This is a genomic window from Olsenella sp. An270, from assembly GCF_002159735.1.
Lineage (GTDB): Bacteria > Actinomycetota > Coriobacteriia > Coriobacteriales > Atopobiaceae > Thermophilibacter.
This window is the reverse complement of sequence record NZ_NFJF01000001.1, coordinates 113,498-228,840: the sequence shown is the minus strand read 5'-3', so window position 1 is coordinate 228,840 and position 115,343 is coordinate 113,498. Positions and strand designations below refer to the sequence as shown.

Genomic DNA, 115,343 nt, shown 5'->3' with positions numbered 1-115,343 from the left:
TCGCTGCCCTCGCGCGCCATCTCGAGCGTGACGCACGCGGCGACGCGGCCCGTGCGACCGAGCTCGTCCATGCCCTCGTAGCTGATCTCACCGGGCTCGAGCTCGACGTCGACGTCGGCCCTCCCGACGATGCGGTAGTACTCCGGGTAGTCCTCCTGGTTCCAGGTGTTGTATTCCGTCTGCTGCGTCGAGATGCTCCCGACCTGCGCCGACTGGCCGCCGGACGGCGAGACGGCACCGGACCCGAACGCGGTCGCAACGGCGACGAGCAGCGCGGCAACGAGCGCGAGCGGCCCGCGGAGCTTCGTGTTTCTCGGCATGTTGGACGACGGACGGGACACGCGGCCTCCCTGGTTACAGAAAAGGGGTCGTCTTGCGACGACCCCCGCCTTATCGTGGTGGATCGTCAGGGGTTCGAACCCTGGACCTTGGGATTAAGAGTCCCCTGCTCTACCAGCTGAGCTAACGATCCAAAAATGGTGGATCGTCAGGGGTTCGAACCCTGGACCTTGGGATTAAGAGTCCCCTGCTCTACCAGCTGAGCTAACGATCCGTATTCGATTAGATGGGGTGGGCGAAGGGTCTCGAACCCTCGACCTACGGAGCCACAGTCCGTCGCTCTGCCAACTGAGCTACGCCCACCATTTCGCCACCTCTTGAAGCAGCTCGACTATTATGCAAAACCGCGTCGCCCGATGCAAGGACTTTTTCTCGCGCGAGAAGAACGTGTGGAGGAGCGGCGCTCGGAGTCCGACGGGACCGTTCTTCTCGCCTCCTGCGGCACGCGCTTCAGGCGCCGCCCCGAGGTTATGCGGCGTTGCTGAGGTTATGCAACGTTGTCACAGCCGTAAGTAAGGATGAAAGACATATATTTGCAGGTAAATTAGCTGGCGATAAGATCGTGTCGCCAGACGGACGTTGCATAACCTCGCAGATGTTGCATAACCTCCGGGAGGCGGGCGCGGCTGGCGCGCTCATGCCCCCGGCGAGAAGAGCAGCGTGAGCACGAGCCACCCAAGGTAGACGAAGCAGCACAGGACCAGCAGGGTCAGACACCCCAGACAGCCGTTCCCGCAGCCGGGCGACCCGGAGCCGCCTCCCCGCACGAGCGGGTCGACGCCGTAGTGGGTGAAGGCGCGCTCGGAGGTGGACCACCGGCCGTTGCGATTGAAGTCGAAGGGGTTGCCCGCCATGCTAGAAGATGGTCTCGACGCCGCGGTCGGGCGAGAAGCGCATGTTGCCGACCTGCTGCTCGGTGACGCTCGTGCCGTCCGGGCGCGTCACCACGCGCAGGCCATCCCCGGGCTCGCCGATGACCGTCGACGTCTCCCCCGTCAGGACGTCCCAGCGCAGCGAGCCGAACTCCTGCTCCATGTGCATGCCGTCGGGTCCCAGGACCGTGCGGATGGGGTCGTCCATGCGCGCCTCCCGTCAGTCGTCGAGCAGGCCCTCCCAGGTGAGCATCGTCTCGGAGCGCAGGAAGCGCCTGAGCGGGCCGAGGTCGCCCTCCAGGTGGAAGACGTCGAGCGCCGCGTGGTAGGCGGCGTGGTTCTGCGCGTGGATCACAATCGGCGGCATGCCCATCGCGAGCAGGACGCCGTTCATGAGCAGGCGCGCCGTACGCCCGTTGCCGTCGGCGAAGGGGTGGATGTCGAAGAGCTTGGCATGGAGGTAGGCCGCGATGGTGAGACGACGCTCGCCCTCCTCGAGGTAGGTGTTCACATCGTCGGCGAGAAGACCCACCGCGCGCGGGACCTCCGCCGCGGGGATGCCCACGCTCGCCGGGCCGCCCACGTAGTTCTCGAGCTTGAAGGTGCCCGGGCGCTCGCCGGCAAGCAGGCGCTTCTCGTCGTAGGTGCCCATCGTCACGAGGCCCTGCGCCTCCTGGATGAGCTCCTCGGACAGGCACGGGTCCTCGGCGAGCTTGACGCGCGCCAGGTCCCAGGAGAGCTTCAGATTGTAAGTCTCGATGAGCAGCTGGACGTCACCGGTATAGCCCGTGACGGACCCCGTCTCCACGATTTGTCTGACGGTCTCGTAGGTGAGCTCGGAGTTCTCGATCTTCTCGGAGTTGTAGACGTAGTCGGGCACGAACTCCGCGAGCAGCTCCTCGCGACGCTCGGGAGCGAGGGCGCTCCACTTGGCGACGAGCTCGTCGTACTGCGGCTTCAGCGAATCTGCCATGGGACACCTCCTGTCCTCGGCCTGTTGGGGGCATTGTAGCGCCCGTCGCGGCCGCGCGCGCCGCCCCGTCCGTCAGAGGCGCGGACGCCTCGGCAAGGGGCCGGTGGTACCAAAGAGATCGAGGCCGACCTCGCCCACCACACGGCGCAGCTCCGCCTCGTATCTCGGACGACGCGTGGTCCCGGTCAGGCGCGAGGCCAGGTGCGCATACGAGAGCAGCACCCCGCCCTCCCGTGCCACGCGCGCCGCACGGAGCAGATAGCTCCCCAGCCACGTGGCCGGGCGACAGGCCGCCAGGTCAAAGAGATCGGAGGCGATATAGTTCCCCAGCCCGCAGCTCTTGAAGTCGATCGTCGGGTACGGGGGGCGTTCCCCAAGCGAGCGGGCGAGAAGCACGGCCGTCTCGAGGAGGCCCTCGTCCCGCCAGCTCACCCAGTAGTTCGCTGCGACCAGCATGAGGCCGGCGCGGTCGCGCGCCGAGAGCAAGTTCGCGTCGAGAAGGGCGCTCAGTACCGGGCCGCTCGCACGAGAGATCGCATGCAGGTAGAGACAGCCCGAGAACTCGTGGCCCGGGGCGGGGCGCCGCGGGCGATGTCGACCGCAGAACTCGAGCCGCCCGCTTCCCAAGGCGAGAAGATCGCGGAGGTAGCCCCTCACTCTCCCCTCTCGTCGCGCGAGCGTGTCCCCGGGGACGATGACCGCCTCCGGGTACGGCGCGAGCGTGACGCCCCACCCGGCGAGCGCAAGCGCCGCGCGAGAGCTGCCGGCCGCGATGGCGCGCGAGAGCGCGACGGCGGGCATCTCCGCCGGCTCGCCGGAGGAGAGCAGCTCGGCGCACGCCTCCGCGTCGTCCGCGAGCGCGGCGAGCACAAGGCGGGTCATGACGTCTTCGGGCCTCATGACCGACCTCCCCAGTCCACGACGACGCCCTCGTCCGGCGCGCCCCACGAGAACGAGCCGGCGTCGAGCACGCCCAGGGGCTCGGGCGCCAGAAGGCGCGTGGGCGAGAAGGTCATGGGGCTCACGCTAATCGCGGCGGCGCCGACACGCGTCGTGCCCTCCGGCACGCGGTAGTCGACGCCCGCAGACGGGAGCTCCGGGTCGTCATGCTCGTGGCTCGGCAGGTCAGCGTAGAGCGAGAGCAGCTCGAGCCCGTCGGCCGTGCGCCCGAGCAGCGAGCCCTCACGCGAGCAGAGGCGCTCGTTCGCGCCGTCGACCTCAAAGTAGCAGGGACGCCACCCCTCGCCATAGGTGGCACGTGCGGCAAAGGCACCCGAAGCGACGTGGCGGACGCCTGCGGGGACGCGGACGAGCCAGCCCGACGCCTCGGCGAAGGCGAACTGGTGGATCTGCTCGAGCGTGTCCGGCAGGATGACGCCCCCGGCGCCGGACTGCGCGCAGGCCCACGGCGCAATCTCGCGCACGCCCTCGGGGATGACGAGAACCGCCGGCGGTTCGGCGCCCTCCGGCAGCCCCACCACGGTCTTCTCGTCCGCCGAGACCATCACGTCGCCCAGGCGGTGACGACCCGCCGGATCGTCGTCCGCGAGATAGAAGCAATGCTCCGGGGGATCGGACCACCCTCCGTCAAAGGGGTTTCTCAAGGGTGGTCGATAGCGCATGTCACAGAGCTCGTAGCGCTGCTCCCGGGCGTAGAAGCGCACCCAGACGAGCGGCACGGCCACGTCCTCGCGCACGGTGTTCTTCTGCGTGGGCCTGAGCACCTCGCAACGCGTGCGCACGCCTGCGTCAAGCGCGCCGGCCCAGGCGCGGGCGAACTCTGCCGGCAGATATCCAAGCAGCTCACCGCCATGCTCCACGCGGATGGCGTCGGCGTCGTGGGCGTTCTCGGGCTCGCGCACCAGATCGACCTCGTCGCCCAGTCGCAGCCGCAGGCACGCCCCCTCCGCCCCGTGGTAGCGCGCCCCCACGACGGAAGCCTCCCACGCAAAGCGCAGCGGCACGCCGTCAAATGGCGCAAGGTCCGCTATGTCCGGCAGCGCACGCGGCATGGAGTACCTCCTCCCGAATCCTCACGCAAAGCGTATCAGGGAGGCCGGACATAAATGCCTACACGGCCCCATCCCAGGTGAGAAGGCACTCGGTCACGAGGAACTGCTTGAAAGGCTCAAGGTCGCCCTCATCATGGAAGGCGTCGAGCGCGCCATAGTACGCCATCCGGTCCTGCTCCCTGATCACCACCGGCGGGTGACCCATGGCAAGAAGGACCATGTTCATGAGCAGGCGAGCCACCCGCCCGTTGCCGTCGGCAAACGGATGAATGTCAACAAGCGAGGCATGGAGATAGGCGGCGACGGTGAGCGCATGACCATCATCAGAAAGGTAGGTGTTCACATCATCGAGGAGATCCCGCATGAGCTCGGGGACGTCCGCCGCGTCAGCGCCAACCGCCTTCGCTCCAACAACGTAGTCACCCAGTTTGTACGAGCCGGGCCTCTCCCCACTCCCCCAACGCTGCTCGTCGTACGTGCCGTAGGTCAGGAGCTCGTGAGCCTTAAGGACAAGATCCTCCGTGAGCTGCAACCCGGAATTTGCGAGCGGCCTCGCCCACTCCCAGGAGGTCTTGAGGTTCTGTATCTCAAAGAGCGTCCGCACGTCACCGGTGAAGGCGACAATGCGACCGTTCTCAAAGACCTCGTGAGTGTCGTGATACGTGATGGCGTCGTTCTCTATCTTTCCGGAGTTATAGGCGTAGTTGAGGACAAAGTCGTCCACACGCGCCTCGCGCGAAGGGGCGGGGAGCTCCCTCCACCTCGAGACAAGGCCCTCGTAGCTGGCGAGAAGAACGTCGGGCATCGGCCTCACGACCTAGAGGTAGTCGGCAAGGCGTGGACGCTCGCCAAACTGCTTGCTGGGACGCTTGCGGCTCGCCGTCTCATTATTGTCGCTCACGAGCACGAAATCACCTGACGCAAGGGCCTTGGAAAGGCTGCCGTGGGCGCTCACGTACGCAAGGAGACGCTGGTCGTCCACGAGGTTGCCGCTTGGGTCCTTCCATATGCGCATGTGACATCCCCCCAATCTTGCCGCAACTTGGACGATTGTACCCGCTTGCGAGATTGACTAGGTTGACTCTGGTAATCTACAAGTCGAGCGCCCCTACAACCCGAGCGCCTTTATAGCTCTATGGTTCTTTCCCTAGCTTTAACGTTGCATGCGCACTTCTCCATGCACTCTTCAGGGAAATTAAATATATAATTCTCACTAAAGAAGATTGCCCGAAAACGTGTACAGGATTGATACGTTTGGACAACCAGATCATAGCCCTCGCCTGCGAGCTCCCGAAACGAATGGTCAAATGATTCTTGGTAGGTTTCTAGAGCCAGTAAACTATGCATGAGATAGTTTCTTTTCTTAATCCATGAAAGCGTACTCGATATCTGATCCGGAGAAAACGACTCCGAGACACAACTGATGCCAGCGTCCATAAGTCTTTGGACGCACCTAACCTTGGTTCTCAACGCAAGTTCGTTCTTCTTACTCTTGCATTTTCCCTTACAGTATTTACATGCTGTTTTATACTTACCGAGCGTGCGAAAGTATCGATTCTCAAGACAAGAATACTCGAGCCACGCAGCCTCAAAATAATTCTCGCTATCCATTGCTCCTTTGATTTTGTTCAGGAAAAAATCGTGCATGTCGCGCATCTCAAGCCTGCGCTTCATGTCCTCCGTAGAGTTCACGATCACTCACCCACAATCCTCAGCAGCTTCTCATAGCTATCCACCACGTCGTAGTGCACGTCGGCATCGCCCATCTCGTTGAAGAGCTTCTTCGCGCACGCGATTTTCGCCTGCTCGATAGGACGCAAATCCAACGTGCTCATCGATCCCTTGGTCTCCGCGACAAAGAAGACGTGCTTCACGCGCTCACGTTTGAAGGCGATAGCCCAATCGGGGGCGTAGTTGCCGACCGGCGTCGGTATCTGGAACGAGCGCGGCAGCTTGGCGTAGACGACCACCTCGTCAGCCGCATCCAGGTCCTCGGCAAACCGCCGCTCCACTGACTTCACTGCAGTCCCGTCCGGGAACACGTAGTCCTGCACGTTCTTCTTGGACCGGTAGGCGCGCGCCATGCTCTCCGGCATCGTCTCGGTGAAGATTGCCGCGTCGTAACGCTCCTCGAGTCGGTTGTAGCTGATGTGCTCCACGATCATCGTCGCCTTCTCGTCAACGATGGCGTCTCCCACCTTGGCGATGAACTCCTCGGGGTTCTCCTTAAAGAGAGCGAACTTCACGGGGCTCATCTCGGAGAGAATCCTCGCCGCGCTTCGACGGGTGATCTTCGCACGCTTGGCAACCTCACCCACCAGGTCGTACTTGACGTGGATGGGAGACACCTCCGAGAGACTGTGCGTCTCGGTGTGACTCACCTCGAAGCGGCTCTTCGAGTCAAGCTGCTCGGCGCTCCCCTCCTTTGCCTGCTCTCCCGTGACGATGCGATACGTCACCTTGGAGACCATGAGGTTGCGGTCGATGTTGTCCACCGCCTTGCGGCGCAGCTCGTCGTCATCAAAGTGAACGGTGTATGCCTGCTTGAAGTTGATCTTGTTCCAGAGCTCCTGGAACTCCCTCTTTCCGAAGTTCTCGTTCAGGGGGTTGGAGAGGACCTTCGCCTCGAGACCGTTGCTCACCATGTCATCGAGCACCGAGCCGTCAAAGACGCTCGTCAGAGCGGTCTCGATAAGCGGGAGCTTCTGCTCGATAACCGTGCGCGCGGCAACGGGGAGCGTCTCGATCTCCTCGCGCCTGATGCCCTCGGTCTTGAACTTGTCGGTGACGCTGCCGTCGAGGCCAACGTACTCGAGCTTCACCAGCACGTTGTGCACGAGCTCGGCCTGCTCGCCATCCAGCTCGAGCTTCACGCCGCCCGATCCGACATAGTGAAAGTCCCGGAGGAACTCCCTCGTGACCTTCTTCGGCCGCTCGCGCAGCTCTGCGCGGATGTCCCTCTGCAGGTCGTTCACGAAGCTCGAATAGCTCTCGGACGCGATGACCGTAAGCAGGTTCACCTTCTGGACCATGTCCTCGCCGAGCGCGCCAACATCCTGACGGTCGCCCTCCTGGTTCACGCACAGACGCATACCGCGCCCAACCTCCTGTCGCTTGCTCGTCTCGGAGCCAGACTCCTTGAGCGTGCAGATTTGGAAGACGTTGGGGTTGTCCCATCCCTCGCGCAACGCCGAGTGAGAGAAGATGAAGCGCGTAGGCTCCTCGAAGGAGAGCAGGCGCTCCTTGTTCTTGAGGATGAGGTCGTAGGCACTTTCGTCATCGGAGTCCTCGGAGCCGCGCTTGGTGGTGCTGTTGATCGCGTGACCCTTCTTGTCAATCGAGAAGTACCCCTTGTGCACCTGGCTCGGCTCAAACTGCTTGAGATACGAGGCATAGGAGCCGGGTGCGTCGTCCCCAATGCGGGGAGAGCCAAGCCTCTCTGCTACAGCAGCGGCGTACTCCTCCTCGAAAACCTTGCCGTAGCCGACCGTCAGCTCTTCCCCATCATCAACTGAATACTCGCGATACTTCTTCACCTCATCAATGAAGAAGAGCGAGAGGCACTTGATGCCCCGTGAGTAGAGCTGCTCCTCCTTCTGGAGGTGACTCTTGATGGTCTCGCGAATCTGTACACGACGAATGTCCTCGCCCACGGTGTCACCGACAACCTCGCCGCAACGCAGCTCCTCGCCATTGCGGAAGCGCACGTAGCCAAGGGCACCGTCCCGGTCGGCGCGAATCTCAGAGACCACGAAGTCGTTGCGATATGCCTCGAGCTCGCCCGAGGCAACATAGATGTCATCACCCTCATCGAACGAGCCGATGACCTTCTTCACGCTGCCGTTAGCCATGAGCTTCTTGAACTCGATGCGCGCGACAGGAGCGGCCTTGCTCACCTTGATCTCCTGCAGGCAGAGATAGCCGTCTGTGCCACGCATACCACGCACCTCAAAGCCCTTGACCTCGATGCGCTTCACAAGGCGCATGTTGTAGGCATCAAGCGCGTCAAGCGCGTAGACCTCGTTGTGATGCTCTGCGTGCGTGGCCGAGTAGTTGAGCGAGAAGAGCGGGCAGAACTGCCGCATCGCCTTGCGCGTGGCGCTGTTCTTCTTTCCCATCTTCTGAGGCTCATCGAGGATGAGGATGGGGTTGGTTGCCGCCAGGACGTCGATGGGACGACGACTGCCAAAGTCGTCGCGCTCGGAGAACATGATGCGGGCGGTCTTGTCTCCCCCGCGTCCCTCCTTACTCTTGGACTCGTCAAAGGCGTTGAACGCCTGCATGTTGATGACCATGACGGAGATGTCGCTCCGGCTAGCAAAGGCATCGAGCTCGTTCAGGCGCGAACTGCTGTAGACGAACCACCAGATGCGCTTTCCGTAGCGATCAGCAAAGTGCCGCTCAGTGATAGCAAGTGATTTCGCCACGCCCTCGCGAATGGCGACGCTCGGCACCACGATGATGAACTTGGACCACCCGTAGCGCTTGTTGAGCTCGAAGATCGTCTCGGTGTAGACGTAGGTCTTACCGGTGCCTGTCTCCATCTCAACGTCCAGCTCACAGGCGCCAAGTGCGTGGCTGAGCTTGCCCGAGCGCTCAATGCCATTGCGGTCCTGGACCTTCTTGATATTGTCGAGAAGAACGTCGGACCCCATCGTTAACGGAGCGTTCTTGTAGCCATCAGAGGCACCAGCATCAGAACCGTCGAAGTTGCCAATGAACGCCTGGCCCCTCTTGTTATAGAATCCGGCCCCCAGGTCACGAACGAACTGCTGCCCATCAACTTTGGGCTGGCCTTTGAAGACATCGGCAACTGCATCTGCCGCCAGAGTCTGGTACTGCTGGACCTTGAACTTGAACTCCATAACCTAGATCACCTCGACCTCGGTAATGGAACTGTAGTTCTTGAAGATCTCGGCAAAGTTTGAGACGGCATCGTCACCGGCGAAGGAGGCGTCGCGCATGACCGCGTAGTCGGGCTCCATCTTGGCCATTGCCGTCATGACCTCGACGGGAACGTCCCTGTCGAAGCAGGCGACCAGACGCCCGCCGTCAACCGAGAAGACAGTGCATCCGTCGACGTGGAGCTTTTCGATAGGAGCCGAGAGCTCGATCTGCTTCTTGAGCATCACCTGGATGATAAGATCGTCGGGTGCGCGGTCGAGCTTGAGGTTGTCCGCGAACGTAAGCATCGCATCCTGGGAGAACCCGTCCGGTTCCACAGAAACGTCCTCGAAGTTCGAGGAGTCGATCTTGAGCACACGGAAGCCGATGTCCGGAACCTTCTTTGGCTCCTCACCGAGCTTGAGCTGGCGGTTGGACTCCTCCACCTCAGCGGCAATCTTCTTGCCCGCACGGCGGATGCGCTCCTTACCTATCTCGCAGATGTTCTTGTAGCCAGCCTTGGCAGCCTCCGACTTCTCATCGCAGACCTCTGGCAGCTGCACCATGATGAACTTGCGGCTTCCGCCGTCCTCCGCGTTGAGCCGCATGACAGCATGAGCGGTGGTGGCGGAGCCAGAGAAGAAGTCGAGAATGATAGCGTCCCTTCTGTTAAGCCATTTTGCAAGTTGCTCAATTAGACGGACGGGCTTCTTTCCATTTTTAAAATCCACGCCTCCTTCTTTGGCCACGTTCATCATGTCAGAATAAAAGCCCTTCCAAAGAGCACCTCGAATTGTAGTGCGCTCAAATCTCGGCCTATATTCATCTGAGTAATGCAAAGTCTTTTCAAATGATTGAAGCTGCTCTATTCTTCCCCTACTGTTCTTTAGTAGGAGGTATCCAGAATATTCAACAACTTTTCCAACAGGCATGTCCAGCTTTTGAATTGAGGACATATTGATCATAGTTTTTTGGTATAGCCTACTTGCGACATAACGATAAAAATATTCCTCAAACTCACTGGATATATTAAGCAATATTTGAAGACTGTCTTTAGAATAATCAAGCCCGTAGCGTTCGAAATATTCAGCAGACTCAGGGGTGTTCCTTAGAAATTCAAGAAGTGATCTAGTAGCCCCCTTATCATCTAATATGATATCGAAATGATTATCATACTTTGTCGCCCTATCATATAAAGGCATTCGATTCAATGATGCCAGCTCTTTGTTGGCTGAATAAACAGTCACATACTCGTGATTCTTTACAATTTGTCCTTTTTGGGCAGCCGCAACTTTCATCCCTTGAGTTTTAGAAATCTCGACGCATAGGGTGGGGAAACCATTGCTGCAGCCAAATATCTCATTACATATCTGCACAAGTGATTGCAATTCACCATCGTCGATTGAGATAAAGATAACTCCGTCATCACTCAGCAAATCCCTCGCGAGCAACAGACGCGGGTACATCATCGAGCACCAGTCGGAGTGGAAGCGGCCGTTGGACTCGGGGTTGGCGACGAGACGGCCTCCCTTCTCGTCGTAGTCGCCGCTCTCGGCATCGTAGTCGGCCTTCGTCCGCGCGAAGTCGTCGTCGTAGATGAAGTCGTGGCCCGTGTTGTAGGGCGGGTCGATGTAGATCATCTTGACCTTGCCGGCGTAGGTGTTGCGCAGGAGCTTGAGCGCGTCGAGGTTGTCGCCCTCGATGTAGAGGTTGCCGGTCGTGTCCCAGTCCACGCTCTCCTCGGGGCACGGGCGCAGGCACTTGTCTATCTGGCGGTACGCCTCCTGCTTGGCCTCGCGCTTGCCCGGCCAGGTGAACTGGTAGCGCTCGCGGCTGCCCTCGGCGACGTCGCCCACTCGCTCCCTGAGGGCATCGGCGTCGATGGCGTGACGAAGGGTGCCGTCGGGCTCGCGAACCTCGGTCACGACCTCGGGGAAGAGCGCGGCGAGCTTCTCGACGTTCTCGTCGAGGATGCTCTCGGTGGTGTGGGACAGCTTCTCCATCAGGACTCCCCCTCCAGACGGGACAGCTCCGCCTCGATTGCGCGTTTGCGATCGAAGAGAGCGTTCTTCTTTGCGATTTGCTTTTCTGATTTGCGCTTCCGCTCAACCTGCTCGAGCTCGAGCCGCAGCGACTCGCTCCGCCTCTTGCGCTCAAGGCGCCCAGCAAGGTCAACGGAGTTGGCGTCGCCGAAAACGACCTGAGAGGCGATGGAGTCCCACAGCTCTCCTAAGGTCGATCCCGCCAGCTCGAGCTTAGCGTCATCGACTGATACCCATTCCGTCTCATAGAGACGATCTCGCCTCACGAGCAGCTTGCAGGACTCGTCCGTCAGACAAACGAAGAGCAGCTTGTTGGGTATCGAACGCGCAACCAACTCGATTGCCTCGTAGGGAACATCGGCACCTTTGAGGTGGAGCGCGAGGACATCTATCTCCGCCACATCCTTGTCGCCAGGGATGTGGATGCTGGCCTCCTTGATGGAAGCGACCATCTCGATGCGCTCGATCTGCTGGACAAACTGCTCCTTGATGGCAGTCGTTGTCTTGAGGTGCTCGTAAAACGCCTTCTTGGGCATCACACGGTTGACGAGCACCGTGCTCGGCAGGTTAAGCACGAGGCCTCACCACCAGGAAGCAGACGAGCTCGAAGTCATCGAGGCCGGCGACGTCGTTCTCGAGGAAGCTCGTAGTACCGCCGGAGAAGAAGCTGTCGAGGTCGGCCTCGGCCTTCTCCTCCACGATCGAATCGATGGCACTGCGCAGCAGGCTCGAGGCGGCACGCATGTCTCGCCCGTTCTTCGTGGCCTTGTTGTAGGCACGGCAGAGCGCTGCATCTGGTTCGGACTTACCCTTGCACAGGCGTCTCATGGCGTCGAGAGACTCTTTGGGATCGAGGTAACCATGCACGACCTCGCCCTCGTCGCTCACGTACACCAGGTAGAACGGGTGAATCTGGTTGCGTGTCTTGGCGTCGAGCTCCTGATTCACGTTGCGGAGCACGAAGATGATGCCCGGAGTGTCGCCTTCCACCACGGCATCAATGCCCGTGGGAACGCGGTCGATGTCCGGGTTCTCCTGGTGGTAGGAGACGAGGTCCATCCGGAAGTCGTTGAGACCGAGGTCGGTGATGGAGACGCCGCCCGAGACGTCCTCGAGGTCCACGACCTCATGCTTCATCTGCTCGAGCTGCTGTTTGCGATACTCGAGGTCGCCCTTCTCGTCCTCGTTTATGTAGTCGTCGTCGCCGGTCGAGGTCATGACGACGGCGTGCATGCGATTCTCGACGCGCGCCTTGAGGTTGATATAGTGATCAAGGTCTTCATCCGGCCAGAAGTTGACGAGCTGAATGGCGTCGTTCTTGGAGCCGATGCGGTCAACACGGCCGAAGCGCTGGACTATGCGCACCGGGTTCCAATGGATGTCGTAGTTCACAAGATAGTCGCAGTCCTGGAGGTTCTGGCCCTCGGAGATGCAGTCCGTGGCGATGAGGATGTCGATGTCCTTGCCGCGCAGACGCGGGTAGACCTTGTCGCGGTCCTTGGAGACAGGTGAGAAGCAGGTGAGGATCTCGGAAAGGTCCCCGCGGACGCCCTCAACGTTGGTCTTGCCGCCACCCGATCCCGTGACCTCTGCGACTCCCAGCCCCAGCTCGCGGGACGCAAACTCGGAGACGTTCTCGTAAAGGTAGTTCGCGGTGTCGGCGAACGCCGTGAACACGATGACCTTCTTGTTGCCCGGGTTGATGGGGTTCTCGGCCTTCTTGGCAATGAGCCGTTCGAGACGCAGGAGCTTGTCGTCATGCTCGGCATCGATGCTGCGAATCATCTCGAGCAGGCCCTCAATCGTCTGAGCGTCATCCCGGACGTCCTTCTCCCAGCTTTTCCAATCGAGGTCGCGAAGATCGAACTGCGTTTTGCCGCCCACGGAGAAGTCCATGAAGTCGGCATCCTCGTAGTCGAGGTCGAAGTCTTTGCCAAAAGAGGAGGTATCCACCTTTGCCGTAACCGCGCCCTCCGCCTTGAACACCTCAATGGTGTTGAGGCACTGGTTCATTACGGAGAAGACGCGCTCGAGCGTGAGCCTGAACGACGAGACGGAGCTCTCGAGACGCTTGAGCAAGTTGGCGGCCATGAGCTTGCGGACACCCGTCTCGCGACCGCTCGTGGTGAGGTTGCCATTCCTGTCCTCGTACTTGCCTCGAGCCGAAGCCAGCAGATAGTGCGATGGGATGTAAACCGCGAGCTTGAGCAGATCAAGCGAGTTGGCAATCTCGCTGTATGTGGTGCTGTTGGGCAGCGTGGAGAGCTTGGGGTAGATTGAGATGGGATCGTTGCGGCGCGGGAACGGGCCGATGGCGCTCACGTCGTAGTACCGCTGGATATGCTTGCGCGAGCGAGCAACCGTCACCTGGTCGAGAACCTTGAAGAAGTCGAAGTCGAGCGAATCAGTGAGCGCCTCGGTGCTACGCCCCTCGACGGGAAGCTTGGACCAGACCGTGAAGGCACCCTGGGCGCTCTTGAACACGTCCTCAATGTTGGAAGAGAGCCCCAGCTTCTCCGACCACCCAGCCGGATCTCCCTGATAGGCGAGCCTTAGCTGGTTGCGCAGGTCACGGAAACGGTTGTTGACGGGGGTGGCGGAGAGCATGAGCACCTTGGTAGGGACTCCACCGCGAATGACGTGGTTGAGCAGACGCTGATAGCGGTTCTCGGTACCACCCGTCCCGTCGTCCCTTGCCGCAGTTGCCGTGTCTTCGCCGTTGCGGAAGTTGTGGGACTCGTCGATGACGACGAGGTCATATCCGCCCCAGTTGATTGTCTCCAGGTCCATGCCCGTGACGGTCTTGCCCCGCTTGCGCGAGAGGTCGGTGTGGTAGAGCACGTCATAGCGGAGACGATCGCTGGCTATGGGATTGTTGACCTGGTTGTTGCGGTACATCGTCCAGTTGTCCGAAAGCTTCTTAGGGCAAAGGACGAGCACGTTGCGATTGAGCGACTCGTAGTACTTAATGACAGCGAGTGCCGTGAACGTCTTGCCAAGACCTACGCTGTCGGCGAGGATGCAGCCATCGTAGGTCTGGAGCTTGTTGATAATGGCAAGGACCGCGTCTCTTTGGAAGTCATAGAGAAGGTTCCAAATGGCACTTTCACGGAAACCCGTTCCCTCCTTGGGCAGGTTGTCCACCGAGACATCGTCAAGGAACTCGTGGAAGATTCGATAGAGCGCTGCATAGTAGATAAGTTCGGGCGCATTCTCCCGATACATTGCCTGAATGTTGTCCACGACTGTATCCGTGACGTCTTCGAGCCCCCCGTTTTCCCACGCCTGATCGAACATGACAAGGAACTGTCGGGACGTCGAGGTGTCAAGACGCGACACGCCCGTCACGGTAGGATGGTCGCCCACCCCAAGCTCTCCCACCGTAAAGCGCTGGAAGGGCATATAGGTAGAGGCGTCTTCCTTTCCGCTCACGGTCAGCGCGGGGGCAACAGGCGCCTGACCGGTTGTCGCGGACCTGAAACGAGCCTTCTTCCTGATCCAGCTCGCGCATTCCGACGCAACGGCTTTCTGGGTAAGCTCGTTGCGAAGCTTGATTTCAAACTCTGTGCCGTAGAGTCCCTGCTCGCGCGAAAGGCGCGGGATGTAGAACTCACGCTGCTCCTTCTTGGCGTGCTCCTTGGCAAAGGTTGGCTCGGTGTATATGAACCGGAACTCGTCGAGCGACTCGAGCTGCTCGCGAAGCTCGTTGAATGCGTACATGGAGAACACCGACGCCGCAATAGAGACAGTATCCCCTTCTTCTATGACCCTGATAAGGTCATCTTTGAGAATACTGGTTCTGTTGTCGAAAAAGGCATTGTCCATTCGCTACGCCACCCCCTCGGGGCGGCGTAGCAGGGCATGCGGGACTAGACGGGCACTCCTACTCGGAGAACCCCCCCCCGTTAGGTTTTTGCAGTTCACAAGCGCATTCATGTGCTCGCTCCCGTTACGACCGGCACCGTCCCCATCGTAGCGAGGGCACCGGACAATAATTCAACACTCCCATGATACCGAGAGTTGCAAGCATTCGCACATGCTGGTGGGCGGACGGTCAGTCCTCGACCTCAATCTCTCCCACAATGCGCCGCAGATAGTCGGGCAGCGTCTCAAAGCTCTGGCCGTAGAGGTCGAGCAGCGCCTCCACACGGCGACGCTCTACCGGCGCGCGCCGACTCTCGCGCAGCAGCGCCTCAGCCTCACCCGCAAGCTGCTCCTCGGCGAGGCTCCCCCACGCCGCCCACCCGGGCATGCCATCACTCATGCGAGCCCTCCGTTCTTCTCGGCCGTTTTTTACAAGAACTCCTTGCAGGCGGTCTCAAGCACCGTAAAGTCATTGCAGCGAGCCGCCAAACGGGTCGACGTTCCGTTCTTGATCTTGTGCCGATAAAGGTTCCGTGCGCTCTTCCTAATGCGTCCGGAGAGAGCCCTGATTTCCCGATACTCCGCCCGAAGAAGGGAGCGATACGAGGGGTCCTCTACCTTGGAGATGTCAACATAGGTGCACTGATTCTCGGGAACGGGAAACATGCAGTTCAAGTTGATGACGGCGTAGTCCTTGAGCTTGATGAGGTCCAAACCCTCCTTCATCTTTCGATGTTTGTCCTTGAAGGAGGATAAGGGGGCAAAGTAATCCATATCGTTCACCGTCAGCACGACACCGATATACTTTCGGGAGAACTTCTGCCCGTGGCGCTTGTTATGAAACAAGTGCGGAGCAAGGGGAGCCAGATAGTCGACATAGCGTTCGCTCACTTCGTAGATTCCAATGTCTTCCATCTCAACCCCTCCCAAATAGACAAATCGAGGGCAGGCAGAGCCCACCCTCGCTGTTACGCTCGCACTCAGAGCGGCGAAACGCTCACTTATAACTTTCTCAGTTAGGGCCGAGATATGCCCGCTTATAACTTTCTCCGTTAGGGCCGAGATATGCCCGCTGCCTACAGTCTATGCCAGTCGTCACATAGAATCCACCGACAATGTCGGGCAATCAATTCTTCATAGGCGCGCACTCGGTCAGCGACTTCGATCCCGCCCGCCAATTCTCGTGGCAAGACGACCCTTGCTACAGCAGGCCCGCAAGGTCGCCGCGGTCACGTGCCTCGTCCAGCAGGTGCTTGAACACACGGTCGCCGTGCAGGCCGTCGTGCTCGAATTCGTTGGTGACCCAGGCGTGGCCCGCGCCCACGCGGCCGAGCGTGTCCAGCTGCAGGCTTGCGTCTACGTAGAGGTCGTCGAAGTAGACCGCCGCCTGGAGCGGCGTCTCGTTGGCGAGAAGAGCCGCGGGGTCGTAGGGCCGGCCGAACGACGTGTCCGCCATGAGGCACCCCATCGCGCCCGCGAAGGGCCGCAGCTCCGGCATCTCCTCGAACATCCACGGGAAGCAGGCCTCGCCCGTGAGCATGAGGGGTCGCGCGACGGGGTCGAACTCGGGACGCTCGCGCCAGGCGCGCTCCGCAGCCCACGCGATCGGCGCGTCCAGCTCGCCGTCCGCATAGATGAGCTCCTGGAGCACCCAGTAGAGTGGGTTCGCCGCAACGTTGGTGGTCGACCACGCGCCCGCGAGAAACGCCGGCGAGAGCTCAATCTTCTCGGCGTGCCCGCGCACTGCGGCAAGAGCCGCGTCCGCGGAGCCGTCGCCGGCAGTGAAGGCAAGGTCGAGCAGGTTGTGAAGGCGCTCGTGGCCCGGCTTCATGCCAAGGCCCTGCCCCAGCGACTGCAGGCGTCGCGGGGAGAGTGGCGAGCCGTCTGGCAGGCGCACGTCTCCGACGGCGGCGCGGCCGGCGAGGAGCGCGAGGCGGCGCTCGTCGTCCGGGTAGCGCTCGTAGAGGAGGCTCGTCTTGGCGACCATGCGCGGGAACGTGTGGGCGTAGATCTCCTCGGCGCTCGCCGGCACGTGCGGGATGCCGCCGCAGGTGAAGCACGCCGCCGCGGCGCCGGGGAACGTGGAGAGGTACGCGAGCGTGAGAAAGCCGCCGTAGCTCTGGCCGAGCGTGACCCAGCGAACGCCGCCGAGCTCCTTGAGGCGCAGGTACTCGAGGTCACGGACGATCGAGTCCGCGAGGAAGCGCTTGAGGAAGCGGGCCTGCGCGGCGGCATCGCCCTCGCGCGCGATCGTGGCGCCGTCCACGCGCGAGGAGCGTCCGGTGCCGCGCTGGTCGGGCAGGATCACGCGGAAATGGCGCACCGCCTCCGCGACCCAGCCGTCGCTTGTCGGCGAGGTGAGGCGCGGGCTGGCGCCGCCGGGACCGCCCTGGAGAAAGACGAGGTACGGGAGGTCGCGTCCCACGTTCTCCGGCGCGCTGACCACGCGGTAGAAGAGGCGCAGGGAGCGACCCTCGAAGGCGGGATCGCACTTCTCGGCCGCCGACGCCTCCGCGAGCAGCGAGGTAGGCGCGCTTTCGACGCCCGCCAAGCGCGCGGGGGACGTGCCCCGCCAGTCGAGCGGGACGTCGATCGCGTGGTCCTCGACGGCGAGGCCGGGCAGGTAGTAGCTTGTTAGGAGCGCCATGAGTCCTCCTGCTTGCTGTTAGTACGACTGTTGATGCCAAGAACTGCATGGTTCTGTGTTATTCTCCCCTGCCGCGCTTCTCGCGAGGCCGGATTCGAGAGATATCACTAGGTTTTGGGGCAATTCTTTTATGCACTAGATGAAGTATTGCTGCAAAACCATGCCAAACGTGACGCAGGCACACAATCTTGTCCGCAAACGGGCCCTGTTTGGCTGCACACGCGCCTCGGACATAAAACTTGTTGCCCAAAACCCAGCAGGAGCGCCGCGAGGACCAGAGGGCCGCGCGTAAGCCGAGAAAAGCAGGGGGGCCGAGAAGAACCTCGACCCCCTGGCGTCCTTCTCGCTAGACCAGGTACTCCGCGATCTGGACCGCGTTGGTGGCGGCGCCCTTGCGGATCTGGTCGCCGCAGCACCAGAACGTGAGCGCGCTCACGCCCTCGGGCGCGGAGAGGTCGCGACGGATGCGGCCGACGTAGATGAGGTCCTGGTCGGAGGTCTCGAGCGGCATGGGATAGCGGCTCTCGGCGGGGTCGTCCACGACCTTCACGCCCGGCGCGGCCTCGAGCGCGGCGCGCGCCTCCTCCACAGAGATCGGCCGCTCGAACTCGGCCGTGATGGACTCGGAGTGCGAGCGAACCACGGGCACGCGCACGCAGGTGCAGTTCACGCGGAGCTCCGGCAGGTGCATGATCTTGCGGCCCTCGTTGAGCATCTTCATCTCCTCGGAGGTGTAGCCCTCCTCGTTGAAGCCGCCGATCTGCGGGATGAGGTTCTCGGCCAGCTGGTACTGGAAGGGCTTGCTCTCCCCCACCGGCTCGCCGGCCGCCACGCAGCCGATCTCGCGCACGAGCTCGTCGAGACCCGGCTTTCCGGCGCCCGATGCCGCCTGGTAGGTGGAGACGACGAGGCGCTTCACGCCCGCGAGCTGGTGGAGCGGCCACACGGGCACGAGGCCGATGATCGTGGCGCAGTTGGGGTTGGCGATGATGCCGTGGTGGGCCGCGATGTCGCCGGCGTTGATCTCCGGAACGACGAGCGGCACGTCGGCATCCATGCGGAAGGCGTGCGAGTTGTCCACGCAGACGGCGCCGCGCTTCACCGCCTCGGGCATGAGCGCGCGGGCGGTGGCGTCGTCAGCCGCGCCGAGGACGATGTCCACGCCCTCGAAGGCGTCGGGCTCGGCCAGGCGCACCGGAACGTCCTCGCCGGCAAAGCGCACGGTCTTGCCTGCGTCGACGGAGCGCTGGCTCGCCAGCGGCACGAGCCTGCCCACCGGAAAGTTGCGCTCCTCGAGGCACTGGAGCATCTGCTGGCCCACCACGCCGGTGGCGCCGAGGATGGCAACGGTCTTCTCGCTCATGGCGGTTCCTTTCTTGTGAGAACCTGACAAAGTGACCTGGCACCTTTGTCAGGCTGCTAGCCGGCGGTGACCATCTCGTCGCGGACGAAGCGGTCGTAGATCACCTGGATGGCGCGGTCGAAGTCCTCGTTGTTGACGCCCAGGATGATCGAGATCTCCTGGGAGCTCTGCGTGATCATGCGGATGTTGACGCCGGCCTCGCCGAGCGCGCCGAAGATCTTGCCGGAGGTGCCGGAGCGCTTGGACATGTTGCGGCCGACGACGGAGATGAGGGCGAGCTTGTCCACCATCGTGATGTCGTCGGGCTCCAGCTCGCGGCGGATGTCGGAGACGATGGAGTAGATCGAGTCGCGCACGTCGGAGCCGTTGACCACCACGGAGAACGAGTCCACGCCCGTGGGGATGTGCTCCACGGAGACGCCGTAGCGCTCCAGGATGGAGAGGGCGCGGCGCACGAAGCCGACCTCGTTGGACATGTGCGCCTTCTTGACGTGCACCGAGATGAAGTCCTTCTTGCCGGCGATGCCGGTGATCAGGTGCTCGTCCTCGCCGGCGCGGGCGCGCTCGCGGATGATCGTGCCCTCGTCCTCGGGACGGTTGGTGTTCTTGATCTGGATGGGGATGTTGACCTCGCGCACCGGGAAGATGGCCTCCTCCTGGAGGACGGAGGCGCCCATGTAGGAGAGCTCGCGCATCTCGTCGAAGGTGATGCGGCGGATGGAGCGCGGGTGCTCCACGATGCGCGGGTCGGCGGAGAGGAACCCGGAGACGTCGGTCCAGTTCTCGTAGAGGCCCGCGTCGATGCAGCGCGCGAGGATGGCGCCCGTGATGTCACCGCCGCCGCGCTGGAAGAGCTTGATCTGGCCGTCGACCGTGGCGCCGTAGAAGCCCGGCAGCACGAAGGAGCCCTCGCGCACCATGACGTCCTTCAGGCGCACGGCGGTGCGCTCCATGTCGACCTCGCCGTTGTGGTGGAAGACCACCACGTCGGCGGCGTCGACGAACGGCATCTGCAGGTACTCGGCCATGAGGTGGGCCGTGAACCACTCGCCGCGGCTGACCACGTACTCGGGCGAGTGCTTCTTGATGTTCTTCGCGAAGAGCTCGAACTTCTCGTGCACGGGCCACTTGAGGCCGAGCTCGGAGGCAATGTCGAGGAAGCGCTGCTCGATGTCGGCGAGAAGGGCGGTGCAGTCCACGTGGTACTGGATGTGGGCGTTCACCAGCAGGAGCAGGTCGGTGATCTTGTTGTCGGCGGAGTCGCGCTTGCCGACGGCGGAGACCACGACGAAGCGACGGTCGGGGTCGGCCTCGACGATGGACTTGACCTTGCGGAACTGCTCGGCGGACGCGACGGAGGAGCCGCCGAACTTCGCGATCTTAATCATGCTGAGAAACCTTGCCTTTCTACGCCGCGCTCACCGCGGCCATGAACGTGGTGGGGTCGGCGACGAGCGCCTCGTCGAGCAGGGCACGGGCGGCCTCGGCGGTGAGGCCGCGGACGAGGACGGCACCGGGGCCGTAGGGCTCCGCGTCCCCGAGCTCGGCGGTCGTGCGCAGGACGTAGTCCGACCGCAGCAGCGTGGGGTCGTAGGAGAGCGGGCGGGAGAGGTCGTAGACGGGACGACGCGCGCCGCTCGCGCAGTCGAGCACGTCCTGGACGATGGCGTTGCCGGTGGGCAGGCTCCCCGCCCCCTGGCCGTAGAACTTGAGCTCGCCGACCGTGGTCCCCTCGAGCGTGAGGAGGTTGAAGTTGCCGGGGACGCTGGCCTCGAGCGAGTCGGCGGCGACGGCCACCGGCTCGACGGCGGCGGCGTAGCGGCCCTCGGAGGCGACGCCGCGGCCGAGCAGCTTCACCGTGCGGCCGTGGGCTGCGAAGAGCTCGAGGTCCGCCTTCGTGAGGTTGCGGATGCCCGACGCGGGGAGGTTCCTCTCGCACGCAACGTCAAAGGCCACGGAGGCCGAGATGATCGTCTTGTTGAGGACGTCGATGCCGTCGATGTCGGCGGAGGGGTCGCGCTCGGCGTAGCCCAGGCGCTGCGCCTCGGCGAGGACGACGTCAAACTCGGCGCCCTGCCTGCGCATGGCGTCGACGATGTAGTTGGTCGTGCCGTTCATGATTCCCGAGAAGGACGTGACCTCGTCGACGCGCCTGACCTTCTCGACGCCCGCGATCCAGGGCACGCCGCCGCCGACCGCCGCCTCGACGTAGAGGCCCGCGCCGGAGGACGCCGACGCGGCCGCGAACTCGGAGAGGTGGGCGGCAACCACGGCCTTGTTGGAGGTGACGACGTGACGGCCGGACTCGAGGGCGGCCATGATGTAGGTCCGCGCCGGCTCGAGGCCGCCCATGCACTCGACGATCAGCTCGATCTTCTCGTCCGCGAGAATCTCGTCGTAGCTCGCCGTCATGCGGGGGTCGCTCAGGCGGTCCGGCAGCTCGAGGATGCGCGTCACGCTGACGCCTTCCACGCGCTCGGAGATGATCTGGTCGACGCCTCGGCCGACCGTCCCATAGCCGAGGAGGGCAATGTTCATGGGCGTCCAATCTTTCGAGTGTGTGTCCGTCGGGCCTTGGCACCCCGCGCTACGGCTATGATACTGGCAACAAGGCCGACACGCCGCGACGCAAGGAGCACCATGTCGTTCTATCACAGCACGCGCACAGGCGCGAATTCCGTAACAAGCAAGCAAGCAATCCTCGCCGGAATCGCACCTGACGGTGGCCTCTACGTCTCCGACGAGCTGGGCGAGAAGACCCTTCCGCTCGAGACGGTGTGCGGCCAGACCTACCACGAGACCGCGCGCCTCGTGCTGGGGACGCTGCTGGGAGACTACACCGACGAGGAGATCGCCCGCTGCGTGGAGGCCGCCTACGGCGCGCAGTGGGACGCCCCCGGCATCTGCCCCGTGACCCCGCTCGGCACCGACTGGCTGCTCGAGCTCTACCATGGCCCCACCTGCGCCTTCAAGGACGTCGCCCTCCAGATGCTGCCCCAGCTCATGGGCGTGGCGCGCGGAGCCGACGGCGAGAAGATCATGATCGTGACCGCCACCTCCGGCGACACCGGCAAGGCCGCCCTCGACGGCTTCGCGGGCGTGGACGGCATGGGCGTCACGGTGTTCTACCCCGCCGGCAAGGTGTCGGACATCCAGCGCCTCCAGATGGTCACGCAGCTCGGGGGCAACGTTGCGGTCTGCGCCGTCAACGGCACCTTCGACGACTGCCAGGGCCAGGTCAAGCGCGTGTTCGCCGACCGCGAGCTCGCGGCGCGCCTCGCCGAGGACGGCGTCGCGCTCTCCAGTGCCAACTCGATCAACGTCGGGCGCCTCGCTCCTCAGGTCACCTACTACTTCGACGCCTACGCGCAGCTCGTTCGCCGCGAGGCAATCCGCCCCGGCGACGAGGTCACCTTCTGCGTGCCCACCGGCAACTTCGGCGACGTCCTCGCCGGCTACTACGCCAAGCGCATGGGCCTGCCGGTCCGCCGCCTCATCGTGGCCTCGAACGCCAACGACGTGCTCACCGACTTCCTCACGACCGGCACCTACGACCGTCGTCGCGACTTCCACAAGACCATCTCGCCCTCGATGGACATCCTCGTGTCCTCCAACCTCGAGCGCCTGCTCTACTTTGCCTCGGACGGAGACTGCGAGCTCGTCGCCTCCCTCATGGCGGACCTCGCCGAGAAGGGCGTCTACACCGTGCCCGACCGCGTCATGGACGAGATTCGCTCGGTGTTCTCCTGCGGACGCGCCGACGACGAGGCGACGCGCGCGACCATCCGCGACGTCTGGCGCGAGCTCGACGTCCTTATCGACCCGCACACTGCCGTCGCCAAGCACGTGCTCGACGCGACGCCCGCCGACGGCACCGAGCGCGTCTGCCTCTCCACCGCGAGCCCCTACAAGTTCTGTGCGGACGTCCTGGCATCGCTGGGCGAGGTCACCGACGGCATGAACGGCTTCGCCTGCATGGACGCCCTGGAGCGCCTGACGGGCACCGTCGCCCCGTCCCAGCTCTCCGGCCTGCGCGCGGGCGAGGTCCTCCACGACGACGTCTGCGATCCTGACCGCGTGGGGGCCTTCGTCGAGTCCGCCTGCGCCCGGGTGTTCCTGTGATCGGGGCCGACGGGCGGGAGCGTCCCGTCGCGATCGTTCGCGTTCCCGCGACGAGCGCCAACGTGGGTGTGGGCTTTGACTGCCTGGGGCTCGCGCTCGATCTCACGGCGACGTTCCTGATGGCGCCGGCCGAGCAGCTTGAGATCGTTGGCTGCGAGGAGCGCTTCCGCGGCGAGGACAACCTCGTGTGGCAGAGCTACCTCGATGCGTGCGGCCGCCTCGGGGTCGAGCCTGTGCCGCTGCACATCACGATCCTCTCCCCCATCCCGCTCTCGGGCGGGCTGGGGTCCAGCTCCGCCTGCGTGATCGCGGGCATCGCGGGCGCCATGGCGCTCTCCGGCGACGGCTTCGACCGCGAGCGCGCGCTCGAGCTCGCCTGTGCCGAGGAGGGGCATCCCGACAACGTGGCGCCGGCTCTGCTCGGCGGGCTCGTGTGCTCCTTCGTCGACGACGGCCGCACCACCTCCACGCGCATGGGCGTGGCCGACAACCTGCGCTTCGTTGCGATTGCCCCGCCCTACGAGGTCCGCACCGCCGACGCCCGGCGCGTGCTGCCGGAGGAGGTATCGCGCGAGACGGCCGTCTGGCAGATGGGGCGCTGCGTGGCCACGGTGCGCGCGCTCGAGCTCGGCGACGCCGACCTTCTCGCCAAGGCATGCCACGACCGGCTCCATGAGCCCTACCGCGCAAAGCTGATCCCCGACTACGAGGCCCTGCGCTCCGCGGCGCTGGACGCCGGCGCATGCGCGTTCATGATCTCCGGCTCGGGCTCCACGATGCTCGCCGTGGCAGACGGCGACGAGGCGGCCGGCCGCGTCAGCTCCGCGCTCGCCGAGACGTGCCCGGGCTACTGGCTGCGCGCGCTCGCGGCCAACACCCTCGGCACCACCGTCGAGGTCCACTAGCGCGTCCTTCTCGCCTGTCCTTCTTTACCACCCGCATACCCCCTAGGTTTTGGGCAACATCTTTGATGCTTTACAAGCAATTTGCGAGTTTTGCATCACAAATGTTGCCCACAACCTTGAAAAACGAGGCGAATCAGGCACACGACATAAATCGTTTGCCCCAAAACATTGAGAAGAGCCTCGGAACACTGCGCGCGCGACGCACAAAAGATCTCTGCCCCAAAACCTTGGCTACGATGCCAACGTGGTAACGGCATTTACACGCATGTCGTCAAGGAACTTAAGCAGGCGGTTTCGTAGCCTAGCTTGACACGTCGCAGCTCGCGCCCCCGGCCGCCGCCAACGCAGGCCCAGGCCTTTTGACACCGACTTTGCGACCTCATCCATCAGCGGCGCGCGCTCGAGCATGGTGCGGTCGACCTCGATCACCGTCCAACCGTCCGCACCGAGGACGTTCCCCTTGCGCAGATCGTATGACCGCCGACTGCGCAGCTTGTGCTGCGACCCCTGGAACTCGGCGACGAGACCGTGCCCAGCCCACCGCAGGTCGCAGACAAACTCTTCTATGCCGAAGAGTTCCGCGACCTCAGTCCCGAGCCGGACGGAGGCGTTCAGCATCGCCGGCGGAAGCCCATAGCCGCCCATGTGGCGCGGCATCGTGAGAATCATCGAAAGGACTGCCTCCTCCGGCGAAGCGGCTCTGTCGCGAATATGCGCGAGCGCCGCCCGAGCCCTTCGCAGGCCCCACGGCATTCCCTCCCCGCAACTGGTCCGAAGCGTCTCAAGACGGTCGAGATACGCCTCTATGCGCGACACCGTGGTCAATGCGGGACAGTTGCAAAATCCGTGCTCGCCCATACCGTGAGCAAAGTAGCCGCACAGTTCATGACCATAGAGGATGAGCAGCTCCTCACTGATAGTGCGCGACATCTGCAGGAAGGTGAGCTCGGGACACGTCACCAAAATCCCCTCCTCGAGCTCGTAGAACGAGCCGACGGGGTAGGACCCCGTCATGAGATGGCACCGAGCGCCTGTTAAGAAGCGACGACCCCTCTGCCGGGACACGCAGAGATCAAGCGTGGCCGGGCATTCGTCGAACATGAGCCGAGCATGCGCGGCACGCATGCCGTTGATGGTTTCCGGAACCGCGCTTGCGCGGGTCCGACGGGGCATGGAATCCAGATTGATGCCCAAGCCTTGTTCGAAGAGCAGACGTACGAGCAGCGGGGGACGCTTCGGCGTGGGCGGGTTGTCTGCCGCCACGCGCCGGCCAACGGTCCGCCATACCTGCTGCGCGGTCTCGAATCCCAAAAGCAGCCTCTCGCTCATCGTCTCCCCTCTCCGCTGTTGTATCCGCAGCATATGCGTTGGGCGCGATTCGAGTGGAGGGGGCTAGCTGACACCCTGGTGTCAGGCTGCTGTAATACTGGGTTTTCCGATGTTGGCGCTTTGTTTGCTTGCAATTTAAATGCAGTCTATTAGTTTCTTCGAAACGCCCTGCCCCGCCTTCACCGACTCTCCAGAATAGCGAGAAACACAACCTTTTGGGGAAAAGCCTCACACGTGCGTGATACGTGAACGATCCCGAGGTTCTTCTCGATGTTTTGGGACATATGTTTTATGTCGCCAGGGAGATTTGCCACACTTCCCCAGGTTGTGGGCAACAGCTTTAATCCAAAACCGCAGCATGGGCGGAAGAGCATCAAAGATGTTGCCCAAAACCTAAGGGGACGGTCTGCGGGCGGCAGAGAATGAGAGGCGAGAAGGACTGTCGAGAAGTGCGGACGAGAAGGACCTCGGCACAAGAAACGGCGACGGACCTGGGAGGAGGAGTGGTCCGTCGCCGCCTGACGCCGATATGTCCGAGGCTCACTAGCCTCCGAGGTACGCCTTGCGGACGTCGTCGTCGACGAGGAGCTCGGCGCCGGTGCCCGTCTTCTTGATCGTGCCGATCTCCAGGACGTAGGCGCGGTCGGCAACCGAGAGCGCCATGTTCGCGTTCTGCTCGACGAGCAGGATCGTGGTCCCCGCCTCGCCCAGCTGCTTCACGATGTCGAAGATCTCCTGCACCAGGATCGGAGCGAGGCCCATCGACGGCTCGTCGAGCATGAGCAGGCGCGGACGGCTCATGAGGGCGCGCCCCATCGCCAGCATCTGCTGCTCGCCACCGGAGAGGGTGCCGGCGACCTGGCTGCGGCGCTCCTTGAGGCGCGGGAAGTGCGCGTAGACCTTCTCGAGAGTCTCCCTGTTCTCGGCATCCGAGCGGGTGTAGCCGCCCATCTCGAGGTTCTCGGCGACGGTCATCTGCGTGAAGACGCGCCTGCCCTCGGGGCAGAGCGCCATGCCGCGGTTCACGACCTTGTGCGCGGGCACGCCCACCACGGACGACCCGTCGAACTCCACGGAGCCGGACTCGGGCCTGATGAGGCCGGCCACGGTGTTGAGCGTCGTGGACTTGCCGGCACCGTTGGCGCCGATGAGCGTCACGATCTCGCCCTCGTTGATGTCGAACGAGATGCCACGCACGGCCTTGATTGCGCCGTAGGAGACGTGCAGGTCCTTTACGGAGAGAAGTGCCATGCTACTTCACCCCCTGCTTGCCGAGATACGCCTCGATGACGCGCGGGTCGTTCTGGATCTGCTCCGGCGTGCCCTTGGCGATGATCTTGCCGTAGTCCAGCACGCCGACGACCTCGCACACGCCCATGACGAGCGACATGTCGTGCTCGATGAGCAGGATGGCGATCTGGAACTCGTCGCGGATCTTCTGGATGTTCTCCATCAGCTCCTCTGTCTCCGCCGGGTTCATTCCGGCGGCGGGCTCGTCGAGCAGCAGCACCTTGGGACTGGTCGCCAGCGCGCGCAGGATCTCAAGGCGGCGCTGGGCGCCGTACGGGAGGTTGCCCGCCTGCGTGTCGGCGTACTTGCGCATGTCGAAGATGTCCAGCAGCTCGAGGGCGCGGTCGTGGAACTCGGCCTCCTGCCTCCAGTGGCCGGGAAGGCGCAGCATGTCGGTGACGAGATGCGTCTTCATGGTGTTGCCAAAGCCCACGAGCACATTCTGCTCGACCGTCATCTTGGAGAAGAGGCGGATGTTCTGGAACGTGCGCGCGACGCCCATGCGGTTGACCTCGGCGACGGACTTGCCGGCCGTGTCGTAGCCGTCCACGAGCACCGTGCCGCGCGTGGGCTTGTAGACGCTCGTGAGCAGGTTGAAGATCGTGGTCTTTCCGGCGCCGTTGGGGCCGATCAGGCCGGAGATCTCCGTGCGGCCCATGGCGATGTTGAAGTCGTCCACGGCGGTGAGGCCGCCGAAGTCGATGCCCAGGTGCTCCGCCTGGAGGACCGGGATAGTGCCCAGGTCGCGCTCGGGGATGAGGTTCGGCGTCTCGACCTGGACGAGGACGGAGCGGTGCTTCTTCTTCTCGTTAGACATCGGCGCTCACCTCCTTTTCCTCCGCGGTGTCCGCGGGCGCGTCGTTACGCTTCCTCCAGGGGAAGTCACGGTTCATGACGCGCTCGATGATGCGGGAGAGCGAGAAGTCGTAGGAGCCGAGAAGACCCTGCGGCCGGAAGATCATGACGATAATCAGCACCACGGCGTAGGCGATCATGCGGTACTCGGAGAAGGCGCGCAGCGCCTCGGGCAGGATCGTGAGGACCGTGGCCGAGATGGCGGAACCGAGCATGGAGCCCATGCCGCCGAGGACCACCATGACCAGGATCTCGATCGACTTCATGAAGCCGAAGACCGCCGGCTGCAGGACGCCGACGCAGCCCGCGTACAGGCCGCCGGCCACCCCGGCGAAGAACGCGGACACGACGAAGGCGAGCGTCTTGTAGTAGGTGGTGTTGACGCCCGTGGCCTCGGCCGCGATCTCGTTGTCGCGGATGGCAAGGATCGCACGACCGTGACGGGACTTCATCATCGTGTGGATGAGGAAGCACACCACCGCGACGCAGCCGAAGACCAGAAGGAAGCTCGAGAAGCCCGGGATGCCGGTGAGGCCGGCCGCGCCGCCCGTGAGCTCGAAGCCGAGCACGTCGTCGATGTTGAGCATCACGACGCGGATGATCTCGGCGAAGGCCAGCGTGATGATGGCCAGGTAGTCGCCCTTGAGACGCAGCGCGGGGATGCCGATGATGATGCCGGCGATCGCGGCGCACAGCCCTCCCACGATCAGGCCGCCGATGACGATAAGGAACGCCATCGGGGTGCCGGTCACGAAGTCGCGGGCGCCGACGCCCAGAAACTCGCTCATGCGGATGATGAAGATCGAGCAGCCGTAGGCGCCCATCGACATGAATCCCGCGTGGCCGAGCGGCAGCTGGCCCAGGTAGCCCGTCGCGATGTTGAGCGACACGGCGAGGATGATGTAGATGCCCACCTGCTCGAGGACCGTGGACTGGTAGCGGTTGATGGCGCCCCCGCTGATCATGAGCTCGCCCAGGACGAGAAGGACGAGCACCACGATCGCGTTGATCGCATAGCGCGCGGGCATCGGGAGCGTACGGCGCGCGCCGCCGGCGGCCGGGCCGCGCCCGCCCGTGGAGATGATCGGGCGCTTCTCAGACATGACCTCTTCCTCCATGCTCACACCCCCTAGACCTTCTCGCTCATCGTGCGGCCGAAGATGCCGGTCGGGCGCACCACGAGGACGATGATGAGCAGCAGGAACACGACCGCATCCTTCCAGACGGACAGGCCGATCGCGTTCACGAAGACCTCGGCGAAGCCGACGAGCAGGCCTCCCACGACGGCACCGGGGATCGAGCCGATGCCGCCGAGGACCGCGGCGACGAACGCCTTGGTGCCGAGCATCATGCCCATCGTCGGGTTGGCCTGGGTGTAGGCCATCGCGTAGAGCACGGCCCCGATGCCGGCGAGCGCGGAGCCCACGGCGAAGGTGAACGAGATCGTGGAGTTGACGTTGATGCCCATGAGGCGCGCCGCGCCCATGTCCTCTGAGACCGCGCGCATGGCCTTGCCGAGCTTGGTTTTCTGCACGACGAGCGTGAGCGCCACCGTTGCCGCGATGGTCACGAGGACCGTCAGGACCGACGGGAACGACAGCGTGAGGCCGGCGACCTGGACGGTCGTGAGGTCGGTGTAGGCGGGGACGACCTTGGCGTCGGCGCCAAAGACGAGCTGGGCGCCGTTCTCGAGGAAGTACGACACGCCGATGGCCGTGATGAGGATCGAGAGCCTCGGGGCATTTCTGAGCGGCGCGTACGCCACCTTGTCGATGAGCACGCCCACGAGCGTGCACGCCGCGACCGACAGCACGATCGCGAGCACGGGGGGAAGCCCCAGCTGGGCCATTACCAGCCACGACACGTACGCGCCGACCATGATGATGTCGCCGTGGGCGAAGTTGAGCAGCAGGATGATGCCGTACACCATCGTGTAGCCCAGGGCGACCAGCGCGTAGATGCTGCCGAGCTGCAGGCCGTTGAGCACCTGCGTGATGAACAAGGAAGAGCTCCTCTCGGGTCTGCGCGGGAGAGACCGCGTCTAGCAAAAACGGGGCAAGGCGCGAGGCCTTGCCCCGAGTGGGGCGAGAAGGACGGGACTTACGCCTCGAGGACCTCGAAGGTCTCCTCGGCACCGTCCTCGGCGAAGGTGATGATGAGCGAGGACTTGACGGGGTCGCCGGTGCCCTCGTAGGAGATGGAGCCGGTGACGCCCTCGACGGTGCCGGAGGCGATGCCGTCGATCACGGCCTGCTTGTAGTCCTCGGAGCCGGGCTCGAGGCCGGCCTCCTCGGCGGCGGCGAGGCCGTTCGCGAGCACCATGGCGGCGTCGTAGCCGAGCGCGCAGAAGTTGGTCGGCGTCTCGCCGTACTCGGCCTCGTAGTCCTCGACGAACTTGGTCGCTATCTCGGACTCGTTGGAGGAGCTGAACGCGCAGCAGTAGTAGCAGTCGTGGAGGTCGGCGGCGTCGGCGTAGTTCTCGGAGCCGCCGTAGATGCCCGACCAGCCGTCAACACCGAGGAAGACCTTGTCGTAGCCCTGAGCGCGCGCCTGGGTGACGATCATGCCGTCGTCCTGGTAGTAGTTGGGGACGAGGATGGCGTCGGGGTTGGTGCCGATGATGTTGGTGAGCTGGGAGTTGAAGTCGACGTCACCCTCGGCGTAGGACTCCTGCGCGGTGATGGTGATGCCGGCGGCCTCGGCCTCCTCGCAGAAGGCGGCGTTGACGCCCTCGGAGTAGTCGGAGCCGTTGAGGTAGAGCGTCGCGACGCTCTTGTAGCCCTGCTCGACCGCAAAGTTGGCCATGACGCGGCCCTGCTCCGGGTCGGTCACGCAGGCGCGGAAGTAGTTCTCGCCGTAGGTGACGACGTCGGCGGCGGTGGCGGACGGAGTCACGCAGGGCATGTTGTCGGCAACGGAGGCCTTGGCCACGGCGATCGTGGGGCCGGTGGTGACGTCGCCGACGATGCCGGTCACGCCGTCCTCCTGGACGAGGCGGTTGTAGGCGTTGACAGCCTCGGTGGCGTCACCCTTCTCGTCATAGACGACCGGCTCGACCTGCTTGCCGTTGACGCCGCCGTCGGCGTTGAGCTGCTTGAAGTAGAGCTGGGCGCCGTTCAGGCACGCGAGGCCGTAGGACGAGTTGTCGCCGGTGTGCGGGCCCATGATGCCGACCTTGATGGCGCCGGAGGCGTCGCCGCCCTCGGTGGACTCGCCGCCGCCGTTGCCGCCGCAGCCCACGAGGCCGAGGCCCAGCATGGCCGCCGCGGAGCCGGTCACGAACTGACGCCTGGAAATGTTCTCGAACATAGCTTTCTCCTCCCGTCGCTCCCCGTGTCGGGGAGATTTGAGCCCTAGGCTAGCCCCGGAGCGACGGCGCGTCACGCATATGGAGAAAGTGTTAAGTAACTCGTAACCAGATGGTTAAACTCGACGTCTGCGCAGCGCCGAGAGAATCGTGGCGAGAAGGACGCCAGAGCAGACCCCCGAGAGGTCGATGAGGACGTCCGTCGGCTGGCCCGAGCGCCCCGGGACGAAGAGCTGGATGCCCTCGTCGCAGAGTGGCACCAGCGCCACCAGAAACGCGATCGGAAACGGCGTCCTCCCCCGCTCCCTCAGACGTGCCGAGAAGAACCCCCACGAGATGATGCCGAGCACGGCGTACTCGGAGAAGTGCGCGCCCTTGCGCACGATGAGCGTGGCGAGGTCGGCGTCGGAGACGCCCAGCGCCTCGAAGAGCGGTCGCAGGAGCTCGACGACCAGCCCGCTCTCGAGCGAGGACTGCGGCCCCTGGATGAGCGAGTGCGCCCAGATGAGGAGGACCCAGCACAGTAACGCGACGGCCCACGTGCGATACGTCGACCGTCGCGCCGAGTCGTGCGAGCGTCGTGCCATCTACGCCTCTGCGGCCCGCGGCAGCGCGAAGTGCTTGCCGACGTACGTCGAGCGCGAGACGCCGGTGTCGGCGAGGTGGCGGGAGGCGGGCTGGGTGCCGCCCTCGAGCAGCCTGAGGAACCGTCGGGAGCTGCGCCGCGCGGCGGTCGAGGAGTTCTTGGAGAACTCGTCCTCGATCAGGTAGTCGACGTAGGTCTCGGTGTCCACGACCTCCGGGTGGCCGCCCGGGGTCTTGAACGGGATGAACGCCGTCTGCGGCTCCATGTTGTCGGGCTCGTCGAGCGAGTCGGGGCCACCGACGCTGTCGATGAAGCCGATGGGGTCCTGCGGGGGTGCCACGTTCGCGATCTTCTCGTCCAGGGACCGGAGGGCACGCTCCCACTCGTCCGCGTCGTCGAGGTCCTCCGCGGTGCGGCGCTCGGGATAGGCGCCCTCGTCGACGAAGGCCACGCGACTCGCGATGCTGGCCCCGTGACGGCCGGCGGAGGCGACGAGACGGTCATGGTCGGACGCCGAGAAGTCGGAGGGAATCGCCGGCGCCGACGCGTCCGTCGCGAACCCGGAGTCCTGGATGATGGTTCCCTCCCCGACGGCGTCACGCCACCACGAGGTGCCGACGTCGCCCACCGAGCCGTCGGCGCGCTCGATCACCGGGATGCCCTCCATCATGCTGGCACCCATGCGCTCGCGCAGCGTCGCCGCCACGCCCTCGGCGCGGCGTGCCATGCGCGCCCTGAACGTGGCGCGCCCGACGTAGTTCTCCGCGATGTCCTCGTAGTCGCTCGCCGCGTGGCTGGGCCCCTGCGCCCGTGCGGGCTCGGGGCTCTCCTGCGGCGCAGGAACCTCGTCAACGCGCAGGTGGCGCGCGATGACGGGAACCTCGTCGGAGACACGGGAGCGGGAGCGGACGACGAGCGCCGCCGTGATGGCGACCGCACCCGTGAGGGCGGCGCCGCCCGCAGCACCGGCGACAAGGGCGTCGGTGGGGGTGGCAAAGGTCGCGTCGACGAGCTCGAGCGAGAGCGCCCGAGCCGTGCCGGGCAGTGCGAGCAGCGAGACGCCCGCAAGACCCAGCGCTACGACAGGGTGTCTTCTCTCCCCCATGTTCTTCTCGCCCTCCCGAAAAGCGGAGAAACGAGCCCAAACCAAGAGACTGGCCCCATTGGAACCCGAGGATGCGTCAACGGCGTAGGCTGCGTTTCAGGTGTGTGTACCGTGACAAATCGACCGATTGCTCGGACAGTGAAGAATATACCCGTTGGCCTGCTCGTTGTGCAAGCGTCTTTCCATCAAAGTTGACGCGCGGACCAGAGACGCGAAGCGGGCCGGCTCCCGAGGGGCCGACCCGCTCCGATGAGTGCGCGATTGCGTTGGGGGCTAGGCGATGTAGTCCGTCTGCTGAGCGGCCTTGCGGGCGCTCTTGATCAGGAAGTCGCGGTTGTTGTCGGTCCCCTTGAGGCCGCTCACCAGCGCGCGGGCGGCGCGCTCGACGTTGTTCATGTTGGCGAGCACGCGGCGGATGCCCCACACGAGCGGCTGGTAGTCGGGCTCGATGAGCAGGTCCTCGTTGCGCGTTCCGGAGGCGACCGGGTCGATCGCCGGGAAGATGCGCTTGTCGGCGAGCTCGCGGTCGAGCTTGAGCTCCATGTTGCCCGTGCCCTTGAACTCCTCGAAGATGACCTCGTCCATCTTGGAGCCGGTGTCGACGAGGGCCGAGGCGATGATCGTGAGCGACCCGCCGTTCTCGATGTTGCGGGCGGCACCCAGGAACTTCTTGGGCGGGTAGAGGGCGGCGGAGTCGACGCCGCCGGAGAGGATGCGGCCGCTCGCGGGCTGCGCGAGGTTGTAGGCGCGCGCCAGGCGCGTGATGGAGTCGAGGACCACGACGACGTCCTCGCCGAGCTCAACGAGGCGCTTGGCGCGCTCGATGACGAGCTCGGAGACGCGGGTGTGGTTGTCGGCCGGCATGTCGAAGGTGGATGCCACGACCTCGCCCTTGATGGAGCGCTCCATGTCGGTGACCTCCTCGGGGCGCTCGTCCACGAGCAGGCAGAAGAGGTGCACCTCGGGGTTGTTGGCAGCGATGGACTGGCAGATCTTCTTGAGGACCGTGGTCTTGCCCGCCTTGGGGGGCGAGACGATCAGGCCGCGCTGGCCCTTGCCGATCGGGGAGACCAGGTCGATGGCACGGCCGGTGATCGAGTCCTTGCCGCACTCCATGACCAGGCGCTCGTTGGGATAGACGGGCGTGAGGTCGCGGAAGCGCGGGCGGCTCTTGAGGTTCTCGGGCGCCTGGCCGTTGACGCTGATGACGCTCTGCAGCGGCGGGTACTTGCCGTTGGCGCGGCCCGGGCCGACCGTCCCTGAGACGAGGTCGCCCTGGCGCAGGCCGAGCGAGCGGATGAGCTGCTGGTGGACGAAGGCGTCCTCGTCGCCCTCCATGTAGTTCCCGGTGCGGATCCAGCCGTAGCCCTCGTTCCCGACCTCGAGGACGCCCTCAACGGGACGGAAGCCCTCGGCGCGCGCGGCGGCCTCGAAGACGGCCTCGACGAGGTCGCCCTTGCGGACGCCGGCGTAGTCGACGCCGAGCTCGGCCGCCTTCGCGCGCAGCTCGGCGACCTTCATCTCGGAGAGCTCCTCGCGCGTGACGGAGGGCTCGGCGTTGAACTCCTGCTGGCGACGGTTCCGACGGCGGCCCTGGCCGTTCTGGCGACGGCCCTGGGCGGCCTTGCCGGGCTGCGCGGCGCCGGCGGCCTCGCCGCCCCGGTCGCCGGCGTGACGGTGCCTGCGCCCGGGTCGCGGCGCGTCGGCCTGCTTCGCAGGGTGGTCGGCCTCGTCGAGCGTCTGTGCGGGAGCAGGGGCGGGCTCGGAGCTCGCGACCGTGGCCTCGCTGGTCATCTTCGTCATCTCGTCGCTTGCCGCGGTCGGCGCGGCCTGCTCGCCCTTGCGCGGGCGGCCGCGACGGCGCTTGGGGGCCTCGGTCGCCTCGGGTGCGGTGTCGGGCTTAGTGGTCTTGGTCTCGACCTCGGCGTCCTTTGCCGGCGCTGCCTCGTCCTTGCGCGGGCGACCGCGACGACGCTTGGGCGGCCACGGCTCGCCGGCGGCCTCGGCGGCGGCGCGCGCCTCGGCCTCGGCGGCGCGGGCGGCCTCCATCTCGGCCTTGGTACGGCGCTTGCGCCTCGGCTTCGCGACGGGCGCCTCGCCGGCGCCTTCAGTCACAGGGGAAGCAGGGGTCACTTCATCCGTCATGTGTTTTCTACCTCTCGTGTGTTGCACGCACGACGGAATGCCACCGCCATAGAGCCGGGCGGGCTGGCCGCCTCGTCGCTGCGCGTCATGTCCCGAGCCTCTGCTCGAAAATGGGAACGTGGGTGCTCTCCGGCGAATATGCACCGTCCGAGCTGGGCTGAGTATATCACGCCCGTGTCAGGAAAAAAAGCAACGCCCCGCTCTGGTCGAGCGGGGCGCGTGTCATGCGCTAGTTGGACGTCCTCGGCTTGCGGCGGACGACGAGCGCCTCGATCTTCTCGACCAGCTCGTCCGCGGCCTGCTCGCCGTCATGCGTGAGCCTGACGCTCGTCGTGTGGGCCCCGGCGGCCGAGCGCTCCCGCTCGACGAGGCCGCGGTCGGCGAGGGAGGAGACCGACATAGAGACCGTCGGCTGCAGGAGGCCGAGCGTGTCGACCAGCCTCATGATCGTCGCCGACTCGCCGTCGAGTGAGCGCAGGCCGAGAAGGACGAGCTCGCCGGCCTTGCAGAAGAAGCCGCCCATGGCGTCGACGTACTTGACGAGACGGTCGGGGGAGGTGCGGGAGAGGGCGTGGCCGTTGGGAATCTGGTCACAGGTGAGGCCGGCGAGCTCGAGCGCGCGCTCGGCGCCCTTCTCGGAGACGGAGCACACCACGTTGCGACGGTCGCTCGTCCCCTCGGCACGCTCGATGAGACCGAGCTTCTCCAGATGGTTGGTCCGATGCGTCATGGTGGGGCGAAGCGCCCCCTGGTACTCGGCGATGGCGGAGGTCTTGACGGGCTCGCCCAGCTCGCGGAGGTGGCAGATGATGGCAAACTCCTCGAACGTGAGGCGCTCGTCGGACGCGACCGCCTGACGAACGACGCTGTAAGCCCTACGAACGGACATGTATTCCTTGAGGTCCAAGACCGCCCCCTGTTCAGAATGATCAGACATGCACTCGCGTCGTGGAAAACCGCCCACGTCAGGGCGCCCACGCCACAGGAGCGCAGTATACATGAGGAAATCGTTCCCGCATCAGGCCGCCGGTCGGTTTATAAAAGACGCACACAAGTCGACGCGGCCCAGCCCCTACATGCTCTGCGGCGCCGAGACCCCCACCAGCTCGAGCGTGAGCGCGAGGACGCGCCTCGTGGCGTCGCAGGCGGCGAGGCGGGCGTGGGAGACGCCCTCGTCGAGCGGCCGGCCCTTGCCCGGCAGCACCTGGCAGGCGGCGTAGAAGGAGTGGAACTCCGCGGCGAGCTCCTCGGCGTAGTGCGTCAGACGGAAGGGGGCGCGGTCGCGCGCGCAGCTCTCCACCAGGCCCGGGAGCTCGGCGATCTTGCGGGCGAGGGCCGCCTCGGCAGGATCGGTGAGCAGCCCCAGGTCGTAGGACTCCCCCACCGCGCGGCGCGCGACCTCGTCCATGCCCAGCTCAGCAGCCTCCTCGAGCGTGACGCCCGCGCCGCGGCGCAGGATCGAGCAGATGCGCGCGTGCGCGTACTGGACGTAGTAGACCGGGTTGGTGTTGTCCTGGCGCTTCACGCGCTCGATGTCAAAGTCGATCATCTGGTTGGAGGACTTGGAGATCAGCGTGTAGCGCGTGGCGTCGGCGCCCACCTCGGCGAGCAGCTCGTCAAAGGTGACCATCGTGCCCTTGCGCTTGGACATGCGCACGGGGTTGCCGTCGCGCAGCAGGTTGACGAGCTGGCCGAGAAGGACCTCGAACTGCGTGGGGTAGCCGAGCGCCTCGCAGGCGGACTGGACGCGCTGGATGTAGCCGTGGTGGTCGGCGCCCCAGATGTCGATCACGTGGTCGACGCGCTGGAACTTGTTCCAGTGGTAGGCGACGTCGGAGGCGAAGTAGGTGTAGTCGCCGTTGGTCTTGATGAGGACGCGGTCCTTGTCGTCGCCGAAGATCGTCGAGCGGAACCACAGGGCGCCCGCCTCGTCGCGATAGAGGTGGCCCATCTCGTCCAGGGCCGCGAGGGCGCGGTCCACGGCGGAGGTGCCGGACTCGTCCTTCACGTAGAGGCTGCGCTCGGAGAACCAGACGTCGAAGTCGCAGCGCGCCTCGTGGCAGGTGCCGCGGATGGAGTCGAGCATCCAGAGGTAGGCGCGCTCGCGGAACTCCGCCATGCGCTCGTCCTCGGACGCGGCGAGCCACCGGTCACCGTCCTCCTCGACGAAGCGGCAGGCGATGTCGACGATGTAGTCTCCGCCGTAGGCGTTGCCGCCGAGCGCCTCGTTGAAGGCGTCGGTGAGCGGGTGCGTCTCGGGGTGCTCGTCGCCCTCGTCCGCCACGAAGGCCTCGCGGTCGGCGAGCAGGGTGGCGCGGGCGTCCTCGAGGGGGACGCCGCGCTCCCCCATCACGGAGAGGAGCTGCTGGTAGCGCATCGAGATGGAGTGGCCGAAGACGTCCATCTGCGAGCCATGGTCGTTCACGTAGTACTCGCGCTCCACGTCGTAGCCCACGTGCTCGAAGACGCGGCAGAGCGAGTCCCCGATGGCGACCCAGCGGCCGTGGCCGATGTGGAGCGGTCCCACGGGGTTCGCGGAGACGAACTCGACCTGAATCTTGGTACCCGCGCCCATGTCCGAGCGCGCATAGTCGAAGCCCTGCTCCCGGACGGTGCGGAAGACCTCGTTGGCCGAGGCCGTGGCGAGGTAGAAGTTGATGAAGCCGGGCCCGGCGACCTCCACGCGGTCGATCGAGGGGTCCTCGGGAAGATGCGCGACTATGGCGTCGGCGATCTGACGCGGCGCGCGGCGGGCGAGCTTTGCCGAGCGCATGGCGACCGTCGAGCTCCAGTCACCGTTGCCCGGGTCGGCGGGGCGCTCGAACCCCAGGTCGGCAACGTCAAACTCCGGCAGCTCGCCGGACTCCTGCGCTGCAGCGATGGCGGCGCGAACGAGCTCCTCGATCTTCTCGGGCATCTCATCTCCTCCACGTCGGGCGTGCGACGCCCGAGCTACCATGACTTCTTGACCACGTGACTATATCAGATGTGCACGCTTGCACTCGATTTTTGAGGCCTCAAAAGTCGTGCGAGAACGATCGTTTTCCCAGTTGGATGGAAAACTGGCGTCACTTTTGAGGCCTCAAAGGCCGTTTGGACAGATGTGCCGCTAGGCCGTGGGGCGGCCGGACTCCGCGCGCTCCTCGCGCGCGAGGCGGCTGCGGAGGTCGGCGAGGCCGAGCTCGAGGCCCACGGGATAGGTCTGCGGGTTGAGGAAGCGCGCCACGGCGGGGTCGAGACGCATGAGCGCCTCGCGGCAGCGCTCGCGGGCCGCCTCAATGCCCTCGGGCTCCCCGCAGCGCGACCCGTGCTCCACCATCTTGACGAGAAGCTCGACGGGCTCGCCGGAGAGCCGGTGCGTGAGGTAGGGGTCCACGATGTCGACCATCTCGCGGGCCTCCCCGGCGCGGGCGACCTCGTCGACGACGAGCATGTCCGCCGTCGGACGTCCGGCCTGGTCAAAGTAGCGCAGGACGTGCTGGACGCCGGGGATGGTGCGCTTGTAGGACTGCTCGGAGAGCTTGATGACGGGCGTCCAGGACTCGTCGGCGCCGCAACGGACGGCGGAGAGCTTGTAGACGCCGCCGAGCGACGGCTGCGGGTCGCAGGTGGCGAGCTTGGTGCCCACGCCAAACGAGTCGATGGGCGCGCCCTGGGCGAAGAGCGACTGGATCGTGTACTCGTCGAGGTCGTTGGAGACCGAGATCTTCACGTAGGGCAGGCCCGCCTCGTCAAAGGCGGCGCGGGCCTCCTTGGAGAGGCGCGCGAGGTCGCCGGAGTCCAGACGCACGGCGGAGAGACGCTCCCCGGCGGCCTCCATCTCCTTGGCGACGGTGATGGCGTTCCTGATGCCCTGGTGCACGTCGTAGGTGTCGAGCAGCAGCACGCAGTTCCTGGGGCTGGACTTGGCGAACGCGCGGAACGCCTCGAGCTCGCTCGGGAACGCCATGACCCACGAGTGGGCGTGCGTGCCAAAGACGGGGATGCCGTAGATCTTTCCGGCGAGGACGTTGGAGGTCGAGGAGGCGCCGGCGATGTAGGAGGCTCGCGCGACGGCGAGGCCGCCGTCGGGACCCTGGGCGCGTCGCAGGCCAAAGTCGGAGACGGGATGGCCCTCGGCGGCGCGCACCACGCGCGCGGTCTTGGTGGCCACGAGCGTCTGGAAGTTCACGAGGTTGAGCAGGGCGGTCTCGATGAGCTGGCAGTCGATGACGGGACCCTCGACGCGCACCATGGGCTCGCGGCCAAAGACGACCTGGCCCTCCGGAACGGCGTGGATCGTAAGGTCGAGGTGATGGTTGCGCAGGAACTCGAGGAAGCCCGGCTTGAACATGGGGCCGCCGCCCGGCGCCTGGATGCTCGCCAGGTAGTCGATGTCGTCGTCCTCGAAGACGAAGTTCTCCACGAGGTCGGCGATCTGGCCCGTTCCGCAGCACACGGCGTAACCGCCGTCAAACGGGCAGTCACGGAAGAAGGCATTGAAGCAGGCCTGGGAGTCGGTGAGCCCGGCCTCCCAGAAGCCCTGGGCCATGGTGAGCTCGTAGAGGTCGGTGTTGAGGCAGACGTCGGTGGGCTTGGTGCGATCGGTGAGAGACATGTGCCCTCCTATCCGAGGATGGTGACGGCGAGCCAGACGGCGGCGACGCCGACGATTGCGAGAATGACGATCTTCTGTCCCAGGGGCATCCGGAGGTCGTCGTCGGGCTCCATGAGCGCGCGGGCGCGCGCGAGCGCCTCCTCGTCGCGGGCCCGTGCGGCGCGCTCGGCCTCGTCGGCGGCGCGCTGCGCCCGCAGGCGCTCCAGCTCGGCGCGCTCCGCCGCGTCCTTCTCGGCCTGCTGGCGCGCGGCCTTCTCGGCGCGCAGCTGCTCGAGCTCGGCGCGCTCCTCGTCGGTGAGGCCGGTGTCGTCCGCCATGTCTCCTCCGTCTTTCGGGTCGGCAGTTTGCATAGTTATAGCGCTTGTGGGCGAGAAGGGCACGCGAGCTCGGGTCCCACAACGCCCGTGGCGTCGAAGGCGGGCACGAAGCTCTCGGAGACCGTGCCCCCCTCCTGCCACCAGATCCGCTCGAATCCGAGGTCGTCGGCGTGACAGAGCACGATCTCGTACTCCTCCTCCGAGACGCCGTGCGAGAGGGCGCCGCCGGCGCGACGGCAGGCCTCGTTGGGCGTGTACTGGTTCATGACCGAGAGGTCGGCCTCGTTGCCAGCGATTTCCCACACGCGGTCGAGCACGGCGCAGGAGTCGTCGGCGTGACCGGGGAGCACGAGGTGACGCACGATGACGCCGCGCCGCATGGAGCAGTCCTCGCCGAGCGAACGGCCGCCCGCCGCGCGGACCGAGTCGACCATGGCGGCCAGCGCCTCGGCGGCGACCTCCGGGTAGTCGGGCGCAGCGGAGAGCGTGCCGGCGAGGGCGCCGTCCGCGTACTTGAAGTCGGCGAGCCAGACGTCGACCACGTCCGCGAGGGAGCGTACGACCTCGGCAAGCTCATAGCCGGACGTGTTGCAGACGATAGGCAGGGTGAGTCCCGCCTCGCGCGCCATGCCCACGGCGTCACGGACGTGCGGGGCAAAGTGGAGCGGCGTCACGAGGTTGATGTTGAGCGCGCCCTGCCCCTGCAGCTCGAGCATCATCTCGGCGAGCCGCGCGGTCGTCACGGGCAGGCCAAATCCCTCGCTCGAGATCTCGTGGTTCTGGCAGAACACGCAGCGAAGCGGGCATCCCGAGAAGAAGATGGCCCCGGAGCCCGCCTCGCCGGAGATCGGGGGCTCCTCCCAGAGATGCAGGGCGCTTCTCGCCACCCTGAGCTCGGAGCTCATGCCGCAGCGACCAGGAACGCCGGCGGCGCGGTGTGCGCCGCAGCGGCGCGGGCAGAGCCGGCACGCCTCGTAGGCGTCCTGCGTCAGGTGCTCCCCCATCCGGGAGTCACCGGCCCCGGCGCGGAAGGTGGATGCCCCCGTGCTCGCGAAGTCGCTCGGCCTCCTCCTCGAAGCCCTCGTCGGACGGCGTGACGAGCTCGTCCTCGCCGGTCCTGGGGTCGTAGTGGTGGAGCAGGACGGGCTCGAAGAGGCGAAGGTGGTACGCGAAGGCGAACGAGACGACCAGGAGCAGGACGAAGATGGCGATGCGCGGGACCGTGTCGACCTGCGTCATCACCAGCGAGCCCACGCACAGAAGCGCGGTCCAGGCATACATGAGCAGGACCGCCTGCCGCTGGTCGAAGCCCTCCGCCATGAGGCGGTGGTGTATGTGGCCGCGGTCGGCGTGGCCGATGCTCACGTGGCCGCGCAGGCGACGGACGATGGCCGAGAACGTGTCGATGATGGGGACGGCGGCGATGACGAGCGGGACGATGATCGTCGTGAGGCCGGCGAACCTCGTCACCGAGAGCAGCGAAACCGTCCCGAGCGCAAAGCCCAGGGTGAGGGCGCCGGAGTCGCCCATGAAGACGGAGGCGGGGTGGAAGTTGTACCTGAGGAACCCGAGCGAGGAGCCGGCGACGGCGATGGAGAGTGCGGCGGCGTCGAGGCGCCCGGCCTGCACGGAGAGGACGAACATCGTGAGGCTCGCGATGGTGGAGATCCCCGCGGCGAGCCCGTCGAGCCCGTCGATCAGGTTGATGATGTTCGTGTAGGCAACGAGGTAGACCACCGTGACGGGGTACGCGAGCCAGCCGAGGCTTATGTGGGCGCCCCCGAACGGGTTGGAGATGTTGCCGATGACGAGGCCGCCAGCGACGGCGATGACCGCCGCGAGCACCTGGCCGCCCAGCTTCTGGAGCGGGGTCAGCGAGTACCGGTCATCGAGGAGCCCCGTGACAAAGATCACGAGGAAGGAGAGGACGAGCATCCAGTAGTTGACCTCGAGGAGCGGCGAGGGAACCAGGACGATGGGCCAGTGGAAGAAGGTCGTGCCCACGTACTGCACCACGAAGGCGGCCACGATGCCGCAGAAGATGGCGATGCCGCCCATGCGGGGAATGGGCTTCTTGTTGATGCGGCGGGCACTGGGGTAGTCGACGGCGCCCACGCGCACGGCGATGTGCCGGGCGAGCGGAGTCGTGGCGAGCGACGCGAGCAGGGCGGCGCAAAAGAGGCATAGGTAGGGTATCCAGCTCGGAACCACCTTGCTCCCTTCCCTCCCAAACGCACGTACACTCCCACTTTTGCCGAGTTAGGCACGCAAGTCAAGACTGGTGTTTTCTGTTCACAGACCTATAGTTGGGCTGTCGTTCCCCTGCGGGCAAACTGGGTGAACCGACAAGCGTTACTTGGGAGTCCGATATCTCGTGTTCAGTACGGAGATTCCCCGTTGCTGGGAAAGCCGGAACGCGCGATGGGGACACCCACCTTCTGAGAGGTGGGTTCATTGACGCACCGCAGGGGGCGACTTTTTGTGTCGTCGTTGACAAGCGCGCGGCGGATTGCCACAATATCCCACGCACCATTTCCGGGGACGTAGCTCAGCTGGGAGAGCGCTGCCTTCGCAAGGCAGAGGCCGGGGGTTCGAATCCCCTCGTCTCCACCATATGACTCGCAGGCGGGCGTCCTTCTCGGACGTCCGCTTTTCTCTTTTTCTGATTAACGCACAGAATCAAGCACAACAATCTATATCCGCAGGTGGAAATAACGCACATGTACGATTTTGTGCGTTATTTGGGGCGGCGGCCCTCACGCCCTCACGCGTAGGCGCCGCGCAGCGAGTACCAGCCGCACGCCTCCCCCACCACGAGCGGCACGTCGAAGAGGTCGCTCATGACCTCGCTCGTGAGCAGGTCCGCCTTGGCGCCGTCGGCGAAGACCTCGGCGTCCTTGATGAGCAGCACGCGCTCGATCTCGGGGATGATGTCCTCGGGGTAGTGGGTCACGAGCACGACCGAGCGCCCCTCGGCGGCGAGCGTGCCCATGGTCCTGCGCACGTGGTACATGCCCTCCGGGTCGAGGCCCGTGCACGGCTCGTCGAAGATCAGCACCTGCGGGTCGCGCACGAGCTCGCGCGCCACGAGGACACGGCGCACCTGGCCGGTGGAGAGCGTCATGACGTCGCGGCCGGCAAGCTCGGCGATGCCCAGCCGCTCGAGGGCGTCGGCGGCGAGCGCACGGTCCTTGTCGCCCACCTCGCCGCGAAGCGGGACGCCCAGCGTGCCGAAGAGGCCTCCTACCACGATATCCATGACCGGCAGGTGCACGCGCACCTGGTCGTGCATCGTGGAGCTCACGATGCCGAGCGTGCGCTTGATGTCGGCGAGCTGCGGGCGGGCCGCGCCGCGAAAGCGCACCGGCGGCTCCTCGCGCCACAGGGGGAAGACCTCGCGGGTGAGCAGCTGTATGAACGTCGACTTGCCCGCGCCGTTGGGGCCGAGAAGGGCCACGTGCTCGCCCTCGGCGAGGCTGAAGTCCGAGACGTGCAGGATGGTCTTGCCGCCGCGCACCACGCTCGCGTCATGGATCTGGAAGAGCGGGGTCGTCTGCTCCGCGTCGCTCATGGGACTCCCTCCTTCGGACGGCGCCCGATGCGCGCCGCAAGGATTACTATAGGTAAATCGCGCCGCGGCGCGGCCAGCCGTCACAAAGGAGTTTCACATGGCAGAGATGCTCACGCTCGAGGCCTTCGAGGAGGCGTCCGAGAAGGTCCGCGAGGTCACGCTCGAGACCAAGCTCGTGGAGAGCCCGCACTTCTCGGCGAGCACGGGCAACCGCGTGTGGCTCAAGCCCGAGAACATGCAGCGCACGGGTGCCTACAAGGTGCGCGGCGCCTACTACAAGATCTCGACCCTCTCGCCCGAGGAGCTGGGGCGCGGCATCGTCACCGCGAGCGCCGGCAACCACGCCCAGGGCGTGGCCTTCGCAGCCACGCGAGCCGGCGCGCGCTCCGTGGTGGTGATGCCCGAGACCACGCCGCTCATCAAGGTCGAGCGCACCAAGCACTACGGCGCCGAGGTCGTGCTCCACGGCGACGTCTATGACGAGGCGTGCGACGAGGCGATGCGGCTTGCCGAGGAGGAGGGCTACACCTTCATCCACCCGTTCAACGACCCGTGCGTCTCCACCGGCCAGGGCACGATCGCCATGGAGGTCGTCCAGGAGCTGCCGCTCGTGGACACGATTTTCGTGCCGGTGGGCGGCGGCGGCCTGGCCTGCGGCGTGGCGACCTTCGCCAAGCTCTACAACCCCAAGATCCGCGTCATCGGTGTGGAGCCCGAAGGCGCGCCCTCGCTCACGGCCGCGCTCGAGGCGGGGCACCCCGTGAAGATCCCGGGTGCCAACACGATCGCGGACGGCACGGCCGTGCTCGAGGTGGGCGACCAGGTCTTCCCGTACCTGCAGGCCAACCTCGACGACGTCATGACGGTCCCCGACGACGAGCTCGTGGTGGCGTTTCTCGACATGGTCGAGAACCACAAGATGGTCGTCGAGAACTCCGGCCTGCTCACGGTGGCCGCGCTCAAGCACCTGCCGGCCGAGAACAAGCGCGTGGTCTCCATCCTCTCCGGCGGCAACATGGACGTCATCACGATGAGCTCGGTGGTGCAGCACGGCCTCATCATGCGCGACCGCATCTTCACCGTGAGCGTTCTGCTCCCCGACCGCCCCGGCATGCTCGTGCGCGTGGCCTCCACCATCGCGGAGCAGAACGGCAACGTCATCAAGCTCGAGCACAACCAGTTCGTCTCGACCAACCGCAACGCCGCCGTGGAGCTGCGCGTCACGATCGAGGCCTTTGGCACTGAGCACAAGCACCAGATCGTGGAGGCGCTCAAGGCCGCCGGCCTCACCCCCACCCTCGTCCAGACCTCGCTGTGAGACAACGGGGGCAGGCTCGTTTGTCTCATTCAGAGTTCGTTGCCGAACGGAGGCACTCGCATGGATACCGCGCATCTTGACGCGCTGCCCGAGGCGCGCGCGAACTTCTCCTTTGACCTGGCGAACGGCGAAAAGGTCATCTTTGCCGCACCCCTCTCCTGCTTTGGTACGGAGGATGACACCTTCCTCGGCGGGAGCCAGTCAAAGCTCTGCCTCACGAACCGTCGCCTCGTCGCAAACAACACCGTCGGCCTGTGGACCGCGGACCTCGCGGACGACGTCGTCGGCGCCGAGCTCGTCAAGCGCGGCGGGTTCCTCTCGAACGCGGTCGTCCGCGTTGACCTCGCGCGTGAGCTCGTCTACGGCGGCGCCCGAGACGGGCAGGGCACGCTGCGCGGCTTCCGCTTCTACCTCAAGCCAAAGGACGGCGCGCGCCTAGCCGAGCTCCTGTGCTGCTAGCGCCGCGGGCGTCGGCTGTCTGGTCGTCAAGGGGGACCCATGGGACTGCTTTCCAACCTGTTCGGACGCAAGGGCGAGAAGACCTACCGCTGGAAGCCGCTGCGCTGCATGCCGGGCGACATCGTCGACCTCATGCGCGAGTGTGAGCGCATCGAGGCGCCCATCGTGAGTCTCGAGGTCGAGTACGACGGGATGCGGCAGCTCGTCGGCATGAGCTCGGACTTTGAGCGGGACCGCGGCTTCTTTGACACCGTCTGGTACGTGGACGACGACGAGTACCCCAGCCTCGACGCCTTTCTCGCCAACGCCACCCTGGGCGGGCGGCGCTTCTCGGACATTTCCGAGCCCGTGCAGGTCATTCGCGACCTCGAGATCGGCGACCCGCGCGGCAACGTCCTCCTCGCCCAGCGCGAGCTCTGAATGTGACAAAGGGACTGTCCCTTCGTCTCACCGCTCGCGGGCGAAACATGACCGCTCACGGGCGATTACCCGCCGGAAACACGCGCCGCGTAGAGTGTCCCCACTGAGCAAATGCGATGACAGGGCCAGTACGGGCCGCATTCGTCCCACAGCGAGCGGGCAGCGTGAGAACCCGCGTCGGACGGCCCCGAAGACTCCCTCGAGCAGCTCGCGAGAACCTCCGCGCGGTCGCCGGGCCACCCCCGCCAACGCGCCGAGAAGTACCGCGCGCCGGCGGCCACCGTGACGGCTTCGAGGTTCAGCGCCTCGCATTTCTCACACCGACAAGAGAAAGCGAGGGGGAACGTGGAACTGAGAAGCGACGCAATCAAGCGGGGCCTGGCGCGCGCGCCGCACCGCAGCCTTCTGGCGGCCGACGGCCTCACCGACGAGGAGCTCGACCGCCCGCTCGTGGCCGTGGTCTCCGCCCAGAACGAGGTCATCCCCGGGCACCTCCACCTCCAGCAGATCGCCGACGCCGTCAAGGCAGGCATCCGCATGGCGGGCGGCACCCCGCTGCAGGTCAACACCATCGGCGTGTGCGACGGCATCGCGATGAACCACGAGGGCATGCACTACAGCCTCACCAGCCGCGAGGTCATCGCGGACTCCGTGGAGTGCGCCGTCCAGGGCCACCAGTTCGACGCGATGGTCCTCATCCCCTCCTGCGACAAGATCGTCCCCGGCATGCTCATCGCCGCGGCGCGCCTGGACATCCCCACGATGCTCGTCTCCGGCGGCCCCATGCTCGCCGGGCGCGGGCGCGACGGCAGCCAGACCGACCTCAACTCCCTCTTCGACGCCGTGGGCCAGGTCACCGCCGGCACCATGACCGAGGAGGAGTGCTCCTGGCTCGAGAAGACCGCCTGTCCCACCTGCGGCTCCTGCTCCGGCATGTTCACCGCCAACTCCATCTGCTGCCTCGCCGAGGCCCTGGGCATCGCGCTTCCCGGAAACGGCACCGTGCCCGCCGTCTACTCCGAGCGCATCCGCCTGGCCAAGCAGACCGGCATGAGGGTCATGGAGCTGGTCGAGAAGAACCTCACCGCCCGCCAGATCATCAACGAGCGCGCCATCCACAACGGCATGGTGCTCGACATGGCCTTCGGCGGCTCCACCAACACGATGCTGCACCTCACGGCCATCGCGCAGGCCGCCGGCTGCCCCGTCACGATGGACGACTGGGACCGCGCCAGCGCCGAGACGCCCAACATCGTGCGCATCGCGCCGGCCGGCCCGCTCCACATCCAGGACCTGAACGACGTGGGCGGCGTCTCCGCCATCATCGGCGAGCTCGGTCGCACCGGGCACCTCGACATGGACGCCCTCACCTGCCACGGCACCATGGCCGAGTGGGTCGCGGCGTGCCCGCCCGTGGACGGCGAGGTCGTCCGCGGCGTGGACGACGCCTACTCCCCCGACGGCGGTCTCAAGGTCATGCGCGGCAACCTCGCGCCTGACTGCGGCGTGGTCAAGAAGAGCGCCGTCGCGCCCGAGATGTGGCGGCACTCCGGCCCCGCGCGCGTCTTCGACTCCGAGGAGGAGGCCTGCAGGGCGATCTTCGGCGGGACGATAAACCCGGGCGACGTGGTGGTCATCCGCTACGAGGGCCCGGCGGGCGGCCCGGGCATGCGCGAGATGCTCACCCCCACCTCCGCCATCTGCGGCATGGGACTCGCGAGCTCGGTGGCCCTCATCACCGACGGGCGCTTCTCCGGCGCCTCCAAGGGCCCGTGCATCGGCCACGTCTCCCCCGAGGCCGCGGCCGGCGGCCCGATCGCGCTCGTCCGCGAGGGCGACGTCATCGACATCGACATCCAGGCGGGCACGCTCGAGCTTCGCGTCGGCGAGGAGGAGCTCGCCGAGCGCCGCGCCGCATGGGAGCCGCCGGCGCCCAAGTACACCACGGGAGTCCTCTCCCGCTACGCAAAGCTGGTCACGAGCGCAGACAAGGGGGCGTACCTCTCATGATCACCGTCGAGGAGAAGATCGCCCGGCGCCAGCGCGCCATCGAGGGGCGTCCGTTTGGCCCGGGCAGCCACACCGAGCACGAGGGCAAGACCATGACCGGGGCGCAGGCCATCATCGCCAGCCTCGAGGCCGAGGGCGTGGATACCATCTTTGGCTACCCCGGTGGCCAGGCCATCAAGATCTATGACGCCCTCTACGACTCCAAGAAGATCCACCATGTGCTCGCCCGTCACGAGCAGGGCGCGACGCACATGGCCGACGGCTACGCACGCGCCACGGGCAAGGTGGGCGTGGTTCTCGTCACCTCCGGCCCCGGCGCCACCAACACCGTGACCGGCATCGCCACCGCCTACATGGACTCCGTGCCCATGGTCGTCATCACGGGCCAGGTCACGCGCGGCGTCATCGGCACGGACGCCTTCCAGGAGTCCGACATCGTGGGCATCACGATGCCCATCGTGAAGCACAGCTTCCTCCTGCAGTCCACCGACGAGCTCACCAAGACCTTCCGCGAGGCCTTCTACATCGCCTCGACCGGCCGCCCGGGCCCCGTCCTCATCGACATCCCGAGCGACCTCTCCGGCTCCGAGATGGTCTTCCACTACCCGGACAGCGTCAACATCCCGAGCTACCGACCCACCTACAAGGGCAATGCGAAGCAGGTCAAGCAGGCTGCCGAGATCATCTGCCGGGCGGAGCGACCGCTCATCATGGCCGGCGGCGGCATCGTGGCGTCCCACGCCTGCCCCGAGCTCGTCGAGCTCGCCGAGCGCATGCAGATCCCCGTGGTCACGACCCTCATGGGCAAGGCGGCCATCCCCTGCTCCAACCCGCTCAACCTCGGCCCCGTGGGCATGCACGGCTCCAAGTACGCCAACATGGCGGTCACCGAGTCCGACCTCATCATCGCCTGCGGCGCGCGCTTCTCGGACCGCGTGACCGGCAAGGTCTCCGAGTTCGCCCCGCACGCCAAGATCATCCACATCGACATCGACCCCGCCGAGATCGGCAAGATCGTGAACCCGGACGTTCCGATCGTCGGCGACGTCAAGGTGGTGCTCGCCGCCATCAACGAGCGCCTGGCCAAGATGGACGCCCGGCCCGTCTGCGAGGCATGGCGCGACGAGGTCTTTGAGTGGCGCGAGCGCTGGCCGTTCTACACCTCCGACTTCGCCGACTACGAGGGCAAGATCGCCCCGGAAGTCGTGCTCGAGCACCTCTCCGACAAGCTCGACCCGCACGCCTCGATCGTCACCACCGAGGTCGGCCAGCACCAGATGTGGGCCCTGCAGAACATCCACCGCGAGCATGCGCGCACCTTCATCTCCTCCGGCGGCCTCGGCACGATGGGCTTTGGCTTCCCCGCCGCCATCGGCGCCAAGATCGGCTGCCCCGACGAGCAGGTCGTCTGCATCGCCGGCGACGGCTCGTTCCAGATGAACAGCCAGGAGATGGCCACCGCCAAGATCAACAACGTGCCGGTCAAGGTCCTCATCGTCGACAACCGCGCGCTCGGCATGGTCCACCAGTGGCAGCACCTCTTCTACAACGACCGCTTCTCGTTCACCGAGCTCGCCGACAACCCCGACTTCGTGAAGCTCGCCGACGCCTACGGCTGGCGCTCGAGGCGCATCACCAAGCCCGAGGAGATCGACGACGCGCTCGACGAGATGCTCGCCTCCGACGAGCCCTACCTGCTCGACGTCATGATCCCGGCCGCCCAGACCGTCTACCCGATGGTCGCCCCCGGCGCCCCGATCGACGACATCATCGGCGCGCTCGACGTCACGCTCGGTGGCGTCCGCGTCACCGAGAAGGGCTTCGGCGAGGGCGGCCGCCCGCGCGTGAAGCCGTCGCACGAAGGAGTTGATGAGTGATGAACTACCTGCTCTCGGTTCTCGTTGAGAACAAGCCGGGCGTGCTCTCCCGCGTCACGGGCCTCATCAGCCGCCGCGGCTTCAACATCGAATCGCTCACCGTCGCCCCCACTGAGGACGAGACCCTCTCCCGCATGACGATCATCGTCGAGGCCGACGAGGTCGGCTTCGAGCAGATCACCAAGCAGCTGCACAAGCTCGTCTCGGTCTACAAGATCTCCGACCTCACCTACGAGGAGGCCGTCGAGCGCGAGCTCGTGCTCTTCAAGGTGCAGTCCTCGCCGGAGCGCCGCCACGAGGTCATCGAGATCGCCAACGTCTTCCGCGCCAAGGTCGTCGACGTGGGCAAGAACACGCTCACGATCGAGGCCACCGGCACCGCGAGCAAGCTCGACGCGATGGAGGACCTCTTCCGCAGCTACGGCATCAAGCAGCTCACGCGCACCGGCAAGATCGCCATGTCGCGCGGCGCGCAATGATACAAAGGGACAGTCCCTTCGTATCATCCTAGGTACATACGGCCCCACAAGCAAAGGAGAAGAACATGGCCGTCGACATCTATTACGAGAAGGACGTGGACCCGAGCGTCATCCAGGGCAAGAAGGTCGCCATCATCGGCTACGGCTCCCAGGGCCACGCCCACGCGCTGAACCTCCTGGACTCCGGCGTTGACGTCCGCGTTGGCCTGCGCGAGGGCTCCAAGTCCGCCCAGGCCGCCCAGGAGGCCGGCCTCAAGGTCATGAGCATGGACGACGCCGCCGAGGAGGCCGACGTCATCATGATGCTCGTCCCCGACGAGACCCAGCCCAAGGTCTACGAGGAGCACGTCGCTGCGCACCTCAAGGCCGGCGACACCCTCGCCTTCGCCCACGGCTTCAACATCCACTACGGCTACATCAAGGCCCCCGAGGACGTCAACGTCATCATGTGCGCGCCCAAGGGCCCGGGCCACATCGTGCGCCGCCAGTACACCGAGGGCTCCGGCGTGCCCGACCTCGCCTGCGTCTACCAGGACGCCACCGGTGACGCCTGGGACATCGTGCTCTCCTACTGCTGGGGCGTCGGCGGCGCCCGCTCCGGCATCATCAAGGCCACCTTCAAGGAGGAGACCGAGGAGGACCTCTTTGGCGAGCAGGCGGTTCTGTGCGGCGGCCTCGTGGAGCTCGTGAAGGCCGGCTTTGAGACCCTGACCGAGGCGGGCTACCCCGAGGAGCTGGCCTACTTCGAGGTCTACCACGAGATGAAGATGATCGTCGACCTCATGTACGAGTCCGGCATCCACTTCATGAACTACTCGATCTCCAACACCGCCGAGTACGGCGAGTACTACGCCGGCCCGCAGGTCATCAACGCCGAGTCCCGTGAGGCCATGAAGCGCATCCTAGCCCGCATCCAGGACGGCAGCTTCGCGCAGGAGTTCGTCGACGACTGCAACAACGGCCACAAGTGGCTGCTCGAGAAGCGCGAGGAGATCAACACCCACCCGATCGAGAAGACCGGCGAGAAGATCCGCTCCATGTTCTCCTGGATCAAGAAGGACTAGCGAGAAGAACGTCCTTCTCGGCACGAAAAACGGGGTCCGGCGCCGTGGCGTCGGGCCCCGTTTCCAGTCGCGTCGCGAGAAGGGAAGGCAAGGCGCGACGTGACGCCCGCTAGCACTCGAGGTTCAGAGCGCTCTCGCGGTCGAAGAGGTGCATGGAGCCCCCGGAGAACGTGAAGGAGAGCGTGCTGCCCACCTGGATGTCAGAGGGGCGACGCCCGTCCTCCTCGACGTTCTGGAGGATGATGATGCTGTCCTTGCCGTCGACGCTCACGTGCAGGTAGACGGAGGACCCCATCATCTCGGTCGTCTCGACCGTGCCGGTGAGCGAGGTGTCGCCCGCCTCTGCGAGCTCGATGTTCTCGGGTCGCACGCCGAGGGTGATGTCCTGGGTGTCGACGTCGCGAGCAGCGAGGCGCGCGCACTTCTCGGGAGACACGGGAACGGAGATGCCGTCGAGCTCCACGCGGTACGTCTCGCCGTCGCGCACGAGCCGAGCGTCGTAGAAGTTCATCTGCGGCACGCCGATGAAGCCGGCCACGAAGACGTTGGCCGGGGAGTCGTAGACCTCCTGCGGGGTGCCGATCTGCTGCACCATGCCGTCCTTCATGACCACGATGCGGTCGCCGAGCGTCATGGCCTCGGTCTGGTCGTGCGTGACATAGATGAAGGTCGTGTCGATGCGCTGGCGCAGCTTGATGATCTCGGAGCGCATCTGGTTGCGCAGCTTGGCGTCGAGGTTGGAGAGCGGCTCGTCCATGAGCAGCACCTTGGGCTCGCGGACGATGGCGCGGCCGATGGCCACGCGCTGGCGCTGGCCGCCCGAGAGCGCCTTGGGCTTGCGGTCGAGAAGGGCCGTGATGCCCAGGATCTGCGCCGCCTCCTCCACGCGCCGGTTCATCTCGTCCTTGGGCACCTTACGGAGCTTCAGAGGGTACTCCATGTTGCCGCGAACCGTCTTGTGCGGGTAGAGGGCGTAGTTCTGGAACACCATCGCGATGTCGCGGTCACGCGGCATGACGTCGTTGACGAGCCTGCCGTCGATGTAGATCTCGCCGCGCGTGATCTCCTCGAGGCCGGCCACCATGCGCAGCATGGTGGACTTGCCGCAGCCGGAGGGGCCGACGAGGACGATGAACTCGCCGTCCGCGATCTCGAGGTTGAAGTCCTCGACCGCGAGCACGCCCTCCTCGGTCACCTTGAGGTTGGCGTTGCCCTTCTTGGCCCTATGCCTCCCGCCGCCCGCGGCGGGATAGACCTTCTCGACGTGCTTGATGGATACCTGCGCCATGTGCGCTCCCTCCCTATCGATTTCCGGCTGCCGGGGCCCTGTCGCAGAGCTCCATCTGTCGGCGCAGCCTCTGCGCGAGCTCGGGCGTCGCGTAGTGCGCCGGTGCCCGCCACTTCCAGTTCTGACCCACCGTGGAGGGCACGTTCATCCGAGCCTCTCCCCCCAGGCGGAGGATGTCCTGCATCTGAACGATCGCGGTGTCGGCGACGGAGGACCAGATGCCCCGCATCATGCCCCAGCCCTCGCCCTCGCGCTCGTTGAGCCCGAGATAGTCACGCGCGCGGGACGCGTCGTCGGGGCTTGCCGCAGAGAGCCACCCGAGCGCCGTGTCGTTGTCATGCGTTCCCACATACGCCACGCAGTCGCGCGGGTAGGAGTGCGGCAGGTAGACGCTCCCCGACCCGTCGACGCTGTCGAAGGCGAACTCGAGGACCCGCATCCCCGGCAGGCCCGTCTCCTCGCGCAGGCGCGCGACGGAGTCCGTGAGGTAGCCCAGGTCCTCGGCGACCAGGCGCTCGGTCCCGCAGGTCTCGCGCAGCCGCTCGAAGAGCGCCGTTCCCGGGCCCTCCCGCCAGCGTCCCTCGCGCGCGTCCGGGGCGCCGAAGGGAATCGAGTAGTACGAGTCGAACCCCCTGAAGTGGTCGATGCGCAGGATGTCGTACAGCCTCAACTGGTACGTGATGCGCTCGACCCACCACGAGAAGCCGTCCTCGGCCATGCGCTCCCAGTCGTAGAGCGGGTTTCCCCAGAGCTGGCCCCCGGCGGCGAAGCCGTCGGGCGGGCATCCCGCGACCTCGGTGGGAAGGAGACGCTCGTCGAGCTGGAACTGCTCGGGGCTTGCCCACACGTCCGCGCTGTCAGGAGCGACGTAGATGGGAATGTCCCCCATGAGCAGGATGCCGGCGCTCGCCGCGTACTCCCTGAGACGGTCCCACTGCCGGAAGAACAGGCACTGGACCGCCTTCCAGAAGTCGACCCTCTCGGCAAGGCGTCGGCGCGCCTCGTCCAGGGCTGCGGGCTCACGCCGACGCAGCCCGTCGACCCAGGAGGTCCATGGGGCGCCGTCGCGAGAGTCCTTGATCGCCATGAAGAGGGCGTAGTCCTCGAGCCACGCCGACTCGCGCGCGCAGAACGACGCGAGCTCGGCGGCGCGAGACTCCCGAAGTCGGGCGCAGGCGCGCTCCAGGACCGGGAGCCGCCCGAGAAAGAGCTCCCCGTAGTCCACGGAGAGCGGGTCGTCGCCCCAGCTGACCCCCTCGTACTCCGAGCGTTCGAGCAGTCCCTCGGCGGCGAGCTCGTCGAGGTCAATCAGGTACGGGTTGCCCGCGTACGTCGAGAAGACCTGATAGGGCGAGTCGCCGAACCCCGTGGGGCCGATCGGGAGGATCTGCCAGACCGTCTGACCCGACTCGACGAGGAAGTCGACGAACTCGCGGGCGGCGGCACCCATCGTGCCGACGCCCCACGGGGACGGCAGCGACGTGACAGGCATGAGCACTCCGGCGCGTCTCATGACCTCTCCCCCTTCGCGCAGACGTCGGCCGTGGCCGAGGCGGGCGCGAGGGAGAGCACGCTCTCCCTGCGCAGCAGCCTAAACGGAACGGACTCGTGCACGGCGCCGGCCCCCTCGCCACGGGCGGCGGCGATAAGGGACTCCACCCCCCTGCGGGCGAGAAGCCCAGCGTCCTGGCGCACCGTCGTGAGGCGCGGCACGCTGTACTGAGAGACGTCCACGCCGTCAAAGCCGACGAGCGAGATGTCAAGGGGCACACGGAGGCCGCGGTCGGTTGCCGCGCGCAGCGCCCCGAGGGCGATCACGTCACCGAAGGCAAAGATCGCGGTGAGGTCGTCCGCACGCTCGAGCAGGCGCATGGCCGCCTCGTAGCCCGCCCCCATGGAGAAGCGGCAGGGCTCGTACCAGCGATCGACGTCAAAGTGCGCGCCATGCGACTCGAACGCCCGGACGACGCCGGCCAGTCGATGCTCCGACACCTCGCTCACCTTGCGGTTGCCGCCCAGCACGCCGATGCGCCGGTGGCCGCACTCCCAGAGGTGGTCGATGACGCTTCCCGCCGCCTCCACGTCGTCGGTCGAGAAGCTCGAGAGGCCCTTGAGCCCCCAGTCCTCGGCGGTGTTGGTGAGAAGCACGCACGGGGCCTCGATCTGGCCGAACCCCTCCCTGAAGTTGCTGGGGTCTCCGCCTAGGAAGAGGAAGCCCTTGGGGTGCCTGATCCTGTCGAGGTGGACGGCACGCGCCACCTCGTCGGCGTCCTCGTCGACGAAGTGGACGCGCACCTCCTCGTCAGCCTCGGCGAAGAGCCCCTCGGCCTTCTCGATGATGTCGTTGAAGAGCAGGTTCTGCATTCCCTTGACCATGATGGCGAACGAGGCCCTGCTCCTCGTCTTGAGATGGCGGGCGTTGGTGTTGGGCTCGTAGCCCACCTCCCTGACGACCGCGAGGACGCGCTCGCGCGCACGGTCGCTGACGCCGGGGTGGTCGTTGAGCACACGGGAGACGGTGCCCACGCTGTAGCCGGAGAGCCGTGCGATGTCCCTGATGTCCACGACGCCCCCTCTCGCCTAGCCCTTGACCGCACCCGCGGCGACACCCTTGATGATGTACTTCTGGCACGACAGGTAGAACACCACGACCGGGATGACGGCCATGATGAGGGCGGCCATGATGGCGCCCATGTCAACGCGGCCGTAGGAGCCCTTCATGAACTGGATCACGATCGAGATGGTCTTGTACTTCGTCGTGTCGAGCACGAGGTACGGCAGCAGGAAGTCGTTCCAGATCCACATGGTCTGAAGGATGCCGACGGAGATGAACGTGGGCTTCATGATGGGGATGACCACCGTGAAGAACGTCCTTATCGGCCCCGCGCCGTCAATCAGCGCCGCCTCCTCGATCTCTATGGGGATGGTCTTCACGAAGCCGCAGAACATGAACACCGCGAGCCCCGCGCCAAACCCGAGGTAGATCACGATGATTCCCCAGGGCGTGGAGAGGCCGAGGCGGTCGGCGATGAGCGAGAGGGTGAACATGACCATCTGGAACGGGACGACCATCGAGAACACGCACAGGTAGTAGACCGCCTTGGTGAAGCGGTTCTGGACACGGGTGATGTACCACGCGCACATGGACGTGCAGATCAGGATGACCGCGACCGAGCCCACCGTGATGAAGACGGTCCAGCCCACGGAGTCGAGGAAGCCGTACTTGTCGATCGCCGTCTCGTAGTTCTCGAGGCCGATGAACGTCTGCTCGGTGGGCAGGGAGAACGGCTCGAGGTTGATGAACAGCTTGTTCTTGAACGAGTTGAACAGCACCACCACGACGGGCAGCAGCCACACGACGCACAGGAACGCCATGAGGCCAGACCCCGCCCAGCCGAGGGCGCGTCGCTCCTTCTTGGTCGCCATCACTGCTGCACCTCCCTGGAGCGCGTCGCGCGCAGCTGGATGAGGCCGATGCCGACCACGATCAGGCAGAAGATGACCGCCTTGGCCTGGCCGACGCCCTCCCAGCCGACGCGTCCGTAGAACGTGTTGTAGATGTTCAGGGCGAGCATCTCGGACATCTTGGACGGCTCGCCCGCCGTGAGCGACAGGTTCTGGTCGAAGAGCTTGAAGCCGTTGGTGAGCGAGAGAAACATGCAGATCGTGATCGACGACATCATCATCGGGATCGTGACGTCGATGAGCTGGCGCCAGGCGCTCGCCCCGTCGATGGCGGCCGCCTCCAGCACGTCGCCCGGGATCGACTGCAGGCCGGCGATGTAGATGATCATCATGTAGCCGATCTGCTGCCACGCCACGAGGATGACGAGGCCGGCGAACCCGTACCACTCGTTGAGGCTCAGCGCCTGGGAGTACTGGGCGAGGATGCCGTTGAAGATGAGCTGCCAGATGTAGCCAAGAACGATGCCGCCGATGAGGTTGGGCATGAAGAACACCGTGCGGAACAGGTTGGTCCCGCGCAGCTTCCTCGTGAGCGCGAGGGCTATCGCGAACGCGATGACGTTGATGACGATCACGGAGACGACGGTGAAGAGCGCCGTGTACCAGAACGAGTGCTGGAAGACGGTGTCCTGGACCGCCAGGACGAAGTTCGAGAAGCCCACGAACGTGGCGTCGGTGACCGTGGTGAAGTCGCACAGCGACAGCCACAGGCCGAGCAGAAACGGTGCCACGAACCCGATGAGAAACGCCAGGAACGTTGGCAGGACGAAGATGGGGAGGTACTTCTTGATTGCCTTTTCCATGTGACCTCCTTCCCTATGGAAGGGGCGGTGGGTGAGGGGAGCACCCACCGCCCGAACAGGACGTGAACGCTGGTCTGTTGCGCCTTACGCCTTGGACGCGGCAGCCTCGCTGGCCCAGCCGTCGACGAAGGCGGTCACGACGCCGTCCCAGTTGCCGTCGGTCTGGTCGGCGGCATAGGTGGTGAGGGCGGAGCCCACGCCGTTCTTCCACTCCTCGGAGGGCATGGTCGAGAAGCACCACGTCACCGGGGTCTTCTCGGCGTTGATCTCATCCGCGAGGTTGTTGAGGACGTTCGTGGACTCGAGGTTGGCCTCGAACGGGATCACGAAGCCCATGCCGGCCTCGCCGGAGGGCATGGCGCCCTCGGAGCCGCACATGGCGTTGACGCCGGTCTCGGAGGTGACGCACCAGTTGATGAAGTCGAGCGTGGCCTGGATGTCCTCCTCCGGCGCGTTCTTGTTCACGCACCAGTAGTTCTCGGAGCCGGTGCAGATGCCCTGGTTCTCCTCGCCGTCAACGCCGATGTAGATCGGGACGAGCGCGAGGTTCTCATCGCCCACCTCGGCGACGTTGGCGTACTCCCACGTGCCGTTCTGATAGAACACGCACTGGCCGGTCACGAACTCGGCCGTGGCATCATCGGCGGTCTTGGTGGAGAGCTGGGTGGGGTCGCAGGTGGCGTTGTTGATGTAGAGGTCCCAGATCTGGCGGTAGTTGTCCAGGTAGGTGCCCTTGATGGCGTCGGTGGAGTCGATGCCGTCGGCCTGGTACTCGTAGTAGATCGGGAGGTTCGCGAGGTGCGTCTTGAAGCGCCAGTCGGAGGAGCCGTCCATGCCGGCCGAGCCGAAGGCGGAGAAGCCGAGCTCGTCCTTGCGGGCGGTGATGTCCTCCGCGACGGACTTGAGGCTGTCGAAGTTGGTGATGTCGTCGGTGCTGTAGCCGGCCTTCTCCAGCAGGGACTTGTTGCAGATGATGCCATAGGACTCGATGACGTAGGCGATGCCCTTGGTCTTGTCGTCGTCGCCCTTGAGGGCGTAGGCGTCGTTGGTCAGCTGGCCCATGATCTCGGTGTCGTCGAGGTCATAGCAGTAGTCCTTCCAGGAGGCGAGGCCCACGGGGCCGTTGACCTGGAAGAGCGTGGGCGCGTCGGTCTTGGCCATCTCGGACTTGAGCGTGGTCTCGTACTGGCCGGAGGCGGCCGTCATGACCGTCACGGGCACACCGGTCTCCTCGGTGTAGAGCTCGGCGAGCTCCTGCCACTGCGCGTCCTGCTCGGGCTTGAAGTTGAGGTAGTAGACCTTGCCGGCGGCCTGCTTGTCGTCGCCGCCGCCGCTGCTCTGCTCGCCACCGCAGCCGGCGAGCGCGACCGCGCCCGCGCCCGCCATGAGGCCGAGACCTGCCTGCACGAACTGACGCCTCTTCATCAACATAACGTGCTCCCTCCTACCGTCTCTTCGAAACGTTCCTTCCCGTTCTGAGGGCTGAATTTGGAAACGTTTCATTTCCGTTGGTTGCATTAGAGCATGCTGAAGAGTGACATTCAACTGGTAGTTTTTTCAGAAACCGGCTGACGCCGTTTTGCTACCGCTCACGAAACAACGACCAAAACTGGAAAGGGTTCCAAGCGTGGTGGCGCCAGAGAAACCTACCGTCCGTCCGCCTGCTTAAGAACGAGGGGGTAGTGCGCCCCAACGCGACGACCCGGCTTAGAAAAAACGCGGGAGGTGCGGTGCCCCGCCTCCCAAAACGATTCGTCCGGCGTGCCTCAACTGGAGTTTCTCGGCGAGAAGTCCTTCTCGGCATGAGTTTTGTGCGCGTTATTCGGCACCGTAATGACGAGAGGGTGCAACGACCTCGCATACCTAAGCACGATGGCGGCCCAAAGGTGCAACTGCCTCGTTTTACTAAGCGGCGCAGCCTCGTCGGCCCCTCTTCCCTACTCCCCGGACGGCTGGCTTGCGCGCGTTCCGAGAGCGTCGCCAACGCGCCGCGAGAGGGCAATGCCGGGCTTCTCGACCACGTGCCAGAAGACGACCGCCACAGCAAGGCTCAACGCGACCGCCAGCGCCGCCTGCACAAGCGGCTCGACCACGCCCAGGCGTGGCAGCAGCGCCTCGAGCGCCCCAATGGTCACGGCATGCGTGAGGTAGAGCGAGAAGGACACGGCTCCGAGGAAGCGGACCGGCCGCGCAGAGAGGGCGCGCCTCACAAGGCCGTCGGTCATGGCGAGGGTCACGACCCCCATGCAAGCCGCGACCATGAGCGTCGGAAACGCAGCGGCGAGAAGCGACCCCAACGCTCCGAGCATGCCAGCGGAGGCAGCCTGGACAAGTTCGATAACACTGAGGAGAAGGACGAGCGCAAGCAGCTCAATCGGCGCCGTCAGCCGAACGCGCGACAGCTCGCCAAGGTGCTTGGCAAGCAGAACGCCCAGCCAAAACGTCAGGCACAGGCGCAGGGGAAAGTACCCGCTCCAGTACGAGAGGAAGACGCCGGCAAAGATCAGCAGGGCAGCGGGCACGTCCCGACGGACCCGGGCGAGAAGCGCGACGGCGAGCGGCAGCGTGAGCGAAAACCACAGCTCCCAGCCCATGGACCACACCGGCGAGTTCACTCGCACGAGCGGATCGCCGAAAAGCGTGACTGTGTCGTCAGAGACAAAGAAGAGCACGTCAAACTGCATGAGCACGTCATGGACGACCTGAGGTGCGGTGCCGCCGAAGTCGATTGCGGTCGCGGAGCGCCCCGTCGAGCCCAGGGTCCAGGCAACAAAACCCGCCACGACGCCGATCGCGACCGCCGCCACGAGCGGCAGCCCCAGGCGCACGACGCGACGCGGGTAGTAGCCGAGCCAGTCATAGGGACGTCCCTCCCGCAGACGTGCGAGCGGAGCGATCGAGAGGACCACGCCCGAGAGGACAAAGAAGACGACGACGGCCGGCGTGCCCGGAATGAGCGGGTACGGCCCGCTCTCGCCCCAGAGCTCGAGCATGGTGGCAACATGCAGGAGCAGGACGGCGACGCATGCCACGCCGCGCAGACCGTCGAGCGCGTGAATGCGCTCGGTCTTTGGTGACGCCGTCATTCGTCCTCCTCAGCCACGCGTTACGTCGCGGTCCATTAAAGCGCATTATCGTCTCCTGCGCACGAAAAAGGGGCGGCGCCCCATTGCGCCGCCCCGCCTCGTCTGTACTTTGGAATCACCCGTGTCTCTGCGTGTCGATGGTGGACAACTGGGTATTCAACCTGGGCCCGCTTCGAGTGTTCCTGTCATCAGTCCGTTCCGAAATGCGTTTCGGAGAACGTTGGCGAGTGCGCTCGCCCCAGATGTTATAGGACCTCGGTCGCACGGTCGGCGGGCCCAAACTGCACGTTCTCTTCGCTGTTCACTGGACTCGCCTCCTTCTGACGGCCGCTTGGTTGTAGCGACGGTGCCCTTGCTTACTCACCTTGTTCCCGCGCAAGCAGGGTTTACACGCTCGTATCAGAGTCGTCCGCAGGCGGTATGTTTTTGCCGGCAGACGGTACAAACCCCACGTCACGGGCGAGAAGATCGGCAAGCTGGCGGCTCGTGTGAACCCCGAGCAGCTCGTAGCCCTGCGCCCGATAAGCGTTCACGGTACCTGCGGCCACGTGCAGCGCCTCGCAGACCTCGGGAGTGCTGAGCCCGAGCGCGATCTTGAGCAGCACGTGCGCCTGGAGCTCGCCGGCCCCGCGGCCGCGCAGGTAGAGCACGCAGCGCTCCTCGTCGAGCCGCATCGACTCCCGCGTCTTGGGCCACAGGAGGTGCGGCGCCAGCGCCGCGAGGGCGACCGCATGGGCGATCGGCGCGAGCGCGTTGACGCTCAGCGTCGCGAAGTCGAGGGCAATCTCGAGCCCATACCGCCCGCCGCCCACGAGCATGCCGGCGGCGAGAAGGGCGAGCAGCACGACGGAGAGCCCCCTCGTGAGCTGGCGCGGCCTCACGCGCATGTCCCGCAGGCGCGCATACCCCAACAGGACGAGCCACGGCACGACGAGCGCCGCCAGGACGGCCAGGGTGCCCAGGGCCTGGGAGAGCGCGTCCGCGCTCGTCACGACGACGCGAGTCAGCATGCGCAGCGTGAGCCCGACGCAGAGGGCCATCACCATGAGCGGGAGCGCCCCGGAGGACGTGACGCCCATCGCGGGCGGAACGGCGGCCGCGCCGACCTCGCACGGCAAGATCTCGTCGAGGGAGGCCACGCCGAGCTTCTCGCACGCCCGCGCGCGGTAGGTCGCGGCCGTCGACGGGCTTATCGCCAGCGCCTCCGCGACCTGCACCTGCGTGCTGCCCGTGACGAGCGCCTCGACGACCTCCCGCTCGCGTTCCGTGAGCGCCTCCGCCCCTGGGCGGCTCCCGATTGGCGATGCCGGCTCCGGGGCATCAGGCGGCAGCACCCAGGCGGTGAGCGCGATTCCCCAGAGCGCCCACGCGACGTAGCGCAGCGCCCACTCCGGCCAGCGCAAGGCAAAGCCGAGCCTCATGTTCCCCGTGCAGCTTGCGAAAAGCACCACAAGGTAGGCGAGAAGGACCGCGAGCGCCGCGATGGTCAGCGGCCGACGCCAGCGGCTGAGGCGGGAGCGAACCGCCCATGCGAGCGCCTTCGCCACGAACGCCAGCGGAATCGCCGACGTCCAGAGGTAGTACCCGAACGGGAGGTTTCCGCCCTCCCCCATCGTCCGCGCCACGCCGGGAGCCAGCATCAGGGCTGCGCCCCATGCGACCCACGCCAGAGCGCGCGTCAGCGTCTTCACCTTCGCGTCCATGCGACCTCCCATTCACGGCGTGTTGGGGGAATCGTAGCCGCTGCGAGCTTGTCCGTCACGTCGCGGATGCTATACGAGTGACCGTGACACGGTTCTTCTCGCCCCCTGGCTTGCGATTGGTAACGGAATGGGGCAGGAAAGCGTTACCAATCGCAAGCTGCGCGCATGCGGCTTGCGGTTTGGAACGTTTTGCGGCCCCATTCCGTTACCAATCGCAAGCCACCGACGAAGCGACAAAAAAACGCCCCGGGCGCGATGCCCGGGGCGCAGACGTACGCTCTGTGCGTGACGCTACTCGGCGTCGGCGAGGGCCTTCTTGGCGACCTCGGCGATGTCGGCGAAGGTCTGCTCGTCGCTGTAAGCGATCTCGGCGAGGACCTTGCGGTCGAGCTCGACGCCGGCGAGCTTGAGGCCGTGCATGAGCTTGCTGTAGGACAGGCCGTTCATGCGGGCGGCGGCGTTGATGCGCTGGATCCACAGGGCGCGGAAGTCGCGCTTCTTGTTGCGGCGGTCGCGGTAGGCGTACTGACCGGAGTGCTGCGCCTGCTCCTTCATGCCGCGGAACGTGCGGGAACGGACTCCGTAGTAGCCCTTGGTGCGCTCGACGAGCGTCTGACGCTTCTTACGGCCGGCGACGGCGCGCTTGACTCGTGCCATATCTGATCAACTCCTTGATGGAAACTTCACTCGAGGGGCAAAGGCTAGTTGGAGCCCATGCGCTGGGAGACGGTCTTGACGTCGGCGTCGGAGAGGACGGTCTCCTGACGGAAGCCGCGGATGCGCTTGGGCGACTTCTTGGTGAGGATGTGGCTCTTGAACGCCTTGGCGCGCATGATCTTGCCAGAGCCGGTGCGGCGGAAGCGCTTCGCCGTACCCTTGTGGGTCTTCATCTTGGGCATGCTAGTTCTCCTTCTCCGTGACTTCCTCGTCGCCCTTCTCGTCCTTCTTGTCGAAGGCACCCTTGATCGGGACGATGGTCATGTGCATGTTGCGGCCTTCCATGAGCGGCTTCTGCTCGACGGTGGCAACGTCCTTGAGGTCCTCGGCCAGGCGGTCGAGCACGAGGCGACCCTGCTCCGGGTGGGCCATCTCACGACCGCGGAACATGATCGTGATCTTGACGCGCGCGCCCTTCTTCAGGAAGCGCAGGACGTGGCCCTTCTTGGTCTCGTAGTCGCCCACGTCGATCTTGGGACGGAACTTCATCTCCTTGATCTCGACCTTGGACTGGTTCTTGCGCGCCGCCTTGGCCTTGCGGTCCTGCTCGTACTTGAACTTCTTGTAATCGAGCATCTTGCAGACGGGAGGATCGGCGTTAGGGGCGATCTCCACGAGGTCGAGGCCCTGGTCGCCCGCGATGCGCAGGGCGTCGCGCACGCCAAAGAGTCCCATCTGGGAGCCGTCGGCGCCGATAAGGCGACACGTGCGGGATGTGATCTCCTCATTGATGCGAGGACCGTCGTTTCTGGCTATCGTTCACACCTTCCTCTCGTCGCGGCTCCCGCCGCATAAAAAAGCCCCTGGCGCCAAGCAGCATCCAGGAGACAGCAACCACCCTGCGTGAGGTGGTGAATACGTTGTCTGACCAGACAGCTGCCGGATGGCGCCGTGTAGGTGGGGGCTCTCGCCCCGCTTCGCAAAACGCACACTGGAGAACAATAGCACGCGCGCCGTGCCCCGGCAAGGGGTTTTCCTCGTCGGGGCACGGCGCGCGCGGGCTTCAGAAACTCTTCACAGGCCGAGAAGGGCGCCCGTCCGCTAGAGGTTGAGCGAGGCGGACTGGACGTAGGTGCGGGCCTGGTACTCGCGGTCCAGGTCGTAGAGGCCCTTGGGGTCGCAGCCGAAGAGCTTCATGTTGGTGATCATGTCGCGGGCGTTGGTCTCCTCCTCGCCCTGCTCCGCCACGAACCAGTCGAGGAACTTCATCGTGCGCACGTCGTGCTGGGCGTGGGCGACCTCGTAGCAGTGGTGGATGAGGCTCGTGACGTACTCCTCGTGCTCGAGGCCGGCCTCCAGCGGCGCGAGGTCGCTCTCGAAGCTCTTGTCGGGCTTGGCGATGGCCTCCATCGTGGGCTTGAAGTCGTTGTCGAGCAGGTAGCGGCGGATGGCCAGCGCGTGGTCCATCTCCTCCTTGGCCTGGATCTCGTACCAGTTGGCAAAGCCCTTGAGGCCGCGGTCGTCGTAGTAGTCGGCGAAGGTGAGGTAGAGGTAGGCGGAGTACATCTCCTTGTTGATCTGGTCGTTGAGGACCGAGGTGACCTCGCTGGAAAGCGCCATGGGGATTCCCTTCTCTCGGGGCTGCTCGTACACGCTCACTATATACCCCGTGGGCGACGGAAACCCTCCGTCTGCTATAGTTCCTCTTGCGCCCTGCGCCCTTGCCCGAGTGGCGGAACTGGCAGACGCGACGGTCTCAAAAACCGTTGGGGAAACTCGTGCGGGTTCGAGCCCCGCCTCGGGCACCATCTTTTCCTGCAATTTTGCGTATATGAACCCAAACCGGATTCCGGTTTGGGTTCATCGTCATGCGAGAAGAACCTTCAGGTGGAAAGACCCGAGCCCGTTACCAGCGTTTTTTCACGCAGGCACAGCAGCGGGGACAAAACGGCGAACCCAAACCGCGGATGGGGGCGGGTACCTAGCGCAGGAAGGGGTTCGTTGCGAGCTCGCGGCCCATCGTGGTGGCGGGGCCGTGGCCGCAGAGCAGGGTCGTGTCGGGCGCGATCAGGGCCGCCATGCGCGCGAGCGAGGCCATGATGGTCGCCTCGTCGCCGCCCTTGAGGTCGGTGCGCCCGTGGCTGCCCGGGAAGAGCGTGTCGCCCACGAAGGCCACCCCCTCGGCGCTGCCGCCGCCCACGAGCACGACGCCGCCTGGCGTATGGCCCGGCGTCTCCATGACGGTGAAGGTGGCCGTGCCAACCGTGAGGACGTCGCCCTCCGCGAGCGTGCGGTCGGGGTCCGGTGCGTTCTCGTCGTAGCTGCGGCCGACCTCGCTCATCTCGCCCGCATGGCGCGCGAGCTCGGCGTCGGCCGCGTGGATCGCGAAGGGCGCACCCGTCTCGCGCACGAGGGCCGCAACGCCGCCGACGTGGTCGCCATGGCCGTGGGTGGCAGCTACGCACGTCACACGCACGTCGTCGAGGACGGTCGCGAGCTGAGCCCCGGAGCCGCCGGGGTCGACGACCAGGCACTCCCCGTCGCTCACGTAGGCATAGCAGTTGGTCTGCAGCGGCGTCACCACGAACTGCCGCAGCTCGTCTCTCTTCTCGGCCATCACAACCTCCCACGGTGAGACAAGGGGGACAGGTTCATTTGTCTCACTTCACCCGCTGCTTCATCTGGTTGGCGCCCTCGCCGGGCATGATGCGGCGCGCGTCAAAGACCGAGGGCACGCGGCTCACGGCGGAGAGCAGGACGTCGAGCAGGCTCGCGTCGGAGATGGCCACGAGGAAGCGCAGGCGCGCCACGCCCTGGGCCGTGGTCTGCGTGGCCGCCGAGAGGATGTTGGCCCCGGCGTCCCCGACGGCGACGGTGATGTCGCGCAGAAGGCCCATGCGGTCGGTGGCCTCCACGACGATCTCGACCCGGAACTCCGTGGCGCCGGAGGTGTCCCATGCAACCTCGATCATGCGGTCGGGGTTCCTCATGAGGTCGGTGACGTTTGGGCAGTTGGCCCGATGGACCGAGACCCCACGACCGCGCGTCACGAAGCCCACGATCTCGTCGCCCGCGACCGGGTTGCAGCAGTGCGCGAGGTGGACGAGGAGATCGGGGTCGCCCTTGACCACGACGCCGCAGTTGCTGCGCTTGCGGCGCCCCTTGGCGGTCTGCGTCATGGCGTAGGACTGCATGACGGGCGCGCCCGAGATCATGGCGCGCTCATGGGCGGCCTGGCGCTCAGCCTCGGCGGCCTGGGCGGCGAGCTGCTCGGGCGAGCCCTCCTCGAGAATCTCCTCGATGCGGTTGGCGGCCTGCTTGACCGAGACCTTGCCGGTGTGGACGCTCGCGAAGAGGTCCTCGGGGCTGCGCAGCTCGAAGGACTCGCAGACCCGCTCGATGGCCTTGACCGTGCGGCGCGTGGAGATGCCGTAGCCGCGCTTGCGCAGCTCGTGGGCGAGCTCGGTGCGCCCTTGCTCGGCGTCGTCGTTCTTGTTCTGCGTCGAGAAGTACTTGCGGATCTTGGCGCGGCTCGAGGGCATGGCGACGAGGCTCATCCAGTCGCGGCTGGGCTTGGCGCCCTTGTTGGTGAGGACCTCGACGCGGTCGCCCATCTGGAGCTTGTAGGACAGCGGGACCACGACGCCGTTGACCTTGGCGCCCACGCAGTGGTTGCCCACCTCGGTGTGGACGGCGTAGGCGAAGTCGAGCGGCGTGGCGTCGCGCCTCAGGCTCATGACCTCGCCCTTGGGGGTGAAGACGAAGATCTCGTGCTCGAAGAGGTCCACGCGCAGGTTGTCGAGGAACTCGTGCGGGTCGTCGATATCGTCCTCGGTCGCCCAGTCGAGGGTCTTGCGGATCCAGTTGATCGTGGAGTCGATCGCGCGGTCCTCGGCGCTCATGCGCCCGCGCGAGTTGCCCTCCTTCTTGTAGAGCCAGTGGGCGGCGATGCCGTACTCGGACGCCTCGTGCATCTCGGCGGTGCGGATCTGGATCTCTATGGGCTTGCCGTCGGGGCCCACCACGGTGGTGTGCAGGCTCTGGTAGAGGTTGGCCTTGGGCGTGGCGATGTAGTCCTTGAAGCGGCCCGGCATCGGGTTCCACAGGGAGTGGACCGCGCCGAGGGCGGAGTAGCAGTCCCCCACCGACTGCGTGATCACGCGCAGCGCGATGAGGTCGTAGATGTCGGCGAACTCGCGGCCCTTGCGGGTCATCTTCTGGTAGATGCTCCAGAGGTGCTTGGGGCGGCCCGTGATCTGGTAGCCGGTGAGCCCGGCCGCCTTGAGTTCGTCGTCGAGCGTCTTGATGGCGGCGTCGGTGTCCTCCTCGCGCTGGGCGCGGGAGTCCTGGACCATGCGGGCGACGCGCTGGTACTCCTCGGGCTCGAGCCAGAAGAAGGCGAGGTCCTCGAGCTCCCACTTGACCGACGAGATGCCCAGGCGGTCGGCCAGCGGGGCGTAGACGTCCATCGTCTCGCGCGCCTTGAACAGGCGACGGTCGGGCGGGAGGGCGGCAAGCGTGCGCATGTTGTGCAGGCGGTCGGCCAGCTTGATGATGACGACGCGGATGTCACGGCTCATGGCGAGGAACATCTTGCGGAGGTTCCACGCCTGCTTGGCGTCCATCGAGGAGACCTGGATGGACGTCAGCTTGGTGACGCCGTCCACGAGGTCGGCGACCGTGGGGCCAAAGAGCTCGGCGACCTGGTCCTTCGTCGCCGGAGTGTCCTCCACCGTGTCGTGCAGCAGGGCCGCGCAGATCGTGTCCTCGTCCATGCGCAGGTCATGGGCGAGGATGAGCGCGACCTCGACGGGATGGTTGATGTAGGGCTCGCCGGAGCGACGGCGCTGGTCGCGGTGGTACTCGGCGGCGAAGCGGTAGGCTCGGTCGACCTTCTCGCGACCCTCCTCGTCGAGGTACGCGTCGCAGGCCGACTGGAGGAGACGGAAGTTGGCGGCGTCGGGGACGGCCTTCTTGGCCTTCCTCGGCTCGCCGGAGGGCTGCGCCGGAACGGTCAGCGGGGCGCCCCCCTGCTCGGACGCGGGCCTGGGCGCCCGGGCCTCGTTGTCGCTCATGCTCATATCGTTCCCCCCTTCATTCCAACGATGATACCGAAGTCCGGGGAAATGGGTCGCCTCACGCGGGCGAGAAGCTCGTCGGCGGGCTCGTCGAGCACCCAGGAGCAGAACTCCTCGAAGACGGAGCGGGCGCGGAGCCCCTCGAGGAAGCAGGCGGACTGCGTGAGCTCCATGTGGTCCGGGGACGGGGCCATGACCACGCGCCGACTCTCCCCCCACCCCGTGACCGAGCAGAAGCCGAGCTCGGAGAAGATCGTGAGGGCGGAGGCCACCTCGCGCTCGTCGATCGGCGAGAGCGAGGCGCGCTCGGAGGCCGCCCGGGCGATCTGGGAGTCGTCGAGGGCGATGGGGCCGTCGGAGCGGAAGAGCCGGGTGAGCGTCCGGTAGACGAGGACGAGGTCGTCGCGGGAGGGGGCCGCAGAGGAGAGGATCCTCTGGCCGAGGGCCACGTCGCGCTGGCCGAAGAGCAGGTGGATCGTGGCGTTGGCGCCGTCGCGACCGGCGCGGCCGCTCATCTGGTTGAACTCGACCCCGCCGAGCGGCAGGCCGTAGAGCACCACATGCCGGATGCCGGGAAGGTTCACGCCCTCGCCGAAGGCGCTCGTAGAGACGATGCAGGCGAGGCCGTCGCCGCGGAAGGCGCGCTCGACGCGCCCGCGCGTAGAGCGCGAGAGCCCGGCATGATAGAAGGCGATGCGGGCGGCGAGCTCGGGGACGCTGTGACGAAGCGTCCGGACGAGGGAGACCGCGAGGTCGCGCGAGGGCACGTACACGACGCTCTTCTCGCCCCGGGCGACGATGCTCACGAGCGCCGCCTCGCGGTCGCGCACCCCGCGACAGTCGTCGACGAGGAGGTTCTCGCGGCTGGCGAGGTCGCAGACGACGTCGGAGCGGTCGATGCCCGCGAGCGAGCAGACCCGCTCCGCCACGTCGGACGCAGCCGTGGCCGTCACGGCCAGCGTGACCGGCTCGCCCAGGTCGCGACGGATGGCGGGCAGCTCGAGATACGCCTCGCGCGTGCCCGGGGCGGCCATGCCGGCATGATGGGCCTCGTCGATGACCAGGAAGCCGACGCGTCGGGACTGCGCGAAGTCCGCGCGGTGGATGGCGAGGAACTCCGGGGTGGTGAGGACGACGTCGACCGCGCCGGACGCGAGCGCCGAGAAGACCCGACCACGCTCCGCCTGCGGCGTCTCGCCCGTCAGGACCTCGACCGAGACGCCCGCGGCGGCAAGCTGCTCGCGCAGGTGGAAGGCCTGGTCGGCGACAAGGGCGCGCAACGGGTAGACGAACACGCTCGCGCGGCCGCGCGAGATCGCCTCGCGCGCCGCGTGCAGGTGGAAGACAAGCGACTTGCCGCGGCCGGTCGCCATGACGGCAAGGCACGAGCGGCCCGCGTCGAGAATCGCCAGCGCCCGCTCCTGCGCAGGAAGAAGCGGTCGGTCGCCGATGAGCATGCGACGGAGCGCGTCGGTGAGCTCGGCGCTTGAGAGCCGGGCGAGAGCGGCGCGGCGGGAGCGGTCGGGGGCGACGCCCTTCTCGCCCGCGGGGGGCTCGTCCGGCGCGTCGTCGACCGGTTCACCGCCGTCGCGCAGGAGCAGGTCCTTGACCATGAGCTTGGGCTTGGTGCGCCCCTGCCAGGTCTCGTTGACCGCCTCGAAGACGACGTCGACGACGCCGTCCCAGGCGCACGCCCGCTCGGCGTCGGGGGCGCGGAAGAAGATCGCGGGGACGGAGCTGACGCCGTCGGTGGCAACGAAGCGCAGATGGGCGAGGTCGGCTCCCACGCAGGCGCGGTTGCGCGTGGTGACGCCGCACACGGCGAGCAGCGGGCGCTTGTTGCCCTGGCCGAAGGGCTGGAGGCGCTCGAGGGCGTCGATCGTCTCGACGGTGAGCTCGGAGAGGGAGACCACCGCCGTGACCTCGCCGACGTCCTCGAACTGCTCGTCGGGGAGCTCGGCGAGAACCGCGGCGAGACGCGCCCTGAACTCGTCCAGGCGCGAGGCCTCGCAGGTCACGCCCACCGCCCCCGCGTGCCCGCCAAAGCGCATGAGCATGTCCGAGCACTGCTCGACGGCATGGAAGAGGTCGACCGTGCCGACCGAGCGACCGGACCCGCGCGCGACGCCGTCGTGCACGGAGAACACGATCGAGGGCACGTGATAGCGGTTGACCAGCCGCGAGGCGACGATTCCCTTCACGCCCTCGTGCCAGCCCTCGCCACCCACGACCACGGCGCGACCGCCGTCGTAGGTGCGCTCGGCCTCGGCGAGCGCGGCCTCGGCGAGCGCCGACTCCACCTCGCGACGCTCGGAGTTCACGGCCTCGAGCCGCGCGGCGAGCACGGCCGCCTCGGCGGGGTCGTTCGTGAGCAGAAGATCGAGCGCGACGTCGGTCGAGCCCATGCGGCCGGCCGCATTGAGGCGCGGGATGATCGAGAAGGGCAGGTCGTCGGGGCGCACGGACGAGAGGTCGCAGCCGGCGGTCGCCGCGAGCGCCACCAGGCCGGGACGGGTGACGCGGCGCATGCACTCCACGCCCTCGGCCACCAGGGCGCGGTTCTCGCCCTCGAGCAGCATCATGTCGGAGAGGGTCCCGAGCGCCGCCACGTCGACGTAGGAGCGCCAGAGGTCGCCGCGGCCGCGACGGCGACCGAGCTCGCAGACGAGCTTGAGGGCGACCCCCGCGCCGGCGAGCTCGCGGGAGGGGCAGTCCTCCGAGAGCTTGGGGTCGGTCACCGGCACGCCCTCCGGGACGAGGTCGGCGGGCTCGTGGTGGTCGGTCACGGCGACGTCGATCCCGCATCCGAGCAGCCACTCGACCTCCCTCGCCGCCGCGATGCCGTTGTCCACGGTGACCACGAGGTCGGGGTCGCACGTCTCCCGCACACGGGCGAGCGCCTCGCGCGAGAGGCCGTAGCCCTCCCCGAAGCGATGCGGGATGAAGGGATGGACCGTTGCGCCCAGCTCGCGCAGGGCGAGCGTGAGAAGGCAGGTCGAGGTCATGCCGTCGACGTCGAAGTCGCCAAAGACGGCGATCGTCTCGCCGGCGTCCAGGGCTCGCTCGACGCGGTCGGCGACGTCGGCCATGCCCGGAATGAGGAGCGGGTCCTCCCACGAGGCGTCGAGCGAGGGGTTGAGGAAGGAGCGCGCGTCGGCGGCGTCGGCATGGCCGCGGGCCACGAGCACGCGCGCGACGAGCGGCGGCACGCCCAGCTCCGAGGCGAGCGAGCGCTCCGCCTCCCGATTGGAGGGAAGGACCGTCCAGCGGCGGCTCTCGGCGAGGCCGCCCATGCTAGCGGCCCTCCCGGATCGTGGTACGGACGGACCAGCGCCCGGCGCGAGCCGCCGGGGCCGTGTTCTTCTTGACTGTCATGTCTGTTCTCTCGTGCCTGGGCGCCTCGCGCCCCGTCTGTTGATCGCGAAAGATTGTACCAGAGGCTACGGACGACAACCGTTCGGCGGGTGCGGGTCCCCCGGACGGGCTACCAGTCGCGAGCGGCGGGAGAGGACATCCAGTCGTCGAGGAAGGCGGCGTAGGTGCCGGCGACCACGGCCTCGCGCGCCCGGCGCATGAGGTCGAGCAGGAAGTGGATGTTGTGCTGGGAGATCAGGACGGACGCCAGCATCTCGTGCTGACGCACGAGGTGATGCAGGTACGCACGGGAGAAGCCCTGCGAGCAGGCGGGGCAGGTGCACGTCTCGTCGATGGGGCGCGCGTCGTGCGCGAAGCGGGCGTGGCGGAAGTTGAGGCGCCCCTCGCTCGTGAAGGCGGAGCCGGTGCGGGCCGTGCGCGTGGGCAGGACGCAGTCGAACATGTCCACGCCGCAGGCGACGGCGCGCACGAGCGTGGTCGGGTTGCCCACGCCCATGAGATAGCGCGGCTTGTTCCGCGGCATGTGCTCGCTCACCAGCGGCGCGAGCGTCTCGAACATGGTCTCGTGGTCCTCCCCCACCGAGTAGCCACCGATGCCGTAGCCGGGGAAGTCACCGACCTCCTCCAGGTGGCGGAGGCTCCTCAGACGCAGGTCGAGGTGCATGCCGCCCTGGACGATGCCAAAGAGGGCCTGGTCGGGACGGGTGTGGGCGGCGTAGCAGCGCTCGGCCCATCGGCTGGAGAGCTCCACGGAGCGGGCGACCTTGGCACGCGACGCCGGGTAGCCCACGCACTGGTCGAGCTGCATCACGATGTCCGCACCGAGCTTCTGGGCGATCGACATGTTCTCCTCGGGCGTCCAGGAGACCCACTTCCCGTCGTAGTCCACGGCGCGGAAGCGCACGCCGTCATCGGAGAGCCTGCAGAACTCCTCGTGGCTGAAGACCTGGAACCCGCCGGAGTCGGTGAGGATCGGGCCGTCCCAGCGCATGAAGCCATGCAGCCCGCCCATCTCGGCCACCAGGTCGGCGCCGGGACGCATGGAGAGGTGGTAGGTGTTGGCGAGCAGGATCTTGGTGCCGATCTCGCGCAGCGTGGAGGGCATGATGCCCTTGACCGTGGCCTTGGTGCCCACGGGCATGAAGATGGGCGTGGGGACGTCGCCATGCGGGGTGTGCAGGAGGCCCGCGCGCGCGTGGGTGCCGACGTCCTCGGCGACGATGTCGTAGGTGAAGAGGGTCTGGTCCATGGTGTCTCCGCTCGTGGGTGTCGGCTGGCGAGAGGGGACGCGAGGTCCGGCGCTCGGACAGTCCTCGCCGCACAGGGCGCGGCTGCGGAACTCGCGGCGGACCTCGCGTCCCCTCTCGCCAGCCGACCGTAGTCGAAAGCACGGCACCCCATCGTACACAAAACGGCCCGGCACCGCAGGGGCGCCGGGCCGAACCGATCTGGTTTTTGGGTTGTGACTACTCGCCGAAGCCGGAGTCGATGAGGGCGATGAGGGCGTCGAGGGCGGCCTGCTCGTCCTCGCCGTCGCACGCGATCTCGACCTTGGTGCCGGTGCCGAGGCCGGCGGCCAGGATCATCATGATGGACTTGGCGTTGACGGGAGCGGAGTCCTTGTCGACGTTCTTGATGGTGACGTTGCACTGGTACTTCTTGGCCTCGGTCACGAAGACGGACGCGGGACGGGCGTGAAGACCGGTGGCGTTGATGATGCTCGTCTGCTTAGAAACCATGCGTGGACTTCCTTTCCAAATTACCTACAACCGAGAGACCTGCGAGTCTCCCCGTAAACGCGGTATATCCTAGCAAACATGCGACGCGCCGTCGCCGACGATGCCGCCGAGTATGCAAAGTGGGGGGCTGAGCGGAATCATCGGCGGGTTGAGCGCATGTTGCTGCACAATAGACGCGTTGAGGCAAATCGGTGCGAGAGGAGCCGCGATGTCGGACGAGATGAACCGTGAGACCGGCGGAGAGCCCGAGGGCTCGCCGGACCGCAAGGCCGAGGTCCTCGACGCGGCGCGCGGGGCCGCATCCGGCGCGGCGGAGACGCTGAGGAGCGGCATCTCGGCCGTCCGGGACGTGCGCGCGGCGGCGAGGCGCCACTCCTCCGCCAAGGGTCGCCTCAGGGAGCTCTCCGAGGCACTCGAGGCCGACGAGGCCACGCTCGCGCGTCGCGAGGAGGTCGAGGCGAACTACGACGGCATCGTCGCCGAGCAGGGCGCGATCGTCGCGGAGGCCGAGGAGGAGATTGCCCGACAGCAGGCGGCGGTCGAGAGCCTCGAGTCGGAGGCGGACGCCCTCGAGGAGCAGCTCGCCCGCCTGCGCGAGGACCACGAGCGCGAGCTGCGCCCCTACAAGAAGATCATGGAGACCGCACGCGGCAGGTCGGAGGAGGCGAGCAGGGCCGTCGGCGAGGCGAAGCGCGCCGTGAGGGGCGCCGAGAGCCAGGTCAAGGACGCCACGGATCGCCGCGAGCAGTCCATCACCTCCGCCAACCGCTCGGTCGACGCATCCCAGTCGCGCCTGCGCAAGGTCCAGGACGAACTGAGGCGCGCCCAGGAGTCCCGCGCCGACGCCTCCGCGATCCGCCAGCTCCAGGACGAGGTGACGACCGAGCTCGCCCACGTCGAGTCCGCCCGCGGCGAGGTGGGCGTCATCACGCACGACGCACAGGCCGCCGTCGACGCCGCCCAGACCCATCTCTGGACGCAGAAGCAGTCGCTCGAGGAGGCTCAGCGCGAGGCGGACGAGGCCAAGCGCGAGTACGACGAGCGCAAGGGCGAGTACGACGAGCTCCTGGCCAAGGCACAGGACGAGGAGAAGCAGCTCGAGGACCGCATATCCGCGCTGCGCAGCGACGCCGACGACGCCAAGGCGGCGCACGACGAGGCCGCGGAGCGCCACGACGCCGCCCGCGCGCTGCTCGACGAGGCGCAGGACGTCCACGCCACGCCCGAGGAGACCCTGCGCCTGCGCCAGAGCGTCGCCCAGCAGCAGGTCGCGGTCTCAGAGCAGCAGACCATGGTCGACTCTCTCGCCGAGGGCGAGCGCAGCCTGCGCTCGAGGACGCGCGGGGTGCGCCTCGCGCTTCTCGGTGCCGTGGTGGGCGTGGTCGCGCTCGTCGTGATCATCCTCGTGCTGGTGCTCACCGCGCGCTAGGAGCGGCGAGACCGACCTACTCGATGAGCATCGCGTCGCCGAAGGAGAGGAAGCGGTAGCGCTCCTCGATGGCGGCGGCGTAGGCGTCCATGATCTGGTCGCGCGTCGCGAAGGCCGAGACGAGCATCATGAGCGTGGAGCGGGGCACGTGGAAGTTCGTGATCATGGCGTCGACCACGTGGAAGCTCGACCCCGGCATGAGGTAGAGGTTCGTCGTGGCGTTCTCGCGCGCGACGATGTCGCCGGTTCCGGCAGCCGCCTCGAAGCGGAGCGCGGACACGGGCGGCTCGCTCGGCGCCGCGCCCTCCTCCCACGCGCTCTCGAGCGAGCGCACCGAGGTGGTACCCACGGCGATCACACGGTGGCCGGCGGCCTTGGTCGCGTGCACGGCGTCGACGACCTCCTGCGACACGTGGTAGCGCTCGGTGTGCATCACGTGCTGGGCCGGGTCGTCCTCAGTGACCAGGCGGAACGTGTCGATGCCCACCTCGAGCTCGACGGTCGCCCAGCCCACGCCCTTCTCGCGAATCCGTTCGATGAGCTCGGGCGTGAAGTGGAGGCCGGCCGTGGGCGCCGCGGCGGAGTGCTCCTCCGTCATGGCGTAGACGGTCTGGTACTTCTCTGGGTCGCCCTCGTACTGGGTGATGTAGGGCGGCAGCGGCACGTGCCCGGCAGCGTGTATCGCCTCGTCCAGGGTGCGCGGCGAGCCGTCCTCCCTCTCGCCCGCCGGCGAGAAGCGCACGAGGCGGCCACCCTTGCTGCCCTCGACGAAGTCGACGATCTCGCCGGTGAGCACGACCGGCGCAGACTCCGGGGCGTGCAGGCCGCCGGCGCGGTACTCGATCACGATGCCCGGCTGGCGCAGCCTCTTGCCGGGGTTGACCAGGCACTCCCAGACGCCACCGAGCGGGTCCACGTCCTCGCGCCGCTTGAGCAGCAGCGTCTCGCACACGCCGCCGGTGCCGCGCTTGCGGCCGACGAGGCGCGCCGGCATGACGCGCGTCCTGTTTGCCACCAGCAGGTCGCCCGGCTCCAGGTAGTCGATGACGTCAGTGAAGCGGCGGTGCTCCACAGAGCCGTCCTCGCGGTGCAGGACGAGCAGGCGACAGGAGTCGCGCGGCTCGGCCGGGGCCTGGGCGATGAGCTCGTCGGGCAGCGGGTAGTCGAAGTCGTCGGTGCGCATGGGGTTCCTCCTTGGTCCAGCGCACTACGATAGCACGCGCGAGGCGGCCGGCGGAGCGGCCGGCGCGGTTCCCACGGGCTCAGCGCTCGCTGCGCGAAATCGCCCTTTGGGAACCGCGCCGGCCGCTCCGCCGGAATCGCTAGTGCCAGAGGCCCTTGCGCTTGAAGACCCAGGCGGCAACGAGGCAGCAGGCCACGGCGAGCAGCAGCGGGAACGCCCAGTTGTCGAGCAGCGGGACACCCTCGAAGGGCAGGCCGACGTTCATGCCGTAGAAGCCAAAGACGATGTTGGGGATCGCCATGACGATCGTGATGACCGAGAGCACCTTCATCACGATGTTGAGGTTGTTGGAGATGATGCTCGCGAAGGCGTCCATCGTGCCGGAGAGCGTGCCGGAGTAGATGTTGGCCATCTCGATGGCCTGGTGAACCTCGACGAGCACGTCCTCGAGAAGGTCCTGGTCGTCCTCGTAGAGCGGGATGATGCGGCCCTGCGCGATCTTGTTGAGCGTCACCTCGTCCGACTTGAGAGACGTGGAGAAGTACACGAGCGACTTCTCGAGGTTGAGCATCTGGATGAGCTCCTCGTTGCGCACGGAGGCGTGGAGGCGCGCCTCGGTGTTGGACGAGAGACGATCAATGCGACGCAGGTAGACAAGGTAGAGCTCCGAGATGTGAAGGAGCATCTGCAGCAGGAAGCGCGTACGCAGCCGCGTGTCGACGTTGCGCACGCGACCGCCCGCCATGTCTGCGACGACCTCGTTCTCGAGGATGCTGATGGTGACGAAGAGGCCGCGCTCGGGCAAAAAGACCATGGAGAGCGGCATCGTGTCGTACTGCAGCGGACTCTGCGGCCGCACCCCCGCGCCGTCCTCCCCCACGACCGGGTAGTCCACGATGACGAAGATCTGGCGTGCGTCCTCGTCGTAGTCGATGCGGGAGGTCTCCTCGTCGTCGAGGGCGGAGCTCACGAACTCCGGCAGCACGCCGAGCTCGTTCTCGAGCCAGGCGCGCTCCTCGCTCGTGGGCGCCACCACGCTGACCCAGCACCCGCTACAGGGCTCCGCAATCTTCTCGATGGTTCCGTTCTCGCCGGTCAGCAGGCACTGGATCATGTTCTCACCGTCCTTTTCGTCTCGGGCAGACCTCTCACCACGATAGAGCAGACGAGACGGGGGCGGCCAGGGGGATCGGAGGTCTTGCCAAAACCCTTACACCTGAAGGGTCGCTGAACGCGCGGCGGCCTTGGCGGCCTTGCGCGCGTCGCGGGCCTCGTGGCGCTCGATCGCCGCCTCGGCGGCGGAGAAGCGGCAGCCGCAATAGTTCTGGCGATACATCCCCAGCTCGCGCGACTCGCGCGTGGCCTCGGGGTAGTACGGGCGGAAGTCCCGCCAGACCGGCGTGAGGCCAAAGCGGGGCGCGACCGCCGCGAGGATCTCCCCACAGTCGTCGAAGAGCTGATAGGGCGAGACCACGAGCGTCGTGGACATGTAATCGAAGCCCCGCTCGCGCGCGACGCGGCAGGCCTCGGCAAGGCGCAGCGCGTAGCAGGCCCGACAGCGCCGTTCGCGATCGAAGCCCGCCGGGGCGGCGGCGCGCTCCCACGCGTCGCGGTCGTCACCGGCGACGATCACGTCCACGTGGGCCACCTCGTCGGCCCAGGCGCGCAGCGTGTCCAGACGACGCTGCCACTCGGAGACGGGCTGGATGTTGGGGTTGGTCCAGCAGATGGTGGGCTCGAACCCCTCGGCGCGCAGCAGCCTCACCGGCTCGAGCGAGCACGGGCCGCAGCAGGCATGGAGCAGAAGCGGCGTCATGAGGCCTCCTTTTGGCGCCGATGCGTTGTCTGGGTACTTTTTCTCGACAATGCGAAGTATATGCCTCGCCATCGGTCACAAACTCGCAGGTCAGAAAATGCTACTGAAAAGGTGATACTTGGCAGTCGCCAGAAAAAGTACCCAGACAATGGGTGAGCATCTGGCTTAGGACACGTCCGTCGCGAAGTCCGCGAGGATGGCAGCGGCGGAGCGCGTCATCTCGCGCGAGAAGCCCGAGTTCCACTTGCGCTCGCAGAACGCGCGCGCCCAGTCGTCGAGGTCGCGGCTGGCCGGGGCCTTGGGACGAAGGTCCTCGAGCAGGCGGTCGGCGTCGCGCGTCTCGTACCGGTCCTCGAAGACGATGTCCTCGAGCGGCAGGCGCGTGGGCTTCACGCGCCTGAGCTGCCCCGGGGTGGGATGTCCGATCACGAGCATCACCGCGGGCACCACATGGCGCGGGCACCCCAGGATGCGCGCCTGGTCCTCGCGTCGCTCGAGGATGTCGCCGATGTAGCACGAGCCGAGTCCCAGGCTGTGGGCGGCGACCACGGCGTTCTGTGCCGCGATGGCGGTGTCCTCGAGCGCCAGCAGGAAGTCGCCCACGCCCGGCTCGCGCGGCTCGGCGCCGGCGGCGACGAAGGCCCGGTGCCAGCGGCGGACGTCGACGCAGAACACGAGCACGAGCGGCGCCGTCGCAATGAACGGCTGGTTGTCGCAGGTGACGGCGAGCTCCTCCTTCTCCGCCTGGTCGCGCACCACGATGATGGAGTAGAGCTGCTGGTTGCCCGCCGTGGGGGCCTGGCACGCGGCCTCGAGGATGGCGCGCTCGTCGGCGTCGCTCACGGGCTCGCTCGTATAGGCGCGCACGGAGCGGCGCTCGTGGAGCTGGGCGATGGTCTCGTTCATTCGGCCTCCTCGCGGTTAGAGAGCAGGGTGATCCCGGTCTCGGTGTCACGGACGTGGGTACAGGACGACTCGCGCAGGCACGCCGCGGCCATGAGGGCGTCGCCGGCACAGCCCGCAAGGTGGATGCCGGCAAGGAGCACGGCGAGCACGGGACGCCCCGCAGCCAGCGCCGCTGCCGCAAGGGCGGCCGTCACCAGCACCGCAGGCGCCAGCAGCACGGCCGTCATGCGACCGCGCGGCAGCACGGCCCCGTCCGTCCTGGTGTAGAGGAAGGCGTCCTGGAAGCCAAAGGAGACCCGGCACCCAGGGCACAGCAGCTTGAACGCCGCGCCGTGCACCAGCTCGTGGACGGGCAGCGCGACGAGGCTCCCCAGCGCCAGCGCGACCCACCACCACACGTCAAGGCGCTCGCCACCCAGGACGAGCGCGAGGAGCCCGGCGAGAAGGACAGTCCCGCCGAGGACCGCGAGCGACAGCCACGCGATCCCCCGCTGCAGGGCGCCGTCCCCCAGGACGTCTATGTCTGCGACCTCACGCATGCGCCCATCTTAGCGCGCCGGCCCCGCGCGCGGGCGAGAAGTGCGAGAATGGGAGGGCTGTACCCAGACACGAAGGAGCACCCATGCCCGAGACCTCCTCTCGCCCGAGCTTCCCCCGCCGCGCGGTCATCACCGGCGGCATGCCCTACGGCAACAAGAACCTGCACTTCGGCCACATCGGCGGCGTCTTTGTCCCGGCCGACTTCTTCGCGCGCTTCCTGCGCGACCGCATCGGCGCCGAGAACGTGATCTTTGTCTCCGGCACGGACTGCTACGGGTCGCCCATCGCCGAGGGCTACCGCAAGAAGGTCGAGAACGAGGGCTACGCGGGCACGATCGAGGACTACGTCCGCGCCAACCACGAGAGCCAGAAGGCCGCCCTCGACGCCTATGGCATCTCGCTCGACCTCTTCGCCGGCTCCGGCCTCGCGCCTGCGCGCGACGTCCACGCCCGCGTGACCGACGAGCTGATCCGCCGCCTCCACGAGCGCGGCTACCTCAAGAAGCGCTCAACGCGCCAGTTCTATGACGTCGAGGCGGGCACCTTCCTCAACGGTCGCCAGGTCCAGGGCCGCTGCCCCGTGCGCGGCTGCAAGTCCGAGAAGGCCTATGCCGACGAGTGCGACCTCGGCCACCAGTTTGACCCGGAGGAGCTGATCGCTCCCGTCTCGCAGGTCAGCGGCACGACGCCCGAGCTGCGCCCGGTCGACAACTGGTACTTCGACCTGCCCGCCTTCCGCGACGAGCTCGAGCGCCTCATGGACGAGTGGGACATGGACCCGCAGGTCCGCGCCGTCGTCACCAAGACCGTGCGCGAGAGCCTCGTCGACCCGGTCATCTACATCCAGACCAAGTTCCGCGAGGCCTATGACGCCGTCGCCGCCGAGCTCCCCGCCCACACGCTCGCGGAGGCCGAGAAGGGCCAGCAGTCCTTCTCGCTCACCTTCGCCGGCTGGGAGGAGCGCGACGAGGCCCGCGAGAAGCTCGACGCCGCGGGCGTGCGCTTCCGCACCGGCAAGTGCCTGCTGCCGTTCCGCATCACCGGCAACATCGACTGGGGCGTGGCGGCGCCCGAGCTGGAGGGCACGAGCGGCCTCACGGTCTGGTGCTGGCCCGAGAGCCTGTGGGCGCCGATCTCGTTCACGCAGACGACGCTCTCGCTGGCTCCGGAGGGCCGCTACTCCAGCCGCGACTGGCACGACTGGTGGTGCAGTGAGGACGCCCGCGTCTACCAGTTCATCGGCCAGGACAACATCTACTTCTACTGCGTGGCGCAGCCCGCCATGTGGGAGGCGCTCGACTGGGGCCTCACGCAGGACATCCCCGTGGCCAACTATCACATCCTGTTCATGAACAAGAAGGCCTCGAGCTCGGGCAAGATCGCGCCCCCGATGGCCGCCGAGCTGCTGGACGCCTACACGCCCGAGCAGCTGCGCGCCCACTGGCTGTCCCTCGGCCTCGACCAGAAGGCCGTCTCCTTCAACCCCAAGGCCTTTGACACCTCGGTCTCCCACAAGGACAAGGCGACCGGCGAGGACGTCCTCGTCCGCGACGACCCGCGCGTGGTGGACCCCGCCCTCAAGGAGAGCGCCTTCCTCACCAACATCTTCAACCGCCTGGCCCGCAGCTGCTTCTACGGCGCCGCCAACGTCTGCGACGCGCACCTGCCCGCCGTCGCCCCGAGCGAGGAGACCGTCTCCGCCGCCCGCGAGGCCACGCTCGAGTTCGAGCGTCGCGCCTACGAGTTCGACGCCCACGGCGCGCTGACGGTTGCCGAGGAGTTCTGCCGTGCGGCCAACAAGCGCTGGGACGACGCCTCCAAGGCCGCCAAGGGCGACGACGCCGCCTACGAGGCCGCCCTCGCCGACGCCTTCGTCGCGCTGCGCACGACGGCCCTGCTCATGCACCCGGCCGTGCCCTTTGGCTGCGAGAAGATCTGCGAGCACATGAGCTTCTCGCCCGAGCTGTTCTTCTCCTGGGACCACGCCTTCGACGGCCCCACCGAGCTGGCCGCCGCCTGCGGCGAGACCCCCGCGGACCACAAGATCGTCCCGCTCCCCCCGCGCTACGACTTCTTCGAGAAGCACCCGTCGCAGCTCAAGAAATAGCCGGCCGAGAAGAACCTCCGGTCAGGGCTCGCGGGGCGGGAAGGTCCGCCGCGAGTTCTTGCCGCGCCCTCTGCGGCAAGCTGTCTGAGCGCCGGACCTTCCCGCCCCGCGAGCCCGTCCGATTGACCTTAGGCGAAGGGATTCCCTCATGACCGTCACGCCGCCGCCGGTGCACGTTCCGCGTCCGTACGCGCTGCCGCAGACCGCGCTCGCGGCGCGCGTGGAGGTGCCGACGGCCGACGGCGCGACGATCGTGGCCTGGACGTACGCGCCTGCTGGCGTCGCCGACGAGCCGGGAACGCCCTTCGGCGTCGGCCTCGCCGTGCCGCCGGTCCTCATGCTGCACGGCAACGGCGAGGAGCACGGCATCTTTGGCCCGGTCATCGATGCCGTCTGCGCGAGCGGCCGCGCCGTCGTGGCCGTTGATTCCCGCGCGCAGGGCCAGAGCACGCGCGGCACCGCGCCGCTCTCCTACGAGCTCATGGCCGCTGACGCCCGCGAGGTCTGCTCACGCCTCGGCGTTCCGCAGGTCCACGTGCTCGGCTTCTCCGACGGCGGCATCCTGGGGCTGCTCCTCGCCCGCGACTGGGGCGAGCACGTCCTCTCCGTGACCGCGCTCGGCGCCAACCTCACGCCCGCCGGGCTGCCCAAGGAGGACACCGACTGGATGGCCTATGCCGCGGCCGAGAATCGCCGCTGGGCCGAGGAGGGCGAGGAGGGCGTCACGCTGGAGGACGGCACGCCGGTGCCCTCCCCCGCCGAGTCCGCCCGCATCGCCGAGCTCCTGCAGCTCATGGTCGAGCAGCCGCAGATCGACGCCGCCTCGCTGGCGCGCGTCTCCTGTCCCGTGACCGTCATGGTCGGCGAGTTCGACGAGATCCTCCCCGAGGAGACCGACCGCATCGTCTCCGCCATCCCCGGCGCGACCAAGGTCGTGGAGCCCGGCATCGACCACAATCTCCCCAAGATGGCTCCCACCGCCGTGGCGCGCGAGCTCCTCGTCACCATCGCCCGCAACGACGTGCGCCACGAGGGCCGCGCGAACGTCCCGACCGACGTCGCCGTCGTGCGCCTGCCCGTCTCGGGCCTCTGGGCCGAGAGGCTCGACGCGCTCTACGCCCACGTGAGCGCGGCAGGCGGCACCTGCGGCTGGGTCCCGGGTGTCTGGCCGCCGGCCGGCATGGCGCCTGGCCTGCTCGCGGCCGGCTCCTACTGGGGCGCCTTCGACGCCGCCGCCGTCCACGACGGCGCGCCCCGCGAGGATGCCGTCCTTCTCGGCGCCGTGGCCATGGACCTCGACGCGGACATGGGGGACGGCACCGCCCCCGGGCACGGGTCCGGCACGGGCGGCCCCGGCTGGGAGGACCTCCCCGCCCGCGAGGTGCGGGGGCTCCATCTGCTCGCCGTCGACCCCGCGGCGCGCGGGCGCCACGTCTCCGTCGCCCTGCTCGACGCCATGGGTCGCGAGGCGCGCGGCGAGGGCGCCCGCGCGGTGCGCCTCAACACCTCTGTCCAGGGCGTCGAGGCCAACGCCATGTACACGCGCTGCGGCTTCACCCGCCACCGCCCGATCTGGCTCCCCTACCCCGAGCTGCCCATGCCCGGCTGGACCAACCTCTGGGAGCTCAGGCTCGACGCCTAAAGAAGACGCCGGCCCCGCGGGGAGGCCGGCGCCGGGAACGGGGTACGCGGAGTCGCTACGCGTGCGGGACCTCGACCGTGACGTCGCCCACTGTCACGCTCACGATGTCATCGGTGTCCACGATCCGGTCGAAGGACGCGCCCTTGGTGACGTGGGCGTCGTCGCCAAAGCCGCCGGCCCAGGTGGCGTCAAAGCTCGTCCCGTCGGCAAAGCTCACGAACACGGGCAGGTTCAGCTGCGGGAACTCCTGGCTGGCATCCGGCGTGCCCGCAAGGTCGTAGGAGACCAAGACGCCGAGCGGAGAGACGCTGAGCTCCGTCACCGTGACCGAGGCACCCTCGAAGTCGACCGTCTGGCCCACGGGCAGCGCAATCGCCTCGCTCTCGTAGTCGAGCGGGACCTCGAGCTCCCACGTGCCCGTTGCGAGCGGCTCGCCCACAGGCTTCAGCGTCTCCGGGTCGAGCGCGTACAGATCGACGAACTTCACGTACGCGCTGGTGCCCGCGAGACCGCCCTCGCTCTGCGCCCAGCACTGCTGGACGTACTGCACGCTCGCGTCTTCCGGGTCGGCGTCGTAGAAGTACGCGCCCATGCCGCCGCCGGACGCCCCCTCGTTCTCCGGGATCGCGATGTTGGAGAAATCGAGAAGGACCGTCCCCTCGTCGCTGCGCGCCACGCCCTCGAAGAGCGTCGGGTCATCGGGGGTCAGGCTGTAGACGACCACGTAGTGCGTGTCGTCGCCGAGCACGGCATCGGCGGAGACGGTCAGCCCGCCCGCCGCGGCGCTCGCGCCCGCGGGCTGCACGGCGTCGGCGATGGTCTGGGTCTGCGCCGCGTCCTCCCCAAAGACGTCGAGCAGGAAGTCGGCGGCCGCCCCGAGCGCTCCGGTCGCGTACGCCGTCACCACGCCCGCCCCGAGCGCGATCGCGACCCCGGCCGCGACGGCGGCGCGCGGGAGGCGGGCGCGGCGCGGCGCGGCCGCGTGGGAGAGCCTTCCTACCAGCTCGTTCTTCTCGCCCGGCGAGAAGGCCATGCCATCGAGCTCCCTGCGATACTCGTCAAACGTCCCCCTCATCGAGATCATCCCCCTTCAAGAGCTCCCTCAGCTTCGCGCGGCCGCGGCTCAGGCGGGCGGCGGCAGCGTCCTCGCTGCAGTCGCAGGCCCGAGCGATTTCCCTGATCGAGTAGTTCTCGTAGTAGTGGAGGAAGATCGCCTCGCGGTACGCGAGCGGCAGGCGCATGACGGCGCGCAGGACGCGCGTCGTCGTCGCGAGGTCGTGCCCCGGCTCGGGCGCCACCGGCTCCGCGACCTCCTCCAGGGCGAGCGTGGGTCGCGCGGAGCGCCGGCGCAGCAGGTCGCGGCAGAGGTTTGCGCTCACGCTGACCACCCAGGCCCGCTCGTGCTCCGCGCTCTCGAAGGGCTCCCTGCGGCGCAGCAGCCGCAACAGCGTCTCCTGGCACACGTCCTCGGCGTCGGCGCGCGAGCCCAGGTACGTGTAGGCGACGCGCAGGATTAGGTCAGCGTAGGCGTTGACCAGGCGCTCGGCCCGTCTTCTCTCGCGCATCGCACACCCCCGTCCTTCTCGCCTCTACCTACGATACGCACGGAGAGGCAAAACCTGACAGGAGAAGGGCGCCGCGGCGGCAGATTAACGCACAAAATCAAGCACCGGTTTTTATATTCGCAGGTGAAAATAACGCACAAGTACGATTTTGTGCGTTATTTGACCGAGCACGGCCGGGCGAGCGAGAAGAACCCCGCGCCCGCTACGCGCGCGGGAACGTCACGATGATCGTGGTGCCCTTGTCGACCGTGCTCTCCAGCGCGATCTGGGCGCCGTGGTAGGCGGCGGCGTGCTTGACGATCGCGAGACCCAGGCCGGTCCCGCCCATGTCGCGGCTGCGGCCCTTGTCCACGCGGTAGAAGCGCTCGAAGACCTTGTCCTGCGACGCCTCGGGGATGCCGATGCCCGTGTCGGACACGCGCAGGCGCGCCCCGCCGCCCTCGCCCGGCAGCACCCACACGAAGACCTTGCCGCCCGGCCGGTTGTAGCGGATCGCGTTGTCGCAGAGGTTGCTCACGAGCTCGTCGAGCAGGCGCGCGTTGCCGCGCACCATCATCGAGACGCCCTCGACGGAGACGTCGACCCCCGCCGCGCGCGCCTTGGGCGCCAGGCGGTCGGCCACGTCGCGCGCCACGGCGAGCAGGTTCACGCTCTCGGACGGGCCGAAGAGCTCCTGGGAGCCCGCGCGCTCGGACTCGTCGAGCTTGGAGAGGGTGAGGATGTCGCTCACCAGGCTCGAGAGCCGGCGCGCGTCGTCGTAGATGCGCCCCGCGAAGCCGGGGACGTCCTCGGGCTTGGCGATGCCGTCGCGGATGAGCTCGGCCGCGCCCGAGATCGAGGCGATGGGCGTCTTGAGCTCGTGCGTCACGTTGGCGGTGAACTCGCGGCGCAGGTCGGCGGCGTCCTGGATCTGCTCCATGCGGTGCATGAGCTGGCCGTGCTGCTCGTTCAGGCGGCTCACCAGCGGGTCGAGCTCCACGTAGGGGGCCACGCCGTCGCCCGAGGACGGATCGATCTCGAGGATCGGCTGGACGAAGCGACGCGACAGCCGGCGCGAGACGAGCCAGCTCGCCCCCACCAGCACCACGGCGAACAGGGCGAGAAGGACCAGGTCCTGGAAGAGGAACGCCACGACCCCGGCGCGGTCGACCGACAGGCGCACGACCTGCCCGGACTCCAGGCGCTCCGCCTCGTAGAGGCTCATGTAGCCGGCTGTGTCGCTCGCGCGCTCGGAGGACCCCGAGCCCTCGGCGAGCGCGTCGGCCACCTCGGGACGGTCGCCGTGGTTGGGCAGCTCGTCGGCCGGCGCCAGGCTGTCGTAGGTGACGGTGCCGTCGGGGTCGATCAGCGTGGCGCGGATGTCGCCGAGGTCGAGCTCGGAGAGGACGGCCGGGTCGTCGTCGGCGAGGTTGAGCAGAGACGCGATGGTACGACACTCGCCGGCGAGCTGGGTGTGCTCGTCGGCGAGGAAGGCGCTCTGGTAGATGAGGGAGGCGACCACGGTCACGACCACCGCCACGCTCGTGCACGCCACGACGAGCGCGACGAACATGCGGTGCGAGAGCGAGCCCTTGGCCCCCGGCTGTCTGACCACGCTGCCTCCCGTCTAGCCGCGGACGCGATACCCCACGCCGCGTACGGTCTCGATCAGGTCGGAGCTGTCCCCGAGCTTGGCGCGGACCTGTTGAACGTGCACGTCCACGGTGCGCGACCCGCCGTCGAAGTCCCAGCCCCACACGCGCTGGAGCAACGTCTCGCGCGAGAAGACCACGCCGGGCGAGCGCATGAGGAACTCCAGCAGGTCGAACTCGCGCATCGTGAGCTGCACCTCGCGGCCGCCCACGCTGACCTCGCGGCGGTCGGGCCACAGCGTCACGTCGCCGCACATCAGGGAGACGGGCTTCTCGGCCGCCGCGTGCTCGCGGCCGGCGCGGCGCAAAAGCGCGCGCGTGCGGCTCACGACCTCCATCATGCCGAAGGGCTTGGAGAGGTAGTCGTCGGCGCCTCCGTCCAGGGCGCGCACGGTGTCGAGCTCGGTGTCCTTGGCCGTGAGCATCATGACGGGCACGTTCTTGAGGCCGGGGGTGCGACGCAGGCGGGCCAGGATCTCCAGCCCGTCGGCGTCGGGGAGCATGATGTCGAGAAGGACGGCGTCGGGGGTGCGCTCCGCGCAGGCGCGGCGGAACTCCGCGTCGTCGGCGCAGCCCCGGGCCTCGATGCCGCCCTGGCTGAGCGCATAGACCGTGAGCTCGCGGATGTTCTTGTCGTCCTCGACGTAGTAGACCAACGCTTCTCTCCCCACTTCTGCTCTCGACGCGCGAAACCCTAGCGCTGCTGGCTCGCCTTCTCGGCCACCACGTGCTCGCCCGTGACGCGGAAGATCGCCCAGGCGGCCACGCGCTTGGCGAGGTCGCCGATGCGCTCGAAGTACTTGGCCACCATGAGGAGCTCGGGCAGGTACTGCGCGGAGGACTTGCCGGCGCGGATCAGCTCCACGAGCTTGCCCTCCACCTCATCATAAAGCTCGTTGACGCGGTTGTCCTCCTCGACGACGCGCTGAGCACCCTCCACGTCGGATGCGGCGAAGGCGGCGCCGGCCTGCTCGACCATGGCGGCCGCGCACTCGGACATCTCGGTGAACTCGGCGGTGAGCTTCTTTGCCGCCTTGGCCGGGATCTCCTCCACGAGGAAGGCGATGTCGCGCGTCATGCCGTCGATGTGCGTGAGGTCGGAGACGATGCGGAACGCGCCCGAGACGAAGCGCAGGTCCTCGCCGATGAGCGGCTGCTGGAGCAGCATCACGTCAAGGCAGTTCTCCTCGATCGCGTTGCGGAGACGGTCCTCGTTCTTGCGCCCGGACATGACGCCCTCGGCGGCGCCCTTGTCGCCCGTGGCGGCGAGGCCCGCGGCGCGCACGTCGGAGGCGCACTTCTCGGTGAGGCGCCTCAGGTACTCCTCGATGTCGTCGAGCTGCTTGGTGAACTTGGAGCGGGTTGCTGCTGCGGACATTAGCTGAACCTCCCTGATAGGTATTCCTGCGTGCGCTGCTCGCGCGGGTTGGCGAAGAACTCGCGGGTGGGCGCCTCCTCGATGAGCTCACCGAGGTAGAAGAAGACGGTCTTGTCGGCCACGCGGGCGGCCTGCTGCATGTTGTGGGTCACGACGACCACGGTGTGGTCCTGGGAGAGCTCGCTCATGAGCTCCTCGACCATGCTCGTGGAGATGGGGTCGAGCGCCGAGGTGGGCTCGTCCATGAGCAGGACCTCGGGGTCGGTGGCGAGGGCGCGCGCGATGCAGAGGCGCTGCTGCTGGCCGCCGGAGAGGCCCAGACCGCTCTTGTCCAGGTCGTCCTTGACCTCGTCCCAGAGCGCGGCGCGCGTGAGGCAGCGCTCGACGATCTCGTCGGCCTCGTCCTTGGTGAGGCGTCCCATGCGCCGGGGGCCGTAGAGGATGTTCTCGCGGATGCTCATCGGGAACGGGTTGGGGTGCTGGAAGACCATGCCCACGTAGACGCGAAGCGCGTTGGCGTCCATCTTGAAGATGTCCTGGCCGTCGAACTCGATCGTGCCCTCGGTGCGCACGCTCTCCACGAAGTCGCACATGCGGTTGAACGTGCGCAGCAGCGTGGACTTGCCGCAGCCCGAGGGGCCGATGAAGGCCGTGGCACGGTTGCGCGGGATCTCCAGGCTGATGTTCTTGAGGGCCTGGAAGTCGCCGTACCACAGGTCGAAGTCGCGGATGCTGATGGCGGTGTCGGCCCCGTCCAGGGAGCGGTAGACGCTCTCGTTAAGCTCTGTGTCCATGTTCCTCCCCCTAGCCAAAGCGGCCCGTCAGGTAGTCGACGAGGCGCTGGTCGTGCGGGTCCGAGAAGATCTGCTGCGTGGTGCCCGTCTCGATCATGTCGCCCACGTAGAAAAACGCCGTGCGGTCCGAGACGCGCGTGGCCTGCTCCATGTTGTGGGTGACGATGATCTCGCAGATGCCGCTCGCGGCGATGTCGCGGATCGTCTCCTCGATCGCGAACGTGGAGATCGGGTCGAGCGCCGAGCACGGCTCGTCGAAGAGCACCACGTCCGGCTTCATTGCCAGCGTGCGCGCGATGCACAGGCGCTGCTGCTGGCCGCCGGAGAGGGCGTGCGCCGACTGGCGCAGCTTGTCCTTGACCTCGTCCCAGAGCGCCGCCTGCCTCAGCGACGTCTCCACGAGCTCGTCCTCCTCCGCCTTGGTCCGCACGCGCCCGTGCTTCTTGGGGGCAAAGAGGATATTCTCGCGGATCGACTTGCGGAAGGGCGTGGGCTGCTGGAAGACCATGCCGATCGACTTGCGAAGCTCGAAGAGGTTCTCCTTGGGCGTGTTGATGTCGCGGCCGTGGTAGAGGATCTGGCCGCCCACCGAGCAGCGGGGGATCTCGCGGTTCATGAGGTTCAGGCAGCGCAGGAACGTGGACTTGCCGCAGCCGGACGGGCCGATGAGCGCCGTGACCTGGCCGCCCTCAAAGTCGAGCGAGGTCTTGTGCAGGGCCTCATGCGTGAGGTCGTAGGTGACCGTCACGTCCTTGGTGCGCAGCAGCGGGAGGTTCTTCTCGCCCGCAGCCTGGTCCTGGATGGTGGTGGTGTCTGTCATTCGGCGGTCAGCCTCCTCGAGAGGAACTTGCCGAGCAGGCGGGCAAGGATGTTGAACAGGAGCACGCAGGCGAGCAGGATCGTGGCCGTGCCCCAGACGATCTCCGTGGAGCCGGCCGTGGGCTCGGAGGTGAGACGCCAGATGTAGACGGCGAGCGAGCAGGCCGGGCGGAAGATGTTGAAGGGGTTGGTGGGGCTCAGGAAGTTGACGGACGCAAAGTTCAGGCGCGCGGGCGCGGAGCCGGCCGTGAAGATCAGCGCGGCGGCCTCGCCGAAGACGCGGCCCGCAGAGAGCACGATTCCGGTCACGATCGCAGGCATGGCGGCGGGGAGCAGCACGTTGAGCGTGGTCTCCCAGCGCGTGAGACCCATCGCGAGCGCTGCGTCGCGCTGGCTGCGCGGCACGTCCTCGAGCGCCTGCTGGATGGTGCGGACGAGGATGGGGATGTTGAACATCGTGAGGGCGCAGGCGCCGGCGATGATCGAGATTCCCCAGCCGAGCGTCACCACGAAGAACAGCGAGCCGAACATGCCGACCACGATCGAGGGCAGCGACGAGAGCGTCTCGATGGCCGTCTTGGCCGCGGAGGTGACCCAGTTGTCGGGCGCGTACTCCACGAGGAAGATCGCCGCGCCGAGCGAGATGGGCACCGAGATGACGAGCGTCACCAGAAGCAGGTAGAACGAGTCCCACAGCTGGTAGAGGATGCCGGGGAGCACCTCGTCGTTGTAGGGGTTGGTGAGGAACCCGGGGGTGAGCGCGCGGCCGGCGCCGCGGACGATGATGTAGGCGATGATCGAGACGACGAGCAGGATGACCAGGCCCACGATCACGGTGAGGATGCCCGTGGCGATCTTGTCCTGACGGTCGATGCGCGCGACGTGCGCGTCGAGGGAGCGGTTAGCCATTTGCCTTTGCCCCCTTTCGGCCGATGAGGTGGATGATCATGATGAAGACGAGTGACATGACGAGAAGAAGCAGGCCGAGGGTCCACAGGGCGTGGTAGTACTCGGAACCCGAGACCGCGTTGGAGAGGCCGGCCGTGAGCGCCGCCGTGAGCGTGGAGGCCGGGTCGAGAAGACCGGTGGGCATGGAGCGCTCGACGCCGCCGATGACCATCTGGACGGCGAGCGTCTCGCCGAAGGCACGCGTCATGCCGAGGATGACCGCCGTCATGAGCGAGGGCGTGGCGCTCTTGAGGACCACGTTCCAGGTGGTCTGCCAGCGCGTGCAGCCCAGGGCGTAGGAGCCCTCGCGATACTGGTTGGGAACCGCGCGCAGAGCGTCCATCGAGAGCGTGGTGATCGTCGGCAAGATCATGATGGCGAGCACGAGCGCGCCGGAGAGGATGCCCGCGCCGGTGGGCGCGGCGTCGCCGAAGATGGCCTTCACGAGCGAGTTGATCACGTAGAGGCCGAGCACGCCGTAGACGACCGAGGGGATGCCCACCAGAAGCTCGATCACCGGTTGGAAGACGCGGCGGCCAAAGCCGGGCGCGACCTCCACGACAAAGATCGCCGATCCGATGGCGATGGGCAGGGCAAAGAGGGTCGAGAGCAGCGTCACGGCGAAGGAGCCCACGATCATGGGCAGCGCGCCGTAGCGCTCCTGTTCGGGGATCCAGTTCTGGCCGGTGAAGAACGCAATTGGGTCCATGCCGTCGACAAAGAACGTGGAGAGGCCCTGCTGGGCCACCATGAAGATCAGCGTGACGACGACAAGGGCGACGAGCGCGACGCAGAAGCCGGTGATGCCCAGGCCTATGTTCTCGAGCCTCCGCTTGGGCATGAGCTGTGCCATGTGGGAGAGCCTTTCTCGTCAGGGGACGGCGGCGCCCCCGCGCATGGGGGACGCCGCCAACAGGGAATTGGGGTCTGGGTTAGGCGACCGGGGTGACGTTGCCCTCGGCGTCCTTCTGGACCTTCATGTCGCCCATGGGGATGAAGCCCTCCTCCACAACGGTGGCGGCAAAGTCCTCGGAGAGCATGAACTCGATGAAGGCCTTGGTCACGGGCGCGGTGGCCTCGTCCTCGTCGGAGCGGGTGTACATGTGCTCGTAGGCCCAGATCAGGAAGTCGCCGTTCTCGACGTTCTCCTGCGTGGGGTCGATGCCATCGACGGAGAGGGCCTTGATGCCGTCGTTCTCCATGTAGTTGAAGGCGACGTAGGAGATGGAGCCCTCGGTCGCGGCGACCTGCTCGACGACGGTGCCCGAGGAGTCTACCTCGGCGACCGGGCGGAAGCTGTCCGGGGCGGTCTCGCCGGCAAGGACGGCGTTCTCGAAGGTGGCGCGGGTGCCGGAGCCGGCCTCGCGCTGGATGACCTGGATGGCGCCCGCGGTGCCGCCGACCTCGGACCAGTCGGTGATCTGGCCGAGGAAGATGCCCTTGAGCTGGTCGGTCGTGATGTCGTCGACGTCGACGTTGGCGTTCACGATCGGGCCCATGCCGACGATGCAGACCTGGTTGTCGACGAGGTTCTCGAGCTGGTCGGCCTCGAGCTTCTCCTCGGCGAAGACGTCGGAGCGGCCGATCTGGACGGAGCCCTCGGCGACCTGCGAGAGGCCCTGGCCGGAGCCGCCGGCGGAGATGGCGATGGAGACGTCGCCGTTGGCCTCCATGAAGGCATCGGCGGCCTTCTCGACGAGCGGCTGGAAGGAGGTGGCGCCGGAGCAGGAGATGGAGCCGGCGAGCGCGGCGTCGGCGGCGCCCTCGTCACCCTCGGCGGTGGTGTCGGACGCGGTGTTGCCGCCGCAGGCGGCGAGGCCGGCGATGGCGGCGGTGGCGCCAAAGACGCCCATGAACTGACGACGCGTGAGATCAAGCTTGGACATGAACGATCCTTTCCCGTGGATGTGGCCGACGCCCCGCGGGGCTTCGACCGGTTCAGCGAGAATCCTAGGAGGCGCCGCGTCCTTCTCGCCCCTCATTCGCGATGCATTACGGTGGCCTGACAGCTCCTTACAATTGGTTTACAGAGCACCTTACAAACGGCGCCGAATTGTAAGCTTCCGTTCGCCGACTCTTCTCACCTGCGGGTTCTACCGTTCGGCGGACCCTTACAAAGGTCCTTCTCGTCTCCCGCGCCCTCCGTTTGTGGATGGTTTGTCAGGTACCGAGCGAATATCGCAAGGTACCTTGAAATCTCCCCCGCCGCGCCTCAAAATGACCCCTTGTCGAAAGGAGTCACATGAAGAAGAAAGAAGATGGGAAGGAGCTCACGGGCCGCGAGATCGCCCGCATCATCGGCGGCAGCATCCGCGAGTTCAAGGGGGCCTCGATCGCCACGCCGATCATCGTCTCGGGCGAGGTCGTGATGGAGGTGGCGATCCCCTTCGTCACCGCCCAGCTGATCAACGCCATCCAGGCCGGCGCCACGCTCGCCGACATGCTCCCCTACGCGCTGCAGCTCGTGCTCATGGCGCTCGCGTCGCTCGCCTTTGGCATCGGCGCCGGCATCACCTGCAGCCAGGCCTCCTGCGGCCTGGCGATGAACCTGCGCCACGACGTCTTTGCCGCGGTGCAGCGCTTCAGCTTCGCCAACATCGACCAGTTCTCGTCGAGCTCGCTGGTGACGCGCCTCACCACGGACATCACCAACGTCCAGCTCGCCTACATGATGATCATCCGAACCGCCATCCGCTGCCCGTTCCTTCTGCTCGCGGGCATCGTCATGGCGTTCATCATGGCCGGCCCGCTCGCCCTGGTCTTTGTGATCATCGTGCCGATCCTGGGCTTTGGCCTCTACAAGGTCGTTCGCACCGTGCACCCGATCTTCCGCTCGGTCTTCCACAAGTACGACGCCCTCAACGAGTCCATCGAGGAGAACGTCACCGGCATGCGCGACGTCAAGAGCTACGTGCGCCAGGACTACGAGAAGGAGAAGTTCGGCCGCGCCGCCCAGGACGTCTGCGCCGACTTCACCCGCGCCGAGAAGATCCTCGCGCTCAACACGCCGATGATGAACTTCGCGGTCTACACGGTCTTCGCCGTGACCCTGCAGTTTGGCAGCTACCTCATCATCTCCAGCCAGGGCACGCTGCTGAACGTCGGCCAGCTCTCGGCACTGACCACCTACGGCTTCATGATCCTCATGGCGCTCATGATGGTCTCGATGGTCTTCGCCATGATCACGATGGCCCAGGAGAGCGCCGAGCGCATCTGCGAGGTCCTCACGACCGAGCCCACGATCAAGAACCCCGCCCACCCCGAGACAGAGATGGCAGACGGCTCGATCGACTTCGACAACGTGACGTTCAAGTACTCCGAGAAGGCCGAGCACCGCGCCCTCGCCGAGATCGACCTGCACATCAAGAGCGGCGAGACGATCGGCATCATGGGCGGCACCGGTTCCGCCAAGACCTCGCTCGTGAACCTCATCAGCCGCCTCTACGACGTCACCGAGGGCTCCGTCAAGGTCGGCGGCGTCGACGTGCGCGACTACGACCTCGAGTTCCTGCGCAACAACGTCGCCGTGGTGTTGCAGAAGAACGTGCTCTTCTCGGGCACCATCAAGGAGAACCTGCGCTGGGGCAACGCAGACGCCACCTACGACGAGCTCGTGGAGGTCTGCAAGCTCGCCCAGGCCGACGAGTTCATCCAGGGCCTGCCCAAGCAGTACGACTACTACATCGAGCAGGGCGGCACCAACGTCTCCGGCGGTCAGAAGCAGCGCCTGTGCATCGCGCGAGCCCTGCTCAAGCACCCCAAGGTCCTGATCCTGGACGACTCCACCTCGGCGGTGGACACCAAGACCGACGCGCTGATCCGCGAGGGCCTCAAGACCTACCTGCCCGAGGCCACCAAGATCATCATCGCCCAGCGCGTGAGCTCGGTGCAGGACGCCGATCGCATCCTCGTGCTGGACAACGGCCACATCGCCGGGCTCGGCACCCACGAGGAGCTCCTCGAGAGCTGCCCGTTCTACCGCGACACCTACCTCGCGCAGAGCCGCACGAGCCAGGAGGCCGAGAAGGACGACGCGCCCGCGGACGCACCGTCCGTGGAGGGAGGTGAGGCCGATGGCCGCTAGGAACAACTCCGCCGAGAGCATCCTCAAGAACGTCACCGGCTCCAACCAGCCGACCGAGCCCGAGCGCGAGCCGGAGCGCCAGAACGTCGCCGGCCGCCAGGTGCCGCAGCAGCGCCGCCGCGGCGGGCGCGGCAAGACGCTCGGACGCCTCATCAGGACGCTCTTCTCGTTCTATCCCAAGATGCTGCCCCTCGTCATCCTCTGCATCGTGGTCTCCGCCGTGCTCTCGGCCCTGCCCGCCACGTTCATGCAGCGGACGCTCGAGATCGTGACCGCCAACTGGGAGAGCGGCGACTGGGAGTCCGTCGCCGGCCAGGTGGGCTCGCTCGTGCTCACGCTCGTCGGCATCTACGTGGTCTCGCTCGTCCTCAACTTCACCTGGACCCGCGCGATGGCGATCATCACGCAGGGCTCGCTCGAGAAGTTCCGCGAGCAGCTCTTTGGCCACATGCAGGACCTGCCGATCAGCTACTTTGACCAGCACCAGCGCGGCGACATCATGAGCCACTACACCAACGACATCGACGCCCTGCGCCAGATGATCGGCCAGTCGCTGCCCAACATCACGCTGACGTTCGTCACCTGCGTCTCGGTCATCTCCGTCATGGTCTACTACAGCGTGTGGATGTGCCTCGTCGTCGTGGCGGGCGTGCTCTTCATGGCCTACATGACCAAGCAGCTCGGCGGGCGCTCCGCACGCAACTTCGTGGCGCAGCAGAAGGAGATCGGCATCGTCGAGGGCCACGTCGAGGAGGTCATGAACGGCCAGCGCGTGGTCAAGGTCTTCTGCCACGAGGATGCCGCGCAGGAGGACTTCGACGTGCGCAACCGCCGCCTCTTCGAGGCGAGCCGCGCCGCGAACATGTACACCAACACGCTCGGCCCGATCCTCATGAACCTCGGCAACCTGATCTACGTCATCGTGGCGCTGGTGGGCGGTGTGTTCATCGAGACCGGCGTGCCCAACCTCTCCATCTCGGGCCTGCCCTTCTCGATTGCCGTCACGGTGCCGTTCCTCAACATGACCAAGCAGTTCGCCGGCCAGATCGGCCAGATCTCCCAGCAGATCAACTCCGTCGTCATGGGCCTCGCCGGCGCCGAGCGCATCTTCGAGCTCATGGACGAGCCGGTCGAGCACGACGAGGGCTACGTCGAGCTCGTGGCCTGCACGATCGACCGCGACGGCAACGTCCGCGAGTGCGACCGCCGCGCGCACGACTGGGCCGGCCAGTGGGCGTGGCGCCACCCGCACGGCGACGGCTCGCTCACCTACACCCCGCTCGCCGGCGACGTGCGCCTCTTCGACGTGGACTTTGCCTACCGCCCGGGCCACACGGTCCTGCACGACGTGAGCGTCTGGGCAAAGCCCGGCCAGAAGGTCGCCTTCGTCGGCGCCACCGGCGCGGGCAAGACCACGATTACCAACCTCATCAACCGCTTCTACGACATCGCCGACGGCAAGATCCGCTACGACGGCATCAACATCAACAAGATCAAGAAGCCGGACCTGCGCCGCTCGCTCGGCGTGGTGCTCCAGGACGTGAACCTGTTCACGGGCACCGTCATGGACAACATCCGCTTTGGCCGGCTCGACGCCTCCGACGAGGAGTGCATGGCGGCGGCGCGCCTGGTGGGCGCCGACGGCTTCATCAAGCGCCTGCCCGAGGGCTACAACACCATGCTGACCGACAACGGCTCCAACCTGTCGCAGGGCCAGCGCCAGCTGCTCTCAATCGCGCGCTGCGCCGTCGCAGACCCGCCAGTGATGATCCTCGACGAGGCAACGTCCTCGATCGACACCCACACCGAGGAGATCGTCCAGCGCGGCATGGACGCGCTCATGACCGGTCGCACCACGTTCGTGATCGCACACCGCCTCTCCACGGTGCGCAACTCCGACGCGATCATCGTCCTGGACCACGGCCGCATCATCGAGCGCGGCACCCACGACGAGCTGATCGCCAAGAAAGGCACGTACTACCAGCTCTACACCGGCGCCTTCGAGCTCGAGTAGCGAGCGACAAGAACGCGTCCTCCCCCGGCGCCCCGCCCGCACCCCGCGGACGGGGCGCCCTCTCATATCGCGCAATCCGCGATCCCCGCCCTTGTCCGCCAGCGCTCCAGGAAACTCCGCCCTTGTCCGCACGCAATCCAGAAATCGCCGCCCTTGTCCGCAAGTGCTCCGGAAATCCCGGCCCTTGTCCGCAACCGTTCCGAGAATCCCGGCCCTTGTCCGCACCCGACGCTTCTCCCCCGTACAAGGACGCGAGTTCCTAGACGTCCGCGTGACAAGGGCGGCAGTTCTTAGAAAGGCGGCAGACAAGGGCGGCGATTTCTGGGGGCTGGGGCGACAAGGGCGGCGTTTTCTAGATCGCGCGCGGACAAGGGCGGCGATTCCCGGGACCGGGGCGACAAGGGCCCGCGTCTCTAGGCAAGAGGCGACAAGAACAGGTCCTTCTCAGGATATCGCAAGGTACCATGTAAATATCGCATGGTACCTTGACATTCTCTTGTCAGCGTCGCAGAGTTGTGGGTGCCCAACGAACGAGAAAGGAAGCAACCGTGTGCGAACCGGACACACAGCCAGGCACCGAGCTGCAGATTCTCCGCAGGCTCGGGTACTTTGGCTACTACCTTCACACGCACTGGGGCGGCCGCAACGGCAAGCAGCACATCCTCGTGGAGCTGCTCGCCCATGACGGGCGCATGACCCAGCGAGACCTCCAGGAGGCGTCGTGCATCACGTCCGCCTCGCTCTCCGAGGTCGTGACCAAGCTCGAGACGGAGGGGTTGATCCTGCGCGAGCGCTCCGAGACCGACCGCCGCCAGCTCACCCTCACGCTGACCGACGAGGGCACGCGCCGCGCCCGCGCCTTCATCGAGAGCCGCCGGGAGTTCGAGCAGCTCGCCTTTGACTTCCTGACGCCCGCCGAGAAGGACCGTCTCCTCGAGACGCTCGACCGCGTGGCCGAGCGCTGGGAGGAGATCGAGGCCAGCAAGCGAGAGGAGGCCGCATGCAGCAGGAGCTAGCCGCGGACCAGCAGTTCGAGAAGACCGCCGCGCACATGACCTACCCTCAGATCATGCACCGCCTCATGGGGAGCATCCGCCAGTACAAGGGCGCCGCTATCGCCACTCCCCTGCTCGTCCTGGGCGAGGTCGTCTTCGAGGTGCTGATACCGCTTCTCACCGCCGACCTCATCGACGCGATCAAGGCCGGCGCCGACCTCTCGGAGATCCTCTCCACGGGAGGCCTTCTCGCCCTCATGGCCCTCATCTCGCTCGCCTTTGGCGCGGCGGCGGGCCTCACCTGCGCGAAGGCGTCGGTCGGCTTTGCCAAGAACCTCCGCAAGGACATGTTCTACAACATCCAGACGTTCTCCTTCGCAGTGATCGACCGCTTCTCCAGCTCCTCGCTCGTGACGCGCCTCACCACCGACGTCATGAACGTGCAGATGGCCTACATGATGCTCATCCGCACCGCCATCCGCTCGCCGTTCATGCTCGTCGGCGCCTTCATCGCCGCCTACACGATGGCGGGCTGGCTCGCCGTGGTCTTCGTCGTGGTGATCCCGGTGCTGGCCGTGGCCCTTCTCGCCGTGGTGCGCAAGGTCACGCCCATCTTCCGCCGCATCTTCCGCAAGTACGACGCCCTGAACGAGCGCGCCGAGGAGAACCTCTCCGGCATCCGCGTGGTCAAGAGCTACGTCCGCGAGGACTACGAGAAGCAGCGCTACGACGCGGCCGCCAGCGAGGTCCAGCGCGACTTCACGCATGCCGAGCGCATCCTCGCCCTCAACGCGCCGATCATGAACTTCTGCGTCTACACCGTCATGGTGTTCGTGATCTACGTGGGCTCCTACGCCATCGTCTCCACGCGCGGCGAGCTTCTGGACGTGGGCCAGTTCTCGTCGCTCATCACCTACGGCTTCATGATGCTCATGAGCCTCATGATGCTCTCGATGATCTTCGCCATGGTCGTCATGAGCGAGGAGAACGCGCGCCGCATCTTCGAGGTGCTCGACGCCAAGACCACGATCGAGCAGCCCGAGGACCCCGTGCTCGAGGTCGCGGACGGCTCGATCGACTTCGACCACGTGGGCTTCTCCTACAAGGGCGACAAGGACCACGAGGCCCTGCGCGACGTCGACCTGCACATCAAGAGCGGCGAGGTCATCGGCGTGATCGGCTCGACGGGCTCGGCCAAGTCCACGCTCGTCCAGCTCATCCCGCGCCTCTACGACGTCACCGAGGGCACCGTGCGCGTGGGCGGCGTCGACGTGCGCGACTACGACCTCGACACGCTGCGCAACGCCGTGGCGATGGTGCTCCAGAAGAACGTGCTCTTCTCGGGCACCATCAAGGACAACCTGCGCTGGGGCAAGCAGGATGCCACCGACGAGGAGATCGTCGAGGCCGCGCGCCTGGCTCAGGCCGACGAGTTCGTCCAGACCTTCCCCGACAAGTACGACACCCACATCGAGCAGGGCGGCACCAACGTCTCCGGCGGCCAGAAGCAGCGCCTGTGCATCGCGCGCGCCCTGCTCAAGAGCCCGAAGATCCTCATCCTCGACGACTCCACGAGCGCCGTCGACACCAAGACGGACAAGCTCATCCGCGAGGGCTTCAGGAGCTACCTGCCCGAGACGACCAAGATCATCATCGCGCAGCGCACCTCCAGCGTGGAGGACGCCGACCGAATCGTGGTCATGGAATCCGGCCGCATCAACGACGTGGGCACCCACGAGGAGCTGCTGCGCCGCAACGCGATCTACCGCGAGGTCTACCTCTCGCAGAACAAGCAGAGCCATGACGAGAAGGACCTCGACGAGCTGGAGGTGAGCGAGGATGGCCGATAAGCCCACCGCGCGCGGCCGCGCCCCCAAGTCGATCGGGCGCACGGCGCTGCGCGTCCTCAAGATGCTGAGGAAGTTCTACCCCGTGATGCTGCCGACCGTCCTGGTCTGCATCCTCGTGCAGTGCGTCGTCCAGGCGACGCCCAACATCTTCATGGAGCGCTGCCTCACCGTCGTCGGCGAGTTCTGGGAGAGCGGCGACTGGGCCGCCGCCCAGCCGCAGGTGTTCAAGAACGCCGCGATCCTCGCCCTCATGTACCTCCTGAGCCTGATCTGCAACGCCGTGTGGCAGCAGCTCATGGCCATCCTCACCCAGGGCGCGCTCAAGAAGTTCCGCTGCCTGATGTTCGACCACATGCAGGACCTGCCGATCCGCTACTTTGACACGCACCCGCACGGCGACGTCATGAGCTACTACACCAACGACGTCGACGCGCTGCGCCAGATGATCGCGCAGTCGCTGCCGCAGCTCTTCCTGACGATGCTCATGCTGATCTCCGTGGGCTGCATCATGGTCTACTACAGCCTGCCGCTGACGCTCGTCGTGGTGGGCGGCGCCGCGGTGATGGCCCTTCTCGCCAAGACGCTCGCCGGGCGGTCCGCGAAGAACTTCCTGCGGACGCAGCGCGCCGTCGCCACCGTCGAGGGCCACGTCGAGGAGGTCATGAACGGCGAGAAGGTCGTCAAGGTCTTCTGTCACGAGCGCCAGACCGAGGCCGCCTTCGACGAGCTGAACGACGAGCTCGAGGCCGCGGCGCGCGCGGCGAACTCCTACGCCAACACGCTCATGCCGATCCTCATGAACATGGGCAACCTGCTCTACGTGGTCGTTGCCGTGGCGAGCGGCGTCTTCCTCGTGACGGGCATCCCCAACCCGTCGATCTCTGGGCTTCCGCTCTCGATCGCCGTGGCGGTGCCGTTCCTCAACATGACCAAGCAGTTCGCCAACCAGATCGGGCAGATCTCCAACCAGGTGAACTCCGTCGTCATGGGCCTGGCCGGCGCCGAGCGCATCTTCGAGCTGCTCGACGAGCCCATCGAGGAGGACGAGGGCTACGTCGAGCTCGTGGCCTGCACGATCGACCGCGACGGCACCGTCCGCGAGTGCGACCGCCGGGCGCACGACTGGGCCGGCCAGTGGGCGTGGCGCCACCCGCACCAGGCCGACGGCAGCGTGACCTACACCCCGCTCGCCGGCGACGTGCGCCTCTTCGACGTGGACTTTGCCTACGAGCCGGGCCACACCGTGCTCCACAACGTCTCGCTCTACGCCAAGCCCGGCCAGAAGGTCGCCTTCGTGGGCGCCACCGGCGCGGGCAAGACCACGATCACGAACCTGCTGAACCGCTTCTACGACATCGCCGACGGCAAGATCCGCTACGACGGCATCAACATCAACAAGATCAAGAAGCCGGACCTGAGGCGGTCCCTGGGCGTCGTCCTGCAGGACGTGAACCTGTTCACGGGCACGGTCATGGACAACATCCGCTACGGTCGCCTCGACGCGACGGACGAGGAGTGCATCGCCGCCGCGCGCCTGGCCGGCGCCGACGACTTCGTGCGGCGTCTGCCCGACGGCTACGACACGATGCTCACCGACAACGGCGCCGCGCTGAGCCAAGGCCAGCGCCAGCTGCTCTCGATCGCGCGCGCCGCGGTGGCGGACCCGCCGGTCATGGTGCTTGACGAGGCCACGTCCTCGATCGACACGCGCACCGAGGCCATCGTGCAGCGCGGCATGGACGCGCTCATGACCGGGCGCACCACGTTCGTGATCGCGCACCGCCTGAGCACCGTCCGCAACTCCGACGTCATCATCGTCCTGGACCACGGCCGCATCATCGAGCGCGGCACCCACGACGAGCTGATCGCCAAGAAGGGCACGTACTACCAGCTCTACACCGGCGCCTTCGAGCTCGAGTAGCGAGCGACAAGAACGCGTCCTCCCCCGGCGCCCCGCCCGCACCCCGCGGACGGGGTGCCCTCTCATGTCGCGCGGTTCCGGGAATCCCCGCCCTTGTCCGCCGCCGCTCCGAGAATCCCCGCCCTTGTCGCCCGCGCTTCTAGGAATCCCGGCCCTTGTCGCCCGGCGTTCCGGAAATCCCGGCCCTTGTCCGCGCTCGACGGCCCCCTCCCGTACAAGGACGCGATTTCCTAGACGAGTACGTGGCAAGGGCGCGATTTCCTCGATCGCCCGCGGACAAGGGCAGCGATTCATAGAAGGGCGACAGACAACGGCGGCTTTTCCTAGGCCGTGCGATGCCAAGGGCGCGAGTTCCTAGACGCCCACGCGACAAGGGCGGCGATTCCCGGATCGTTCTTCTCGCCGGGCGACAAGAACCGTCTAAGGTTGGCAGGCGCCAGCCCAAGCCAGTGCGGGCCACGGTGCTTTCGCCCGTCCTGCGAACGGAGCCGTCTCCCCCGCCGAACGCGCTCTCGAGCACCCTGACGAAGCGTCGCGCGCGCTGTGGGACAATCGCAAAATGCTGGGAAGATGCCCCGCCCTGAAAGACAGCCGGAAGACCGCCGTCAGTTTACGGAACAACATTTTCGCAGGTAGACAACTACATGGTGTCGCATGCGATAGGGTGTTCCCATGTCTACGTTACTCTCACATACCACCGCGCTCGAGGCCCTCAGGGGCATCTCGCTGAAGCGGCGGCTCGAGCGCGGCGAGCGGGAAAGCGCACCGCTGCCGGAGAGCTCGCCCAGCAAGGGCGACATCGAGGCCGTCCATGACCGGTTCCCGCAGCTCACGCTGCCGATTCACGTCTGCGCGTCGCGTCGGGCCCATGTCCTCTCGCCGCAGCTCGCGTGCGTGCATCGCTCGCGCGTTCCGCTCCCCGTCGGCTCCGCAATCAGGCTCTCCGACGACGTCTACTGCTCCTCCCCCGAGCACCTCGTCGTCCAGATGGCACCGTCGCTCACCCGGTTGGAGCTCATTTTCCTCCTCGGCGAGCTCCTGGGCACCTATGCCATCGCGCCTGACAGCGAGGACGGGATGTTCGAGCGTCGAGTGCCCCTCACGACCCGCGAGCGAATCCTAACCCACCTCGACGCACTCGGCCCGGTCCCCGGAACGGCGCAGGTCCGCTCCGCGCTTGCCGAGGCCTGCGAGGGGTCGGCCTCCCCCTACGAGACGCGTCTCTCCATGCGCCTCGGGCTCAAGCCGTCACTCGGTGGCTACCACCTGCGCGTCCTCTCCATGAACGCCCCGCTCGAGGTCATGCGCATCGGGTCGGCGCTCGGCCCGGGCGTGAGGAGACCGGACGTCCTGCTCGGAGCCACGAGCGTGCACGCCCCCTTCTCCGGCGTCTCGTTCGACTACAACGGAGGGATCCACAAGACACCCGAGACCTTCGAGCGCGACGCACGGCGCCAGAACGAGATGCTCGCGGTGAACTTCAAGAACTACGTGCTCACCAAGGCCCTCTACGACGACCTCGACTACATGGACGACATCGTGGCGCTGGCACGGGCAGACCTCGGCATGAACGCACCGCACCTCACCAGAGACGAGGCGGCGAGCAGGCGGGCGAGACGTGCGTGGCTGCACGACGAGCTCGAGCTCATCGACGGCATCCACTGGAACGGTCGCGAGCGCGAGCGTCGCGCGACGTTGGTGGCCTCGTACGAGGAGCCGCATCTCGAGACGGTCCCCGTCGAGGCGTACGGGCTCGGGTAGGGTGGGCCCTCCGAGAATCGCGGACCTTGTCGTCGTGCGATCTAGAAATCGTGGCCCTTGTCAGCAGACGGCCTGGGAATTGCCGCCCTTGTCCCGTGGCGCTCTAAAGAATGCCGCCCTTGTACGAACCGGATGGCAGTTCGACGGACAAGGGCGGCGATTCTTGGAGGGGGTCAGGACAAGGGCGGCGTTTCCTAGAAGGTCTGGCGACAAGGACGGCTATTTCTGGAGGGGGTCAGGACAAGGGCGGCGATTCCCGGAACGCAAAACACCGCGCTATCGCTCGATCGGGCGCATCGAGATGCCCTCGACGACCAGGCTCGCGCCCCCCACGATCAGATAGGCCGCGACCACGTAGCCAAACACCACGCCCGAGAAGGCCGGCATCAGCAGGAAGGCGACACCGCACACGATGTTGAGGACGCCCGTCGCCGTGGTGAGGCCGGAGTCGGGCAGCCCGAAGTAGCGAAGACGGCGCGCATAGGTGACGCGCTCGGCACCCGAGATGATGAACAGGAACGCCAGCAGGAAGACGACCGTCCCGGCCGTGAGGTAGGCGGGAAGCACCAGCAGCATGACGCCGAGAAGGGCGTTGAGCACGCCCATCACGAGCATCGTCGGGCTGCGGAAGAGCTCGGGGGTATGCACGTAGGATGCAACCTCCCCCAGCCCGCCCACGATGAGTGCCGCGGCCACGAGGCCCTGGATGAGCGCATAGATGCTCATGGGCGCCGCCGCGCTCGCGACGCCGGCGACGACGAGCAGCGCGCCGATCGCGATGGTCCACACCCGCGCATGCCGCACGCCCGCGTTCCAGCGCTCGACGAAGTCGCCGACGTGATCGAAGTCAGAGTTGTACCGCTCCATGAGGTTCCTTCCAAAGAGAACGGCCCGGACGACCCGGGCCGGCTGATACCTCTCTTGTGCCCGTTCCCGCACGGCTGGGACGCCGCGGCGCAAGACGGGGAAACCCTCACGTCACCAACACATCGCTGCGTCAAACCTGACGCCCTACCGGCGCCGGCGGCGGTGGCTCTCGCGGATGATGTCGACCGCGACCCACACGCCCAGCACGAACGCGGCGAGATAGCCCAGGAAGCCGATGATGGGGATGCCAAAGATGACCGGCTGGATGCGCGCGTAGTAGACCACGGACGATCCGATGAACAGGCCCGCCACGATGACGCTCATCGTGAGGCGGTTGGCGATGCGCGAGAGGTCCTCGAGCGGGTCTGCCGTCCCGGCGAGGTCCAGGTTCACGCGCAGCTGGCCGCGCGTGAGCATGCGCATGGCGAGCCCGGCGTCGCTCGCGGCACTGAGCAGGCCATGGGTCGCCGCGACGGACTGCCGGGCGAGCCGGTCCGTCTCGCGGCGCGCGAGCTCGCCCACGCTGCCGTGCGCGCGCAGGTGCGCGTGGATGATCTCCACGATCGAGGTGTCCGGCAGCAGGCCGTGGACCGTTCCCTCGAGCGTGACGAGCGAGCGCGCGAGCATGGTCACCGAGCTCGGCAGCTCGATGCCGTCCTTCTGCGCCATGGAGATGAGCGCGTTCATGAACGCGCCGACGTCGAGGTCGGAGAGGTCGGAGAGGCCGTAGTCGGCGACGATCGCGTCGAGGTCGGCCAGGAGGTGCGCCTGGTCGACGTCGGAGGTGTCGGAGACCGAGAAGCGCATGAGCCCCTCGGCGAGCTTCGGGGAGTCACAGGCCGCGACGGCGGTCACCATGTCGCGCATCGCCGAGCGGTCGTGGCTGGAGAGCCGCCCCATGATGCCGAGGTCGAGATAGACGATCTTGCCGCCCACCACCACGAGGTTGCCCGGGTGCGGGTCGGCGTGGAAGAAGCCGTCGTCGAGCATCTGGCTCGTGTAGTTGTCGGCGAGCTTGATGCCGATCTCGGAGAGGTCGTATCCCCCGGCGACCAGGCGCGCCGTGTCGTTGATGGGGATGCCCTCCACGTAGTCCATGACCACGACGTGGCGCGTGCAGAGCGACGGGTAGGGCTTGGGGCAGTCCACGAAGGCGCACGCGGCGTTGTTGCGGCGGAACTCCTCGAGGCTGCGCGCCTCCACGAGGAAGTCGGTCTCCTCTCGGAAGCTCTGCCAGAGCTCGTCGACCACCGACTGCAGGTCGAGGAACTGCTCGTCGCCCATGAAGCGCATCGCGTGGCGCGCGAGCGAGCGCATGATCGAGATGTCCTGCGCCATGATCTCCTGCACGTGGGGGCGCTGGATCTTCACGGCCACGAGCTCGCCGGTCACGAGGCGCGCCTTGTGGACCTGCGCGACCGAGGCCGACCCCAGGGGCCGGTCGTCTATGGCGTCGAAGATCTCCTCGATCGGCCGGTCGTACTCGGCGCGCAGGGCGGAGAGGACCGTGTCGCGGTCCATCGGCTCGACGTCGGTGCGCAGGCGCGAGAGCTCGCGCGTGAAGCTCTCGGGCAGGATCTCCGAGCGCATGGAGAGGATCTGGCCCGCCTTGACGAAGGTCGGGCCCAGCTCCTCGAGCATGCGCCTCAGGCTCTTGGGGGTGAGGCCATGGAAGATGTCGTAGCGGCGCACGATCTGGAGCATCTCGCCGATGCGCGCGAGCCTGGAGCCGCGGGTGAGCGCGTACTCGTCGTCGCTGCGACCGCCAAAGAGGCCGATCGTCTGGCGCTCGCCCGCGAGCGACTCATGGCTCACGCGCTCGTACCAGGCGTCGAGCAGCTCCTGCGCCGAGCGGGCGGCCCGGGCGGAGACCTCCTCCGGACTCGGCTCGTCGCCGCGCTCGGCGCTCGAGAAATCGTCTTCCCTGTCGTGCGCCACGTCGCTCCTACTCGGCGTCCGCCGCGTCCTCGTCGGCGTCCTCGACGTCGACCTTCACGGCGGCGGCGTCGATCTCTGCGGACATCGCGGCGACCTTCTCGGCGAAGGCGGCGCGCTCCTCGGCCGTCATGGACGAGAGGCGGGCCCGCAGCGCGGTGTCGGAGGTGTTCTCGACGACCTCCTTGACCTTGTGCGTGAGCTCCTGGTTGAGCGTCTTGCCCTGCTCGACCGTCAGCTCGCCCTTCTTCACGAGCTCCTCGACGACCTCCTGGGTCTTCTCGGCACCCGTGGCCACCGCGCCAACGCCCGCGAGGAACATCTTGCGCAGGCCCTCGGTCAGGTCAAAGTCAGCCATGTCTCTCCCTTCGTCGCGTCCGGACAGAGGACGGTTCCATGCTGTCCCTTCTACCCACAACGCGCGGCGTCTTTCCCGCCAGGCGACCCGAGCGGTCGGCGGGCGCGGTCCTAACCGAGAAGAACGCGCCCCAGCTCCTCCACCGTGTCCGCGCACGCGCAGGCCCCGGCGCCCATGAGCTCGGCCACCGTGCCGGTCCCGCCGTAGGTGACGCCGACGCAGGGGACCCCGCACGCGGCGGCGGCCTCCACGTCGTGGTGACGGTCGCCGACCATGACCGCCTCGGCGGGCTCCACGCCCAGGTCGTCCATCGCTCGCCTGATGAGGGAGACCTTGTCGCCCTCGGCGTCGCTCGACTTGCCGAGCGCGACGTCGAAGAGCTCCGTGATGCCGTTGTCGGCGAGGGCGCGCTCGACCATGGCCATCTGCTTGGACGAGGCGACGGCGGTGAGGCGCCCGGCGGAGCGCAGGCGGCGCAGGAGCGCCGCGACGCCGTCGAAGAGCGGCCAGGCCTCGGGGCCGATGCCGCGGTAGATGGCACGGTACTCGGCGGTGATCTGGGCAGCCTCCTCCTCGGAGAAGCCGTAGACGAGCGAGTAGGCCTGTGGGAAGGGCGGGCCCACCAGTCGCGTGAGGTCGCCCATGGCCTCGTCGGTGAGCCCGTGGCGGGCCAGCACCGTGCGCGCCGTGCTCACGATGGCCGGCACCGTGTTGGCCAGCGTTCCGTCAAAGTCAAAGATGACGAGCCTTCTGCCGGCGACGTCTGCTGTCATGGCTCCCCCTTCCGCGAGCAGCTCCCAGAGTAGCACGGCGCGGGGCGGGGTATCATGGTCACAGCAACCGAACGGAGGTCCCATGCACGTCGAGCCCATAACCTGCTACCGGCCGCGACCCGAGCGGGCCGCGGAGTTCGCCGCGCCGCCCTACGACGTCTTCGACCGCGCCGGCGCCCGGGCCTACATCGACGCGCACCCGGGCTCCTTCCTCGCCGTCGACCGCCCGGAGACGGCCTTCCCCGCCGACCACGACCCGCACGCGGACGACGTCTACGCCCACGCGCACGACCTGCTCGCCGGGCGCGTGGCGGACGGCACGCTCCTGCGCGACGGGACCCCCTGCTTCTACCTCTGGCGCCTGCGCACGGACGGCCACGAGCAGACCGGCATCGTCGCCGCCTTCTCGCTCGACGACTACGCCAACGGCGTCATCCGCCGCCACGAGCTCACGCGGCCCGCCAAGGTCGACGACCGCGCGCGCCACATCGCCGCGACCTGCTGCCAGACCGGGCCGGCGCTTCTCGCCTATCGGGACAACCCCGTGCTGGAGGCCCTCGTCGAGGCCGCCAAGGCCGCAGACCCCCTCTACGAGCTCACGGACGCGGCGGGCGTGGAGCACACCGTCTGGCGCGTGGCGCGCCCCGCGGCCGTGGAGTCGCTGCGCCTCATGCTCGAGTACGTGGACCGCGCCTACATCGCAGACGGGCACCACCGCGTCGCCGCCGCCGAGCGCGTCTGCCACGAGACCCGCTCCGGCGAGGGAGGGCGCTGCAGCGGCTCTGAGGCGTACAACTACTTCCTCGGCGTGCTCTTCCCCGCCAGCCACCTCGACATCCGCCCCTACGACCGCGTCGTCGCGGACGCGGCCGGGCTCTCCGAGGAGGCGCTCGTCAGCTCGCTCGAGGCGTCGGGCGTCTCGGTCGGGCCGCGCCGGGAGGGCCCCGTCAGGCCCGATGCGCCCGGGCACGCGGGCATGTACGCCTTCGGGGCGTGGAGGGAGCTCGCGTTCGAGGGCCCGCTCCCGGACGACCCGTCCGCGTCGCTCGACGCCTCGCTGCTGCAGGACCGCGTGCTCGCCCCCGTGCTCGGCGTGGACGACCCCACGGACGACTCGCGCGTCGCGTTCGTCGGCAACGTCAACGCAGCCGAGCTCGCACGGCGCGCGGGCGAGACGGGCGTGGCGTTTTCGCTCCGGCCGCCCACCATGGACCAGGTCATGGCGGTCGCCGACGCCGGGCTCACGATGCCGCCCAAGTCCACGTGGTTCTCGCCCAAACTTCTGAGCGGGCTCTTCGTGCGGCGCGTCAACCACCGCGAGTCCGTCATCGACGGCGCGCGCCACGCGATAGAGGGGAATAAGTAAGAGAGCGAGAAGAACACGGGAGGTGAGGTGCCATGAGCGAGGAGAGGGACGAGCGCCACGGCAGGCTCGGCAGGCTCTTCGCCGCGCTCGTGGGCACCGACGCGGAGGCCGCCGAGGGCGCGGGCGAGGATCGCGACCAGATGGCGACCACCGAGGGCGCGGACGCCCAGGTGTCTCGCCTGGACCTCGACGCCCTCTCCCAGAGGCTCGCCTCCTCCCCCAACCCCCTGCACGTCCTGCGCCGCTTCGTCGACGACGTCCGCGAGCGGACCGAGAGCGCGGGCGCCGGCGCGGCTCCCAGCCCGCTCGAGACCTATCTCGCCGAGAGACTCCAGGAGGCGGGCGTCGCGGGGCGCGACGAGGGCGGCGCGATCGAGCTCAGGGTGGTCCGCCCGCGAACCTCGGACCTCTTCTACCTGCGCATAGATGAGGACGAGCTCCCCTATTCCACCAAGCTGCGCGTGCTGCGCGTCGAGGCGGCGCTCAACGCCGCCCTTCTCGCCACCCGCGCCCTCGACGACCCCGACTCCGCGAGCCTCGAGGACCTCGTGCGCCTGGAGGCGCGCTGCGCCCGCTCGATCACGGCCCAGGCGCCGCTGCTCGCCCGCCGCAGGGAGACGCCCGCGCGCGGCGAGTGGGAGGTGCGCCGGACGCTCTCCGAGGCAATCGAGTCCGCGCGCCTGCCCTACCGGCTCACCGCGCGCTTCCGCGTCAACGTGGTCGGCCGGCGCGCCGCCTTCGAGATCGACCTGGTGCCGCCGCGCATCTGGTGGGCGACGACCTTCGTCGACGGGCTCGGCATCGTGTCCACCACCTCCGAGATGCGCCGCCGCGCGGCGAGCGACTACAACCTGCGGCTCGGCGTCCTTCTCGCCGGCTACGCGCTGCTCGTGGCGCCCGAGCTCGACGAGGTCTGGGTGGCCGGGGTCGAGGACGGCCCCGTGAGCCATGCCTGCTACTACTCCGCCCGCCTCACGCGAACGCAGCTCGAGGGCGTCGACCTCGAGGGGCCGCTGGACGTCTGGGGCCTCATGCGCGCCGCCGGCGCGACCATGGACGAGAGGAACCTCTCGCTCGCGCCCGTGCGCCAGGACTTCTCGCTCGACGACGAGCGGCTCTGCCCCGCCCGGCGCTGGGAGCCGGTCGAGCTCTCGGACCGTGAGCTACCCCCGACCTCCGCGCACGAGCTGGGCGCCGCACGCGAGTGCGACCTCGGGATCGACGAGGCGGCGGCGCTACGGCGCGCGGCGGACGAGCTCGCGCGCGGCCTCGGCGGCTCGACCGAGCAGAACGTCCGCGCGCTGCTCTCCGTCTCCGAGGGCGCGCCGGACGACGTCCGCGAGGCCGCGCTGCGCTGCGTGGGCGAGCTCGTCGACGGGACGCTCGAGGACGACCCCGTCGCGATCCTGGAGGCGCTCGTCGACGGCGGCCCGCTCGAGCGCGGCGTCGAGCGGGCGCGCGAGGCGTTCTACGCGCGCGACGTCGAGGGCGCGGAGCGGCGCGCCCGCGAGGCGGTCTCCGTGCCGGACGACCTCGGCACCTATGCGGACCGGGACGGCGAGGCCTGGCGGTCGTTCGGCACCTACGCGGACCGCGTGCTCTACAACCGTCTCGTCGCGCCCGCGGGCGAGACGTGCCAGCTCGCCCCGGATGCCTACCTCGAGGGGCACCTGATCGTCTCGGCCTGCGCCCTCGCTCGTGGCGACACGGCGGAGGCGCTCGCGCACGCGCGCCTCGCACGGGAGCTCGCGCCGCTCTCCGCACAGGCGAGCCTGCACCTCGCCCAGTGCCTGGAGGCCGCCGGCGAGGCACGCGAGGCGGCAGACGAGCTGCGCCGGCTCCTCTCGCTCGCGCACGACCCCGAGACGATCGGCCTCGGCTACCTGCGCATGGCGCAGCTCCAGTGGCAGGAGGGCCACGTCCTTGCCGCGCAGGCGTGCTACCAGCTCGCGTGCGCGCGGCTCGGCGCGCCCGTTCTCGTGGCCGGGCTGGCCGTCGTGGCGCTCATCGGCCACGTGGGGGGCGCCTCGGAGGCCTCGCTCACGCAGGAGCAGGTCGAGCGCGCGCTGCGCGCCGAGGACATCCCGCTCGCGCCCACCGAGGAGGTCGGCGAGGCGCTGCTGGGCGCGAGCCGCTCCGCGGTCGACGCCGAGCTCTTCGGCGTGAGCCGCGACGTGGTCCGCTCGCTCTGCTCCGTCATGCGCGACGACGTGCTCTACGGCGTGCTCCGCTCGCTCGAGGACGAGCCCGACCGATGAGCGACGCGCAGCGGGTCAGCCTGTGGCCGCCGTCCTTCTCGGCCGCGATCTTTGACTTCGACGGCACCCTCGCCGAGACCTGGCCGCTCTGGCGCCGGGTCGACGAGATCTTCTTCTCCACGCGCGGGCTCCCCTTCGACGAGGACGCCTCGACCACGCTGGCCACGCTCGGCTTTGCCGCGGGCGCCCAGTGGTGCGTGGAGCGCTATCGGCTGCGCGACGAGGTGGCCGACATCGTGGACGAGTGGAACCGCCTGGGCGCCGCGCTCTACGAGAACGAGGTCCGGCTGCGCCCCGGCGCCGAGGCGTACGTGCGCGCGCTCCGGGCGCAGGGGGTACGCGTGGGGCTCGCCACCACCAACGACCCGCACGTGCTCGGCGCGATGCGCCACGTGGACGTGGGGGCGCTCTTCGACGAGGTGGTCTGCGGACGCGAGGTCGCGCGCGGCAAGGACCACCCCGACATCTACCTCGAGGCGGCGCGGCGGCTGGGAGCCGAGCCCGCGGACTGCGCCGTGTTCGAGGACATCCTGCCCGGAACGCTCTCCGCGGCGCGGGCGGGCATGGCCACGGTCGCAGTGGAGAGCAGCGACCCGCGTCAGCCCGCCGCCGAGCTGCGGCGCGCCGCGGACCGCTGGATCGCGGGCTGGGAGGGTCTTCTCGGCTGAGTCCGGCGGCGTTTCCGGCGGTTGCAAAAGCCTTTTGACGGACGGGCAGGCGCCGTCGTGGCATGCTGGGAGCAGAGAGGGGGCACCATGACGAGGCTGGACAAGGAGAGCGTCGGGCGACGCGTCGCCGAGGTGCGCTCCGCACGCGGCCTGAGCCAGGAGGCGCTGGCGGACCGGCTGCACGTCTCGAGGCAGACTGTCAGCAACTGGGAGCGGGGCAAGACGCTCGTGGACGTGCAGAGCCTGGCAACGATGGCGGACGAGCTGGGATGCCCGCTGTCGGAGCTCCTCGGCGAGGAACAGCTGCAGGCGGCGCGCGAGGGCACCGAGGCAGCGCGGCGCGAGCTCAAGATCATCTACGTCGTGCTCGCGCTGCTCTGGGTCCCGGCCATCGCGCTCGACCTGACCGAGCGCGTGAGCGGGGCGAACATGCTCTGGGTCTGGTGCGCGCTGCTCGTCGTGTGCGTGCCGCTCGCCTGGCGGGCGTGGCGGCTTGAGCGCGACCACGACCTGCGCGTCACGCGCGAGGTGGCGCGCTTCATCGAGACCGGCGAGCTGCCCGCGGAAGACGGGCGGCGCCGGAGCCACCGCGTGCTCGGGCTCGTCGGCGTCGTCGCGATCTTCCTCATCGTAGACGCGCTGCTGGACGCGATCTTCTAGGCCGGCGCGCTACAATGCGCCCATGACGAGAAGAACCACAACCTGGACGCTCTTCGCAGGCGGACCGGACGGCATCCCCGTCGAGGTGGAGCGCAAACGCGTGCGGCGGCTCAACCTGCGAGTGCGCGCGGACGGATCGGCGCACCTGTCCGTCCCCGCACGCTGCCCGCTCGCGGAGGCGCAGCGCTTCCTGGACGCGCACGAGGCCTGGCTGCACGACCACGTCCGTCGCCGGGAGGCGCGCGCCGACGTGCCCGACGACGGCCTCGTCCCGCTCTGGGGCGCGCTCGTGCCGCTGCCTGCCGGAGCCGCCTCCGACGAGCTCTACCGCACCGAGCTGGCGGCGAGGCTGCCCGAGGTCGCCGCACGCATGGAGGCCGCGCTCGGGGTGCACGCGAGCGGCTGGCAGCTGCGCGCGATGTCCACGCGCTGGGGCTCGTGCACGCCGCGCACCGCACGCGTCCGCATCAACGTTCGTCTGGCGGCCTACCCGCCCACCTGCCTTGACTATGTCGTCGCGCACGAGCTCACGCACCTTCTGGAGCCGAGTCACAGCGAGCGGTTCCACGCCCTTCTCGCCGGCGCGTACCCGAACGAGCACGCCGCCCGCGCCCTGCTGCGCCGCCCCGCGCGTGAGCTCGCCGCCGATTCGTGCCCAACCGTTAACGCTGATGAAACAAACTCTGGGTAAGCTGCCCTCAGCCGTCTCCGAAAGGATGCCGTCAATGTCCCGTCTCGCGCACATCGCACTTCTTGGCGCCCCGGCCGTGGCCGGCGCTGGCGCGTGGTGGTGGACAAGGACGACTCCCCTCTCGGACTGACGAGGCCACTCACGCATACATAAGGGCCCTCGGACTCAGTTCCGGGGGCCCTTTTCTTGTGCGCGAAGAACCGACTGCGAAAGGAGCGCGTCATGACCGGCACCACCCCCTACCGCACCTACCTCAGCGAGCAGCAGATCCCGACCGCCTGGTACAACCTGCGCGCCGACATGCCCGAGAAACCCGAGCCCATGCGCCTGCCAAACGGTGCCGTGGCCACGCACGCCGACCTCGCGCCCGTCTTTGCCGACGCCCTCATCGACCAGGAGCTCGACGACGACACGGCCTACTTCGAGATCCCCGAGCCCGTGCGCGAGATGTACAAGGTCTACCGCCCGAGTCCGCTCTGCCGCGCGTACAACCTCGAGCGCGCGCTGGACACGCCCGCGCACATCTACTACAAGTTCGAGGGAAACAACACGAGCGGCTCGCACAAGCTCAACTCCGCGCTCGCGCAGGCCTACTACGCCGCGGCGCAGGGCCTCACCAACATCACCACCGAGACCGGCGCCGGGCAGTGGGGCACCGCGCTCGCCGAGGCGGCCGCACACTACGGTCTTGACCTCGACGTCTTCATGGTGAGGTGCTCCTACGAGCAGAAGCCGTTCCGCCGCAACATCATGGAGACCTTTGGCGCCACGGTGACGCCGTCGCCGAGCGACACCACCGAGGCGGGCCGGCGCATCCTGGCCGAGCACCCGGGCTCGACCGGCTCGCTCGGGACCGCCATCTCAGAGGCCGTGGAGCGCGCGCTGCACGTGCCCGAGAATCGTGGGCGCTACCAGCTGGGCAGCGTCCTCAACCAGGTGGTGCTGCACCAGAGCGTGATCGGACTGGAGAGCTACGAGGCGCTGCGCGAGCTCGGCGAGTACCCCGACATCGTCATCGGCTGCGCGGGCGGCGGCTCCAACCTGGGGGGCCTGATCGCCCCCTTCATGCGCGACAAGCTGCGCGGAGAGCGACCGAACACGCGCTTCATCGCGGTGGAGCCCGCGAGCTGCCCCTCGCTCACGCGCGGCCGCTACGCCTACGACTTCGCGGACACCGGCCAGACCTGCCCGCTGTGCAAGATGTACACCCTGGGCAACGGATTCATCCCGAGCCCCGACCACGCGGGAGGCCTGCGCTACCACGGCATGAGCCCGATCGTCTCCAAGCTCAAGCACGACGGCTATCTGGAGGCGGTGGCGGTGCGCCAGACCGAGGTCTTCGAGGCGGGCGAGCGGTTCGCGAAGCTTGAGACGATCCTGCCGGCACCCGAGAGCTCGCACGCCATCCTGGCGGCCATTCGCGAGGCCGAGCGCTGCCGCGAGACCGGCGAGGCCAAGACGATCCTCTTTGGCCTCACGGGCACCGGGTACTTCGACATGGTCGCCTACGACCGTTACAACCGCGGCGAGATGGAGGACCACGTACCGTCCGACGAGGAGCTGGAGGCTGGCTTTGCCACCATCCCGAGCATCCCGGGAATCCAGTAGGAAAAAGGAGGGACGAGCCATCGGCTCGTCCCTCCTTTTGCATAAAAGAGTCGTTCGTGCTGCATTACGGCGATTCCGTGCATAAAACCCTCGCTCGTGCAGCGTGATTTGATCCCAAAGTATGCCTGAAAAAGTTTGATGACCTCTGTTTCCGCAGGTCGCAATATCAAGAACCAAATCGCATCGCAACCACAGGCAGAAAACGCGCTACACGAACGAGCATTTTGATCATGAACCCCGCTGATATGTAGCACGAGAGCCGGTTTTATGCAGACTAATGCGCCGCCGACGCGCTCTAGCGAGAAAAGGGCTCCATAACGTGAACGGAGGCCGCGACTCGCAATGGGTCGCAACCTCCGTCAGAGACGTTCGGCGTTCGTTACTTGCCGCAGTTCGCGCGACCGAGGTCGGACCACTCGGGGTCCTCGTCGGGAATGGAGCCGGCAGCCTTGCCGAAGAGCTCCTTCAGGCAGTTGTAGGCAACAATCAGGCCGAGCACCACGAGCAGGATCGCAAAGACGAGCTGCAGGCCCGAGGTCGCGATCACCGCCGCTCCGCTCGCGGAGAGCGCGCTCACGCAGCCGATGATGCTCTGGACGAGCGAGGTGAAGGTGCTCACCAGCAGGAACGCCACGGGCACGTAGAGCATGAAGCCCTTGCGACCGGTGCACTTGCAGAAGACCGCGAGCATGATCATCGTCATGCCGCCGAGCAGCTGGTTGGACGCACCGAAGAGCGGCCAGATGTTGGTGTAGCCACCAAAGGCGAGCGCGAGGCCCAGCGCCAGCGTGAGCACCGTGGAGACCCAGGTGTTCGCGAGGAACTTGGCCGCACCGGTCGCACCGGCGCCGGCCTCCTCAGCAGCGTCGTTGCTCTTGGCGAAGAACTCCTGGAACGAGAGGCGTCCGATACGGGCGACAGCGTCGACGGAGGTGAGGGCCAGTGCCGAGACGCACATCGTCATGAAGACGGTCGCGAGCGTCCCGTCCACGCCGAAGGCCATCATGCCGCGGGCCACGCCCTGCGAGAAGATCTGGAACGGGGTGCCCACCGCGGCACCGCCCGCACCACTGGTGTTGATCTGCGCGAACATGATCGCGGCGACAACGATGGCGAGCACGCCCACGAAGGACTCGAGCACCATGGCGCCATAGCCCACGGGCAGCGCGTCGTTCTCGTTGCAGACCTGCTTGGAAGAGGTGTTGGTGGAGACGAGGCTGTGGAAGCCGGAGAGCGCGCCGCACGCCACGGAGACGAACAGCAGCGGGAAGAGATACTGCCCGCCGTCGGCGAGCGCACCGAGGTCGGCGACCATCGGGGCGGTCATCTCTGCCTCGCCGTTCACACCGAGCACGAAGATGCCCAGCACTGCGCAGACGATCATGACCAGCATCATGATCGAGGTGAGGTAGTCACGCGGCTGCTTGAGCGTCTGGATGGGCATGGCCGCGGCAAAGAGCAGGTAGACCGTGATGACGGCGAACCATCCGAGCTTGTCCAGGTACACGGGAATCTGCATGCCAACCGCGAACATGAGCACGAAGAGCACGACCGCGAGCACGAGCTCCTTCCAGCCGGTGAGGCCAAAGCGGCGGTTGATCCAGCCGAAGGCGATGGCCACGAAGGTGAACAGGATCGAGATCGTGCCGGCCGCACCACCCGCGTAGGACGCGGCGGTGTCGACGGCGCCCGCGGCGTCGAAGGTCGCCACGAACGTGCCGGCGACCATGTCCACGAAGGCGGCGATCACGATGATCGTGAAGAGCCAGCTGAACAGCAGGAACAGGCGGCGGCCGGTGCGCCCGATGTACTTCTCGATGAGCTGCGCGAGCGACTTGCCGTTGTTGCGCATGGACGCGTAGAGCGCGCCGAAGTCGTGCACGGCGCCAAAGAAGATGCCGCCCACGAGCACCCACAGCAGGACCGGCAGCCAGCCGAACATCATCGCGGCGATGGTGCCCGTGACGGGGCCGGCGCCGCAGATGGAGCTGAACTGGTGCGAGAAGACCGTGAAGCACGAGGCGGGCGAGAAGTTCTTCCCGTCCTCCATGCGACGCGCGGGCGTGAGTGCCTCGGCGTCGATGCCCCACGTGCGCGCGAGCCAGCGGCCGTAGAGCAGGTACCCGGCGGCCAGGACCACGGCCGCGACGAGCACGATGACGATTCCGTTCATGTTTCCCTCCCTAGTACGTTGGAGCCTCGGACATGTTGCGCGCGCAACATCTGAACCCCTTTCACAGTTCCGACATAGTTTCCGACCGCTAACCCGCGCGAAACATACCGTTCACAGGAGGACCGTGACGAAAGGGTCACGAGACCGCATCCCTTCCGGCCCCTATACTCGGATGCAGGCAACGAGGGGAGGACCATGCTGCGCATACTGCTCGCCGAGGACGACCCGCTGATCGTCGAGGGGCTCTCCGAGCTGCTCGCGGGCGAGGGCTACGTCGTGGTCTCCTCCCCCACCCAGGCCGGCGCCGTCGAGCTTGCCTGCGCGCCGCACGCCGACTTCGCGCTCGCGCTCGTGGACCTCACGCTGGCGCAGGGCAGCGGATACGCCGTCTGCAACGCCATCAAGCGGGTGACGCCCGAGGTCCCCGTGATCTTCCTCACCGCCGCCGACGACGAGCTCTCCACGGTGACGGGCCTCGGCATGGGCGCGGACGACTACGTCGCCAAGCCCTTCCGCCCGCGCGAGCTCGTGGCCCGCGTGCAGGCCGCCATCCGCCGCGCCCGCCCGGAGCGCTCGGTGGCGCATCTGGGCCCTGTTACCATCGACCTCGACCGCGCCCGCGCCGAGAAGGACGGCCGCGAGGTTCCGCTCTCCGCC

General features: G+C 67.0%; 96 protein-coding genes and 5 tRNA genes (2 of these 101 running past the window's edge). 27 read left to right on the top strand and 74 right to left on the bottom strand.

What is annotated here, in order from left to right; genetic code table 11:
- The 21 genes from B5F73_RS01010 to B5F73_RS00910 all read right to left on the bottom strand — a co-directional run.
- On the bottom strand, positions 1 to 341 hold the start of the coding sequence (locus tag B5F73_RS01010) for a DNA/RNA non-specific endonuclease (RefSeq protein WP_239379751.1). It extends 442 nt beyond the left edge of the window; the window shows 341 of its 783 coding nt (coding positions 1-341); its start codon is at positions 339 to 341; the stop codon falls past the left edge of the window.
- Positions 342 to 396: 55 nt separating this feature from the next.
- A tRNA-Lys gene (locus B5F73_RS01005) sits at positions 397 to 472 on the bottom strand.
- A gap of 5 nt (positions 473 to 477) precedes the next feature.
- Positions 478 to 553, bottom strand: a tRNA-Lys gene (locus B5F73_RS01000).
- Positions 554 to 566: 13 nt separating this feature from the next.
- Positions 567 to 642 (bottom strand) — tRNA-His (locus B5F73_RS00995).
- 332 nt (positions 643 to 974) lie between these two features.
- Positions 975 to 1,193, bottom strand: coding sequence for a hypothetical protein (locus tag B5F73_RS00990; RefSeq protein ID WP_087225094.1), 219 nt, complete (start codon positions 1,191 to 1,193; stop codon positions 975 to 977).
- 1 nt (position 1,194) lies between these two features.
- On the bottom strand, positions 1,195 to 1,419 hold the full coding sequence (locus tag B5F73_RS00985) for a hypothetical protein (protein ID WP_087225091.1): 225 nt from the start codon (positions 1,417 to 1,419) through the stop codon (positions 1,195 to 1,197).
- Between the two features lie 12 nt (positions 1,420 to 1,431).
- Entirely contained in the window at positions 1,432 to 2,184 is a 753-nt protein-coding gene (locus tag B5F73_RS00980; protein ID WP_087225088.1) for a Fic family protein, read from the bottom strand.
- Between the two features lie 72 nt (positions 2,185 to 2,256).
- Complete coding sequence (locus B5F73_RS00975; protein ID WP_087225085.1) at positions 2,257 to 3,084, bottom strand: hypothetical protein; 828 nt, start codon at positions 3,082 to 3,084, stop codon at positions 2,257 to 2,259.
- Entirely contained in the window at positions 3,081 to 4,196 is a 1,116-nt protein-coding gene (locus B5F73_RS00970) for an HIRAN domain-containing protein (RefSeq protein WP_087225082.1), read from the bottom strand. The genes B5F73_RS00975 and B5F73_RS00970 overlap by 4 nt, the downstream gene beginning before the upstream one ends.
- 58 nt (positions 4,197 to 4,254) lie before the next feature.
- The gene (locus tag B5F73_RS00965; protein WP_087225079.1) at positions 4,255 to 5,001 is read right to left on the bottom strand and encodes a Fic family protein; all 747 of its coding nucleotides are present in this window, start codon (positions 4,999 to 5,001) and stop codon (positions 4,255 to 4,257) included.
- A gap of 12 nt (positions 5,002 to 5,013) precedes the next feature.
- Positions 5,014 to 5,211 (bottom strand): hypothetical protein, encoded by a 198-nt coding sequence (locus tag B5F73_RS00960; RefSeq protein WP_087225076.1) that lies wholly within the window; start codon positions 5,209 to 5,211, stop codon positions 5,014 to 5,016.
- A gap of 679 nt (positions 5,212 to 5,890) precedes the next feature.
- Positions 5,891 to 9,061 carry a DEAD/DEAH box helicase family protein gene (locus B5F73_RS00955; RefSeq protein ID WP_087225072.1) on the bottom strand — a complete coding sequence of 1,057 codons (3,171 nt, stop codon included), beginning with the start codon at positions 9,059 to 9,061 and terminating at the stop codon, positions 5,891 to 5,893.
- Positions 9,062 to 9,064: 3 nt separating this feature from the next.
- The gene (locus B5F73_RS00950; RefSeq protein ID WP_087225069.1) at positions 9,065 to 11,083 is read right to left on the bottom strand and encodes a site-specific DNA-methyltransferase; all 2,019 of its coding nucleotides are present in this window, start codon (positions 11,081 to 11,083) and stop codon (positions 9,065 to 9,067) included.
- Positions 11,083 to 11,697, bottom strand: coding sequence for a DUF4391 domain-containing protein (locus tag B5F73_RS00945; protein ID WP_087225066.1), 615 nt, complete (start codon positions 11,695 to 11,697; stop codon positions 11,083 to 11,085). Before B5F73_RS00945 ends, B5F73_RS00950 begins: the two co-directional genes overlap by 1 nt.
- Positions 11,690 to 14,842 carry a helicase-related protein gene (locus B5F73_RS00940; RefSeq protein WP_204206228.1) on the bottom strand — a complete coding sequence of 1,051 codons (3,153 nt, stop codon included), beginning with the start codon at positions 14,840 to 14,842 and terminating at the stop codon, positions 11,690 to 11,692. The genes B5F73_RS00945 and B5F73_RS00940 overlap by 8 nt, the downstream gene beginning before the upstream one ends.
- 334 nt (positions 14,843 to 15,176) lie before the next feature.
- Positions 15,177 to 15,386, bottom strand: coding sequence for a hypothetical protein (locus B5F73_RS00935; RefSeq protein ID WP_087225059.1), 210 nt, complete (start codon positions 15,384 to 15,386; stop codon positions 15,177 to 15,179).
- A gap of 29 nt (positions 15,387 to 15,415) precedes the next feature.
- Entirely contained in the window at positions 15,416 to 15,901 is a 486-nt protein-coding gene (locus B5F73_RS00930) for a type III toxin-antitoxin system ToxN/AbiQ family toxin (protein WP_087225056.1), read from the bottom strand.
- Between the two features lie 286 nt (positions 15,902 to 16,187).
- Positions 16,188 to 17,633 (bottom strand): alpha/beta fold hydrolase, encoded by a 1,446-nt coding sequence (locus tag B5F73_RS00925; RefSeq protein ID WP_087225053.1) that lies wholly within the window; start codon positions 17,631 to 17,633, stop codon positions 16,188 to 16,190.
- A 346-nt stretch (positions 17,634 to 17,979) separates the two neighbouring features.
- Entirely contained in the window at positions 17,980 to 18,996 is a 1,017-nt protein-coding gene (locus tag B5F73_RS00920) for an aspartate-semialdehyde dehydrogenase (RefSeq protein ID WP_087225050.1), read from the bottom strand.
- 56 nt (positions 18,997 to 19,052) lie between these two features.
- Positions 19,053 to 20,384, bottom strand: a complete 1,332-nt coding sequence (locus B5F73_RS00915) for an aspartate kinase (RefSeq protein WP_087225047.1) — start codon at positions 20,382 to 20,384, stop codon at positions 19,053 to 19,055.
- 19 nt (positions 20,385 to 20,403) lie between these two features.
- Positions 20,404 to 21,534, bottom strand: coding sequence for a homoserine dehydrogenase (locus B5F73_RS00910; protein WP_087225044.1), 1,131 nt, complete (start codon positions 21,532 to 21,534; stop codon positions 20,404 to 20,406).
- A 102-nt stretch (positions 21,535 to 21,636) separates the two neighbouring features.
- Between B5F73_RS00910 and thrC the strand changes: the two genes are divergently transcribed.
- Both thrC and thrB read left to right on the top strand, forming a co-directional pair.
- Complete coding sequence (thrC, locus tag B5F73_RS00905; RefSeq protein WP_087225041.1) at positions 21,637 to 23,118, top strand: threonine synthase; 1,482 nt, start codon at positions 21,637 to 21,639, stop codon at positions 23,116 to 23,118.
- Positions 23,115 to 24,023, top strand: coding sequence for a homoserine kinase (gene thrB, locus B5F73_RS00900; RefSeq protein ID WP_239379750.1), 909 nt, complete (start codon positions 23,115 to 23,117; stop codon positions 24,021 to 24,023). The genes thrC and thrB overlap by 4 nt, the downstream gene beginning before the upstream one ends.
- A 231-nt stretch (positions 24,024 to 24,254) precedes the next feature.
- On the opposite strand, the gene B5F73_RS00895 is transcribed toward thrB, so the two are convergent.
- The 15 genes from B5F73_RS00895 to B5F73_RS00825 form a co-directional block, all read right to left on the bottom strand.
- Positions 24,255 to 25,352 (bottom strand): hypothetical protein, encoded by a 1,098-nt coding sequence (locus tag B5F73_RS00895; RefSeq protein WP_087225038.1) that lies wholly within the window; start codon positions 25,350 to 25,352, stop codon positions 24,255 to 24,257.
- 543 nt (positions 25,353 to 25,895) lie between these two features.
- Positions 25,896 to 26,603 (bottom strand): ABC transporter ATP-binding protein, encoded by a 708-nt coding sequence (locus tag B5F73_RS00890; protein WP_087225035.1) that lies wholly within the window; start codon positions 26,601 to 26,603, stop codon positions 25,896 to 25,898.
- A gap of 1 nt (position 26,604) precedes the next feature.
- Positions 26,605 to 27,459 carry an ABC transporter ATP-binding protein gene (locus B5F73_RS00885; protein WP_087225032.1) on the bottom strand — a complete coding sequence of 285 codons (855 nt, stop codon included), beginning with the start codon at positions 27,457 to 27,459 and terminating at the stop codon, positions 26,605 to 26,607.
- A complete protein-coding gene (locus tag B5F73_RS00880; protein WP_239379749.1) occupies positions 27,452 to 28,600 on the bottom strand; it encodes a branched-chain amino acid ABC transporter permease in 1,149 nt (382 codons plus the stop codon). The genes B5F73_RS00885 and B5F73_RS00880 overlap by 8 nt, the downstream gene beginning before the upstream one ends.
- A gap of 26 nt (positions 28,601 to 28,626) precedes the next feature.
- Entirely contained in the window at positions 28,627 to 29,499 is an 873-nt protein-coding gene (locus B5F73_RS00875) for a branched-chain amino acid ABC transporter permease (protein ID WP_087225029.1), read from the bottom strand.
- Positions 29,500 to 29,597: 98 nt separating this feature from the next.
- Positions 29,598 to 30,806, bottom strand: coding sequence for an ABC transporter substrate-binding protein (locus tag B5F73_RS00870; RefSeq protein ID WP_087225026.1), 1,209 nt, complete (start codon positions 30,804 to 30,806; stop codon positions 29,598 to 29,600).
- A 114-nt stretch (positions 30,807 to 30,920) separates the two neighbouring features.
- Positions 30,921 to 31,391: a VanZ family protein gene (locus B5F73_RS00865; protein WP_087225023.1), complete on the bottom strand. Its 471-nt coding sequence runs from the start codon at positions 31,389 to 31,391 to the stop codon at positions 30,921 to 30,923.
- Complete coding sequence (locus B5F73_RS00860) at positions 31,392 to 32,495, bottom strand: hypothetical protein (RefSeq protein ID WP_087225020.1); 1,104 nt, start codon at positions 32,493 to 32,495, stop codon at positions 31,392 to 31,394.
- A gap of 273 nt (positions 32,496 to 32,768) precedes the next feature.
- Positions 32,769 to 34,640 carry a transcription termination factor Rho gene (gene rho, locus B5F73_RS00855; RefSeq protein WP_087225017.1) on the bottom strand — a complete coding sequence of 624 codons (1,872 nt, stop codon included), beginning with the start codon at positions 34,638 to 34,640 and terminating at the stop codon, positions 32,769 to 32,771.
- Positions 34,641 to 34,869: 229 nt separating this feature from the next.
- Positions 34,870 to 35,529, bottom strand: coding sequence for a MarR family transcriptional regulator (locus tag B5F73_RS00850; RefSeq protein ID WP_239379748.1), 660 nt, complete (start codon positions 35,527 to 35,529; stop codon positions 34,870 to 34,872).
- 183 nt (positions 35,530 to 35,712) lie between these two features.
- Entirely contained in the window at positions 35,713 to 37,557 is a 1,845-nt protein-coding gene (locus B5F73_RS00845) for an arginine--tRNA ligase (protein ID WP_087225011.1), read from the bottom strand.
- A gap of 192 nt (positions 37,558 to 37,749) precedes the next feature.
- Positions 37,750 to 39,237 (bottom strand): nicotinate phosphoribosyltransferase, encoded by a 1,488-nt coding sequence (locus B5F73_RS00840; RefSeq protein WP_087225008.1) that lies wholly within the window; start codon positions 39,235 to 39,237, stop codon positions 37,750 to 37,752.
- Between the two features lie 8 nt (positions 39,238 to 39,245).
- On the bottom strand, positions 39,246 to 39,554 hold the full coding sequence (locus B5F73_RS00835; RefSeq protein ID WP_087225005.1) for a hypothetical protein: 309 nt from the start codon (positions 39,552 to 39,554) through the stop codon (positions 39,246 to 39,248).
- 35 nt (positions 39,555 to 39,589) lie between these two features.
- Positions 39,590 to 40,558 (bottom strand): radical SAM protein, encoded by a 969-nt coding sequence (locus B5F73_RS00830; protein WP_087225003.1) that lies wholly within the window; start codon positions 40,556 to 40,558, stop codon positions 39,590 to 39,592.
- A gap of 7 nt (positions 40,559 to 40,565) precedes the next feature.
- A complete protein-coding gene (locus B5F73_RS00825) occupies positions 40,566 to 41,765 on the bottom strand; it encodes an MraY family glycosyltransferase (protein ID WP_087225000.1) in 1,200 nt (399 codons plus the stop codon).
- Between the two features lie 326 nt (positions 41,766 to 42,091).
- Here B5F73_RS00825 and B5F73_RS00820 point away from each other — a divergent pair.
- Positions 42,092 to 42,167 (top strand) — tRNA-Ala (locus tag B5F73_RS00820).
- A 151-nt stretch (positions 42,168 to 42,318) separates the two neighbouring features.
- Here the strand turns inward: B5F73_RS00820 and B5F73_RS00815 are convergent.
- A complete protein-coding gene (locus tag B5F73_RS00815; RefSeq protein ID WP_087224997.1) occupies positions 42,319 to 43,125 on the bottom strand; it encodes an ATP-binding cassette domain-containing protein in 807 nt (268 codons plus the stop codon).
- A 97-nt stretch (positions 43,126 to 43,222) separates the two neighbouring features.
- On the opposite strand from B5F73_RS00815, the gene ilvA reads away from it, so the two are divergent.
- From ilvA to ilvC, 7 genes are all read left to right on the top strand, one after another.
- Entirely contained in the window at positions 43,223 to 44,443 is a 1,221-nt protein-coding gene (gene ilvA, locus B5F73_RS00810; RefSeq protein ID WP_087224994.1) for a threonine ammonia-lyase, read from the top strand.
- A gap of 60 nt (positions 44,444 to 44,503) precedes the next feature.
- Positions 44,504 to 44,902 carry a hypothetical protein gene (locus tag B5F73_RS00805; RefSeq protein WP_087224991.1) on the top strand — a complete coding sequence of 133 codons (399 nt, stop codon included), beginning with the start codon at positions 44,504 to 44,506 and terminating at the stop codon, positions 44,900 to 44,902.
- Positions 44,903 to 44,941: 39 nt separating this feature from the next.
- On the top strand, positions 44,942 to 45,322 hold the full coding sequence (locus B5F73_RS00800; protein WP_087224988.1) for a hypothetical protein: 381 nt from the start codon (positions 44,942 to 44,944) through the stop codon (positions 45,320 to 45,322).
- 345 nt (positions 45,323 to 45,667) lie between these two features.
- Positions 45,668 to 47,332: a dihydroxy-acid dehydratase gene (ilvD, locus tag B5F73_RS00795; RefSeq protein ID WP_087224985.1), complete on the top strand. Its 1,665-nt coding sequence runs from the start codon at positions 45,668 to 45,670 to the stop codon at positions 47,330 to 47,332.
- Positions 47,329 to 49,209 (top strand): biosynthetic-type acetolactate synthase large subunit, encoded by a 1,881-nt coding sequence (ilvB, locus tag B5F73_RS00790; protein WP_087224982.1) that lies wholly within the window; start codon positions 47,329 to 47,331, stop codon positions 49,207 to 49,209. The genes ilvD and ilvB overlap by 4 nt, the downstream gene beginning before the upstream one ends.
- Positions 49,206 to 49,688 (top strand): acetolactate synthase small subunit, encoded by a 483-nt coding sequence (ilvN, locus tag B5F73_RS00785; RefSeq protein WP_343224967.1) that lies wholly within the window; start codon positions 49,206 to 49,208, stop codon positions 49,686 to 49,688. Before ilvB ends, ilvN begins: the two co-directional genes overlap by 4 nt.
- 65 nt (positions 49,689 to 49,753) lie before the next feature.
- Positions 49,754 to 50,752 (top strand): ketol-acid reductoisomerase, encoded by a 999-nt coding sequence (ilvC, locus tag B5F73_RS00780; protein WP_087224976.1) that lies wholly within the window; start codon positions 49,754 to 49,756, stop codon positions 50,750 to 50,752.
- A gap of 109 nt (positions 50,753 to 50,861) precedes the next feature.
- On the opposite strand, the gene ugpC is transcribed toward ilvC, so the two are convergent.
- The 12 genes from ugpC to B5F73_RS00720 form a co-directional block, all read right to left on the bottom strand.
- Positions 50,862 to 52,040: a sn-glycerol-3-phosphate ABC transporter ATP-binding protein UgpC gene (ugpC, locus tag B5F73_RS00775; RefSeq protein WP_087224973.1), complete on the bottom strand. Its 1,179-nt coding sequence runs from the start codon at positions 52,038 to 52,040 to the stop codon at positions 50,862 to 50,864.
- A 13-nt stretch (positions 52,041 to 52,053) separates the two neighbouring features.
- Positions 52,054 to 53,553, bottom strand: coding sequence for a 4-alpha-glucanotransferase (gene malQ, locus B5F73_RS00770; protein ID WP_087224970.1), 1,500 nt, complete (start codon positions 53,551 to 53,553; stop codon positions 52,054 to 52,056).
- Positions 53,550 to 54,605 carry a LacI family DNA-binding transcriptional regulator gene (locus B5F73_RS00765; protein WP_087224967.1) on the bottom strand — a complete coding sequence of 352 codons (1,056 nt, stop codon included), beginning with the start codon at positions 54,603 to 54,605 and terminating at the stop codon, positions 53,550 to 53,552. Before B5F73_RS00765 ends, malQ begins: the two co-directional genes overlap by 4 nt.
- Before the next feature lie 15 nt (positions 54,606 to 54,620).
- Entirely contained in the window at positions 54,621 to 55,415 is a 795-nt protein-coding gene (locus tag B5F73_RS00760; RefSeq protein WP_197675706.1) for a carbohydrate ABC transporter permease, read from the bottom strand.
- 50 nt (positions 55,416 to 55,465) lie between these two features.
- A complete protein-coding gene (locus tag B5F73_RS00755) occupies positions 55,466 to 56,308 on the bottom strand; it encodes a sugar ABC transporter permease (protein ID WP_087224964.1) in 843 nt (280 codons plus the stop codon).
- An 84-nt stretch (positions 56,309 to 56,392) separates the two neighbouring features.
- The gene (locus B5F73_RS00750; protein ID WP_087225796.1) at positions 56,393 to 57,736 is read right to left on the bottom strand and encodes an ABC transporter substrate-binding protein; all 1,344 of its coding nucleotides are present in this window, start codon (positions 57,734 to 57,736) and stop codon (positions 56,393 to 56,395) included.
- A gap of 509 nt (positions 57,737 to 58,245) precedes the next feature.
- Positions 58,246 to 59,394 (bottom strand): acyltransferase, encoded by a 1,149-nt coding sequence (locus B5F73_RS00745; protein ID WP_087224961.1) that lies wholly within the window; start codon positions 59,392 to 59,394, stop codon positions 58,246 to 58,248.
- Positions 59,395 to 59,780: 386 nt separating this feature from the next.
- Positions 59,781 to 61,097 carry a LuxR C-terminal-related transcriptional regulator gene (locus B5F73_RS00740; protein ID WP_158094734.1) on the bottom strand — a complete coding sequence of 439 codons (1,317 nt, stop codon included), beginning with the start codon at positions 61,095 to 61,097 and terminating at the stop codon, positions 59,781 to 59,783.
- Between the two features lie 291 nt (positions 61,098 to 61,388).
- On the bottom strand, positions 61,389 to 61,754 hold the full coding sequence (rplT, locus tag B5F73_RS00735) for a 50S ribosomal protein L20 (protein ID WP_087224955.1): 366 nt from the start codon (positions 61,752 to 61,754) through the stop codon (positions 61,389 to 61,391).
- A 44-nt stretch (positions 61,755 to 61,798) separates the two neighbouring features.
- On the bottom strand, positions 61,799 to 61,996 hold the full coding sequence (gene rpmI / locus B5F73_RS00730) for a 50S ribosomal protein L35 (RefSeq protein ID WP_087224952.1): 198 nt from the start codon (positions 61,994 to 61,996) through the stop codon (positions 61,799 to 61,801).
- 1 nt (position 61,997) lies between these two features.
- The gene (infC, locus tag B5F73_RS00725) at positions 61,998 to 62,546 is read right to left on the bottom strand and encodes a translation initiation factor IF-3 (RefSeq protein WP_255376233.1); all 549 of its coding nucleotides are present in this window, start codon (positions 62,544 to 62,546) and stop codon (positions 61,998 to 62,000) included.
- Positions 62,547 to 62,855: 309 nt separating this feature from the next.
- Positions 62,856 to 63,374 (bottom strand): ferritin, encoded by a 519-nt coding sequence (locus tag B5F73_RS00720; protein WP_087224946.1) that lies wholly within the window; start codon positions 63,372 to 63,374, stop codon positions 62,856 to 62,858.
- Positions 63,375 to 63,477: 103 nt separating this feature from the next.
- Here B5F73_RS00720 and B5F73_RS00715 point away from each other — a divergent pair.
- Positions 63,478 to 63,562, top strand: a tRNA-Leu gene (locus B5F73_RS00715).
- Positions 63,563 to 63,735: 173 nt separating this feature from the next.
- Here B5F73_RS00715 and B5F73_RS00710 read toward each other — a convergent pair.
- The 5 genes from B5F73_RS00710 to B5F73_RS00690 form a co-directional block, all read right to left on the bottom strand.
- Positions 63,736 to 64,371, bottom strand: coding sequence for an MBL fold metallo-hydrolase (locus B5F73_RS00710; protein WP_087224943.1), 636 nt, complete (start codon positions 64,369 to 64,371; stop codon positions 63,736 to 63,738).
- 43 nt (positions 64,372 to 64,414) lie between these two features.
- Entirely contained in the window at positions 64,415 to 66,835 is a 2,421-nt protein-coding gene (locus B5F73_RS00705) for a bifunctional (p)ppGpp synthetase/guanosine-3',5'-bis(diphosphate) 3'-pyrophosphohydrolase (protein ID WP_239379746.1), read from the bottom strand.
- Positions 66,832 to 70,125: a single-stranded-DNA-specific exonuclease RecJ gene (gene recJ / locus B5F73_RS00700; protein WP_087224940.1), complete on the bottom strand. Its 3,294-nt coding sequence runs from the start codon at positions 70,123 to 70,125 to the stop codon at positions 66,832 to 66,834. Before recJ ends, B5F73_RS00705 begins: the two co-directional genes overlap by 4 nt.
- Positions 70,126 to 70,316: 191 nt before the next feature.
- The gene (gene tgt / locus B5F73_RS00695) at positions 70,317 to 71,456 is read right to left on the bottom strand and encodes a tRNA guanosine(34) transglycosylase Tgt (protein ID WP_087224937.1); all 1,140 of its coding nucleotides are present in this window, start codon (positions 71,454 to 71,456) and stop codon (positions 70,317 to 70,319) included.
- Between the two features lie 217 nt (positions 71,457 to 71,673).
- On the bottom strand, positions 71,674 to 71,946 hold the full coding sequence (locus B5F73_RS00690) for an HPr family phosphocarrier protein (protein ID WP_087224934.1): 273 nt from the start codon (positions 71,944 to 71,946) through the stop codon (positions 71,674 to 71,676).
- A 208-nt stretch (positions 71,947 to 72,154) separates the two neighbouring features.
- Here B5F73_RS00690 and B5F73_RS00685 point away from each other — a divergent pair, with 208 nt between their 5' ends.
- Positions 72,155 to 73,375 carry a hypothetical protein gene (locus tag B5F73_RS00685; protein ID WP_087224931.1) on the top strand — a complete coding sequence of 407 codons (1,221 nt, stop codon included), beginning with the start codon at positions 72,155 to 72,157 and terminating at the stop codon, positions 73,373 to 73,375.
- A 16-nt stretch (positions 73,376 to 73,391) separates the two neighbouring features.
- On the opposite strand, the gene queA is transcribed toward B5F73_RS00685, so the two are convergent.
- From queA to B5F73_RS00660, 5 genes are all read right to left on the bottom strand, one after another.
- Positions 73,392 to 74,558: a tRNA preQ1(34) S-adenosylmethionine ribosyltransferase-isomerase QueA gene (gene queA / locus B5F73_RS00680; protein ID WP_087224928.1), complete on the bottom strand. Its 1,167-nt coding sequence runs from the start codon at positions 74,556 to 74,558 to the stop codon at positions 73,392 to 73,394.
- Positions 74,559 to 74,697: 139 nt separating this feature from the next.
- Positions 74,698 to 75,672: a magnesium transporter CorA family protein gene (locus B5F73_RS00675; protein WP_087224925.1), complete on the bottom strand. Its 975-nt coding sequence runs from the start codon at positions 75,670 to 75,672 to the stop codon at positions 74,698 to 74,700.
- Positions 75,673 to 75,768: 96 nt separating this feature from the next.
- Entirely contained in the window at positions 75,769 to 76,374 is a 606-nt protein-coding gene (locus tag B5F73_RS00670; protein WP_087224922.1) for an epoxyqueuosine reductase QueH, read from the bottom strand.
- A gap of 165 nt (positions 76,375 to 76,539) precedes the next feature.
- Positions 76,540 to 77,280 carry a nitroreductase family protein gene (locus B5F73_RS00665; protein ID WP_087224919.1) on the bottom strand — a complete coding sequence of 247 codons (741 nt, stop codon included), beginning with the start codon at positions 77,278 to 77,280 and terminating at the stop codon, positions 76,540 to 76,542.
- Positions 77,277 to 77,819 (bottom strand): DUF3267 domain-containing protein, encoded by a 543-nt coding sequence (locus tag B5F73_RS00660; RefSeq protein WP_087224917.1) that lies wholly within the window; start codon positions 77,817 to 77,819, stop codon positions 77,277 to 77,279. The genes B5F73_RS00665 and B5F73_RS00660 overlap by 4 nt, the downstream gene beginning before the upstream one ends.
- An 83-nt stretch (positions 77,820 to 77,902) precedes the next feature.
- Here B5F73_RS00660 and B5F73_RS00655 point away from each other — a divergent pair, with 83 nt between their 5' ends.
- Positions 77,903 to 79,927, top strand: a complete 2,025-nt coding sequence (locus tag B5F73_RS00655; RefSeq protein WP_087224914.1) for a class I tRNA ligase family protein — start codon at positions 77,903 to 77,905, stop codon at positions 79,925 to 79,927.
- Positions 79,928 to 80,075: 148 nt separating this feature from the next.
- Entirely contained in the window at positions 80,076 to 81,569 is a 1,494-nt protein-coding gene (locus tag B5F73_RS00650; RefSeq protein ID WP_087224911.1) for a bifunctional alpha/beta hydrolase/GNAT family N-acetyltransferase, read from the top strand.
- A gap of 55 nt (positions 81,570 to 81,624) precedes the next feature.
- On the opposite strand, the gene B5F73_RS00645 is transcribed toward B5F73_RS00650, so the two are convergent.
- The 10 genes from B5F73_RS00645 to B5F73_RS00600 form a co-directional block, all read right to left on the bottom strand.
- Positions 81,625 to 82,644, bottom strand: a complete 1,020-nt coding sequence (locus B5F73_RS00645) for a hypothetical protein (protein ID WP_158094733.1) — start codon at positions 82,642 to 82,644, stop codon at positions 81,625 to 81,627.
- A complete protein-coding gene (locus B5F73_RS00640; protein WP_087224905.1) occupies positions 82,628 to 83,134 on the bottom strand; it encodes a sigma-70 family RNA polymerase sigma factor in 507 nt (168 codons plus the stop codon). The genes B5F73_RS00645 and B5F73_RS00640 overlap by 17 nt, the downstream gene beginning before the upstream one ends.
- Positions 83,135 to 83,336: 202 nt before the next feature.
- Positions 83,337 to 84,728: an ATP-binding protein gene (locus B5F73_RS00635; protein ID WP_087224902.1), complete on the bottom strand. Its 1,392-nt coding sequence runs from the start codon at positions 84,726 to 84,728 to the stop codon at positions 83,337 to 83,339.
- A gap of 12 nt (positions 84,729 to 84,740) precedes the next feature.
- Positions 84,741 to 85,421 (bottom strand): response regulator transcription factor, encoded by a 681-nt coding sequence (locus tag B5F73_RS00630; RefSeq protein WP_087224899.1) that lies wholly within the window; start codon positions 85,419 to 85,421, stop codon positions 84,741 to 84,743.
- A gap of 38 nt (positions 85,422 to 85,459) precedes the next feature.
- On the bottom strand, positions 85,460 to 86,143 hold the full coding sequence (phoU, locus tag B5F73_RS00625; RefSeq protein WP_087224896.1) for a phosphate signaling complex protein PhoU: 684 nt from the start codon (positions 86,141 to 86,143) through the stop codon (positions 85,460 to 85,462).
- Positions 86,143 to 86,937 (bottom strand): phosphate ABC transporter ATP-binding protein PstB, encoded by a 795-nt coding sequence (gene pstB, locus B5F73_RS00620; protein WP_087224893.1) that lies wholly within the window; start codon positions 86,935 to 86,937, stop codon positions 86,143 to 86,145. The genes phoU and pstB overlap by 1 nt, the downstream gene beginning before the upstream one ends.
- A gap of 10 nt (positions 86,938 to 86,947) precedes the next feature.
- Positions 86,948 to 87,757 carry a phosphate ABC transporter ATP-binding protein gene (locus tag B5F73_RS00615; RefSeq protein ID WP_087224890.1) on the bottom strand — a complete coding sequence of 270 codons (810 nt, stop codon included), beginning with the start codon at positions 87,755 to 87,757 and terminating at the stop codon, positions 86,948 to 86,950.
- Positions 87,754 to 88,665: a phosphate ABC transporter permease PstA gene (gene pstA, locus B5F73_RS00610; protein ID WP_087224887.1), complete on the bottom strand. Its 912-nt coding sequence runs from the start codon at positions 88,663 to 88,665 to the stop codon at positions 87,754 to 87,756. The genes B5F73_RS00615 and pstA overlap by 4 nt, the downstream gene beginning before the upstream one ends.
- Entirely contained in the window at positions 88,658 to 89,557 is a 900-nt protein-coding gene (pstC, locus tag B5F73_RS00605; protein ID WP_087224884.1) for a phosphate ABC transporter permease subunit PstC, read from the bottom strand. The genes pstA and pstC overlap by 8 nt, the downstream gene beginning before the upstream one ends.
- A gap of 79 nt (positions 89,558 to 89,636) precedes the next feature.
- The gene (locus B5F73_RS00600; protein WP_087224880.1) at positions 89,637 to 90,590 is read right to left on the bottom strand and encodes a phosphate ABC transporter substrate-binding protein; all 954 of its coding nucleotides are present in this window, start codon (positions 90,588 to 90,590) and stop codon (positions 89,637 to 89,639) included.
- Between the two features lie 356 nt (positions 90,591 to 90,946).
- On the opposite strand from B5F73_RS00600, the gene B5F73_RS00595 reads away from it, so the two are divergent.
- From B5F73_RS00595 to B5F73_RS00570, 6 genes are all read left to right on the top strand, one after another.
- Positions 90,947 to 92,788 (top strand): ABC transporter ATP-binding protein, encoded by a 1,842-nt coding sequence (locus B5F73_RS00595; protein ID WP_087224877.1) that lies wholly within the window; start codon positions 90,947 to 90,949, stop codon positions 92,786 to 92,788.
- Positions 92,778 to 94,802, top strand: coding sequence for an ABC transporter ATP-binding protein (locus tag B5F73_RS00590; protein WP_087224874.1), 2,025 nt, complete (start codon positions 92,778 to 92,780; stop codon positions 94,800 to 94,802). Before B5F73_RS00595 ends, B5F73_RS00590 begins: the two co-directional genes overlap by 11 nt.
- Positions 94,803 to 95,350: 548 nt before the next feature.
- Complete coding sequence (locus tag B5F73_RS00585; protein WP_087224871.1) at positions 95,351 to 95,818, top strand: MarR family transcriptional regulator; 468 nt, start codon at positions 95,351 to 95,353, stop codon at positions 95,816 to 95,818.
- Between the two features lie 65 nt (positions 95,819 to 95,883).
- Positions 95,884 to 97,647, top strand: coding sequence for an ABC transporter ATP-binding protein (locus B5F73_RS00580; protein WP_239379766.1), 1,764 nt, complete (start codon positions 95,884 to 95,886; stop codon positions 97,645 to 97,647).
- The gene (locus tag B5F73_RS00575) at positions 97,637 to 99,568 is read left to right on the top strand and encodes an ABC transporter ATP-binding protein (protein ID WP_087224868.1); all 1,932 of its coding nucleotides are present in this window, start codon (positions 97,637 to 97,639) and stop codon (positions 99,566 to 99,568) included. The genes B5F73_RS00580 and B5F73_RS00575 overlap by 11 nt, the downstream gene beginning before the upstream one ends.
- A gap of 672 nt (positions 99,569 to 100,240) precedes the next feature.
- A complete protein-coding gene (locus B5F73_RS00570; RefSeq protein ID WP_087224865.1) occupies positions 100,241 to 101,329 on the top strand; it encodes a hypothetical protein in 1,089 nt (362 codons plus the stop codon).
- 276 nt (positions 101,330 to 101,605) lie between these two features.
- On the opposite strand, the gene B5F73_RS00565 is transcribed toward B5F73_RS00570, so the two are convergent.
- From B5F73_RS00565 to B5F73_RS00550, 4 genes are all read right to left on the bottom strand, one after another.
- On the bottom strand, positions 101,606 to 102,196 hold the full coding sequence (locus tag B5F73_RS00565) for a DUF308 domain-containing protein (RefSeq protein WP_087224862.1): 591 nt from the start codon (positions 102,194 to 102,196) through the stop codon (positions 101,606 to 101,608).
- 144 nt (positions 102,197 to 102,340) lie between these two features.
- The gene (locus B5F73_RS00560) at positions 102,341 to 104,134 is read right to left on the bottom strand and encodes an AarF/UbiB family protein (protein WP_239379745.1); all 1,794 of its coding nucleotides are present in this window, start codon (positions 104,132 to 104,134) and stop codon (positions 102,341 to 102,343) included.
- Positions 104,135 to 104,141: 7 nt separating this feature from the next.
- Positions 104,142 to 104,489 carry a phasin family protein gene (locus tag B5F73_RS00555; RefSeq protein WP_087224859.1) on the bottom strand — a complete coding sequence of 116 codons (348 nt, stop codon included), beginning with the start codon at positions 104,487 to 104,489 and terminating at the stop codon, positions 104,142 to 104,144.
- Between the two features lie 110 nt (positions 104,490 to 104,599).
- Positions 104,600 to 105,262 carry an HAD hydrolase-like protein gene (locus B5F73_RS00550; protein ID WP_087224856.1) on the bottom strand — a complete coding sequence of 221 codons (663 nt, stop codon included), beginning with the start codon at positions 105,260 to 105,262 and terminating at the stop codon, positions 104,600 to 104,602.
- Between the two features lie 82 nt (positions 105,263 to 105,344).
- On the opposite strand from B5F73_RS00550, the gene B5F73_RS00545 reads away from it, so the two are divergent.
- The 6 genes from B5F73_RS00545 to B5F73_RS00520 all read left to right on the top strand — a co-directional run bounded on the left by B5F73_RS00545 (position 105,345) and on the right by B5F73_RS00520 (position 112,513).
- Complete coding sequence (locus tag B5F73_RS00545; protein ID WP_087224853.1) at positions 105,345 to 106,628, top strand: DUF1015 family protein; 1,284 nt, start codon at positions 105,345 to 105,347, stop codon at positions 106,626 to 106,628.
- 32 nt (positions 106,629 to 106,660) lie between these two features.
- Positions 106,661 to 108,886, top strand: coding sequence for a hypothetical protein (locus B5F73_RS00540; RefSeq protein ID WP_087224850.1), 2,226 nt, complete (start codon positions 106,661 to 106,663; stop codon positions 108,884 to 108,886).
- Complete coding sequence (locus B5F73_RS00535; RefSeq protein ID WP_087224848.1) at positions 108,883 to 109,554, top strand: HAD family phosphatase; 672 nt, start codon at positions 108,883 to 108,885, stop codon at positions 109,552 to 109,554. The genes B5F73_RS00540 and B5F73_RS00535 overlap by 4 nt, the downstream gene beginning before the upstream one ends.
- An 87-nt stretch (positions 109,555 to 109,641) precedes the next feature.
- Positions 109,642 to 110,214 carry a helix-turn-helix transcriptional regulator gene (locus B5F73_RS00530; protein ID WP_087224845.1) on the top strand — a complete coding sequence of 191 codons (573 nt, stop codon included), beginning with the start codon at positions 109,642 to 109,644 and terminating at the stop codon, positions 110,212 to 110,214.
- Positions 110,215 to 110,236: 22 nt separating this feature from the next.
- Entirely contained in the window at positions 110,237 to 110,905 is a 669-nt protein-coding gene (locus B5F73_RS00525) for a SprT family zinc-dependent metalloprotease (RefSeq protein WP_087224842.1), read from the top strand.
- Between the two features lie 222 nt (positions 110,906 to 111,127).
- Positions 111,128 to 112,513, top strand: coding sequence for a TrpB-like pyridoxal phosphate-dependent enzyme (locus tag B5F73_RS00520; RefSeq protein ID WP_087224839.1), 1,386 nt, complete (start codon positions 111,128 to 111,130; stop codon positions 112,511 to 112,513).
- A 379-nt stretch (positions 112,514 to 112,892) separates the two neighbouring features.
- Here B5F73_RS00520 and B5F73_RS00515 read toward each other — a convergent pair whose 3' ends face one another.
- Positions 112,893 to 114,686 (bottom strand): carbon starvation CstA family protein, encoded by a 1,794-nt coding sequence (locus B5F73_RS00515; RefSeq protein ID WP_087224837.1) that lies wholly within the window; start codon positions 114,684 to 114,686, stop codon positions 112,893 to 112,895.
- Positions 114,687 to 114,881: 195 nt separating this feature from the next.
- Between B5F73_RS00515 and B5F73_RS00510 the strand changes: the two genes are divergently transcribed.
- Positions 114,882 to 115,343, top strand: the 5' portion of a protein-coding gene (locus B5F73_RS00510; RefSeq protein ID WP_087224834.1) for a response regulator transcription factor. 219 nt of this gene lie beyond the right edge of the window; the window shows 462 of its 681 coding nt (coding positions 1-462); it begins with the start codon at positions 114,882 to 114,884; its stop codon lies off the right edge, out of view.

Coding starts and splice junctions, on each gene's coding strand:
- rpmI (WP_087224952.1), bottom strand. CDS start 61,996: ATGCCCAAGATGAAGACCCACAAGGGTACGGCGAAGCGCTTCCGCCGC.
- B5F73_RS00645 (WP_158094733.1), bottom strand. CDS start 82,644: ATGAGGGGGACGTTTGACGAGTATCGCAGGGAGCTCGATGGCATGGCC.
- tgt (WP_087224937.1), bottom strand. CDS start 71,456: ATGGACCAGACCCTCTTCACCTACGACATCGTCGCCGAGGACGTCGGC.
- B5F73_RS00830 (WP_087225003.1), bottom strand. CDS start 40,558: ATGGGGGAGCACCTGACGCAGGACGCCTACGAGGCGTGCCGGCTCTGC.
- queA (WP_087224928.1), bottom strand. CDS start 74,558: ATGCGCACCGACGACTTCGACTACCCGCTGCCCGACGAGCTCATCGCC.
- B5F73_RS00615 (WP_087224890.1), bottom strand. CDS start 87,757: ATGACAGACACCACCACCATCCAGGACCAGGCTGCGGGCGAGAAGAAC.
- B5F73_RS00670 (WP_087224922.1), bottom strand. CDS start 76,374: ATGACGCCGCTTCTGCTCCATGCCTGCTGCGGCCCGTGCTCGCTCGAG.
- B5F73_RS00515 (WP_087224837.1), bottom strand. CDS start 114,686: ATGAACGGAATCGTCATCGTGCTCGTCGCGGCCGTGGTCCTGGCCGCC.
- B5F73_RS00880 (WP_239379749.1), bottom strand. CDS start 28,600: ATGTCTGAGAAGCGCCCGATCATCTCCACGGGCGGGCGCGGCCCGGCC.
- B5F73_RS00985 (WP_087225091.1), bottom strand. CDS start 1,419: ATGGACGACCCCATCCGCACGGTCCTGGGACCCGACGGCATGCACATG.
- B5F73_RS00870 (WP_087225026.1), bottom strand. CDS start 30,806: ATGTTCGAGAACATTTCCAGGCGTCAGTTCGTGACCGGCTCCGCGGCG.
- B5F73_RS00550 (WP_087224856.1), bottom strand. CDS start 105,262: ATGACAGCAGACGTCGCCGGCAGAAGGCTCGTCATCTTTGACTTTGAC.
- B5F73_RS00555 (WP_087224859.1), bottom strand. CDS start 104,489: ATGGCTGACTTTGACCTGACCGAGGGCCTGCGCAAGATGTTCCTCGCG.
- B5F73_RS00530 (WP_087224845.1), top strand. CDS start 109,642: ATGACGAGGCTGGACAAGGAGAGCGTCGGGCGACGCGTCGCCGAGGTG.
- B5F73_RS00910 (WP_087225044.1), bottom strand. CDS start 21,534: ATGAACATTGCCCTCCTCGGCTATGGGACGGTCGGCCGAGGCGTCGAC.
- B5F73_RS00960 (WP_087225076.1), bottom strand. CDS start 5,211: ATGCGCATATGGAAGGACCCAAGCGGCAACCTCGTGGACGACCAGCGT.
- B5F73_RS00755 (WP_087224964.1), bottom strand. CDS start 56,308: ATGGAAAAGGCAATCAAGAAGTACCTCCCCATCTTCGTCCTGCCAACG.
- B5F73_RS00920 (WP_087225050.1), bottom strand. CDS start 18,996: ATGAGCGAGAAGACCGTTGCCATCCTCGGCGCCACCGGCGTGGTGGGC.
- phoU (WP_087224896.1), bottom strand. CDS start 86,143: ATGTCCGCAGCAGCAACCCGCTCCAAGTTCACCAAGCAGCTCGACGAC.
- B5F73_RS00535 (WP_087224848.1), top strand. CDS start 108,883: ATGAGCGACGCGCAGCGGGTCAGCCTGTGGCCGCCGTCCTTCTCGGCC.
- B5F73_RS00980 (WP_087225088.1), bottom strand. CDS start 2,184: ATGGCAGATTCGCTGAAGCCGCAGTACGACGAGCTCGTCGCCAAGTGG.
- pstB (WP_087224893.1), bottom strand. CDS start 86,937: ATGGACACAGAGCTTAACGAGAGCGTCTACCGCTCCCTGGACGGGGCC.
- B5F73_RS00845 (WP_087225011.1), bottom strand. CDS start 37,557: ATGCCCGAGAAGATCGAGGAGCTCGTTCGCGCCGCCATCGCTGCAGCG.
- ilvC (WP_087224976.1), top strand. CDS start 49,754: ATGGCCGTCGACATCTATTACGAGAAGGACGTGGACCCGAGCGTCATC.
- B5F73_RS00655 (WP_087224914.1), top strand. CDS start 77,903: ATGCCCGAGACCTCCTCTCGCCCGAGCTTCCCCCGCCGCGCGGTCATC.
- B5F73_RS00540 (WP_087224850.1), top strand. CDS start 106,661: ATGAGCGAGGAGAGGGACGAGCGCCACGGCAGGCTCGGCAGGCTCTTC.
- B5F73_RS00745 (WP_087224961.1), bottom strand. CDS start 59,394: ATGACGGCGTCACCAAAGACCGAGCGCATTCACGCGCTCGACGGTCTG.
- pstC (WP_087224884.1), bottom strand. CDS start 89,557: ATGGCACAGCTCATGCCCAAGCGGAGGCTCGAGAACATAGGCCTGGGC.
- ilvB (WP_087224982.1), top strand. CDS start 47,329: ATGATCACCGTCGAGGAGAAGATCGCCCGGCGCCAGCGCGCCATCGAG.
- B5F73_RS00975 (WP_087225085.1), bottom strand. CDS start 3,084: ATGAGGCCCGAAGACGTCATGACCCGCCTTGTGCTCGCCGCGCTCGCG.
- B5F73_RS00925 (WP_087225053.1), bottom strand. CDS start 17,633: ATGGCGCTCCTAACAAGCTACTACCTGCCCGGCCTCGCCGTCGAGGAC.
- B5F73_RS00815 (WP_087224997.1), bottom strand. CDS start 43,125: ATGAGCGACGCGGAGCAGACGACCCCGCTCTTCCAGATCCATGACGCG.
- B5F73_RS00915 (WP_087225047.1), bottom strand. CDS start 20,384: ATGATTAAGATCGCGAAGTTCGGCGGCTCCTCCGTCGCGTCCGCCGAG.
- B5F73_RS00950 (WP_087225069.1), bottom strand. CDS start 11,083: ATGGAGAAGCTGTCCCACACCACCGAGAGCATCCTCGACGAGAACGTC.
- B5F73_RS00840 (WP_087225008.1), bottom strand. CDS start 39,237: ATGTCTCTCACCGATCGCACCAAGCCCACCGACGTCTGCCTCAACACC.
- B5F73_RS00590 (WP_087224874.1), top strand. CDS start 92,778: ATGGCCGCTAGGAACAACTCCGCCGAGAGCATCCTCAAGAACGTCACC.
- B5F73_RS00965 (WP_087225079.1), bottom strand. CDS start 5,001: ATGCCCGACGTTCTTCTCGCCAGCTACGAGGGCCTTGTCTCGAGGTGG.
- B5F73_RS00850 (WP_239379748.1), bottom strand. CDS start 35,529: ATGTCCGTTCGTAGGGCTTACAGCGTCGTTCGTCAGGCGGTCGCGTCC.
- B5F73_RS00930 (WP_087225056.1), bottom strand. CDS start 15,901: ATGGAAGACATTGGAATCTACGAAGTGAGCGAACGCTATGTCGACTAT.
- B5F73_RS00520 (WP_087224839.1), top strand. CDS start 111,128: ATGACCGGCACCACCCCCTACCGCACCTACCTCAGCGAGCAGCAGATC.
- ilvA (WP_087224994.1), top strand. CDS start 43,223: ATGGCAGAGATGCTCACGCTCGAGGCCTTCGAGGAGGCGTCCGAGAAG.
- pstA (WP_087224887.1), bottom strand. CDS start 88,665: ATGGCTAACCGCTCCCTCGACGCGCACGTCGCGCGCATCGACCGTCAG.
- B5F73_RS00740 (WP_158094734.1), bottom strand. CDS start 61,097: ATGGACGCGAAGGTGAAGACGCTGACGCGCGCTCTGGCGTGGGTCGCA.
- B5F73_RS00640 (WP_087224905.1), bottom strand. CDS start 83,134: ATGCGCGAGAGAAGACGGGCCGAGCGCCTGGTCAACGCCTACGCTGAC.
- B5F73_RS00935 (WP_087225059.1), bottom strand. CDS start 15,386: ATGAGTGATGGCATGCCCGGGTGGGCGGCGTGGGGGAGCCTCGCCGAG.
- thrC (WP_087225041.1), top strand. CDS start 21,637: ATGTCGTTCTATCACAGCACGCGCACAGGCGCGAATTCCGTAACAAGC.
- B5F73_RS00835 (WP_087225005.1), bottom strand. CDS start 39,554: ATGGCGGACGACACCGGCCTCACCGACGAGGAGCGCGCCGAGCTCGAG.
- B5F73_RS00805 (WP_087224991.1), top strand. CDS start 44,504: ATGGATACCGCGCATCTTGACGCGCTGCCCGAGGCGCGCGCGAACTTC.
- B5F73_RS00990 (WP_087225094.1), bottom strand. CDS start 1,193: ATGGCGGGCAACCCCTTCGACTTCAATCGCAACGGCCGGTGGTCCACC.
- B5F73_RS00940 (WP_204206228.1), bottom strand. CDS start 14,842: ATGTACGCATTCAACGAGCTTCGCGAGCAGCTCGAGTCGCTCGACGAG.
- B5F73_RS00600 (WP_087224880.1), bottom strand. CDS start 90,590: ATGTCCAAGCTTGATCTCACGCGTCGTCAGTTCATGGGCGTCTTTGGC.
- B5F73_RS00895 (WP_087225038.1), bottom strand. CDS start 25,352: ATGAGCGAGAGGCTGCTTTTGGGATTCGAGACCGCGCAGCAGGTATGG.
- malQ (WP_087224970.1), bottom strand. CDS start 53,553: ATGAGACGCGCCGGAGTGCTCATGCCTGTCACGTCGCTGCCGTCCCCG.
- rplT (WP_087224955.1), bottom strand. CDS start 61,754: ATGGCACGAGTCAAGCGCGCCGTCGCCGGCCGTAAGAAGCGTCAGACG.
- B5F73_RS00660 (WP_087224917.1), bottom strand. CDS start 77,819: ATGCGTGAGGTCGCAGACATAGACGTCCTGGGGGACGGCGCCCTGCAG.
- B5F73_RS00800 (WP_087224988.1), top strand. CDS start 44,942: ATGGGACTGCTTTCCAACCTGTTCGGACGCAAGGGCGAGAAGACCTAC.
- B5F73_RS00890 (WP_087225035.1), bottom strand. CDS start 26,603: ATGGCACTTCTCTCCGTAAAGGACCTGCACGTCTCCTACGGCGCAATC.
- B5F73_RS00705 (WP_239379746.1), bottom strand. CDS start 66,835: ATGAGCATGAGCGACAACGAGGCCCGGGCGCCCAGGCCCGCGTCCGAG.
- B5F73_RS00760 (WP_197675706.1), bottom strand. CDS start 55,415: ATGGCGTTCCTGTGCGTCGTGTGGCTGCTGCCCGTCGTGGTGGTGCTG.
- B5F73_RS00720 (WP_087224946.1), bottom strand. CDS start 63,374: ATGGCGCTTTCCAGCGAGGTCACCTCGGTCCTCAACGACCAGATCAAC.
- B5F73_RS00885 (WP_087225032.1), bottom strand. CDS start 27,459: ATGTCTAACGAGAAGAAGAAGCACCGCTCCGTCCTCGTCCAGGTCGAG.
- B5F73_RS00545 (WP_087224853.1), top strand. CDS start 105,345: ATGCACGTCGAGCCCATAACCTGCTACCGGCCGCGACCCGAGCGGGCC.
- B5F73_RS00865 (WP_087225023.1), bottom strand. CDS start 31,391: ATGGCACGACGCTCGCACGACTCGGCGCGACGGTCGACGTATCGCACG.
- rho (WP_087225017.1), bottom strand. CDS start 34,640: ATGACGGATGAAGTGACCCCTGCTTCCCCTGTGACTGAAGGCGCCGGC.
- B5F73_RS00575 (WP_087224868.1), top strand. CDS start 97,637: ATGGCCGATAAGCCCACCGCGCGCGGCCGCGCCCCCAAGTCGATCGGG.
- B5F73_RS00860 (WP_087225020.1), bottom strand. CDS start 32,495: ATGGGGGAGAGAAGACACCCTGTCGTAGCGCTGGGTCTTGCGGGCGTC.
- B5F73_RS00710 (WP_087224943.1), bottom strand. CDS start 64,371: ATGGCCGAGAAGAGAGACGAGCTGCGGCAGTTCGTGGTGACGCCGCTG.
- recJ (WP_087224940.1), bottom strand. CDS start 70,125: ATGGGCGGCCTCGCCGAGAGCCGCCGCTGGACGGTCCTTCCCTCCAAT.
- B5F73_RS00525 (WP_087224842.1), top strand. CDS start 110,237: ATGACGAGAAGAACCACAACCTGGACGCTCTTCGCAGGCGGACCGGAC.
- B5F73_RS00665 (WP_087224919.1), bottom strand. CDS start 77,280: ATGAACGAGACCATCGCCCAGCTCCACGAGCGCCGCTCCGTGCGCGCC.
- ugpC (WP_087224973.1), bottom strand. CDS start 52,040: ATGGCGCAGGTATCCATCAAGCACGTCGAGAAGGTCTATCCCGCCGCG.
- B5F73_RS00690 (WP_087224934.1), bottom strand. CDS start 71,946: ATGGTTTCTAAGCAGACGAGCATCATCAACGCCACCGGTCTTCACGCC.
- B5F73_RS00955 (WP_087225072.1), bottom strand. CDS start 9,061: ATGGAGTTCAAGTTCAAGGTCCAGCAGTACCAGACTCTGGCGGCAGAT.
- B5F73_RS00565 (WP_087224862.1), bottom strand. CDS start 102,196: ATGGAGCGGTACAACTCTGACTTCGATCACGTCGGCGACTTCGTCGAG.
- B5F73_RS00685 (WP_087224931.1), top strand. CDS start 72,155: ATGTCGGACGAGATGAACCGTGAGACCGGCGGAGAGCCCGAGGGCTCG.
- B5F73_RS00650 (WP_087224911.1), top strand. CDS start 80,076: ATGACCGTCACGCCGCCGCCGGTGCACGTTCCGCGTCCGTACGCGCTG.
- B5F73_RS00570 (WP_087224865.1), top strand. CDS start 100,241: ATGTCTACGTTACTCTCACATACCACCGCGCTCGAGGCCCTCAGGGGC.
- B5F73_RS00580 (WP_239379766.1), top strand. CDS start 95,884: ATGGGGAGCATCCGCCAGTACAAGGGCGCCGCTATCGCCACTCCCCTG.
- B5F73_RS00675 (WP_087224925.1), bottom strand. CDS start 75,672: ATGATCCAGTGCCTGCTGACCGGCGAGAACGGAACCATCGAGAAGATT.
- B5F73_RS00970 (WP_087225082.1), bottom strand. CDS start 4,196: ATGCCGCGTGCGCTGCCGGACATAGCGGACCTTGCGCCATTTGACGGC.
- B5F73_RS00595 (WP_087224877.1), top strand. CDS start 90,947: ATGAAGAAGAAAGAAGATGGGAAGGAGCTCACGGGCCGCGAGATCGCC.